This is a genomic window from Gelidibacter gilvus, from assembly GCF_004115975.1.
Classification (GTDB): Bacteria; Bacteroidota; Bacteroidia; order Flavobacteriales; family Flavobacteriaceae; genus Gelidibacter; species Gelidibacter gilvus.
Genome location: NZ_SDDZ01000001.1, coordinates 173,015 through 288,357, shown reverse-complemented (window position 1 = coordinate 288,357; position 115,343 = coordinate 173,015). Strand labels below are relative to the sequence as shown.

General features: G+C 37.2%; 109 protein-coding genes and 1 tRNA gene (2 of these 110 running past the window's edge). 53 read left to right on the top strand and 57 right to left on the bottom strand.

Annotation, left to right across the window (positions count from 1 at the left end; translation table 11 throughout):
- From ESZ48_RS01295 to ESZ48_RS01225, 15 genes are all read right to left on the bottom strand, one after another.
- Positions 1–162, bottom strand: the 5' end (the start) of a protein-coding gene (locus ESZ48_RS01295) for a DUF2062 domain-containing protein (RefSeq protein WP_129015498.1). The gene continues 1,038 nt to the left of window position 1, outside the view; only the first 162 of its 1,200 coding nucleotides appear in the window; it begins with the start codon at positions 160–162; the stop codon falls past the left edge of the window.
- A gap of 15 nt (positions 163–177) precedes the next feature.
- Positions 178–549, bottom strand: coding sequence for a 3-hydroxyacyl-ACP dehydratase (locus tag ESZ48_RS01290; protein ID WP_129015497.1), 372 nt, complete (start codon positions 547–549; stop codon positions 178–180).
- Between the two features lie 110 nt (positions 550–659).
- Entirely contained in the window at positions 660–1,295 is a 636-nt protein-coding gene (locus ESZ48_RS01285) for an outer membrane lipoprotein carrier protein LolA (RefSeq protein ID WP_190246179.1), read from the bottom strand.
- The gene (locus tag ESZ48_RS01280) at positions 1,285–2,052 is read right to left on the bottom strand and encodes a polysaccharide deacetylase family protein (RefSeq protein ID WP_129015495.1); all 768 of its coding nucleotides are present in this window, start codon (positions 2,050–2,052) and stop codon (positions 1,285–1,287) included. The genes ESZ48_RS01285 and ESZ48_RS01280 overlap by 11 nt, the downstream gene beginning before the upstream one ends.
- Complete coding sequence (locus ESZ48_RS01275) at positions 2,049–3,068, bottom strand: beta-ketoacyl synthase chain length factor (RefSeq protein ID WP_129015494.1); 1,020 nt, start codon at positions 3,066–3,068, stop codon at positions 2,049–2,051. Before ESZ48_RS01275 ends, ESZ48_RS01280 begins: the two co-directional genes overlap by 4 nt.
- Positions 3,065–4,261 (bottom strand): beta-ketoacyl-[acyl-carrier-protein] synthase family protein, encoded by a 1,197-nt coding sequence (locus ESZ48_RS01270; protein ID WP_129015493.1) that lies wholly within the window; start codon positions 4,259–4,261, stop codon positions 3,065–3,067. The genes ESZ48_RS01275 and ESZ48_RS01270 overlap by 4 nt, the downstream gene beginning before the upstream one ends.
- A gap of 2 nt (positions 4,262–4,263) precedes the next feature.
- Positions 4,264–4,521, bottom strand: a complete 258-nt coding sequence (locus ESZ48_RS01265) for a phosphopantetheine-binding protein (RefSeq protein WP_129015492.1) — start codon at positions 4,519–4,521, stop codon at positions 4,264–4,266.
- Positions 4,509–5,135 (bottom strand): 3-oxoacyl-ACP synthase, encoded by a 627-nt coding sequence (locus tag ESZ48_RS01260; RefSeq protein ID WP_129015491.1) that lies wholly within the window; start codon positions 5,133–5,135, stop codon positions 4,509–4,511. Before ESZ48_RS01260 ends, ESZ48_RS01265 begins: the two co-directional genes overlap by 13 nt.
- Positions 5,136–5,140: 5 nt before the next feature.
- Positions 5,141–6,202 (bottom strand): methyltransferase, encoded by a 1,062-nt coding sequence (locus ESZ48_RS01255; RefSeq protein WP_129015490.1) that lies wholly within the window; start codon positions 6,200–6,202, stop codon positions 5,141–5,143.
- Between the two features lie 6 nt (positions 6,203–6,208).
- Complete coding sequence (locus ESZ48_RS01250; protein ID WP_129015489.1) at positions 6,209–7,354, bottom strand: beta-ketoacyl synthase N-terminal-like domain-containing protein; 1,146 nt, start codon at positions 7,352–7,354, stop codon at positions 6,209–6,211.
- On the bottom strand, positions 7,347–7,793 hold the full coding sequence (locus ESZ48_RS01245) for an acyl-CoA thioesterase (protein ID WP_129015488.1): 447 nt from the start codon (positions 7,791–7,793) through the stop codon (positions 7,347–7,349). Before ESZ48_RS01245 ends, ESZ48_RS01250 begins: the two co-directional genes overlap by 8 nt.
- Positions 7,790–8,233: a hypothetical protein gene (locus ESZ48_RS01240; protein WP_129015487.1), complete on the bottom strand. Its 444-nt coding sequence runs from the start codon at positions 8,231–8,233 to the stop codon at positions 7,790–7,792. Before ESZ48_RS01240 ends, ESZ48_RS01245 begins: the two co-directional genes overlap by 4 nt.
- Positions 8,230–9,105: an LpxL/LpxP family acyltransferase gene (locus tag ESZ48_RS01235; RefSeq protein ID WP_129015486.1), complete on the bottom strand. Its 876-nt coding sequence runs from the start codon at positions 9,103–9,105 to the stop codon at positions 8,230–8,232. The genes ESZ48_RS01240 and ESZ48_RS01235 overlap by 4 nt, the downstream gene beginning before the upstream one ends.
- A gap of 90 nt (positions 9,106–9,195) precedes the next feature.
- Positions 9,196–9,936 carry a 3-oxoacyl-ACP reductase FabG gene (gene fabG, locus ESZ48_RS01230; protein WP_129015485.1) on the bottom strand — a complete coding sequence of 247 codons (741 nt, stop codon included), beginning with the start codon at positions 9,934–9,936 and terminating at the stop codon, positions 9,196–9,198.
- A 443-nt stretch (positions 9,937–10,379) separates the two neighbouring features.
- Positions 10,380–11,900, bottom strand: coding sequence for an HAL/PAL/TAL family ammonia-lyase (locus tag ESZ48_RS01225; RefSeq protein WP_129015484.1), 1,521 nt, complete (start codon positions 11,898–11,900; stop codon positions 10,380–10,382).
- Between the two features lie 106 nt (positions 11,901–12,006).
- Between ESZ48_RS01225 and ESZ48_RS01220 the strand changes: the two genes are divergently transcribed.
- Positions 12,007–13,254 (top strand): NAD(P)/FAD-dependent oxidoreductase, encoded by a 1,248-nt coding sequence (locus ESZ48_RS01220; protein ID WP_129015483.1) that lies wholly within the window; start codon positions 12,007–12,009, stop codon positions 13,252–13,254.
- Positions 13,255–13,607: 353 nt separating this feature from the next.
- Positions 13,608–13,838: a hypothetical protein gene (locus tag ESZ48_RS01215; RefSeq protein ID WP_223266323.1), complete on the top strand. Its 231-nt coding sequence runs from the start codon at positions 13,608–13,610 to the stop codon at positions 13,836–13,838.
- Here the strand turns inward: ESZ48_RS01215 and ESZ48_RS01210 are convergent.
- Positions 13,835–14,425: a riboflavin synthase gene (locus ESZ48_RS01210; protein ID WP_129015482.1), complete on the bottom strand. Its 591-nt coding sequence runs from the start codon at positions 14,423–14,425 to the stop codon at positions 13,835–13,837. The genes ESZ48_RS01215 and ESZ48_RS01210 overlap by 4 nt on opposite strands.
- A 135-nt stretch (positions 14,426–14,560) precedes the next feature.
- On the opposite strand from ESZ48_RS01210, the gene pdxA reads away from it, so the two are divergent.
- The 9 genes from pdxA to ESZ48_RS01165 all read left to right on the top strand — a co-directional run bounded on the left by pdxA (position 14,561) and on the right by ESZ48_RS01165 (position 22,016).
- Complete coding sequence (gene pdxA, locus ESZ48_RS01205; protein WP_129015481.1) at positions 14,561–15,607, top strand: 4-hydroxythreonine-4-phosphate dehydrogenase PdxA; 1,047 nt, start codon at positions 14,561–14,563, stop codon at positions 15,605–15,607.
- A 72-nt stretch (positions 15,608–15,679) separates the two neighbouring features.
- Positions 15,680–16,219 carry a YceD family protein gene (locus ESZ48_RS01200; RefSeq protein ID WP_129015480.1) on the top strand — a complete coding sequence of 180 codons (540 nt, stop codon included), beginning with the start codon at positions 15,680–15,682 and terminating at the stop codon, positions 16,217–16,219.
- 11 nt (positions 16,220–16,230) lie between these two features.
- Positions 16,231–16,434 (top strand): 50S ribosomal protein L32, encoded by a 204-nt coding sequence (gene rpmF / locus ESZ48_RS01195; protein WP_066430995.1) that lies wholly within the window; start codon positions 16,231–16,233, stop codon positions 16,432–16,434.
- A gap of 181 nt (positions 16,435–16,615) precedes the next feature.
- Complete coding sequence (locus tag ESZ48_RS01190) at positions 16,616–17,611, top strand: beta-ketoacyl-ACP synthase III (protein WP_129015479.1); 996 nt, start codon at positions 16,616–16,618, stop codon at positions 17,609–17,611.
- Positions 17,612–17,647: 36 nt separating this feature from the next.
- Positions 17,648–18,124, top strand: coding sequence for an acetyl-CoA carboxylase biotin carboxyl carrier protein (gene accB / locus ESZ48_RS01185; protein WP_129015478.1), 477 nt, complete (start codon positions 17,648–17,650; stop codon positions 18,122–18,124).
- 86 nt (positions 18,125–18,210) lie between these two features.
- Positions 18,211–19,563 carry an acetyl-CoA carboxylase biotin carboxylase subunit gene (gene accC, locus ESZ48_RS01180; RefSeq protein WP_129015477.1) on the top strand — a complete coding sequence of 451 codons (1,353 nt, stop codon included), beginning with the start codon at positions 18,211–18,213 and terminating at the stop codon, positions 19,561–19,563.
- A gap of 142 nt (positions 19,564–19,705) precedes the next feature.
- Positions 19,706–20,821, top strand: a complete 1,116-nt coding sequence (locus ESZ48_RS01175; RefSeq protein WP_129015476.1) for an NAD(P)/FAD-dependent oxidoreductase — start codon at positions 19,706–19,708, stop codon at positions 20,819–20,821.
- Between the two features lie 48 nt (positions 20,822–20,869).
- Positions 20,870–21,565: a monofunctional biosynthetic peptidoglycan transglycosylase gene (mtgA, locus tag ESZ48_RS01170; RefSeq protein WP_129015475.1), complete on the top strand. Its 696-nt coding sequence runs from the start codon at positions 20,870–20,872 to the stop codon at positions 21,563–21,565.
- Positions 21,555–22,016, top strand: a complete 462-nt coding sequence (locus tag ESZ48_RS01165) for a 3-oxoacyl-ACP synthase (RefSeq protein ID WP_129015474.1) — start codon at positions 21,555–21,557, stop codon at positions 22,014–22,016. Before mtgA ends, ESZ48_RS01165 begins: the two co-directional genes overlap by 11 nt.
- A gap of 238 nt (positions 22,017–22,254) precedes the next feature.
- Here the strand turns inward: ESZ48_RS01165 and ESZ48_RS01160 are convergent, their stop codons facing one another.
- From ESZ48_RS01160 to ESZ48_RS01135, 6 genes are all read right to left on the bottom strand, one after another.
- Complete coding sequence (locus ESZ48_RS01160) at positions 22,255–23,178, bottom strand: ABC transporter ATP-binding protein (RefSeq protein ID WP_129015473.1); 924 nt, start codon at positions 23,176–23,178, stop codon at positions 22,255–22,257.
- Positions 23,179–23,246: 68 nt separating this feature from the next.
- Positions 23,247–25,412 carry a prolyl oligopeptidase family serine peptidase gene (locus ESZ48_RS01155; protein ID WP_129015472.1) on the bottom strand — a complete coding sequence of 722 codons (2,166 nt, stop codon included), beginning with the start codon at positions 25,410–25,412 and terminating at the stop codon, positions 23,247–23,249.
- Between the two features lie 134 nt (positions 25,413–25,546).
- Positions 25,547–26,536, bottom strand: a complete 990-nt coding sequence (locus tag ESZ48_RS01150) for an aspartate-semialdehyde dehydrogenase (protein ID WP_129015471.1) — start codon at positions 26,534–26,536, stop codon at positions 25,547–25,549.
- A gap of 123 nt (positions 26,537–26,659) precedes the next feature.
- A complete protein-coding gene (mscL, locus tag ESZ48_RS01145; RefSeq protein ID WP_129015470.1) occupies positions 26,660–27,070 on the bottom strand; it encodes a large conductance mechanosensitive channel protein MscL in 411 nt (136 codons plus the stop codon).
- Between the two features lie 76 nt (positions 27,071–27,146).
- On the bottom strand, positions 27,147–28,253 hold the full coding sequence (gene alr / locus ESZ48_RS01140) for an alanine racemase (protein ID WP_129016036.1): 1,107 nt from the start codon (positions 28,251–28,253) through the stop codon (positions 27,147–27,149).
- A complete protein-coding gene (locus ESZ48_RS01135) occupies positions 28,246–28,893 on the bottom strand; it encodes a thymidine kinase (protein ID WP_129015469.1) in 648 nt (215 codons plus the stop codon). Before ESZ48_RS01135 ends, alr begins: the two co-directional genes overlap by 8 nt.
- A gap of 103 nt (positions 28,894–28,996) precedes the next feature.
- Between ESZ48_RS01135 and ESZ48_RS01130 the strand changes: the two genes are divergently transcribed.
- The 8 genes from ESZ48_RS01130 (at position 28,997) to ESZ48_RS01095 (ending at position 38,442) form a co-directional block, all read left to right on the top strand.
- Entirely contained in the window at positions 28,997–29,740 is a 744-nt protein-coding gene (locus ESZ48_RS01130) for a hypothetical protein (protein WP_129015468.1), read from the top strand.
- Between the two features lie 3 nt (positions 29,741–29,743).
- A complete protein-coding gene (gene rsmI, locus ESZ48_RS01125; protein WP_129015467.1) occupies positions 29,744–30,421 on the top strand; it encodes a 16S rRNA (cytidine(1402)-2'-O)-methyltransferase in 678 nt (225 codons plus the stop codon).
- Between the two features lie 208 nt (positions 30,422–30,629).
- Positions 30,630–31,997, top strand: coding sequence for a dihydrolipoyl dehydrogenase family protein (locus tag ESZ48_RS01120; protein ID WP_129015466.1), 1,368 nt, complete (start codon positions 30,630–30,632; stop codon positions 31,995–31,997).
- A 16-nt stretch (positions 31,998–32,013) separates the two neighbouring features.
- The gene (locus ESZ48_RS01115) at positions 32,014–32,604 is read left to right on the top strand and encodes a uracil-DNA glycosylase family protein (RefSeq protein WP_129015465.1); all 591 of its coding nucleotides are present in this window, start codon (positions 32,014–32,016) and stop codon (positions 32,602–32,604) included.
- Positions 32,605–33,172: 568 nt separating this feature from the next.
- Positions 33,173–34,591, top strand: coding sequence for an aspartate ammonia-lyase (locus ESZ48_RS01110; RefSeq protein WP_223266322.1), 1,419 nt, complete (start codon positions 33,173–33,175; stop codon positions 34,589–34,591).
- A gap of 165 nt (positions 34,592–34,756) precedes the next feature.
- Entirely contained in the window at positions 34,757–35,179 is a 423-nt protein-coding gene (locus tag ESZ48_RS01105) for an OsmC family protein (RefSeq protein ID WP_129015463.1), read from the top strand.
- Positions 35,180–35,273: 94 nt separating this feature from the next.
- On the top strand, positions 35,274–36,965 hold the full coding sequence (gene recJ / locus ESZ48_RS01100; RefSeq protein WP_129016035.1) for a single-stranded-DNA-specific exonuclease RecJ: 1,692 nt from the start codon (positions 35,274–35,276) through the stop codon (positions 36,963–36,965).
- 196 nt (positions 36,966–37,161) lie between these two features.
- On the top strand, positions 37,162–38,442 hold the full coding sequence (locus ESZ48_RS01095) for an MFS transporter (protein WP_129015462.1): 1,281 nt from the start codon (positions 37,162–37,164) through the stop codon (positions 38,440–38,442).
- On the opposite strand, the gene ESZ48_RS01090 is transcribed toward ESZ48_RS01095, so the two are convergent.
- Both ESZ48_RS01090 and ESZ48_RS01085 read right to left on the bottom strand, forming a co-directional pair.
- Complete coding sequence (locus ESZ48_RS01090; protein ID WP_129015461.1) at positions 38,439–39,191, bottom strand: UDP-2,3-diacylglucosamine diphosphatase; 753 nt, start codon at positions 39,189–39,191, stop codon at positions 38,439–38,441. The two genes, ESZ48_RS01095 and ESZ48_RS01090, sit on opposite strands and share 4 nt — an antisense overlap.
- Positions 39,192–39,475: 284 nt before the next feature.
- On the bottom strand, positions 39,476–39,925 hold the full coding sequence (locus ESZ48_RS01085) for a 6-pyruvoyl trahydropterin synthase family protein (protein WP_129015460.1): 450 nt from the start codon (positions 39,923–39,925) through the stop codon (positions 39,476–39,478).
- Positions 39,926–40,043: 118 nt separating this feature from the next.
- On the opposite strand from ESZ48_RS01085, the gene ESZ48_RS01080 reads away from it, so the two are divergent.
- A complete protein-coding gene (locus tag ESZ48_RS01080) occupies positions 40,044–40,685 on the top strand; it encodes a 2OG-Fe(II) oxygenase (RefSeq protein WP_129015459.1) in 642 nt (213 codons plus the stop codon).
- A gap of 210 nt (positions 40,686–40,895) precedes the next feature.
- Here ESZ48_RS01080 and ESZ48_RS01075 read toward each other — a convergent pair whose 3' ends face one another.
- Positions 40,896–41,396: a GNAT family N-acetyltransferase gene (locus ESZ48_RS01075; protein ID WP_129015458.1), complete on the bottom strand. Its 501-nt coding sequence runs from the start codon at positions 41,394–41,396 to the stop codon at positions 40,896–40,898.
- Positions 41,397–41,650: 254 nt separating this feature from the next.
- On the opposite strand from ESZ48_RS01075, the gene ESZ48_RS01070 reads away from it, so the two are divergent.
- Positions 41,651–41,724 (top strand) — tRNA-Ala (locus tag ESZ48_RS01070).
- Positions 41,725–41,800: 76 nt separating this feature from the next.
- Here the strand turns inward: ESZ48_RS01070 and ESZ48_RS01065 are convergent.
- The 4 genes from ESZ48_RS01065 to ESZ48_RS01050 form a co-directional block, all read right to left on the bottom strand.
- The gene (locus tag ESZ48_RS01065; RefSeq protein ID WP_129015457.1) at positions 41,801–44,557 is read right to left on the bottom strand and encodes a PD-(D/E)XK nuclease family protein; all 2,757 of its coding nucleotides are present in this window, start codon (positions 44,555–44,557) and stop codon (positions 41,801–41,803) included.
- A gap of 66 nt (positions 44,558–44,623) precedes the next feature.
- Entirely contained in the window at positions 44,624–45,985 is a 1,362-nt protein-coding gene (locus tag ESZ48_RS01060) for an OmpA family protein (RefSeq protein WP_129015456.1), read from the bottom strand.
- 123 nt (positions 45,986–46,108) lie between these two features.
- Complete coding sequence (gene kbl, locus ESZ48_RS01055) at positions 46,109–47,302, bottom strand: glycine C-acetyltransferase (RefSeq protein WP_129015455.1); 1,194 nt, start codon at positions 47,300–47,302, stop codon at positions 46,109–46,111.
- 23 nt (positions 47,303–47,325) lie between these two features.
- A complete protein-coding gene (locus ESZ48_RS01050; protein WP_129015454.1) occupies positions 47,326–50,478 on the bottom strand; it encodes a UvrD-helicase domain-containing protein in 3,153 nt (1,050 codons plus the stop codon).
- Positions 50,479–50,689: 211 nt separating this feature from the next.
- Between ESZ48_RS01050 and ESZ48_RS01045 the strand changes: the two genes are divergently transcribed.
- Entirely contained in the window at positions 50,690–51,298 is a 609-nt protein-coding gene (locus tag ESZ48_RS01045; protein WP_129015453.1) for a superoxide dismutase, read from the top strand.
- Between the two features lie 734 nt (positions 51,299–52,032).
- Here the strand turns inward: ESZ48_RS01045 and ESZ48_RS01040 are convergent.
- The 3 genes from ESZ48_RS01040 to ESZ48_RS01030 all read right to left on the bottom strand — a co-directional run bounded on the left by ESZ48_RS01040 (position 52,033) and on the right by ESZ48_RS01030 (position 55,955).
- Complete coding sequence (locus tag ESZ48_RS01040; protein WP_129015452.1) at positions 52,033–53,931, bottom strand: amidophosphoribosyltransferase; 1,899 nt, start codon at positions 53,929–53,931, stop codon at positions 52,033–52,035.
- 210 nt (positions 53,932–54,141) lie between these two features.
- Positions 54,142–55,077 (bottom strand): PfkB family carbohydrate kinase, encoded by a 936-nt coding sequence (locus tag ESZ48_RS01035; RefSeq protein WP_129015451.1) that lies wholly within the window; start codon positions 55,075–55,077, stop codon positions 54,142–54,144.
- Between the two features lie 80 nt (positions 55,078–55,157).
- Complete coding sequence (locus ESZ48_RS01030; RefSeq protein WP_129015450.1) at positions 55,158–55,955, bottom strand: AAA family ATPase; 798 nt, start codon at positions 55,953–55,955, stop codon at positions 55,158–55,160.
- Between the two features lie 215 nt (positions 55,956–56,170).
- Between ESZ48_RS01030 and ESZ48_RS01025 the strand changes: the two genes are divergently transcribed.
- Together ESZ48_RS01025 and ESZ48_RS01020 are read left to right on the top strand one after the other, a co-directional pair.
- Positions 56,171–56,416, top strand: a complete 246-nt coding sequence (locus ESZ48_RS01025; protein WP_129015449.1) for a hypothetical protein — start codon at positions 56,171–56,173, stop codon at positions 56,414–56,416.
- An 11-nt stretch (positions 56,417–56,427) separates the two neighbouring features.
- Positions 56,428–56,694: a type II toxin-antitoxin system RelE/ParE family toxin gene (locus tag ESZ48_RS01020; protein WP_190246178.1), complete on the top strand. Its 267-nt coding sequence runs from the start codon at positions 56,428–56,430 to the stop codon at positions 56,692–56,694.
- Between the two features lies 1 nt (position 56,695).
- On the opposite strand, the gene ESZ48_RS01015 is transcribed toward ESZ48_RS01020, so the two are convergent.
- Positions 56,696–57,334, bottom strand: coding sequence for a ribonuclease H1 domain-containing protein (locus ESZ48_RS01015; protein ID WP_129015447.1), 639 nt, complete (start codon positions 57,332–57,334; stop codon positions 56,696–56,698).
- A gap of 71 nt (positions 57,335–57,405) precedes the next feature.
- Positions 57,406–57,975, bottom strand: coding sequence for a phosphoribosylglycinamide formyltransferase (gene purN, locus ESZ48_RS01010; protein ID WP_129015446.1), 570 nt, complete (start codon positions 57,973–57,975; stop codon positions 57,406–57,408).
- Between the two features lie 288 nt (positions 57,976–58,263).
- On the opposite strand from purN, the gene ESZ48_RS01005 reads away from it, so the two are divergent.
- The 6 genes from ESZ48_RS01005 to ESZ48_RS00980 all read left to right on the top strand — a co-directional run bounded on the left by ESZ48_RS01005 (position 58,264) and on the right by ESZ48_RS00980 (position 63,159).
- Positions 58,264–58,497, top strand: a complete 234-nt coding sequence (locus tag ESZ48_RS01005; protein WP_007647141.1) for an acyl carrier protein — start codon at positions 58,264–58,266, stop codon at positions 58,495–58,497.
- Between the two features lie 12 nt (positions 58,498–58,509).
- Positions 58,510–59,760 carry a beta-ketoacyl-ACP synthase II gene (gene fabF, locus ESZ48_RS01000; protein ID WP_129015445.1) on the top strand — a complete coding sequence of 417 codons (1,251 nt, stop codon included), beginning with the start codon at positions 58,510–58,512 and terminating at the stop codon, positions 59,758–59,760.
- 7 nt (positions 59,761–59,767) lie between these two features.
- Entirely contained in the window at positions 59,768–60,514 is a 747-nt protein-coding gene (gene rnc, locus ESZ48_RS00995; protein ID WP_129015444.1) for a ribonuclease III, read from the top strand.
- Positions 60,515–60,639: 125 nt separating this feature from the next.
- Entirely contained in the window at positions 60,640–61,119 is a 480-nt protein-coding gene (locus ESZ48_RS00990) for an IPExxxVDY family protein (protein ID WP_129015443.1), read from the top strand.
- A 3-nt stretch (positions 61,120–61,122) separates the two neighbouring features.
- Positions 61,123–62,565 carry a pyruvate kinase gene (gene pyk / locus ESZ48_RS00985; RefSeq protein WP_129015442.1) on the top strand — a complete coding sequence of 481 codons (1,443 nt, stop codon included), beginning with the start codon at positions 61,123–61,125 and terminating at the stop codon, positions 62,563–62,565.
- A gap of 201 nt (positions 62,566–62,766) precedes the next feature.
- Positions 62,767–63,159 carry a hypothetical protein gene (locus ESZ48_RS00980; protein ID WP_129015441.1) on the top strand — a complete coding sequence of 131 codons (393 nt, stop codon included), beginning with the start codon at positions 62,767–62,769 and terminating at the stop codon, positions 63,157–63,159.
- 18 nt (positions 63,160–63,177) lie between these two features.
- Here the strand turns inward: ESZ48_RS00980 and dinB are convergent, their stop codons facing one another.
- The gene (dinB, locus tag ESZ48_RS00975) at positions 63,178–64,287 is read right to left on the bottom strand and encodes a DNA polymerase IV (protein WP_129015440.1); all 1,110 of its coding nucleotides are present in this window, start codon (positions 64,285–64,287) and stop codon (positions 63,178–63,180) included.
- Between the two features lie 42 nt (positions 64,288–64,329).
- Between dinB and ESZ48_RS00970 the strand changes: the two genes are divergently transcribed.
- From ESZ48_RS00970 to ESZ48_RS00960, 3 genes are read left to right on the top strand one after another with little or no spacing between them, the layout of a single operon-like run.
- Positions 64,330–64,989 carry an NAD(P)H-binding protein gene (locus ESZ48_RS00970; RefSeq protein WP_129015439.1) on the top strand — a complete coding sequence of 220 codons (660 nt, stop codon included), beginning with the start codon at positions 64,330–64,332 and terminating at the stop codon, positions 64,987–64,989.
- Complete coding sequence (locus ESZ48_RS00965) at positions 64,982–65,461, top strand: CYTH domain-containing protein (RefSeq protein WP_129015438.1); 480 nt, start codon at positions 64,982–64,984, stop codon at positions 65,459–65,461. The genes ESZ48_RS00970 and ESZ48_RS00965 overlap by 8 nt, the downstream gene beginning before the upstream one ends.
- Positions 65,462–65,486: 25 nt before the next feature.
- The gene (locus tag ESZ48_RS00960; protein ID WP_129016034.1) at positions 65,487–66,005 is read left to right on the top strand and encodes a YciI family protein; all 519 of its coding nucleotides are present in this window, start codon (positions 65,487–65,489) and stop codon (positions 66,003–66,005) included.
- A 59-nt stretch (positions 66,006–66,064) separates the two neighbouring features.
- Here ESZ48_RS00960 and ESZ48_RS00955 read toward each other — a convergent pair whose 3' ends face one another.
- From ESZ48_RS00955 to ESZ48_RS00945, 3 genes are all read right to left on the bottom strand, one after another.
- Positions 66,065–66,589: a heavy-metal-associated domain-containing protein gene (locus ESZ48_RS00955; RefSeq protein ID WP_129015437.1), complete on the bottom strand. Its 525-nt coding sequence runs from the start codon at positions 66,587–66,589 to the stop codon at positions 66,065–66,067.
- 224 nt (positions 66,590–66,813) lie between these two features.
- Positions 66,814–68,889, bottom strand: coding sequence for a M16 family metallopeptidase (locus tag ESZ48_RS00950; RefSeq protein WP_190246177.1), 2,076 nt, complete (start codon positions 68,887–68,889; stop codon positions 66,814–66,816).
- 29 nt (positions 68,890–68,918) lie between these two features.
- Positions 68,919–70,238 carry a M16 family metallopeptidase gene (locus tag ESZ48_RS00945; protein ID WP_129015436.1) on the bottom strand — a complete coding sequence of 440 codons (1,320 nt, stop codon included), beginning with the start codon at positions 70,236–70,238 and terminating at the stop codon, positions 68,919–68,921.
- Between the two features lie 191 nt (positions 70,239–70,429).
- Here ESZ48_RS00945 and ESZ48_RS00940 point away from each other — a divergent pair, with 191 nt between their 5' ends.
- The 4 genes from ESZ48_RS00940 (at position 70,430) to rpmA (ending at position 73,465) form a co-directional block, all read left to right on the top strand.
- Positions 70,430–70,918 (top strand): DUF4199 domain-containing protein, encoded by a 489-nt coding sequence (locus ESZ48_RS00940; protein ID WP_129015435.1) that lies wholly within the window; start codon positions 70,430–70,432, stop codon positions 70,916–70,918.
- A gap of 39 nt (positions 70,919–70,957) precedes the next feature.
- Complete coding sequence (locus ESZ48_RS00935) at positions 70,958–72,196, top strand: ATP-binding cassette domain-containing protein (RefSeq protein ID WP_129015434.1); 1,239 nt, start codon at positions 70,958–70,960, stop codon at positions 72,194–72,196.
- Positions 72,197–72,394: 198 nt separating this feature from the next.
- Positions 72,395–73,156: a 50S ribosomal protein L21 gene (gene rplU / locus ESZ48_RS00930; protein ID WP_129015433.1), complete on the top strand. Its 762-nt coding sequence runs from the start codon at positions 72,395–72,397 to the stop codon at positions 73,154–73,156.
- A gap of 48 nt (positions 73,157–73,204) precedes the next feature.
- Entirely contained in the window at positions 73,205–73,465 is a 261-nt protein-coding gene (gene rpmA, locus ESZ48_RS00925) for a 50S ribosomal protein L27 (protein WP_129015432.1), read from the top strand.
- Positions 73,466–73,649: 184 nt separating this feature from the next.
- Here the strand turns inward: rpmA and trpS are convergent, their stop codons facing one another.
- A complete protein-coding gene (trpS, locus tag ESZ48_RS00920) occupies positions 73,650–74,618 on the bottom strand; it encodes a tryptophan--tRNA ligase (protein WP_129015431.1) in 969 nt (322 codons plus the stop codon).
- 608 nt (positions 74,619–75,226) lie between these two features.
- Here trpS and ESZ48_RS00915 point away from each other — a divergent pair.
- Positions 75,227–75,967, top strand: a complete 741-nt coding sequence (locus ESZ48_RS00915; protein ID WP_129015430.1) for a lysophospholipid acyltransferase family protein — start codon at positions 75,227–75,229, stop codon at positions 75,965–75,967.
- Positions 75,968–76,042: 75 nt separating this feature from the next.
- On the opposite strand, the gene ESZ48_RS00910 is transcribed toward ESZ48_RS00915, so the two are convergent.
- The 4 genes from ESZ48_RS00910 to recA all read right to left on the bottom strand — a co-directional run bounded on the left by ESZ48_RS00910 (position 76,043) and on the right by recA (position 79,721).
- Positions 76,043–77,581 (bottom strand): hypothetical protein, encoded by a 1,539-nt coding sequence (locus ESZ48_RS00910; protein ID WP_129015429.1) that lies wholly within the window; start codon positions 77,579–77,581, stop codon positions 76,043–76,045.
- The gene (locus ESZ48_RS00905) at positions 77,582–78,124 is read right to left on the bottom strand and encodes an RNA polymerase sigma factor (RefSeq protein WP_129015428.1); all 543 of its coding nucleotides are present in this window, start codon (positions 78,122–78,124) and stop codon (positions 77,582–77,584) included.
- 22 nt (positions 78,125–78,146) lie between these two features.
- Positions 78,147–78,563, bottom strand: a complete 417-nt coding sequence (locus ESZ48_RS00900; RefSeq protein ID WP_129015427.1) for a hypothetical protein — start codon at positions 78,561–78,563, stop codon at positions 78,147–78,149.
- Positions 78,564–78,704: 141 nt separating this feature from the next.
- Positions 78,705–79,721 (bottom strand): recombinase RecA, encoded by a 1,017-nt coding sequence (gene recA / locus ESZ48_RS00895; RefSeq protein ID WP_129015426.1) that lies wholly within the window; start codon positions 79,719–79,721, stop codon positions 78,705–78,707.
- Positions 79,722–80,302: 581 nt separating this feature from the next.
- Between recA and trhO the strand changes: the two genes are divergently transcribed.
- On the top strand, positions 80,303–81,367 hold the full coding sequence (gene trhO, locus ESZ48_RS00890; RefSeq protein WP_129015425.1) for an oxygen-dependent tRNA uridine(34) hydroxylase TrhO: 1,065 nt from the start codon (positions 80,303–80,305) through the stop codon (positions 81,365–81,367).
- A gap of 88 nt (positions 81,368–81,455) precedes the next feature.
- Here the strand turns inward: trhO and ESZ48_RS00885 are convergent, their stop codons facing one another.
- A complete protein-coding gene (locus ESZ48_RS00885) occupies positions 81,456–82,877 on the bottom strand; it encodes a peptidoglycan DD-metalloendopeptidase family protein (RefSeq protein WP_129015424.1) in 1,422 nt (473 codons plus the stop codon).
- A 320-nt stretch (positions 82,878–83,197) separates the two neighbouring features.
- Between ESZ48_RS00885 and ESZ48_RS00880 the strand changes: the two genes are divergently transcribed.
- The 5 genes from ESZ48_RS00880 to ESZ48_RS00860 all read left to right on the top strand — a co-directional run bounded on the left by ESZ48_RS00880 (position 83,198) and on the right by ESZ48_RS00860 (position 89,042).
- A complete protein-coding gene (locus ESZ48_RS00880) occupies positions 83,198–84,475 on the top strand; it encodes a PSP1 domain-containing protein (RefSeq protein ID WP_129015423.1) in 1,278 nt (425 codons plus the stop codon).
- Positions 84,465–84,953: a gliding motility lipoprotein GldH gene (locus tag ESZ48_RS00875; RefSeq protein WP_129015422.1), complete on the top strand. Its 489-nt coding sequence runs from the start codon at positions 84,465–84,467 to the stop codon at positions 84,951–84,953. Before ESZ48_RS00880 ends, ESZ48_RS00875 begins: the two co-directional genes overlap by 11 nt.
- A gap of 8 nt (positions 84,954–84,961) precedes the next feature.
- Entirely contained in the window at positions 84,962–87,277 is a 2,316-nt protein-coding gene (locus tag ESZ48_RS00870) for a penicillin-binding protein 1A (RefSeq protein WP_129015421.1), read from the top strand.
- 267 nt (positions 87,278–87,544) lie between these two features.
- On the top strand, positions 87,545–88,246 hold the full coding sequence (locus tag ESZ48_RS00865) for a CoA transferase subunit A (protein ID WP_129015420.1): 702 nt from the start codon (positions 87,545–87,547) through the stop codon (positions 88,244–88,246).
- Between the two features lie 142 nt (positions 88,247–88,388).
- Positions 88,389–89,042, top strand: coding sequence for a 3-oxoacid CoA-transferase subunit B (locus tag ESZ48_RS00860; protein WP_129015419.1), 654 nt, complete (start codon positions 88,389–88,391; stop codon positions 89,040–89,042).
- A 917-nt stretch (positions 89,043–89,959) separates the two neighbouring features.
- Here ESZ48_RS00860 and ESZ48_RS00855 read toward each other — a convergent pair.
- The 12 genes from ESZ48_RS00855 to hemA all read right to left on the bottom strand — a co-directional run bounded on the left by ESZ48_RS00855 (position 89,960) and on the right by hemA (position 102,295).
- Complete coding sequence (locus ESZ48_RS00855) at positions 89,960–90,670, bottom strand: 3'-5' exonuclease (protein WP_129016032.1); 711 nt, start codon at positions 90,668–90,670, stop codon at positions 89,960–89,962.
- A 62-nt stretch (positions 90,671–90,732) separates the two neighbouring features.
- The gene (locus ESZ48_RS00850) at positions 90,733–91,896 is read right to left on the bottom strand and encodes a serine hydrolase domain-containing protein (protein WP_129015418.1); all 1,164 of its coding nucleotides are present in this window, start codon (positions 91,894–91,896) and stop codon (positions 90,733–90,735) included.
- Between the two features lie 94 nt (positions 91,897–91,990).
- Positions 91,991–92,464 carry a methylated-DNA--[protein]-cysteine S-methyltransferase gene (locus ESZ48_RS00845; RefSeq protein WP_129015417.1) on the bottom strand — a complete coding sequence of 158 codons (474 nt, stop codon included), beginning with the start codon at positions 92,462–92,464 and terminating at the stop codon, positions 91,991–91,993.
- Positions 92,464–93,570: a CNNM domain-containing protein gene (locus ESZ48_RS00840; protein WP_129015416.1), complete on the bottom strand. Its 1,107-nt coding sequence runs from the start codon at positions 93,568–93,570 to the stop codon at positions 92,464–92,466. Before ESZ48_RS00840 ends, ESZ48_RS00845 begins: the two co-directional genes overlap by 1 nt.
- Before the next feature lie 83 nt (positions 93,571–93,653).
- Positions 93,654–94,061, bottom strand: a complete 408-nt coding sequence (locus tag ESZ48_RS00835) for an Lrp/AsnC family transcriptional regulator (RefSeq protein ID WP_129015415.1) — start codon at positions 94,059–94,061, stop codon at positions 93,654–93,656.
- A 165-nt stretch (positions 94,062–94,226) separates the two neighbouring features.
- A complete protein-coding gene (hemB, locus tag ESZ48_RS00830; RefSeq protein ID WP_129015414.1) occupies positions 94,227–95,219 on the bottom strand; it encodes a porphobilinogen synthase in 993 nt (330 codons plus the stop codon).
- 90 nt (positions 95,220–95,309) lie between these two features.
- A complete protein-coding gene (gene hemF, locus ESZ48_RS19470; protein ID WP_223266352.1) occupies positions 95,310–96,251 on the bottom strand; it encodes an oxygen-dependent coproporphyrinogen oxidase in 942 nt (313 codons plus the stop codon).
- A 574-nt stretch (positions 96,252–96,825) separates the two neighbouring features.
- Positions 96,826–97,371 carry a GNAT family N-acetyltransferase gene (locus ESZ48_RS00820; protein ID WP_129015412.1) on the bottom strand — a complete coding sequence of 182 codons (546 nt, stop codon included), beginning with the start codon at positions 97,369–97,371 and terminating at the stop codon, positions 96,826–96,828.
- The gene (locus ESZ48_RS00815; protein WP_129015411.1) at positions 97,361–98,122 is read right to left on the bottom strand and encodes an EI24 domain-containing protein; all 762 of its coding nucleotides are present in this window, start codon (positions 98,120–98,122) and stop codon (positions 97,361–97,363) included. The genes ESZ48_RS00820 and ESZ48_RS00815 overlap by 11 nt, the downstream gene beginning before the upstream one ends.
- 204 nt (positions 98,123–98,326) lie before the next feature.
- The gene (gene hemE, locus ESZ48_RS00810) at positions 98,327–99,361 is read right to left on the bottom strand and encodes a uroporphyrinogen decarboxylase (protein WP_129016031.1); all 1,035 of its coding nucleotides are present in this window, start codon (positions 99,359–99,361) and stop codon (positions 98,327–98,329) included.
- A gap of 116 nt (positions 99,362–99,477) precedes the next feature.
- A complete protein-coding gene (gene hemC / locus ESZ48_RS00805) occupies positions 99,478–101,058 on the bottom strand; it encodes a hydroxymethylbilane synthase (protein WP_129015410.1) in 1,581 nt (526 codons plus the stop codon).
- Positions 101,051–102,295: a glutamyl-tRNA reductase gene (hemA, locus tag ESZ48_RS00800; RefSeq protein WP_129015409.1), complete on the bottom strand. Its 1,245-nt coding sequence runs from the start codon at positions 102,293–102,295 to the stop codon at positions 101,051–101,053. The genes hemC and hemA overlap by 8 nt, the downstream gene beginning before the upstream one ends.
- Positions 102,296–102,511: 216 nt before the next feature.
- Here hemA and ESZ48_RS00795 point away from each other — a divergent pair, with 216 nt between their 5' ends.
- From ESZ48_RS00795 to ESZ48_RS00770, 6 genes are all read left to right on the top strand, one after another.
- A complete protein-coding gene (locus ESZ48_RS00795; protein ID WP_129015408.1) occupies positions 102,512–103,414 on the top strand; it encodes a helix-turn-helix transcriptional regulator in 903 nt (300 codons plus the stop codon).
- A 103-nt stretch (positions 103,415–103,517) separates the two neighbouring features.
- Entirely contained in the window at positions 103,518–104,552 is a 1,035-nt protein-coding gene (hemH, locus tag ESZ48_RS00790) for a ferrochelatase (RefSeq protein ID WP_129015407.1), read from the top strand.
- The gene (locus ESZ48_RS00785; RefSeq protein WP_129015406.1) at positions 104,552–105,904 is read left to right on the top strand and encodes an MATE family efflux transporter; all 1,353 of its coding nucleotides are present in this window, start codon (positions 104,552–104,554) and stop codon (positions 105,902–105,904) included. Before hemH ends, ESZ48_RS00785 begins: the two co-directional genes overlap by 1 nt.
- Positions 105,905–105,918: 14 nt before the next feature.
- A complete protein-coding gene (locus ESZ48_RS00780; RefSeq protein ID WP_129015405.1) occupies positions 105,919–106,467 on the top strand; it encodes a CopD family protein in 549 nt (182 codons plus the stop codon).
- 243 nt (positions 106,468–106,710) lie between these two features.
- Positions 106,711–108,189, top strand: coding sequence for a sensor histidine kinase (locus tag ESZ48_RS00775; protein ID WP_129015404.1), 1,479 nt, complete (start codon positions 106,711–106,713; stop codon positions 108,187–108,189).
- A gap of 130 nt (positions 108,190–108,319) precedes the next feature.
- Entirely contained in the window at positions 108,320–109,102 is a 783-nt protein-coding gene (locus ESZ48_RS00770; RefSeq protein ID WP_129015403.1) for an enoyl-CoA hydratase/isomerase family protein, read from the top strand.
- A gap of 569 nt (positions 109,103–109,671) precedes the next feature.
- Here the strand turns inward: ESZ48_RS00770 and ESZ48_RS00765 are convergent.
- A complete protein-coding gene (locus ESZ48_RS00765) occupies positions 109,672–111,834 on the bottom strand; it encodes a S46 family peptidase (protein ID WP_129015402.1) in 2,163 nt (720 codons plus the stop codon).
- A gap of 235 nt (positions 111,835–112,069) precedes the next feature.
- Here ESZ48_RS00765 and ESZ48_RS00760 point away from each other — a divergent pair, with 235 nt between their 5' ends.
- The 3 genes from ESZ48_RS00760 to ESZ48_RS00750 all read left to right on the top strand — a co-directional run.
- A complete protein-coding gene (locus ESZ48_RS00760) occupies positions 112,070–113,143 on the top strand; it encodes a PA0069 family radical SAM protein (protein WP_129015401.1) in 1,074 nt (357 codons plus the stop codon).
- Between the two features lie 38 nt (positions 113,144–113,181).
- Positions 113,182–114,888 (top strand): helix-turn-helix domain-containing protein, encoded by a 1,707-nt coding sequence (locus ESZ48_RS00755; protein ID WP_129015400.1) that lies wholly within the window; start codon positions 113,182–113,184, stop codon positions 114,886–114,888.
- Between the two features lie 216 nt (positions 114,889–115,104).
- Positions 115,105–115,343: the 5' portion of a hypothetical protein gene (locus ESZ48_RS00750; protein WP_129015399.1), read on the top strand. 151 nt of this gene lie beyond the right edge of the window; the window shows 239 of its 390 coding nt (coding positions 1–239); it begins with the start codon at positions 115,105–115,107; its stop codon lies off the right edge, out of view.

Sequence of the window (115,343 nt, the reverse complement as noted above, 5' to 3'; positions counted from 1 at the left end):
TCGTGTGCTATCATTTGATCCATCATTGACGACAATGATGTCCTTGGTGTATTGTAAAACACCGTTTAAAACCCGTTCTAAAGTCCTCTCGTTGTTGTAAGTGGGCAAGACCACACAACAGCGTAAAGATTTTATTTGAGATTGGATTTCAGGGAGCGTCATAAATTTGAGACGTAATTAGCGTTTGTCAAAGGTAATATAACATTTCAATACTGGCGTTCCGTCTGTAAAAGAAGTGGTGTTTTTTACCTTGACATTTTGAAGATCTTCCTCTAAAGTGATGCTGAATTTTAAGATCGAGTTTTTATTTGGATCCACCAATGATAAAAATTTGACATTGGATGCCGATTTCAAAAACAAATCTTGTTGAAGCTGCTTTTCAGTAAGTTCTTTAATAATCTGCAACATGGCGACTCCTGGAGTTACTGGGAAATTTGGAAAATGACCGTTATAAATAGGATGCTCTTTTTGGAGGTCAATAATGGTCTCAAAGGAATTGTCCTCATGAGATTCAGAAGTTTTGATTTTATAGAATTTTTGTAGCAGCATAATTGGTTTTCATAGGTTTTCTCTCGGATTTTTTCTCTCGCAGAGTTTTTGAAACGTTGATTTCCTCTTCGTCTTCGCGCCTCTACGAGAATAGGTGCCCCATTCTTCACTCAATTCTTAAAAGCATTCTCAGGAACCGTCGTATTTACTTTTCTATTTTGAAAGGTAATCAATGTATAATCATCATTAGGTTCAATCAATTTGACTTCATCTACTTCTGAAGTTGTACCCGAAAACTTAAGTTCAAACGAAGCAATGAATTTTCTTAGGCGTTTATCTTTCGGAACAAACTTCACCAAATAACCCTGATCAAATTTGAAATATTCCAAATCAAACTGCGTCTCGTCAAACATGTCACCTTTAATACTGTTAACAATCAACGAATTTAGACTTCTGAACATTTTATTGGCTCCCAAATCGATGTTTTGTCTTTTTCCTTCATTATTAACAAGCAGTTGATCATCTTTAAAAATCGCAATGTTTTGATAAGGTTTAAGATACTCCCATTTCACTAAATCTGGGGCTTTAAATACCAATTTTCCTTCGGAAGTGATTGCATTATCTAAAACGGAAATATGTTTGGTTTGCACAAAATCGCTGACGATGGTTTCTGTATTTTGAGCGGTCTTTTGAACTTTCGCTTTGAATTCCGTTTGTTCTGATGCCGAAAGTTTTGTTTGTGAAATCCCGTTGAAAACAGATGTAACGATAAACGCTAAAATGAGGATGTGATTATTAATTGTCATGGAGAAGTTCATTTATGGTCACGGCTTGATACTCGTGTTCTTTTAGGAATTGCAATAAATGTTCCAAAACTAACAAAACATTTGTCTGTTTGTCGTGAAGCAGAATAATTGCTCCGGGATGCACGCGTTTTGTAATGCGCTTGAGAATCTTCTGCGGATTACTGATAACAGTATCAAAAGAACGAATGTTCCAACCGATGACTTTATGTTCAGTGACTTTTAATGCCCGCGCCAATTTTGGCGTGGTCACTCCAAAAGGAGGTCTAAAGAGCGTGGCTTTTTTACCAGTGATCTTATGGATGCTATTGTCAGTTTGTTTGATTTCTTGTAGCCATCTTTCTGTGGAATTAAAATCGATCATCAAGTCGTGGGAAAATGAATGGTTACCGATGTCATGACCATCAACGGCGATTGCTTTTAAAATTTCAGGATATGTTTCAATATGTTGACCGATGCAGAAAAAAGTTGCTTTTGCATTGTAATCTTTCAGAATCTGCAGCACCTTTAAAGTAAAATCCGGATTTGGACCGTCGTCAAAAGTAAGTGCGATTTTTTTGTCCCTAAGGACTTTATGAGAAGTGATTGGGTTTAAATAGAATTTCCAGCTCATGGAGAATGATCCTATAGCCATCATCAAAAACCATAAGATAAAGAGTAAACCATACCACCATAATGCAATGCCAACAATAGTATCGGCGATTGCCAAAATCAAAAACAAGATGATTGTAATGACAATTAGAATTCTGAAGTTTCTCATCGTTTCAAAAGGATAAAGCTGTGATCTCGACCTTTAAATTGATTGTAAAGCAAAATAATATGGCTATCAGATTTGATTTCTCCTTTAAAAATTATTGCTTCTGGTATCTCTTGACGTGAGAGAATTGAATAAGCAGTCCACAACCCAAAAGCGGAGGCTGTGTAAAATTCGCCACTGAGATGTTTGTATTGGAGTTGAGTAATATTTTCGAAAAGTTCGGCGGTTAAGTCGTAATAGATATCAAAACCATCGCCGTTTCTGCCACTTACGAAAACGTCAATATCGGAAAGATCAAGGTCATTTTTTGCTAAAAACTGTTTTAAACTGTCCTGAATTGATTCGGTTGAAATGGTGCTATAAACCCCTATTTCAATCAGTTCTACACTATGTTCTGTTTTCTCTGAAGACACAACAAAAAACGATGCACCTTCGCCAAAAGGAACTTGAATTCCTAAACCGTCAACATCTTCCATCATTCTCCTATAAGTGATGATTTCCTTGCCCAACTCCTCGTAACCACCAACAAGTACGTTTTCTGATTCTTCTTGTTGCAAGCGTAATTGTGCATCTATTAATGCCCATTCAAATGACACGGATGCATGACTGTAAGTATTATTGTAAGCCTTACATTCTAGACCCAAAGCAATTTGTGCACCCACGGTATTATGAGTGGATTGGATAAAAGAAGTAGGTGTTAAAAATTGTTCGTCGTTTGAAATGATGGCGTTCAGAAACTTCTCAGTATCATCAATACAACCCATTCCTGTTCCTGTAATAATAGCGTCGGGTTGGGTTATTTTAGCATCTTTTAAAGCTTTACTTGCAGCAGTAACACCCATTTTAACCGCTTCAGCCATACGTCTTAAGTTGGCTGGAGCGATATAATCTTTATAATTTGGATAACGGGCAGCGACGGTTTTTCCTGATAGTTTTTTAACCGCATTCAAAAACCCGTCTGATTCAAAAGTGTCCTGAGCTGAAATAGTTACGGCGCTATTGATGTAGACTTTTTTCATGCTTTTGATAAAATAAGCGTGGAGCAATTGCCACCAAATCCAAAGGAATTGGATAAGACATGTTGGATCTCTTTTTTAACTCCTGAAGTTATGGGTTTGAGTCCCGTTTCTGGCATTGGTGTTTTAAAGTTAAGATTAGGAAAGATGTACTGTTCTTGAAGTGTTAAGATAGAAAACACCGCTTCTACTGCACCGGCAGCCGCCAAAGTGTGACCTGTAAAGGATTTTGTAGAACTGAAATCAGGTAGCTTTTTTCCAAATACACGTTGGAGCGCCCTACTTTCTGAAAGATCGTTGTTGGGCGTTGCGGTGCCGTGAGCATTGACATAATCGATTTGATTGGGATTCAATTTTGCTATTTCTAATGCTTTTTGCATCGCTAAAAACGCTCCTTCGCCATTATCAGAAGATGCTGTTTGATGAAAGGCATCATTGGCATTGCCATAACCAGAAAGGTAAGCAAGGACGTTCTTTTTATCTTTTTGAACCACTGCGTCAGATTCCAAAACCAAATAAGCTGCGGCTTCTCCCAAATTTAATCCTTTTCTATGCTGGTCAAAAGGCGCACAGAGACTGTCTGATTGGATCATCAAGGTTTTGAATCCGTTGATGGTAAATTTTGAGAGCGCATCTGTGCCGCCAACAAGAACGCGATCTAATTTCCCAGCTTTTATTAAACGCGCCCCCAGCATTATGGCGTTGGCTGCTGAAGAACAGGCTGTGCTGATGGTGGTGACCAATCCGTTAATTCCGAGAGTATCAGCTATTTTTTGGGTAGAATCACCGGCATGATGCGTCTCTATATATTTTTGAGTTGCCGCATCCGTGGCAAATTGCTTGATATATTTTTCGGTCATATCCATCCCTCCCACAGTTGTGGAGGAAATAAATCCGGTTCTATATGTTGAGCAATCATAAATGTTTGCATTTTCAAGTGCCGCTGTTGCAGCTAAAAGTCCTAACAATCCAGTTCTGGTGTAGTTATGAACATCAGGAAGTTGTAGTTGCCTTGTTAATTCTGCGTTGGAAAGGGAAACTTCGCCTACTCTTATCGCTTGAGAATGGATGGTTTGGATATGTTGGAGATCTCCAATACCCGTTTTTGATGCCAATAGAGACGTCTTATTTTCTTCAACAGAATGACCTATTGCAGAAATTATACCCATTCCGGTAATTGCAACGCCCATATTTATTATTATTTGGCTCTGTTATCCGTAATATAATCTGCCAGAATAGCAATGGATTTAAAAATTTCTTTCCCTTCTTTTGGGTCCGTCAATTGGATGCCGTAATCTTTATCCAACATCACAATAAGTTCTAATGCATCAATGGAATCCAATCCTAATCCATCGCCAAAAAGTGCATCATCATCTGCAATATCGGCAACGGTAAACTCTTCCAGATTCAATTGCTCTATAATCTTCTCTTTTAATTCCTGTCTTAAGTCTGCCATGTTTTAAATAATCTCTTAATTTCATTTGGATTATGTGCAATAATACCATTTTCTTCTACCAAATATAAGAAAGCTTCGTAGTTTTTATCATCAAAATCAACCCAACCGCACAAGACTTTCTCTGCTTTTTGTTGCTTTAAAAGACTTTGGGCATTGATCCATAAATGATCAGCATTAAAGCTGTCAAAGATAAAAAAACAATTCTCAGAATGTAGTTGATGTTTGATGCTTATTTCGCCAATACAAATATTGGGTAAGGTATATACAAATACTGAGGGACTCGGAAAGAAGTTTTCTGTATCACTTATGGACGCTTGATAGGTTCTATCAGTATCAAGACTGGATGCTTTGTTGGACAAAACGATAGCGATATTATGCTCTGTATTTGAATCCAATTCTGCATTTTTTAATAGGATATCAGCCGCCAAAAATGCCAGTTTACTCAAATTGTCCATTTTGTAGAATTTCGGATACTTGGTGTTCAGATGCTGTGCTGCACTTTTAATAAATGGTTGAAATTCCTGAATGGAACTCGAAAATAGAAGCTTTCCATCAAGCGAAATCCTGCTGTTTTTAATCTGGCAATAGGACGATATATGGTATGTTTTATCCAAAAACCTTATTCTTTTTTACAAACAAACATCGTGTGATATTCTCCGAGTTTTAAATCTTCAGTAATAGTCAACCCCGCTTTTTGTATCAAACTTTCAAATACCGTAGACGGATACATTTTGCTGTTGCCATTGGCCATTACCGTAAAATATAGCGATGTGGCTTCCAAAATGAATTTTGACATGGGGAATTCTTGACGATCTGTAAATGTTTCAATGATAATCAATTCTGTGCTATCATTCATTGAAGAGACACAAGTGGATAAAATCTTAAGGATTTCATCTTCTGAAAAACAATCCAAAAACTGACTCATCCAAATCACATCAGCACCTGCAGGGATTTTCGGATTGGGTTTTAGCCAATTAATTTCCTGTCCGCTGATGCGATTTTCAAATCCCGCATTTTGAATGTTTTTTAAGGCTTTATTTAATTGTCCGGGTAGATCGATGATTTTAACCTCGATTTCTTCGTCATAATTAAAACATTGCAATGCAAACTTTCCGGTATTTCCACCGATGTCAAACAAGAGTTTTGGCTGATTTTTGAAAACGCGTTCTAAAGCTTCTTCAAAAATGCCGTCTGAATAATAATGGTCAAATTCAAACCACGATTGTTGCTCTTGAGGTGTTAATTGCGAAAGCCCTTCATAAATAGTATCCCATGGTCCCAACTCTTTTAATCCAGAAGGTTTGCCAGTTTCAATAGCTTTATCTAAATGGAAAAGACCTTTATAGCACACATCATGTGTAAAGTTGAGGTTGACATTGACCGCTTTATTATAATTTAGAAAGTAGCCGGTTTTCGTAAGTTCGAAGGTGCCATTTTCAGATTTATAAACGATATCCGCACTTTCGGAAAGTTCGAGAAGTACCCCAAGTCCGTAGCGACTGATAGATAGTTTTTCAGAAAGATCATCAATGGTAATGCCTCCTTGGTCGCGACTATCAAAAATCAGGTCAAATACCCCTAATTTTTTTAAAGTTACTGACGATTGAAATATAAAAGGTGCGAAAGCTATTTTTTGTGCTTCCAATAAGGCATCTGCGGCTCTAATTGTTTTTTTTGTCATAAATTATTAGGATACTTTTCTGAAAAGGACAGCAGTATTGCAACCTCCAAATCCAGATGCGGTTTTTAAAAATGTTTGTAATTTTTTTGGTGTTGTTTCTGTAATAATATGGAGCGGTTTTGAAACGCCTAAAGTTTTAAATCCTGCGGAAGCAATTAAGGTGTTTTGATGTAAAGATTGCATCCCGATAATGGTTTCCAACAAACCAGATGCGCCCAATGTATGCCCAAAATAGCCTTTTAAACTATTTAATGGCGTATGGTTTAATCCTAATCTATCAATAGCAATGGCTTCCATTTCGTCATTAAATAATGTTGCAGTGCCGTGAGATGAAAGATAATCGATTTCATTTGGGGTGATATGTGCTTCTTTCAATGCCGTCGTGATGCTTCTGAACAAGCCTTCGCCAGTGCGTGAGGGTCCGGAAATGTGATTGGCATCATTGCAACTCCCTTCTCCCAAGATTTCTACGGCATCATCAGATAGATGATTTTTGTCTGAAGTTACTAAAACACTGACAGCCGCTTCACCTAAATTAATCCCTGTACGATCTTGATCATAAGGACGGCAATGAGCGTCACTCATAGCGTGAAACGAGTTGAAACCCGAAAGCACAAAATCAGAAATCAAGTCTCCAGCGACGATAAAGATGTGGTCATAAATACCTTCTTTGAGGTAACGTTTTGCGATCGCAACGGATAAAATACCAGAAACACAAGCATTGGAAATTACAAGAGCATCATTTTTAAAATTGAAATAATCTTTGATGATTTGCCCTAATTGCCCCAAATAAGCACGTTCTTTTGGAAAGTGATTTTGATCTTCTAAAACATCAATATTTCCCTTGGTGGTAGAAATAATGAGTCCGACGCGATTATTGATTTCAATGCCCGACGCTTTTATCGTCTTAGAAAGCGATAATATCAGCATTTTTTCTAAATGGGTGAATTCAGTTAGAGTTTTTAAGGTTTTAAATGCGGAGTCTAATGTTTCGGTTGGAATTACAGCACCATAAAACGGTTTGTAAAATCGGGTGGAATCTTCCACGAGTTGGATTCCACTTTTCTTGTTTTTGAGATGATTGAAAACGGTAATCGTGTCAAATCCCAATGACGAGGTGATATTATGATATGACAAATAACACTTAGTCATACAGTAATCCGTGTTTTTGTTTCCAGTCTTTATAAAATTCAGGCAGATTTAATGACATGTCTCCAACTTCAGAATTGGTGAAAACTTGAGTGGTTTCGCCAGTGCAAACCGTTTGACCGTTTTCGTTTTTTATGCGATAGGAGAACACGATTTTTGCAGCTCGTGAATTTAAATAGATAGTTTCAATGGTGGCTACTTCGCCATAGCGCAAAGGTAATTTGTATTCTAAGGACATTTTTACAATCGGAATTGCAAAACCGTGTTTTTTGGCATCTAAATAAGATAAATCAAATGCCCTTCCGAAAGCTTCACGTCCATCTTCGAAATATTTCACATAATTCCCATGCCAAACAACGTGCATTGAATCAACTTCATTAAATCGTACTCTGATTTGATGGGAAAATTTTAATGTGGAGTTTTCTTGTTTTGACTTTTTCATTCGTCTTCTTTGAGAACGGTGTTCATTTGGGCGTTGGCAATTTCAATACCATTGCTAAAGGTAGAAAGTTTAACCGTGGACATGTGCATAATTTCGTGAATAATGGAGACCTCGGTTGTTATCACTTGATCTACTTTTGGTAGCATTTGGATATTTAGTTTTTTTATGGAAGCGATGAATCCTTCTTTTGCACTTTGCTCTTTTGTGTGATTTTTGAATCCGATATATAAGGCGGCTGCTTGCGCCATGTGTTCAATCAATCCTGTTTCTGAAAATTCATCATTGTTCAGAAAAATATTATCTTTTAAAATAGTAAAGCCAACGAGTGCTTCTCCATCATTGAATTCCAACAACGAATCGACCATAATCATCGGTTCACGATGTGGAATCAGTTTTTTAATACTATCGAGATCGGTAATAGGAATTTCTAATGCTTTCATTTTTTGTCCTCCCAAAAATCATAAAAATTGAACCACTGCAACGGATATTTATGGACCATTTGTTCTACGCTTTCGGTATATTTTTTTAATAGGTTATTTATGTCGCCTTGTTTGTAATCAACCCACTGCGCATATAAATGGTAATGACGTTTTGGTTCGCGCATCACATACACAAATAATACAGGCACATTTAAACGGTTTGCCAAATAAAAAGGACCCAATGGAAATTTTGCTTTCTTTCCTAAAAGTGTTTCCTCCAAACATTTCGTGTTGTCCAAATAACGATCTCCGGCAATACAAATGATTCTGTTTTGCGCCAATGCCGCATTGATTTCAAAAATATGGGATAAATCGTCTTTGACCACTATAAAATGCGTCTCTTTTTTAACGAACTGCCCTAAATAGTCTTTAATATCTTCATGGTCTTGATCCGTGATGACAATACTTATGGAATCTTTGGCTAGTCGTTCCTTGAAGAAGTATTGCGCCAACTCAAAATTTCCAATGTGCGCACTGATTAAAATGCCACCTTTATTCATTTCCAACACTTCAGAAATTTTGACTTCTCCGTTAAATTCGTAGGTATAATCACTTCTTAAACCAGATGAGATGGCTATTTTATCAACTAAGGTCTGACCAAATGTATAGTACGTTTTGTAGATGCTGATCATGGTTTTAAAACGAGAATAGCCCAATCTCTTTCTAAAATACAACCGTAAACCTCTGACGTTTTTACCCGAAAATAAACAGAAGTAGGGCACAGGAAGATGCATTAATGCGTAGGCGGGGTTAATCCCGAAGTTCTTTATAAAAAACACAAAGACCTTAAAACCGAAAACAGTCCCCCTCGATTTACCATCCCACTCTGCCATTGTAATTGTGAAGTTTAAGCTTTTGATTTAAGCGCATTATTATAGCATCAAATTTACATGAATTTTTCGGTTCAGAGATTGCCAAGTGCTTTAGTGCACGCCACCAGTTATACCGATGACTTCTCCAGTTATATAGGATGCTTTTTTTGATGCCAAGAAGGCGACCAAATGTGCTACTTCTTCAGGATTCCCAAACCTATTGGCGGGGATCATCTTTTTAAGACTTGCTTCATCTAGATCTTCCGTCATGTCAGTTTTGATAAAACCAGGAGCTACAGCATTCACCGTAACATTGCGTTTGGCAACTTCTTGAGCCAATGATTTTGTAGCGGCAATAACAGCACCTTTTGCAGCCGAATAATTGGTCTGCCCAGAAACACCTTTCAGTCCAGAAATGGACACCATATTAATGATGCGACCGTAACGGTTTAATAACATCTTTTCTATTAAATGGTTGGTCACATTGAAGAATCCGTTGAGACTGATGTTGATGACGTCGTTCCATTCCTGAGGTTTCATCCACATAAAAAGTCCGTCTTTTGTAATCCCGGCATTATTTACCAAAACCTCAATAATCGCATCAGATTGTTGTTCTTGCCAAGTATTTAAAGCATTCTGAACGTTTTCAATATTGGAAACATCAAATTGGATGATTTGACCAGAACCGCCAACAGCTTCCACTTCAGTTAAGGTTTGGAGTGCAGCTTCTTTATTACTGTTATAATTGATGAGAATATGATATTCTGAATCTTTGGCAAGTTGGATACAGATGGCTTTTCCGATGCCTCTGGAACCTCCGGTGATTAGTGCGTATTTGTGCTGTTTGGACATTGATTGTTTTTTTCTCCCGCAGATCGCGCAGATTTTCGCGGATCATTTCGATCCTAATCTACGGAATATGTGGGAAAGGTTTTGAGGATTGTCTTTTTAATTTTTTATCTCCCGTTAATCACGCGGATTGTTTCTGAGTTGGTTTGTAAAACTTATTGATTTCATTTTTTAGTTTTCTTTTCTCTTAATCAATAAAGTAATTTTTAGTAGATCTCCTCTGCGCCGATCAGCGACATCTGCGGGAATTAATTTTTTTTCCCGCTGATCACGCAGATTTTCACGGATCGTTTCTGAGTTGGTTTGTAAAATTTATTGGAATTATTTTATTGTTCCTTTCCTCTTAAACGATAAAGTTGTTTTTTTTGAAGATTACCTCTGCCCCGATCTGTGCAATCCGCGGGACACCTTTTAGATGACTCCGACATCCACGGGACACCTTATTCTCATTGATCAATAAGAAAATTCTTCACCGCATTCACATAAGGATACATCACCACATCCTCCTTAAATATTGGAACAATGGCACGAATATCATCATACAGCTGCTTTGTTTTTGTGGATACTTTATCTTTTACGTTCAAGTATTCAATGGCTTGTGTAATGGTGATCAACTCAATAGCGAGTACCTCGAATGCGTTTTCAATCACTTTTTTTGTAATTAAAGCGGCGTTGGTACCCATGCTAACAATGTCCTGGTTGTCATTATTGTTAGGAATACTGTGCACATACATTGGATTGGATAGCATTTGATTCTCCGCCGTAGTTGAGGTCGCTGTAAATTGAACGCCTTGCATTCCAAAATTCAATCCGAGTTTTCCCAGATTGACAAATGGTGGCAAAATTCTATTGAGATTTGGATTGAGCAGGTAATTTAATTGGCCCTCTGCTAACATAGACGTTTTAGTCACTACCAATTTTAGCTTGTCCATTTCTAAGGACACATAATCCCCATGAAAATTCCCGCCATGGTATACATTTTGATTTTTCACATCAATTATTGGATTGTCGTTTGCAGAATTGACTTCTTCGATTAAAATCGCTTCTACCGTATTTAGTGTATCCAAAACGGGACCTAAAATTTGTGGCACGCAGCGTAAAGAATAATATTCCTGGACCTTATCTTCAAAGAACGCTACATTTTTGACGTCATTATATAAATGGTGTTCGCGTTTTTTAATTAAGCTGCTATCCTTTAAATGGTCACGCATGAGTTTTGCAATCTCACGTTGTCCTCTATGTTTTTTTGATTGGTTCAATTCAAAAGAAAGGTGGTCGTCATAGGCGCTCACAATTTCATTAATGGCTGAAGACGCCTTAATCATCCAATTTAAAAGCTTGCGCGTGTAAATAGTATTTACAATGCCGATACCCGTCATCACTGAAGTACCATTCATAAGAGCAATGCCTTCACGAAGTTCTACGGAAATGGGTTGTAAGTTTTCTTTTTTGAAGGCAAATTCTGTCGGATGTTTTTCACCTTTATAAAGGACCTCACCTTCACCAATCATCACCAAAGCCAAGTGAGCTAATTGTACCAAATCGCCACTGGCACCAACGCCGCCATGTTCATAAATAACCGGAGTGATATCTTTATTGATCAATTGGACCATCAGTTCTATAACCGATTTGTGTACCCCTGAATTCCCTAAACACAGGGTGTTCAGTCGCGCCAACATGGCTGCTTTGACATACAATGGCGGAATTAGATTTCCAGTTCCCGAAGCATGGCTTCTGATGAGGTTATACTGAAGCTGTTTGCGCTCTGAATCTTCAATTTTATACTGCGCCATCGGACCAAAGCCCGTGTTGACACCGTAAATAATCTTATTTTCTGAAAATGTCTTTAAAAATTCGAAGCTCTCTTCGACCTTTTCAACAACATTATCTTCGATTTGAATCGATAGATTACCAAATAAAATTTTTTGAAAATCTTTGATTCCTAAGGTTCCATTAAGTACTAACATTCAGATTGGGTTCACAATGTTTTTAAATAGTTCAATATCCAGAAGTAAAGTGGTTATTTTTGTGCTACAAATGTAAAATAATAAATCGTTTAAATCCATTTGCTCTATGAAGGATGTTAAGGTTGATGTTTTGATTATCGGTGCAGGACCTTCAGGTTGCGTTGCCGCCGCTTATTTAAACAAGCATGGTGTCAATGTTAAAGTGATTGAAAAGAGTGTTTTCCCTCGTTTTGTGATTGGTGAAAGTTTATTGCCGAGATGTATGGACCATTTTGAAGAGGTCGATTTATTGGACTGCTTGATTGCCCAAAACTTTGAAGTTAAAAGCGGTGCAAGATTTATAAAGGGCGACACTATTTGCGAGTTTGATTTTAGTGAAAAGTATACGCAAGGATATGATTGGACTTGGCAAGCCCCAAGAGCTGATTTTGATTATGCACTTACAGAAGAATTGAAAAGAAAAGGGGTAGACATCGCCTTTAAACAAGAAGTCATTTCGGTAGAGTTCAATAAAAATGGGTCATCGCAAACCACGGTAAAAACTGAAAATGATGAAACATTTGAAGTTCATGCAAAGTTTATTATTGACTCCAGTGGTTACGGACGGGTCTTGCCGAGACTATTAAATCTTGACAAACCATCATCAATTCCCGAACATTCCTCTATATTCAGTCATGTTAAAGAGCTTGAACGCCCAGCTGGGACGGAAGGTACATTTATAACTTTCGATGTACTCGATACTGATACTTGGTTTTGGGTCATTCCATTCAGCAATGGCAATACAAGTATTGGGTTTGTAGGAAAAACGGATTTCATCAACAGTTTTGAAGGCACACCCGAAGAGCGACTTTCTGAAATGCTAAAAGAGTCGTCCTATTATTATGAACGATTTAAAGATGTTGATTTTCTATTTGAACCTAAAATCATTCAGAATTATTCTAAATCCGTGACCCAACTTTATGGGAAAGGTTATGCCTTAACAGGAAATAGCGCAGAGTTTTTGGATCCTGTATTTTCATCCGGAGTTACTTTTGCCACGGAATCGGGATTAAAAGCTGCAAAATTAATCACCAAAGAATTGCAAAATGAATCTGTCGACTGGGAAAAGGAGTATGCTGAGTATATGAAAAAGGGGGTTTCAGTATTTGCTTCCTATGTTAAGGAATGGTACACGGGGAATTTACAGACCATCTTTTTTGAAGGAACAGACAATCCCGATATTAAAAAACAGATCTGTGCGGTTTTGGCGGGTTATGTTTGGGATGAAACCAATCCGTTTGTAAAGAATCACGATAGATTGATCAAAACATTAGCCAATGTTATCCAATTGAACAAAAGGGTGTCGAAAGAATAGTCAATCATAATTTTTAAAAACTTGTGAATTTGATTCTCACCCTGAAGAGATTCTTGGACATAGATTAATGCGCTGACTTCCAAAATAAGCCCTCAATTACTTTTGTCGGATGTTTTCTGCATTCTGACTAAAATACGAACTGATAATTGTTTGCGTTATAAATTGTAGCTATTTTTAAATAAATTTTTTATGTATCTGAAGGCGTATGCTAAAAATAGATATATTTGGTATAGTGAATTAATAGCAATTTAAGAAAAACGCCATGCACTTTATCGAGGAAACTTGCATTTCATGGATGTTTTTTTTTGTTTTTTATTTTGTTAATTCACTTTTTTTTATACATTTACAACATAATGATCAAACCTAACTTGAAAACTACCGCTATTATCTTATTGATATTAATCAGTATTCCGGGCGTAGCTCAAAATAGTGCTGGTGGGGGTTCAGGCCCTCCGCCTCCACAAGGTGCGACTCCACCTCCAGGTTTGCCAATTGATGATGGATTGATTGTTTTATTCGTTGCTGCGCTTATATATGGAATTTATATAATTGTGAAGTATTCAAAAAAGCATACTCAAGCTTAGATTTTCAGTTCATAAAGTCGTTTAATATATTTCCCAAGAACATCAAATTCTAAGTTCACGAGACTGTTTTTTTCTAAAAACTTAAATGTTGTGTGTTCGTAGGTATAAGGGATAATAGCGACGCTAAATTCATTTTTCTGACTGTTTACTACCGTTAAGCTCACACCATTTACTGTAATAGACCCTTTTTCAATGGTAATGTTATTTAAGGATGCATCGTATTCAAAAGTGAATAACCAACTTCCATTTTGAAATTCAATAGATTTGCAAGTGGCCGTTTGGTCCACATGGCCTTGTACAATATGACCGTCTAATCTGTCGCCAAGCTTCATGGCACGCTCCAAGTTCACCTGATCATCAATTTTCAATCCGCCCAAATTGGTTTTGTTGAGTGTTTCTCTAATTGCTGTAACTGTATACAACGAGCCATTTAAAGAAGTTACCGTTAAGCATACGCCATTATGGGCTACACTTTGGTCAACTTTTAATTCAGAAGTGAAATTACTCTTTAAGGTGATGTCAAGATTATCATGATCATGTTCCAAATTTGTGATCACGCCTAAATCTTCAATGATTCCAGTAAACATATTGTCGAATAATTAGTTAAATTTGCATTTGTATAATGGCTTACAAAGATAAGGCTTTATTAAGAAATTGAGGATCATCTTCTATTTAGAAAACTGTTCCATTTAAGCGCATCGTACAAGATAATTAAAATTAGGATGAAAAAAGAAGAGCAAATTAGAGTAGGGATTTCCATAGGTGATTTGAATGGCATTGGTGCTGAAATCATCTTGAAGACTTTTGAGGATTCCAGAATGCTTGAGTTTTGTACCCCTATAATTTTTGCATCTATAAAAACCATGTCCTTTTTTAAAAAACATTTCGACAGTGGCATTAATTTTCACGGTATAAATGACTTGAGTCAGGTGATTGAAGCAAAGGTGAATGTTTTGAATGTTTGGAAAGAAACTATTGAAATAGCTTTTGGAGAAGAGGATTTAAAAGCAGGAGAATATGCTTTTAAATCGTTGGAAAAAGCCACTGAAGCTTTAAAAAACGATGATATTGATGTATTGGTAACAGCGCCTATCAATAAATTGACCATCCAATCGGAAAGTTTTAATTTCCCAGGCCATACAGATTATTTAGCTAAGGAACTTGGTGGGAACAGTCTGATGTTTATGGTTACTGATAAGCTTAAGGTGGGTTTACTTACAGATCATGTGCCGGTTAAAGATGTGCCGGAACATATCACTGCAAAACTTATTGAAGAAAAAGTCCAGACTATTTATGAATCTTTAGTCAAGGATTTTAGAGTCAATAGACCAAAAATTGCGGTTTTGGGAATTAATCCCCACGCCGGAGATAATGGTGTTATTGGAAAAGAAGATGAGGAAATCTTAAAACCTACGCTTCTGAAAATAAGGGAAAAAGGTAAATTGGTCTACGGACCTTATTCTGCGGATAGTTTCTTTGGTTCTAAAAACTATTTAAATTTTGATGCTATTATTGCGTCCTATCACGATCAAGGGCTGATTCCTTTCAAGACTATCACTTTTGGTGAAGGTGTTAATTATACCGCAGGTTTAACCAAGATACGAACCTCTCCAGATCACGGAACTGCATTTGAAATCGCGGGTAAGGGAACAGCGGATGAAAGTTCATTCAAAGCAGCGGTTTTTACTGCTATTCAGATTTATAAGAATAGAAAGGAATATAAAAAGCTCACTAAAAATCCTCTAAAGAAGGCTACAAAAAAGATGTAAACATTTTTTGTTAATAGCTTTTTTCTAATAAGAAATATTTTCTATATTTGCACCCTCAAAATGAATGCGACCATGAAGCCCTTTAAAGAGTATGACATACAATTTGTAGGATTAAAATTAGGGAAGCACCATTTTGATTATCAAATTGATAAAAAGTTCTTTGAAGATTTTGGGTATGATGAATTTAATGATGCCAATGTGAAAGTGAATTTGCTTTTTGAAAAGAAAGCAACACTCTTAGAATTGGATTTTGAAGCATCAGGTACGGTAAATGTTAATTGCGATACCACTAATGAGCCTTACGACCAAACGATTGACGATGATTTTAATTTGGTTGTAAACTTTGGAGATGAGTACAATGACGAAGATGAAAATATTTTAATCATTCCACATGGTGAATTTGAGCTCAATGTGGCTCAGTACATTTATGAATTGATTATTTTGGCAATGCCGATAAAACGCATCCATCCAGGAATAGAAGATGGTACCTTAAAATCAGAAATACTTACAAAATTAGAAGAACTAAGTCCAAAAGACATAGAAGAAAAAGAAGAATCAGAGGAGATTGATCCTCGTTGGAATACATTAAAAAAACTATTAACGGATAAATAATACGATATAAAATGGCACATCCTAAAAGAAAAATTTCTAAAACCAGAAGAGATAAAAGAAGAACACATTATAAAGCAGTTGTTCCTACAATTGCAACGTGTCCTACTACAGGGGAAGCACACTTATTCCATAGAGCTCATTGGCATGAAGGAAAACTATACTACAGAGGTCAAGTGCTTATAGACAACTCTGAGAAAGAGGAAAATTTAGCATAACTACTATGCATGCATACAAAAAAACGCTCACACTTGGGCGTTTTTTTTATGTTTAATTTTTGAAAGTCTTAAAAACAACTTAATTTGCATCATATTTGACTAAATAATTAGTAAATTCATCTATAATTTACTGCTTTTGGCTGATTTTAGTCAAATTTTGGGTCATTTCTAAATCAAAACGATGAGTAGAATCACTGCAGCAATTACTGCCATAGGAGGATATGTACCTGAATATGTGTTGACAAACCAAATTTTGGAAACCCTAGTCGATACGAATGATGAATGGATAACCAGTAGAACAGGAATCAAAGAGCGAAGAATCCTCAAAGAAGACGGTAAAGGCACTTCTTATTTAGCCATTAAAGCCGCTCAAGATCTCATAGATAAAAAAGGTTTAAATCCGGAAGAAATAGAATTGGTGATTGTTGCTACGGCCACACCAGACATGAAGGCTGCTGCTACGGCGGCCTATACAGCTACGCAAATTGGCGCTATAAATGCATTTTCATTTGATTTGGAAGCGGCATGTTCTAGTTTTTTATATGGAATGTCTGTAGCTGCTCGTTATATTGAATCCGGGAAATATACAAAAGTCCTATTGATAGGTGCGGATAAGAACTCATCAATGATTAATTATAAAGATAGAGCCACATGTATTATTTTTGGAGATGGTGCAGGTGCTGCGCTTTTTGAACCCAATACAGAAGGTTTTGGTCTTCAGGATGAGCTTTTGAGAAGTGATGGAGATGGAAGGGAATTCCTGCAGGCTACCTATGGAGGTTCTTCTTATCCCTCAACACCAGAAGCGATAGCCGAAGGAAAACACTATATTTTTCAAGAAGGGAAGATGGTTTTTAAGAAAGCTGTTTTTAATATGGCTGACGTGACCGAAAAAATATTGGTCAGAAACAATCTACAAAAAGATGATATTGCTTGGTTGGTGCCGCATCAAGCAAATAAACGCATTATTGATGCCACGGCAAACAGAATAGAGCTTGATGATAGTAAAGTAATGGTGAATATTCATAAATATGGAAATACGACATCTGCGACGCTACCCTTGCTCTTATTTGACTACGAAAAGCAACTAAAAAAAGGCGACAAATTGATATTTGTGGCCTTCGGAGGCGGCTTTACTTGGGGTTCAGTGTACCTTACCTGGGCTTATAATTCATAAACTAACTAATCTTTAAATATTTAAATTCTAATTATTATGGATATAAAAGAAATTCAAAACTTAATCAAGTTTGTTGCCAAATCTGGCGCAAGTGAGGTTAAATTGGAGATGGATGATATCAAAATTACCATTAAAACAGGTAGTGAAGATAGAGGAGAATCCACAACTTATGTGCAACAAATTCCAATGGGTCCAGCTCCTGTTGCACAAGCTCAGGCACCACAGGTTGCACCGCAAGCAATTGCAGCTCCTGCTGTTGATGAAAATTCAAAGTTTATTACCATTAAATCGCCAATTATTGGAACGTTTTATCGCAAGCCTTCTCCAGACAAACCAATGTTTGTTGAAGTAGGTAAAACCATTAAAGAGGGTGATGTCTTGTGCGTGATTGAAGCCATGAAATTATTCAACGAAATTGAATCTGAAGTTTCAGGGAAAATTATTAAAATATTAGTTGACGATTCTTCTCCGGTTGAATTTGATCAACCATTATTCTTAGTAGATCCATCATAACCAAATGAAAATTCCAATAGACAAATCTCAAAATCCAATACTTGGAATTTGGTGATTGGAATTTGAAATTTTTAATTTGAAATGTTATGTTTAAAAAAATATTAATAGCCAATAGAGGTGAAATAGCATTGCGCGTTATCAGAACCTGTAAGGAAATGGGCATTAAAACAGTGGCTGTTTATTCTACTGCAGATGCCGAAAGTTTGCACGTCAAATTTGCGGATGAAGCGGTATGTATCGGACCACCACCAAGTAGTGAGTCGTATCTAAAAATGTCCAATATTATTGCGGCAGCAGAGATTACTAACGCTGACGCCATTCATCCTGGTTACGGATTTTTGTCGGAAAACGCTAAGTTTTCGAGAATATGCGAAGAGCACAATATAAAGTTTATTGGCGCTTCTCCAGAAATGATCGAGAAAATGGGCGATAAGGCTTCTGCCAAAGCGACCATGAAAAAAGCGGGTGTTCCTTGTGTGCCAGGAAGTGATGGCATCTTGGAATCCTACGAGCAAACCGAAAAACTGTCAATTGAAATGGGCTTTCCTGTTATGATAAAGGCCACAGCAGGCGGTGGCGGAAAAGGGATGCGTGCCGTTTGGAAATTGGAAAAACTTAAAGATGCTTGGGATTCTGCACGTCATGAGGCGAGAGCTGCTTTTGGTAATGATGCGATGTACCTCGAAAAACTTATTGAAGAACCACGACATATCGAAATACAAATTGTTGGGGATTCTACAGGAAGAGCCTGTCATTTATCAGAACGTGATTGTTCAATTCAACGTCGTCACCAAAAACTGACTGAAGAAACCCCATCACCATTTATGACTGATGAACTTCGAAATGAAATGGGATTGGCAGCAGTTAGAGCTGCAGAATACATTAAGTATGAAGGTGCAGGAACAATAGAATTTTTGGTAGACAAACATCGAAATTTCTATTTTATGGAGATGAATACCCGTATTCAGGTGGAGCATCCTATCACTGAGCAAGTGATTGATTTTGACTTGATCAGAGAACAGATTCTTGTGGCTGCAGGAGTACCGATTTCCGGTAAAAACTATACACCAAAATTACATTCTATTGAATGTCGAATCAATGCGGAAGATCCATATAATGATTTTAGACCTTCCCCAGGAAAAATAACTACGCTTCACGCCCCAGGTGGTCACGGTGTGCGTTTGGATACACATGTGTACTCAGGCTATACGATTCCACCAAATTATGATTCTATGATTGCTAAGTTGATCACCACTGCGCAAACACGTGATGAGGCCATCAGTAAGATGAAACGTGCTTTGGACGAATTCGTAATAGAAGGTATTAAGACTACAATTCCATTCCATCGACAATTGATGGATCATCCAGATTATTTGGCTGGTAATTATACCACTAAATTTATGGAAAGCTTTAAAATGGAAGCTCCAGTTGAAGACTAACAATACAGACTCCGAAAGAAATTTCGGAGTTTTTTTATGCCTATATCATTTTTATATAACGGGAATCCGTATTTAAAAACCATAATGATTTTTATAGGACGAGTTTATAATTCTTACTTTTATACCCCAAAACCAGATAAAAATGAACCTTTCCTATTGGGAAATAAAAAGTTACCTCTCCAATATTGACTACACCATTATTGGTAGCGGCATTGTTGGGCTCAATTGCGCTTTACGGTTGAAGGAGCGGTTTCCAAAAGCTACTATTGTCATTCTTGAGAGAGGCTATTTACCACAGGGAGCAAGCACAAAAAATGCTGGCTTCGCTTGTTTTGGAAGTCTTAGTGAGATTTTAGATGATCTCAATACACATTCTGAAGATGAAGTAATCCAACTGATAGAGAAACGAAGTAAAGGTCTATCATTGTTACGCAAAACATTATCTGATAAGGCCATCGACTACCAACAGAATGGCGGCTATGAATTATTTGATCAACACGATCATGAAGGCTATGATTATTGCATGTCTCATATGGATAAAGTTAATGCACTCCTAAAGCCACATTTTAAGGATGATGTTTTTCAAATCAAAGACAATCCTTTCAACTTTGAAAACATTCAAAAACAACTTAGTTTTACACCATTTGAAGGTCAAATTGACACTGGAAAGATGATGCGATCCTTAACCGATTTGGCGTTAAGCAAAGGCATTCTAATCCTTAATGCAGTTTCTGTAGAGCGTTTTAAAGAATTAAATGGAAACGTACAAATCGAAACAGATAAATTTGAATTTAAAACGAATCAGTTGCTAATTTGTACGAATGGATTCGCATCAAAACTGATAGATGCTGAAGTGAAACCAGCTAGAGCACAAGTTTTAATCACAAAACCGATTCAAAATTTAAAAATTAAAGGAACATTCCATCTCGATAAAGGGTTCTATTATTTTCGTAATATTGACTCGCGAATTTTATTGGGCGGCGGTCGCAATCTCGATTTCAAAACCGAAGAAACCACTGAAATGGTACAGACCGAAATCATTCAAAATAAATTGGAAGAACTTTTGAAAACCACAATTTTACCCAAGACGTCTTTTGAAATCGAACACAGATGGAGTGGCATCATGGGTGTAGGCGTTACAAAACAACCGATTATAAAACAGTTGAGCAATCGCGTGTTTTGTGGCGTAAGGCTTGGAGGTATGGGGATTGCCATTGGTAGTCATGTAGGTAGGGAATTGGCTGATTTGGTGGATTAATTCGCTGAGTTTCCAACAACCTGTATGTAGCTTTAAATAGAATAATTCATGAAAAAAGTATTTAAATTTCTTTTCAAATTGGTCTTATGGCTGTTGGTCATTCCAATAATTGGAGTGGTTGTGTTCAAATGGGTGCCTGTACCGGCGACACCTTTGATGGTCATTAGGTATTTTGAACAGAAAGAAGCCAAAAAAGAAACCGTTTGGAAACACGATTGGGTGCCAATTGAGGAGATTTCTAAAAATTTACAATTGGCGGTTATTTGCAGTGAAGACCAGAATTTTTTAAAGCACAAGGGGTTTGACATGAAAGCCATTGAAAAGGCTTTTGATAACAATCAAAAAGGGAAACGAGTAAGAGGTGCGAGCACCATCAGCCAACAGGTTGCAAAAAATGTATTTCTATGGCCACAGCGCAGTTGGGCTAGAAAAGGAATGGAAACCTATGTCACGTTTTGGATCGAATTGATTTGGTCCAAGGAACGCATTATGGAGGTTTATTTAAACAGTATTGAAATGGGTAACGGAATTTATGGTGCTGAAGCAGCATCTCAATATTGGTTTAAAAAATCGGCTTCAAAGTTGAGCAAAAGCGAGGCTGCCGCCATTGCCGCTATTTTGCCCCGTCCACTAAAATATCGTGCCAATCCGCCAACAAACTATATTGCCGGTCGCAAATTGTGGGTCATGAAACAGATGAGTTTTCACGGTGCTTTAAATTATAATAAGAAGGATGAAAAATGATCCCCATATAAAGCAACATCTTTATGCGCAATGTGTCAATTTTGTTGAAGATCGTTATTCAAAAATCCAAATTCAAATCAATGAGATTCAGGAATCCTTGACTTCGGAGACCAAAAGTAGTGCCGGTGATAAACACGAAACTGGCAGGGCGATGTTACAATTGGAACGTGAAAAAGTTGGTCAACAATTAGCTGAAGTAGAAATTCTTAAAGAAGCTTTGTCTAAAATTGATGTGACAAAGCATTCTGAAATTGTAGGTTTAGGAAGTGTGGTGATGACTTCAAATGCTAATTATTATTTGGCGATAAGTGCAGGTCAAATGACAGCTAACTCGCAATCGTTCTTTGCAATTTCTCCAAATACACCTATGGGATTGCTGTTGATGGGGAAAGGAATTGGAGATGTCGTTGTTTTTCGGGATAGCAAGTTTGTGATTGAAAACATATTTTAAAGACCTCACTCTCTATTTATCTTATAAAATGCCTTATTCTACGAATCTCCAGTTCTGTTAATCCCATAGGATATTTTAGGCGTCCCTTATTTCGAATTGTTTGTCCATCTGTTGTCTTATGCATTGATATCTTTGTTGGCCGATGACAACCATTTAAAATCAATTTCAATCCTGTAGTTTTTCGGATTTAGTTAAAAGTCAAGTAGATATTTTTACAGGAATCAGTTTTAACCAATCTCTATTTAGCAACCTTTAGGCAGATTTCTTGATTCAAATCAAGTGGAGAATCATTCTCAAAAAATATAATATCATCATCTGTACGTCCCTCAATTAAATAATAATGGCCTTTGAAATAATTGCGGTAAACCTTTATTTTTAAATCAGATTTTTCAACCCTTTGAAGTTGATGCGCGTAGATGATTTGATCATTGATGAGATTAAATTCGCCGAAAAATGATGCCGTTAAAGGTATTTGTGGGTTTTTGTAAAGTTCTTGAGGCGATTTGTTAGCGATGATTTTCGAATCGTGCAAGACAATCATTCTGTCAGCATAAGCCAATACGTCTTCACTATCATGAGTAGCCACAATGCAAGCGATATTTTTTTCTTTTAAATAGTTAAACACGCTTCTGCGCAAGGATTGTTTATGAAAGTTATCAATATGGCTAAAAGGTTCGTCTAATAAGATGATCTCCGGCTGATTAGCCAGAGCTCTTGCCAAAGCCACGCGTTGCTTTTGTCCACCACTTAAAGTCTTAACTTTGGTTTTAGCAAAGTCTTCTAATTCGACCACTTCCAAAAGCTCCTGAACGCGTTCTTTTTTTTCTTTTGGAAAGAAATTGGACAGATGTTTGCCAATATTTTCTTCAACTGTTATGAATGGCATCAAGTCAAATTCTTGGGCAACATTTTTCATGAAATCATAGCCCACCACAAGATTGTATTTTGGGCCTAAGATTTCCGTATCATCCCAGAAAATTTGACCTTCATTTAAGTCATATTCTCCATAAATCACTTTTAATAGTGTCGATTTTCCTGAGCCACTTTCTCCAATAATAGAAACGTGTTCTCCTCTATTTACTGAAAAGTTAAGATTATTGAGCACAGGAGTATCTGCGCTTTTTTTAGTGTAAGAGAAGGTAATGTTTTGGACGTTTAGCATCTGTATTTTATAAAGAGACCTGTCAGGTTTTTAAAACCTGACAGGTCTGAAAATCAACTCTAAATTAGTTATCCTTTTATGTTTGATTTGGTTTTATTTGGAAGCACTTTATAGCCCATATTATAAAGCGTAAATCCGAAAACATCGGCGTATTGCTCTATCGTTTTACTCACAGGAGTTCCAGCGCCATGTCCGGCATCCGTTTCAATTCTAATTAATGTTGGATTGGTACCTGTTTGTTTACTTTGCAATTCTGCAGCAAATTTAAAACTATGTGCAGGAACCACTCGGTCATCATGATCTCCAGTTGTGATCATCGTTGCAGGGTATTCTACGCCTTCTTTGACGTTATGGATAGGAGAATAGCCTTTTAGGTAGTCAAACATCTCCTTGTTGTCCTCAGAGGTTCCATAATCATACGCCCACCCAGCTCCTGATGTGAATGTATGGTAACGCAACATATCTAAAACCCCAACTGCAGGGATGGCTACTTTTACTAAATCTGGACGTTGCGTCATGACTGCGCCAACTAAAAGTCCGCCATTTGAACCACCTCTGATGGCTAAATAATCTGATGATGTGTATTTGTTATCAATCAGGTATTCTGCGGCAGCGATAAAATCGTCAAACACATTCTGCTTTTCCAATTTGGTACCCGCATCATGCCATTTTTTACCATATTCTCCACCACCACGAATGTTAGGCACAGCATAAATACCGCCTTGTTCCATCCAAACAGCGTTGGCAATACTGAAAGAAGGTGTCATTGAAATATTGAATCCACCGTAACTATATAGAATGGTCGGGTTTTTACCGTTTAGTTCGACGCCTTTTTTATAAGAAATAATCATTGGTACTTTCGTGCCGTCTTTTGAAGTGTAAAACACTTGTTTGCTTTCAAAATCGTCAGCATTAAATTTAATTCCAGGTTTAATATAAACTTCAGAATTCCCAGTTTTAGGATCTAAAGTGTAAATAGTACTTGGGGTGATATAATTGGAAAATGAATAGTAAACAATCGCATCTTCTTTCTTACCTCCAAAACCGCCAGCACTTCCAACGCCCGGGAGTTTGATTTCCCTAACCAGTTTTCCATCATAGTCGTATTGCATTACTTTAGAAACCGCATCCACCATATAGCTCGCAAATACATAACCACTACCGGTAGAAGCACGTAATACATTTTCTGTTTCAGGAATAAAATCCTTCCAGTTTTCTGGATTCGGATTTGAAGCATCTACAGTAACCACCTTTTGGTTGGGAGCATTTCTATTGGTAATTAAATAGAGTTTACTTCCAACGTTTTCAATGACTCCAGTATCACTATCAGAAGTATCCAAAATGGTAATCATTTTGCTATTTGGTTTTGATAAGTCCTGCATTAATAATTTTGTTCCAGAAGTTGAGTTTCTTGGGTAGATGAATAGGTAGTTTCCGTCTTCAGTAACACTACCACTAACATAACGGTGTTTTTGTGCTTCTGTACCACCATAGATTAATTGGTCTTGTTTCTGTGACGTTCCTAATTTGTGATAAAAGAGTTTATGTTGGTCTGTTTTAGCTGAAAGCTCACTTCCTTTTGGCTTGTCATAGCTTGAATAGTAGAAGCCTTCATTGTTTTTCCATGAAATGCCACTAAATTTGACATCTACAATTGTGTCTTCAATTTGCTTTTTGGACTCGACATCCATAACGATAACTTTTCGCCAATCACTTCCACCTTCAGAAATAGCATAGGCAGCAAGTTTCCCGCTTTTGGAGAAATTAAGACCACCTAAAGAAATGGTCCCGTCTTTACTGAAGGTATTTGGATCTAAAAAGACCTCTTCGTTATCTTCTCCGGTTTTCTTTCTGTAAATAACTGATTGGTTTTGCAAACCGTCATTTTTATAATAATAGGTATAATCACCTTCGATGAAAGGAGCACCTACTTTTTCGTAATTCCAAATTTCTTCCAAGCGCTCTTTTAGTTCTTGGCGATATGGGATTTGCTCTAAATAATTGGCAGTTACTTCATTTTGGGCTTTTACCCAGGCGCCGGTTTCTTCGCTTCTATCATCTTCGAGCCAGCGGTACGGATCTTTTACTTGTTCTCCAAAATAAGTGTCAACGGTATCTACCGTTTTGGTTTCAGGATAAGTCACGGCAATTACATTGGATTTTTTAAGTTCATTTTCGTTTTTACAGGCGGTAATCGTTGTTAAAACTACCATGGCAAGCGCTAAATTTCTCATAAAAGTAAACATGTTAAAAGTTGTGTTCCAAAAATAAACAAAAAAGCCCCTACAATCGGATGTAAGAGCTTTTTTAATATTATGTTAAGAAATCTATCGATGGACAAATTTTCTATATTTAATGAATTATCTGTTTAAATCAGATTTTTATCAATCAAATACTCCGCAATCTGAATGGTATTTGTTGCGGCCCCTTTTCTTAAGTTGTCACTAACGATCCATAGATTTAGAGTGTTTGGTTGAGATTCGTCACGTCTGATGCGTCCAACAAAAACATCGTCTTTTCCATTGGCATAAATGGGCATTGGATAGGTATTGACATCAAGATTGTCCTGAACCACAACCCCAGAAGTTTGGCTTAGCAGTTTGCGAATTTCAGAAACATCAAAATCCTTTTCAAATTCAATGTTCACCGCTTCGCTATGGCCACCTTGAGTAGGAACTCTTACGGCAGTTGCAGTGACTGCGATAGAACGGTCGTTTAGGATTTTTTGGGTTTCCCTGACCAATTTCATTTCTTCTTTGGTGTATCCGTTTTCTTCAAAGACGTCGCAATGCGGAATAACGTTTTTATTTATTGGATAGGGATAGGCCATTTCGCCCTTAATCCCGGCCAACTCATTCTCTAATTGTTTTACCGCTTTCACACCAGTTCCCGTAATGGATTGGTAGGTAGAAACAACGATTCTTTTGATTTTATATTTTTTGTGGAGTGGTGCCAAGACCATCACCATCTGAGTGGTTGAACAGTTTGGATTGGCAATTATTTTATCGTCTTTTGTAAGTTGATGGGCATTGATTTCTGGAACGATCAATTTTTTTGAAGGATCCATTCGCCAGGCCGAAGAATTATCAATGACCGTAGTGCCAACTTCTTCAAATTTTGGAGCCCATTCTAAGGACGTATTTCCTCCTGCAGAAAAGAAGGCAATATCTGGTCTTTTTGAGACCGCCTCTGCCAAACCTATAACTTTGTGAGTTTCGTTTTTAAAGGTAATTTCTTTCCCAACAGACCTTTCTGATGCTACGAGCATCAATTCCGTAAAAGGAAAATTTCGTTCTTCAAGGATTTTTAACAGCACTTCGCCAACCATACCTGTGGCGCCAACAACAGCTACTTTCATAATTAAAAAAATTTAAGTCGCTAAAGTAACCATTTATTCAATGTGTTTTAAGAAGATTTAATAAAAAAAGAACCCGATTCATTGTGTGAATCGGGTTAAAGTTAGAATATGGGTGTAGCGGAATTATTTTTTTAAAGCATCTCTGATTTCTTTCAATAAATCAATTTCAGTTGGTCCAGCAGGAGCTGCAGGCTCTTCTACTTTTTTAGCTCTTACTTTAGCATATGCTTTGACGATCATGAATAATACAAAACCAACAATCAATAAATTGATGATGGAGTTGATCCATTTTCCATAAGCAATTACTGCTGCGCCAGCTTCGGTTGCAACCGCTAAAGATTCATAAGTTTTTCCATCTAAAGCATAGAACATGTCCGCAAAATCGACACCTCCAGAGAAATAACCTACAATAGGCATCATGATGTCACTTACAAAACCATTGACAACCAAACCAACAGCTCCAGCAAGTAAAACTGCTACGGCCAAATCTATGACGTTACCCGTCATGATAAAATCTTTAAATTCTTTCCACATAATTATTGAATTATTAAGTTAGTTATTAAGTAACGAAAATAAGAAAAATATACAACTGTTTAATTTCTGATGGAATTTATTTTTTGATCGTCCGTTTGACACGTTGTGAAATTGCCGTAATCAATTCGTAAGAAATTGTGTTTGCAGAATGCGCCAATTCGTCGGCGGTGTTTGAAGCGTCAAATATTATGACTTCATCACCTTCTTCGCACGCTATTCCGGTGATATTTACCATAATCATGTCCATGCAAACATTTCCTACAATCGACGCTTTTTTCCCCGCAATGATCACAAATCCTTTTTCATTACCGTAGGGTCTTCCAATTCCGTCAGCATGGCCAATGGGAATTGTTGCCGTTCTCATAGAAGACTTGCTTTTATAAGCGCGATTATAACCTACAGTTTCGCCTTCTTCTATGTCATGTATTTGAGAAATAACCGATTTAAGCGAAGCAATGGGTTTAAAATATTTATTTTCCATTTCTGAATTTCCAAAACCATATAAACCTATCCCACTTCGTACCATATCAAACTGGGCATCGGGATAGTTCAATATTCCGGAAGTATTGCACATATGGAGCATAGGTTGATAACCAAAAAACGATTTAAATTTTTCTGATATGCTTTTAAAGGAATTTATTTGATGCATCATAAATTCCTTTTCGGATGGATCTTCACTTGCTGCCAAATGAGAAAAAATCGATTTCACGCTGACGGCATTCGATGCGTTTAGCTTTGAATAAATGTCTTCCACCTCGTTTTCAGAAAAACCCAATCGGTTTAGTCCGGTATTAAACTTTAAATGTATGGGATAGTCTTTTTGGTTTTTTTCAGCAGCGATCTGTACGAAGGCATTGAGCACTTTATTGTTATAAATGCTGGGTTCCAAACATCTGTCTATAATGGTGCTAAAACCAACAGGCAAAGGATGCAACACCAAAATTGGTTTTGTAATACCTGCATCTCTTAGCGCGACGCCTTCATTGGTATAGGCCACTGCAAAATAATCAACATCCAAATTTTGCAGATGAAGCGCGATTTGATCAGCGTCATGACCGTATGCAAATGCTTTAACTACGGCGAGAAATTTGGTGTTTTTTTGGAGTTTGGATTTGAGATATTGAAAATTATGCTTTAAGGCTGAAAGATCAATTTCGAGAGTGGTTTCTTGCGTTTTAGGCATTGGGATTTTTCGATTTTTCATTGAGTTCTAAGGCATCGTTGACCTTCATCCCTCTTATTTTGTCATTTAACATGGCTTTGTAAAAAGCACCACGGCTCAAGGGTTCATATTCATCCACCTCTCCTAAAAGTACCAAAGCATCACTTTGGGCTTTTCTGTAGCTGTATTGTGCTAAGTTTCCTGTACGTGTGCAAATGGCGTGGACTTTAGTAACATACTCGGCAGTGGCCATTAAATATGGCATAGGACCAAACGGATTCCCTTTAAAATCCATATCCAATCCGGCAACTATCACTCTGACACCTTTATTGGCTAAGTCATTACAAACCCGAATGATTTCATCGTCAAAAAATTGTGCTTCGTCAATCCCGACCACATCACAACCGTCAGCCAAAATGGGAATATTAGCGGCTGCAGGTACCGGAGTTGAGCGAATTTCATTGGCGTCATGAGATATGACCATGCCTTCATCATAACGCACATCAACGGTGGGTTTGAAGATTTCAACTTTTTGTTTTGCAAATTGGGCGCGCTTAAGACGCCTGATCAATTCTTCAGTCTTACCAGAGAACATAGAGCCGCAAATAACCTCAATCCACCCAAATTGTTCTTTAGGATTTACTGTATTTTCAAGAAACATTTCGTAATTTTAACACTAAAACAAAGCCTACCTTCGTTTGATATAAAGGTGGCGCAAATTTACCAAAAATCAAAAGCATAAATTAGAATTAAAGTTAAAAGTTATGAAGAAGAAGTTGGAGTCTGAATTAATGAGTATTGCACATCGCATTCTAAAATTAAAAGGAAGGGAGAATGTTAAGGAAATGCACCGTGAAGTGGGGCTGCTATATGAAAAATTGAGTGTTTTGAAATTTGCCAATGAAAATTTAGAACAAAATATGCCTACTATTGGCGTTGATTCGTCATTCTTTGAGATGTTGGATGTGGCCTTTAACAATAAAATAAGTGATAATATTGAACGTGATGACAAAATTTATGTCAACCTCGACGAAGTAGAAGATGACGGTATTATGGAGCCCGTCATGGAGAAAATTAAGGACATGGTAGCTCAAATGCCCCATGAGACACACCAAATAGATGCATTTATCCAACAATCACTTCCTGAAATACCAGAAGATGAACTAGAAGATAAGGACGATTTTGAGGAATTGACTGCTGGTTTTAAAAACATGCCAGTTTTTGATCCTGTTCCAAATTCAAATGAGAAGTTGAAAAAATCCTTAAATGACAAACTTAAAAACGGAATCAATATTGGCCTTAATGATAAAATAGCATTTATAAAACATCTTTTTGATGGCCAACGAGAAGATTATGATCGTGTGCTTTCTCAAATCAATACCTCAAGTTCTTTAGATGAAGCAATAAATTTAATCCAAAACATTGTCAAACCGGATTATAATAATTGGCTGGGGAAAGAAGATGTTGAAGATCGATTTATGAAGATTATAGAAGGAAAGTTTGATTAATTAATGAGTAAATTATACATCGTTCCCACGCCCATAGGCAATTTGAAGGACATGACTTTTAGGGCGGTTGAGGTTTTAAAAGAAGTCGATTTAATTTTGGCAGAGGACACACGCACTTCCGGCAAACTCTTAAAGCATTATGAAATTGCAACGCCTTCCCAATCCCATCACATGCACAACGAGCACAAAACGGTGGAGCTTTTGGTTCAGAAGATAAAATCTGGTACTACGGTTGCTTTAATTAGTGATGCAGGAACGCCAGCTATTTCTGATCCTGGATTTTTGTTGACACGTGCTTGTATTGAGCATCAGATAGAGGTGGATTGTCTCCCTGGAGCGACTGCTTTTGTTCCAGCGTTGGTGAATAGCGGCATGCCCAATGACAAGTTTGTGTTTGAAGGATTTTTACCCGTCAAAAAAGGAAGACAGACGCGGTTATTGCTTTTAGCTGAAGAAACCCGAACTTTAATTTTTTATGAGAGTCCACATAAACTCATTAAAACTTTGGCTCATTTTTGCGAGTATTTTGGTGAAGACCGTCCCGTCTCCGTTTCTAGGGAGATGACCAAGCTTTATGAAGAGACCATTAGAGGTACTGCAAAAGAAGTCTTGGAACATTATACTGCAAAGCCACCCAAAGGCGAAATCGTGATTGTGGTTGGTGGCAAACCAAAGGAGTAATTCTTTTTGAATTTTAGGACGACCACGATCAAAACATAGTTAAGGTAGATTTTAAATAATAACACCGATATTATCGATCATTGACGTCTTTGTTCTATGTTCTAGCAGCGCATCGGTCTTAATTCCTTATCGGACATTTTGGATTTTATTTCTAAACTTTAGATTTTTCCTAACATAATTTGTCGGAAATTTCGGTATCTTAATCCTTATGAAAAACACTAAAAAGAAACACTACGACGTTTTTGTCATTGGAAGTGGTATTGCTGGACAAACTGCTGCAGAGATTTGCAGGGAACACAACCTGAGTGTTGCCATTGCTGATAATCGGGAATTTGGAGGTACCTGCGCCAATAGAGGTTGCGATTCCAAAAAAATATTACTTCAATTTTCACATCTGGTCTATCAAAGTAGAAATTTAAGAGGACGAGGTGTTGAAAAGTTGCCAAAACTGAATTGGAAGAAAGTCCAAAAGTTTAAAAGGTCGTTTTCTGACCCGATTCCGCCAAATACAGAACAAAAGCTAAAAGATTTAGGAATTTCACTGTATCACCAATCGCCAAATTTCATTAGTAAAACTGAAGTTGAGGTGGAAGGCAAAGTGGTTTCTGCGGATCATTTTATTATTGCCACCGGAAATATTCCTAGGGAACTCGACATTGAAGGCAAGGAATTCCTGAAATTAAGTGAAGATGTTCTGAATTTTAAGAAAATTCCAAAGTCCATCACCTTTATTGGGTCTGGTTATATCGCCATGGAGTTTGCCTGTATGTTGGCAACTTTGGGTTGTAAAGTGACTATTCTAGAAAGGGACAAGACCTCTCTTGCGAAATTCGATGACTATTTGGTAAAAAAATTAATCACCAAAATGGAAAATTTAGGAGTGGCGTTTATTTTTAATGCCGATGTCACTGGGATCCAAAAATTGAAAAAGAATTTAAAAGTATCGTATTCAGTTGACGGAAAATCAAAGACCCATAAATCTAGAAAAGTGATTAATGCCACAGGCAGGGTTCCAGCCATAGAAACCTTAGACCTGGAGAAGGCAGGGATTGAAGCAGATAAGGATGGCATTGTGGTCAATGATCATTTACAGAGCAAATCGCACCCAAAGGTTTATGCCTGTGGTGATGTCTCCAACAAATCTCCATCGCTGACACCGCTTTCTGGTCTGCAAGGTTATATTGTGGGGAACAATGTGGTTAAGGAGAAGTCAAAGACTTTAGATGTGCCTTGTGTGCCTTCAACGGTATTTACTACGCCAAATTTATCCTCAGTTGGTTATGGTGAAGAAGAAGCCAAAGCGCGTTATAAGAGCGTTAAAATTTATCAAGGTGATTGCAGCAATTGGTTTAATGCGAAAAAGGAAAACGAAGACACCTATGCTTACACAATTTTAGTCAATGAACGAACCGATGAAATTGTGGGCGCTCATATTTTAAGCTCAAAAGCCAACGAAAGTATCAATGTTTTTGCAACTGCAATCTATAATAAAATGACGGTTAAGGAATTTAAACGGATGATGTTGACCTATCCTTCGTATAGCATGGATTTTAAAAAGATGATGGAGAATAAATAACAGAGCTAAAATTGTAATGCAAGATTTACTTCATAATATTAGAAATTGCAGTCTCTGTAAAGCTCATTTACCACTAGGACCAAGACCGGTAGTGACTGCACACCCACATTCTAAAATCGTGATTATTGGTCAAGCGCCAGGAACCAAGGTGCACGCTTCTGGAATTCCTTGGGACGATGCCAGTGGTAAACAATTGCGGAAATGGTTAGGTGTGACCGCCGAAGAATTTTACGACGAGAATAATTTTGCAATTGTGCCAATGGGATTTTGTTATCCAGGGAGAGGGAGAGGAGGCGATTTACCACCTCGACCAGAGTGCGCCCCACAATGGCACGAACAGCTTCTGGAGTTTATGCCGAATGTTGAATTGGTACTTTTAATTGGGATGTACGCCCAAAAATACTATTTGAAGAAAAACGCCAAGAAAACCCTGACCGAAACCGTTGCCGATTATCAGGAATATTTGCCTAATTATTTTCCTTTGCCACATCCATCGCCTCGCAATCGGTTTTGGTTGACGCGGAATCCTTGGTTTGAGGAGGAAGTGGTATCGGAGTTGAAAAAATCAATAAATACTATTCTGAAACTAGAATCTGATCAGAAATAATAGTCAATAGAAATTTCATCTCCGCAACTGAGTATTCGAAATTATTTTGGAGAGGCTTTCAAAAAATCAATCAAATTTAAATTTATAATCACAAGATTATTTGCTGAAATTTCTGTTTCATTCATCCTCATAACTAAGATATATGATCCTTATTTTGATTTTATCTTTCCATAAATAGGTGCAGTTCCATCATTGTTTAAAGTCTTCATTTCATTATCACTAAATCTACTCTTATAAAACGCGTGACAATTGTCAAAATCTTATAATAGGCGGTCTGATTTTCTAAATCAACAGTTTGACTATTGCTAAATTAGGAATGCTAAAATTCACTCTGTCAGGCTTCATTTGCTTTTAAAAACGAGCATTGCGTAATGAGCTTAATTCATTAATTTTAGCGTTTTATTTATTTTTCATCATTATAAATATGATTAAAAAAATGAATATAATCTGCTTTTAATCAGTGTTTTAAATAAATATAGAAACAATTGACTTCCTGATTATCAGTAAGTTAAAGATTATTGCGCTTTTAAGCGAAAACGATATCAAATAGATGATAAAACACAATACTATGAAAACCAGAATAGAAGAAGACTTACTTGGTAAATTGGAAATTAACGACAATGTTTATTACGGTATTCATACACAACGCGCCATCAATAATTTTAAGATTTCACAATCAAAAATCCTAGATTATCCTTTATTTATAAAAGGGATGATTATTACTAAAAAAGCTTCTGCCTGTGCAAATAGGGAGATTGGTACCGTGTCACCAGAAAAGGCAGATATGATCATCAATGCTTGTGATGAAATTTTGGACAATCTAAAGACCTACGCAAAATATTTTCCATCGGATGTGTTTCAGGGAGGTGCAGGAACTTCGGTCAATATGAATGCCAATGAAGTTATAGCAAACGTGGCTTTGGTAATGAACGGCTATGAGAAAGGTCGTTATGATATTTTGAATCCAAATGATCATGTCAACAAATCGCAGTCTACCAATTGTGCCTATCCTACCGGTCTTAGAGTGGCAATATATTACTATATGAACCATCTTTTGGAAAAAATTAATATCCTTACCACACGTTTGGACATAAAAGGGACAGAGTTCAAAAAGGTATTGAAGATGGGCAGGACGCAATTGCAAGATGCTGTGCCAATGTCTTTGGGGGATGAATTTTCGGCATGGTCCACAAATTTGAAAGAGGAAACAAAAATGCTCAAAATGTGTAGAGACGTGATCTTGCCAGTAAATCTAGGTGGGACTGCAATTGGCACACGAGTAAACTCCCCAAATGGATTTTCTAAACTATCAGTTGGCTATTTGGCAAAATTCACTAAAGCTAGTTTTGTTGAGGCGGATGACCTAATTGAAGCCTCTTTTGATTGTGGAGACTACGTGATGATTTCCGGTGGATTAAAAAGAACCGCAGTTAAGTTGTCAAAAATATGCAATGACTTACGATTATTGTCATCAGGGCCGCGTTGTGGTTTCCATGAAATAAACCTACCCGAAATGCAAGCAGGGTCTTCTATCATGCCCGCCAAAATCAATCCAGTTATTCCTGAAGTGGTCAATCAAGTGTGCTTTAAAGTTATTGGGAATGATGTGACCATATCTTTTGCTGCAGAAGCTGGGCAATTGCAATTAAACGTCATGGAGCCTGTTATTGCGCATTGTATTTTTGAATCGATAGAATTACTCTCTAACGCCTGTGTGGCACTTGCCGAAAAATGTGTGTTGGGAATCACTGCAAATGAAGTTCATACTAAAGAAATGGTGTACAATTCGGTGGGGCTTATTACATTCTTGTGTCCCTATATCGGTCATCATATGGGAGATTTGATTGGGAGAGAGGCCATCGCAACAGGTAGATCCATACGTGAACTTATTCTTGAAAAAAAGCTGCTTTCTGAGGAGGAATTAGACATGATCCTTAGTCCTATAAACTTAATGCATCCGGAATACACGGCATTAGCTCTAAAATAGCAGCATGATGGTCTTGGAAACTTTCCAATATTCTTTTTCAGGTTAAATTTATTGCCTTATTCTAAAGGGATAATCTTGATATTTAATAGTATTTTTGGATGAAAGAATATAACCTTGGAAGTTGTTCTCACTTTAGACTGCTTCCTAATTTTAAATTGATAAAAAATGGAAGATAAAGTCATTACGCACTGGAAAGGGAACTCACAATTTGAATCTGATAATCCAAGTGGAAAAACCTTATTAATGGATACTTCAGAAGAAAATGGTGGGTATAATTCTGGATTGCGACCAAAAGCCATGATGCTTTCTGCACTTGCAGGATGCTCGGGACTTGATGTGGTTTCGGTTTTGAATAAGATGAAAGTAACAGTTTCAGATTTTAGAATGGATACTTATGGCCAATTGACGGAAGAACATCCAAAATATTACCATACGGTTTCTGTGGAATATCATTTTTACGGCGAAAACCTAGATGAAAGTAAAATTAAGAAAGCGGTCGATTTATCCATAGAAAAATATTGCGGCGTCATGGAAATGTTTAGAAGATTTGCAAAAGTGAATACATCGATCCATTATCACAATAAATAGTTTTCAACTTAGACCTGAAAGCTTTTAAAAACCTGCTAGGTCTGAGATCAATTAAAACTTGAAACATTTTAAACCTGAAACCAGAAACGAAAAAATGCGTTGGACCTTAAAACCAAAACCAGAGCTTTCCAAAATTAAGCAGTTGTCCGAAGCCCTACAGGTGGAGCCGACTATTGCTTCTTTATTGCTTCAGCGTGGTATTGAGACTTTTGAAGAAGCCAAACAATTTTTTAGGCCAAGTCTTGATGAATTACATGATCCTTTTTTAATGAAGGATATGGACAAAGCGGTGGAGCGTATTGAAAAGGCAATCGCTGCATCTGAAAACATATTGGTGTTTGGGGATTATGATGTGGACGGAACAACGGCAGTAGCTTTAATGTCTTCTTATTTAAAAACCAGAATACATAGTGTTGCAACTTATATTCCTGATCGTTATGATGAAGGTTATGGCGTTTCAATAAAAGGAATAGATTTTGCCCATGACAATGATTTTTCATTGATCATTGCCCTCGATTGTGGTATAAAAGCCATTGATAAAGTTGCTTACGCTAAAGAAAAAGGGATTGATTTTATTATTTGTGACCATCATAGACCTGGTTTTGAACTTCCAGATGCTGTGGCCATTTTAGATCCAAAACGTGAAGATTGTACGTATCCTTATGACGAATTATGTGGGTGTGGGGTTGGTTTTAAATTGGTCCAGGCTTTAGCGTCCAGAGACGGGAAGTCCATTGAGGATTTAACTGAATATCTCGATTTAGTGGCTACAGCTATTGGAGCCGATATTGTACCAATTACTGGTGAAAATAGAACTCTTGCTTATTTCGGCTTACAAGTGATCAATGGGCAGCCTCGCGCAGGCATTAAAGCGATTATCGCACAAACAAAAAAAACCGAATTCACCATTACCGATGTGGTTTTCATAATAGCACCACGGATCAATGCTGCAGGACGTATGAAACATGGGAACCACGCCGTAGCTTTGTTGACGGAGGAAGATGAAGAACTTGCCCAAGCGTATGCCCTGCAAATTGAGCAGTTCAACACCGATAGAAAAGAAGCCGATCAGCAAATTACCCAAGAAGCTTTACTGCAGATTGTGGAATATGAAGAACAGGAGCGTTTCACTTCAGTCGTTTTTCAAGACTCTTGGCATAAAGGTGTTATTGGCATAGTGGCATCGCGCTTAATTGAAACGTATTACAGACCCACTTTGGTTTTTACAAAAAGCGGGGATAGATTGGCGGCCTCAGCCCGATCTGTATCTGGATTTGACGTATATAATGCTCTGGAAGCGTGCAGTGTGCATATTGAACAATTTGGTGGACATAAGTACGCCGCAGGTTTGACGCTCAAAGAAGAAAATTATGAAGCCTTTAAACAAGCTTTTGAAGATGAGGTTTCAAAAACGATAGATAGAGCTTTATTGATTCCTGAAATCCGAGTGGATACTCAAATAGATTTCAAAGATATTACGCCTAAATTTTACCGTATTCTAAAACAATTTGCTCCTTTTGGACCGGGGAACATGGCACCAGTTTTCATGACCGAAAACTTACAGGATACAGGTTATGGAAAACGTGTTGGAGGCGAGGATAAACATTTAAGAATTACGGCCAGACAAGGGAATTCGGCAAATATAGTGGGCATTGGTTTTAACTTAGGGGATAAATATGATTTGATCACGGATAAAAAACCTTTTAAAGCGGTGTATTCCATCGATGAAAACCATTGGCAAGGTCAGGTTAGCCTGCAATTGAAATTAAGGGATATTAAAGCCTAATCAGCCAATACTATTTTTCGTTCCACCTGTAAGGTTTTCTAAACCTTGTAGGTCTGATTTCAGCAAGTTATAATTAGAATCACCACTATTTTAGAAAACAAAAAACTAAAATAACATCGCCCGTTGTTTTACATTTGTAGTAAAATTTAAGCGCTTTTTAGTCAAACATATCACTGTTCTAAAAGGCCTGAAGTCTATGGAACAAAAACCAATCAAAAAAGACCCCTACGCCGCACTTCGGATTAAAGAATTCAATATTTTTTTAATGGTACGCTTTGCGCTGGTTTTTGCATGGTCTATGCAGTTTATTATTATTGAATGGGAAGTATATTCCATAACTAAAGATCCATGGTCGCTTGGTTTAATTGGTCTGATGGAAATTATTCCAGCTGTAGGAATTGCGCTTTTTGCCGGACACATCGTTGATCAAAAAGAAAAAAGAGGCCTCCTTATAAAATGCATCCTGGGATTTTCAGTCATCAGTTTTGGATTGTTTTTATTGACATGGCCAAAAGTCGTAAGCACCTGGTCTACTAATGAAATTTTGTATAGTATTTACTTCTTGGTTTTTTGTGGCGGATTGGTAAGGGCTTTTATTGGACCGACTGTATTTTCATTGATTGCTTTAATTGTGCCCAAAAAACTATACCCTAATGCAGCCACATGGAGCAGTTCAACCTGGCAAATGGCTTCAGTTCTTGGACCCGCACTGGCAGGTTTTAGCATTAGTTGGATTGGTGTCCATTGGTCGATGTGCTTGATCATGGGGTTTGCATTAATGGCACTCATCAATTTACTTCGTATTTCTAAAAAACCAATTTTGAATCCTAAAATTGGCGAGCCAATTATGGACAGCCTTAAAGAAGGTATCAAATTTGTATTCAAAACCAAAGCGATATTAGGAGCTTTGACTTTAGACATGGTTGCCGTGCTTTTTGGAGGCGCCGTGGCTCTCTTGCCCATATTTGCACAGGATATTCTAAAAGTGGGATCTGAAGGCTTTGGGGTGTTAAGAGCAGCCCCTGCAGTGGGTGCGTTTTTAACCATGCTGATTACAGCCTATATTCCTATCAGTAAAAATGCGGGGATGAAACTATTGGTGGCTATTTTTGGTTTTGGGGTAAGTATCATTGTATTTGGATTGTCATCCATATTTTGGATATCTGTTGCCGCCTTATTCTTTAGCGGGGTTACTGACGGCGTTTCGATGGTCATCAGGCAAACCATTTTGCAATTAAAAACACCTGACCACATGCGCGGACGCGTGGCCTCTGTAAATTCCATGTTTGTGGGATCTTCCAATGAACTTGGTGCTTTTGAGAGCGGATTGACTGCAAAGCTAATGGGAACAGTGACCGCTGTTGTTTTTGGAGGTACAATGACCTTATTGACTGTAGTGACTACAGGAATTGTCTCTCCTTCGTTTAGAAAATTGGATTTAAGTAAAGATTTAGAAGCGCACGAAAACGAAGCTTAATAGGTCTTTAGCTCCATTTTTTCACCATCAAAAACGCCATAGGTGTAATATTGGATCCAATCTCCGAGATTAATGTAGGCCGAGTGGTCATTTAATTTAACCTCCATTGGAAGATGTCTGTGTCCAAAAACAAAATAATCGCGATGTTTCTCCTCTAATTTTCTTTTGGAATACTGAACCAACCACTCTTTGTCCTCACCTAAAAATTTGGCATCATCATCACCAGAAATTAATTTGTTTTTCACGGACATATATTGGGCAAGCTTAACCCCTAAATCCGGATGTAACCATCTAAAGCACCACTTAAAAAACGGATTGGTAAACACTTTTTTCATGCGTTTGTAGCCCTTGTCGTGAGGTCCCAAACCATCGCCATGCCCAATAAAGAATGTTTTGTCGTTAAATACAAATTCCTTTGGTTTATGAAAGACGTCAATATTCAATTCTTCCTCAAAATACCCATGCATCCATAAATCATGATTCCCCACAAAATAGTAGATAGGAATCCCAGAGTCGCTTATTTCAGCAAGTTTCCCTAAAGTTCTTGTAAATCCTTTTGGAACGACGGTTTTGTATTCAAACCAAAAATCGAACAGATCTCCAAGCAAAAAAATGACGGCAGCATCATGTTTGATTTCATCTAGCCAAGCCACAAACTTTTTTTCCCTTGGATACGATTCTTCTTTTGTAGGAGCTCCTAAATGGTTGTCAGAAGCAAAGTATATTTTTTTTCCTTTTGGAATATTCATTAAACAACTATTTAAATACCTGCGCCTGCCGGTCTTCAGTCAGGAAAGCAGGAACCCTTTAGGTTAAACGCAGTTAATATCATGATTTAAAAACGGATCGGGTTGATACCTTTCAAAAAAAAAATTTGATATGTCCCGATTGCTATCGGGATCACAGATTTTCACGGATTTCTTCGTAAAAAGTTGTGATAAAATAATTCACTATCTATTTCACAAATGCAAGTGCATAAATCATATTCTCAGAAGCACAAATTTCCTGCCTACTGCCCACTGTAGACTGAACACTAATTATCACTCGCGTACCATTCCGCAAAACTCGTGTCAGTTTCCTGAAGTTTTAAGGAATGAAGTTGAATTGTCTCTGGTAAATGTTTTTTGATTTTTTCAGCAAAATCAATCACCATCATTTCACTGGTAGGTTGATAGTCGACCAAAAGCACGCTGTGTCCTCTATCTTTTAACTCTTTTGCCAGCTCAACATGTGGTGTATTTTTATTGAACACGGTAGCATGGTCAAAGACATCAACAATTTCATCTTTTACGATGGTCTTCAAATCTGAAAAGTCAATGACCATCCCAAACTTAGCATTTGAAGCATCATTAATTGGCTTACCAATAACGGTAACTGACAATTTATAACTGTGTCCGTGCACATTTTTGCATTTGCCATCATAGCCATAAAGGGCGTGGCCGGTTTCAAAAGAAAATTGCTTTGTAATTCGAATTCTGCTCATATAGCATTAATTTACTGCAAAGATATTCAAATTGCAAAAAGGAATCTCTTTTTAGATTACATTTGACTGATTATCGCCTATATTCATTTGAACTTCACCCATTTAATTCCTGTATTTGATGAATCCTATCTTTCAAGACATTGCTTTTGTAGAGAATCCTTTATACGAAAGGATTATTGAAGATATTGTTGCCCAAAAGTATGCACTTGTTGAAGATTTTTTTAGTGCAGAAGAGGTGCATGTGCTCAGACAGTCTTTAATTGATAAGCACGCCGAGGATGCTTTTAAAAAGGCGGCCATTGGGAACAAATTGAATGCGACCGTTGTCAAATCTATTAGAGGTGATGTTATTTTATGGATTGATGAATCCCATGCCAATACCGCCGAAGGATTGTTTTTTAATAAAATTAATAATCTTGTCAACTATCTCAACAGGACTTGTTTCTTAGGTATTCTTCACAAAGAATTTCACTATGCCTTATATCCCCAAGGCACTTTTTATAAACGCCATCTTGATACCTTTCAGAATGATGATAGACGCAAGCTTTCTTTTGTGTGTTATTTGAATGAATCGGGTTGGGTGCCAGAGAATGGAGGTGAATTGGTATTGTATTTAGATGATAATGGTAAAGAAACAGAAAAGGTCATCTATCCTTTTCCTGGTCGTGTTGTTGTTTTTGAAAGTCAGCTAATCGAACACGAAGTAAAACCTGTCAAAACCGAAAGATTGAGCATCACGGGATGGTTGAAGACCAGATAATTTTACTTGTTTTTTCTTCGGTTGTAAACATAAATGACCACCAATACGATGGCTAATATTAAAAACAAGCCGTTACCACTTAAAAACTCAAGGATTTCCATATATTTTTTTTGAAATTGATAAGGTCAAAGTTAAACGTTTTGTTCTGTAGGCAAAACGAGTTGTCTTAATATTTTGATCAATCTGATGTTTTTTGCTCTTGCGTTAAATTTACAACAGATGCTCATAACAATAAAATGGATGATCACTTTGCTTAGGGAAATAAATGGAACCTAACCGCTTGTAATCACGACGTTCGTAGAATGTTTGGTTTCTAGGATTTTGAGAAAAAGTATCCAATCTTATTGAGCTGTAGCCATTGTCTCTCCCGAAGTTTTCGGCAAAATGCATCAGTTTTTGTGCAAAACCACGTCCCTGATAGTCGGGATGCACCGCTAATCGGTGGATATAAAGATTTTTGTCATTTGGAGTCAGCCATGCTATAGCCTGGTATTCATCGTCCATAAAAGATGAAATCACGATAGTTCCAACAATTGCATGGTCACTTATCATTACATATAGCTCATCTCTAGCAATATCTTTTTCAAATGCTGCGGCATTTGGGTAATGCTCATTCCACTGGTAAATTCCTTTGCTTATCATGGACTTGGCACAGGCTTTAGTCAAAAATAAAATAGATTCAATATCTGACGAAGTAGCTTTCCTAATCATTTTTTTGGTAAATTTAGTGTTTAAATAAGATATAAAAGGTGTTTTAAATCCGCTGGAGTCATCAAAAATAAAGAAGTTTTATTGAAATGTTCTGGTGTTTTTCAAAGGAATAAATCGAAATTACAGTGCGATAAAAATATAGTATCAAAAAAGTAGTTAGAAAAGAAAAAAATATTTTAAGTTTGCGGCTTAGTCAAAGAAGCCTAGTTATATTTTAAATCTTCCGCAGGTAGGAAGTGGCGTAAAAATAATTTGGGGATGTAGCTCAGTTGGCTAGAGCGCTTGGCTGGCAGTCAAGAGGTCGTCGGTTCGAGCCCGTCCTTCTCCACAGAAAAAGCAATGCGAAAGCGTTGCTTTTTTGTTTCCATCCTTTTTTGAAAACTCCTTAATTTCTAAAGTTTCTATTAATTGACGTCTTTTTCAATGAAATCGATTTCAGGATTGCAAATTTCTAAGATCAGTTTTTTAAGTTCTTCATAAAAATAACCCAAGGTTTCTGAGGTAATACTTTGGTCTTTATCTCTACTTCTTGAGGATGGCTTTTGTCCGAACTTTAAAAAGTATTCGCCCTGAAGATTCTTAAAGGAAATTACACCTGCTTCAATTGGTTGAGAAATACGCTCGGTTTCATTGAGCATATAGGCATAGGCCAAAACCTGAAAGCTTTTGCTGTATTTATTATAATCTAAGGTAATATCTTCCCAGTCCACAATCTCTACTTGCCCAGGGTTGACTTTTCCTGTTTTATAATCTATAATCCTGAGTGTTCCATCAAATTCGTCAATCCTGTCCACACTGCCCTTCAAACGGACTTCAAAATTCAATTCTGGGATGTTGACGGGAATGTCAAGTTCCTTTTCTAAATCTATGATCTTAATTTGATGCCCCGCTTTTAGAGTTTCGATTTCTTTATTGATGAAATTTGAGATATAACGTTTGGCGACTTCAAGAATAATAAGATTTTTTCCTTTGGTCATATCGCCTTCCTTAAAAAATGATTTGAAGTGATGCGTTACGCTGACATTAATTAAAGTTTTCATTTGCTTCAAGTGTGCCTCAGTCAACATTTGCCCTTTATGAGGCATATAAAAATCTTCTAATGTCTGATGAATGACACTTCCTAAGGTATTGGCCGCTACAGTTTCTTCAACATCTTCAAAACTCTGAATTTTTAAAACCTTCTGATAGTAGAAATCTAAAGGATTTCTGATGTAATTTGTTAACGATGATGGTGAAAACCCGAAGCTGGCTATCTGTTGCAAGCGTGTCATAACACCCTCTGTTTTTTTAATGACTTTAAACTGCTTTTGCGCAACTTCCACTTTTGGAACGACAATACTATGTTTTAAATTGTGGATGTTTTCAATTTGGAGCTGTGTTATAAATCGGCTCTTTTCACCACCATTTAAAACATCAGGTTCTGTATTGTAGATGATGTATACATTTTTTGCCCGTTGTAAAAGTCTATAAAAGTGATAGGTGTAGACCGCGTCTTTTTCTTTATAGGTGGGAAGGCCGTTTTCAAGCTTCACGTCAAAAGGAATAAAAGAATTGGTGCTTTTTCCTGCCGGAAGAATGCCTTCATTAACAGAGGATATGATAACCGTTTCAAAGTCCAATACTCGAGACTCTAACATACCCATAATTTGAAGCCCTTGTAAAGGTTCGCCTTTAAAATCTAACGTTTCACTACTCAAAAGTTCCTTGTAAAGATAATAGAGTGTCGTACTATTGCTGATGAGGCTATATTTTGTGTTATAGCGTTGGAGCTCATTAAATATTTGATTAAATCTATAAAGATATTCGAGTGCTAAAAGGTTTTTTGATTTTTCTAAATCGAGTTCTGCTTTTAGCATTAGGATGAGACGTGAGCAGTTGTTAAATGCTTTTTCAGAACTATTGCTCCAGGATTGGAATAGAAGTCTTACAACCTCTTGTTTTTCTTCTGAAAGCGCTAACAGCTTCTCCACTGATATCGTCACAATATTGTTACTCTGAATATAATTTATGATGTGATTGCTGTAATTAATGTCCTCATGAGTTAATACAGACTGTATAAACGAGTGTGATAAAACAGCAACGACGTCTTTATAATAAAGCGTGTTATTGTGATTTTTCTGAATCTTGAATACCAAATCGAATAATGACGCTAACGGTACCGATTTGAGTGGAAGACCCATAGTGATATTAATGGCTTCTACTTTTTCTGGAATGGAGTTGAGTAAAGGCATTAGCAAAGTTTCGTCACCTAAAACAACTGCGGTTTTTTTTAGATCATCCTTGGTTAAGGTGTCCAGTAATTCGCCAATATATTTTACTTGACCAATATTTTTCGGAACGGCAATAGTATGAATGTTTTTATCTGAGCGATAATTATTACCTATCCAGGATATTTCACTTTTTTTGAAATATGGCCAATTCTTGAGATGTTGTCTGATGAATAAACCGGCATCGTGTATCGGGTTGTCAACAAATGTTTCGTCAATATCCCAATAGATATATGCCAGTTGTTGTTGCAATAATTCCTGGATAATGCGTTCTTCGGCTTTGTTAAGGGCATTGAAGCCAATGAAAATATGTTTTTTCTCAGGATTGGAAGCCATGTAGGATTCAATGCCATTTACTGCTTCCCTGTAGACCAATCCTTGATATCCTTTTTTATTTAGGATCAGTTCTTCCTTTAGCTTGCCATAGTAGATTTTAAGTCGGTTCCAGAATGCTAGATAATTTTTGATATAAGGCGTTTGCTGCTCTGATAAAGACCAATGATTAATTTCCTTAATGGAAGTTAAATAATCAAAAATATGCTCTGGATCTATGAGGTACCGGTCAATTTCGTTAAAATCCTGAAGCAGGAGTTGGCCCCATTTGGAAAACTGATCAAAGCTTTCTTGTTGCAGCTCTGGAGTGAGCTTTTTGTATACGTGGTAAAATTCAAAAAGAAGTTCTGTATTGCTGGCATAACTGAGGTCAGAAAGACTTTCCACAAATTCCTCAATGGATAAAATTTCGGGTGCAAAGATGGTTTTATCAATAGCATGAGATAGGATATCCTTTAAAAAGGTACCAGCTCTTTTACTTGGCAATACAAAAGTGAGTTGTGAAATATCCAACCCCTTCTCTTGTATATCGTCTATAACTTCTTTTAAAAAACTCCTCATTGTATAAAAATAAAAAACGCCCCGAATATCGGAGCGTTTTTTTGAAATATTTATAGTTTTTAAAACTTAGTTTGTAAGTTTTACTTCTACACGTCTGTTGTTAGTTCTACCAGCAGCAGTTTTGTTAGAATCAATTGGATTGTCTTCACCAAAACCTTTTGCAGTTAAACGATCTTTGTCAATGCCGTTAGCAATTAACCAGTCTTTTACTGCATTAGCTCTTCTTTCTGACAATAATTGGTTAGATCTTTCTGATCCTACACTGTCAGTATATCCTTCAAGAGCAAAAGTAGCTTCTGGGAATTCTTTGAAGATAGCGTTCATAGCCTCTAAAGTTTGGTGAGATTCTTTCTTGAATGTTGCTTTACCAGTATCAAATAGGATAGTTCTAGCATAGTCATTCAATTGTTTCATCTTTTCAGCACTTGGCTTAACTTCTGGACAACCAAAGTTTGCAACAGTACCAGGAACGTCTGGACATTTGTCATCTTTGTCTAATACACCGTCTCCGTCTCTATCTGGCCAAGGACATCCTTTGTTAGCGGCAGGACCAGCTACATTAGGACACTCATCAATATGATCAGCAACACCGTCACCATCAGCATCTGGACAACCTTTCAATGCTTTCAATCCAGGAACAGTAGGACAATCATCTAAATGATCTGGAACACCATCACCATCAGTATCAGGACAACCGTTAAATTCAGCTAAACCTGGCTCATTAGGACAATCATCTTTTGAGTCTTCGATACCATCGCCATCAGTGTCAGGACAACCGTTGAATTCTGGTAAACCAGGAACGTCTGGACAAGCATCATCTTTGTCGTAGATACCATCTCCATCAGTGTCTTTTCCACCAAATTTAAGCGCTAAACCAACAGTGTGTTGGAAATGTGTAGCTAAGTAGTCTTCGAACGCATGTTTGTAAGCAGATTGAACTGTAATACCAATATTGTCAGAAAACCATACGTTGAAACCGAGGGTTCCATTAACAGTACCCGCTCCAATGTCATCAACCCAAGTGTAACCACCACCTACTCCTAGGTATGGCTCAAAAACTTTTGAGTTGAATAGGTGACCAAAGCTATATTTAACTGTACCATCTAAAGCATAGTAAGATAAATCATCAGCTGGTGCATCACCAATTTTACTGATTTCATTGATAGTACCAGCTACAGTTAACGAGAAACCGTCTGATAAATATCTAGAAACAGAAATTGAAGATAATGAAGGCAAGACGTTGTAATGGTCTCCAAAATTGAAGTACTCATCAAAGATTCCTCCCTGTCCGTCTTCACCCGTTGGGTAAAAGTCAACTGCGTTTACGCCAACCCCAATTGCCCAAGGGTTGTTTTCGTCTTGTGCGTTGGCGTTGCTAAAGCTAAATAGAAGCAACATAGCGAAAAATAATCTGCTAAGATTTTTCATATTCTAAAAATTTAATTTTTAAGTGTTAATTATGAGCAAAAGTAAGAGGTTAAACTTTATTAACAAAGATAAATGTCCAAAATATTGACTCATATCGTCAAAATAGTGACTATTTGAGTGTTTTTAGATAATTTCAAGGGATTTTCCAACTTTAATGAAAGCAGCAATGGCTTTATCCAAATGCTCTTTGGTGTGGGCCGCCGATAATTGCACCCTAATTCTGGCTTTATCCTTAGGTACAACTGGAAAAAAGAACCCTATGACATAGATGCCTTCCTTAAGAAGCATTTCTGCCATGGTTTGAGATAATTTCGCGTCGTAAAGCATTACTGGAACTATTGCCGAATCACCGTTTATAATATCAAATCCTGCATTTAACATAGCGTCTTTAAAATATTTGGTGTTTTTTGTCAATTGATCTTTTAAAGTCGTGTCATTGGCAAGCATTTCAAATACTTTTATAGAAGCGCCAACAATTGCTGGGGCAAGCGAATTTGAAAATAGATAAGGTCTTGAGCGTTGACGAAGCATCTCTATGATTTCTTTTTTACCTGTAGTATAACCGCCCATGGCACCGCCCATAGCTTTTCCTAAAGTTCCGGTGATAATGTCTATTCTGTCCATAACACCTTTTTCTTCTAAGGTACCACGTCCTGTTTCGCCAATAAACCCAGTGGCATGACATTCGTCAATCATGACCATGGCATCATATTTATCAGCTAAATCACAAATCTTATCCAAAGGAGCTACCAATCCATCCATAGAAAAGACACCGTCAGTTACAATAATCTTAAAACGTGCACCATTCTCGTTAGCCGCAATAAGTTGTTTTTCGAGATCTTCCATGTCGTTGTTTTGATAACGGTAACGTGCCGCCTTACATAATCGAACACCATCAATAATGGACGCATGATTCAAGGAGTCAGATATAATCGCATCTTCAGCGTCCAACAATGGTTCAAATACGCCACCATTGGCATCAAAGGCCGCAGCATATAAGATGGTGTCTTCTGTACCATAATATTCAGCAATTTTTTGCTCCAATGTTTTATGGATGTCTTGAGTGCCACAAATAAACCGCACTGAAGACATACCAAATCCATGGCTGTCCAAAGTGTCTTTGGCTGCTTGAACCACATCTGGATGCGAGGATAGACCTAAATAATTATTGGCACAAAAATTTAGAACAGTTTGACCCGTATCCAAGGTTATTTCTGCGCCTTGTGGAGAAGTGATAATACGTTCTTCTTTATAAAGCCCAGCTTCCTTAATATTTTCAAGTTCTTTTTGTAAGTGTTGTTGTATTTTGCCGTACATAATAATTTGAATTTATTGCAAAGTTAAAATTCTTTTACTTGAATGTCCTCATTTATGTAAACAAGTATTTTTTTCACGACTTTAAACCCCATTTCTTCTAGAATAACTTGATATTCCATAAGTTGATTTTGATGTGTGGGCCGCTCAGCACCTGTTTTGTAATCCATAATAACGGCCTCAAGATTGGTGTTGACCACAATGCGATCAGGTCTTAAAATAAGGCCTCCCGAAGTGAGAATATCTCTTTCATTATAAACTGTATGTTCCGGTAAGAAGAAAGCTTTTAATTGTTCATGATGGACGATGTGCTGGATAATTGGTTTTAGTTCTGAGCTTTGGTGGGGATTGAGATCGCCTTTGCTCTCAAATTCGTCAAAAACAAAATCAATATCGTTTACTGTATTAATCTTGGACATGAGCAAATGCACTAAATTTCCTTTTTCAATAGCGGCTTCTTGCTCTGTATCCCATAAATAACCAGCATTGGTGACAATACGCAGATCATGGTTTTCTTTTGCTACAGAAATGAAGCGCTCCTGGACCGTAGATTTCTCTACTTTTTTCGCCGTAAGAACCCGATTTGGCTGCCCAAATGTATAGGTCTTTTCTGAGTCATTCCACAATCCTTCCGATTTAAGGTAACTGATAAATAATTCTGAATACAGAGTTATCTTGTCTTTATTGCTTTTATCGGCAACGTATTCTGAGACAATATAGAGCTGTTCCACCGCCCGAGTGAGGACAACGTACAATAAATTCATGCTGTCCAATTCCAATTGTGCCTTATAATCGGCATACATGGTTTGTCCTAATTCTCCAAGATCTTCCAAATCTTTGTTGACATTGATGAATACATGTGAAAAACCATTAAACGCCTCCGGGTTGACCGGGAACCATAGTTTAGGTGACATATCAAAATAAATATCCTGATTGGCATAAGGGAAAATTACGACGGGAAATTCCAAACCCTTAGATTTATGGATGGTCATAATTTGCACCGCGTTGTTGCCTTGTGGAGAGGTGATGGAGAGTTTTTCCTTTCTGATATCCCAATGAGAGGTAAAATTAGAAAAACCGGCATTGTATTTCTGCGAATAATCCAAAACTTCATCTAAAAAAAACTGAATATAGGCGTTGGAAGTTTTATTTAAATTGAATTGCCTGACCACACTTTCTACAGCTTCATAAAAGGGGAGCTGTAAAAATTGATTAAAATCGAAAAACAGATCGTATTGACTCAGTGCCTTGAACATCTCAAAAGCATCTAAATGAACCAGACTTTGAAAAAACTTGTGGATATCTTCCAATTGGATGTGATGTTCAGCCAAATAACTCAAGGTCTCAATTTTCAACATCTCGTTATATGGCTGAGATGCCAATGCAATGATACTGGTCAGAAATTGTACTTCTGGCGAATTTTTAAGCAGTAAAGATTCTGATGAAATAATAGGAACACCTTCCACACTCAAATATTCAGCAAGTGCGATCCCTTCTTTTGATTTTCGTGCAATAATGCAAATATCCCTTAACTCAAAGTTGTTTTCTTGAGCTTTTTGGATGGCTTCCAATACTTTTTGACCGTAAGTCTCGTCTTTATCCTCCGTTTCAAATTCCAAAAACGAAAGCTCAATAAAACCTTCACCTTTCAAATGAAGATGTTGGTTACTGGCTTCATAGATTTCACGATGTGATAGGTCGGAAAAAGCAAAAGTGGAAATATGTTTGAAAAAATTATTGTTGAAATTTATAATGGTTTCTAAACTTCTATAATTTGTCGGTAAATTTTCAATATGCTGTTGGATATGAAAAGGTTGCGCTCGTTTGGTATATAAATCTATAAATTGCTCGGCTTTCCCCCCTCGCCATCTATAAATAGCCTGTTTGGCATCGCCCACCAACATTGCAGAACCTGTTTCTCCTTTTAAATTTTGACTTGAGATGGCATTATCGATTAATGGAATGAGGTTTTCCCATTGTTTTTCGGAAGTATCCTGAAACTCATCAATAAAATAATGCCTATATTTTTCACCAATACGCTCGTATATAAATGGCGCAGGCTGCGACTTTATTTCAGTGCTGATAAGGGAATTGAATTCTGAGATGAGCACCAAATCTTCGTCAGCCTTTATGTCTTGAAGACTTTTGTAAATCGCATTTAAAACAGATAAAGGCGTAATATTCTTGAGAACATTTTTCAGAAACTTAAAATGAATAATATGTTGCTTGCTCTGTTCAAAAAACGAAGAAATAGCTGGTTGAAGCGCATCGATGGTGCCCATTTTATAGGCATCCACACGTTTTGGGTAAAGTGGGTTTCCTTCCAATAAATCCGTTTGCCATTTTAACTGATTGAGATTGACATCAAAGTTGCCCTCAGCCAATTTTAAAAAGTGTTTCGGTAAATAGCCGCCTGAAAAATCATTAAACAGTAAGTCGTTTTGCTCAATGAGATCTAAAGTCGCTTGTCCTTTTTGGCTAATATCTGTTTCTAATAGGGTAATTTGATTTAGAAGCTGTGTTTTAAGTCCTTTAAAATCATCAATAGATTTTTCCTTTAAAGATTCAAAATACGGAATATCATTTTCATTGATGAGCAATTGAGCAATTTGATTAAAATCGAAAGAAACATCCCAACTTTTATCATCATCGGCTTTTTCGATGGCAAAATCAACGAGTATTTTTGTGAGTTCTTTTTCAGTCCCAGCTTTATCAATCAGTTGATCGACAGCTTTTGAAAGGATCGTTTTTGTATCCAATTCTACCTCAAAATTAAGAGGCAGTTTTAAGTCGTGGGCAAATGTTCTTATCAGTCGGTGGTTGAACTTGTCAATTGTCGAAATATCAAATGCCGCGTAATTATGAGCAATGGTATTTAGGATTACTTTTGATTTATCATGAAGTGTTTTGGGGTCAAGATTGAGTTCTTCAGATAATATCCCGAACATTGGTATTGGATTTTCTAAAATATGAGGATCTGAAAATGCGATAAGCATTTCTACCACCCGTTCTTTCATTTCAGCAACCGCTTTATTGGTAAACGTTAAAGCCAAAATATTTTTAAATGCGTTTTGATGACTGGAAGTGAACAGTATTTTTAAATACACTTTTACCAATGTGAAGGTTTTCCCACTACCTGCTGACGCATTATAAATTAGAAAAGGATGTTTGACTTCCATTATTTAGATTTTTTATACAAGATAAAAACTATCTCTGATTTCTATGAGGAAATTTGAGGTTTTCAACGATCTAGACCATTTCAAACTGACTAATGTGCCAACGTTAAACTTTTCTTAACACTTAAACACGAAGCGTTTAATATTTTTTAATGCACGGTTTTATGTGTAAATTTGGGTTGAATAAATATTAACACTTAAAATCAAATACATTATGGCTTTCGAATTACCGAAATTAAAATATGCTTATGATGCTTTAGAGCCTCATATTGATGCAAAAACAATGGAAATCCATTACTCAAAACACCATCAGGGGTATACCAATAATTTAAATGCTGCTATTGAAGGCAGTGATTTGGCAGGAAAAACTATTGAAAATATCTTGATCAACCTAGATATGGACAAAAAAGCTATTAGAAATAATGGTGGCGGTTTTTACAACCATTCCCTATTTTGGGAAATAATGAATCCGGAAGGGAAAGGAAGTTTGTCCGGAGAGCTAAAGGACGCTATTGAAGCAGCATACGATTCAGTAGATGCTTTTAAAGATGAGTTCAGTAAAGCAGCTGCAACTCAGTTTGGTTCAGGATGGGCTTGGTTGTGTGTACACAAAGGCGGAAAAGTAGAAGTTTGCTCAACACCAAACCAAGATAATCCGTTAATGCCAGGAGTTGGTTGCGGTGGAACACCAATTTTAGGATTGGATGTTTGGGAGCATGCATACTACTTGAAATATCAAAACAGAAGACCTGATTATATCAATGCATTTTTTAATGTGATCAATTGGAATGAGGTTGAAAGACGTTACGCGGAAGCGAAATAACATTTCGATTATCCAGTAAGGTTATATACACTAACCTGCAAGGTTTTTTAAAATCTTGTAGGTTTTTTAAAATTAGTATTAGAGCACTACAAGCGAATCTGAAAAGGTTCGCTTTTTTTTATGTGAGAGTGAGATTTTGGACGAATTTTACAATGGCGTTCCATTTTCGTGTCATTTGTGTTTTGCAGATGTACAAGGGCGAAATTTTAATTTTGAGATGTTTCCGATAGCTAGAAATCAGGGGAATCAAATTTAGGTCTTAAAAAAGAGATACCTTCCTTCGCAGGTATATATGAAAAAAGGTGGACGAGTGTCCACCTTTTTTGCCCCAAATCTACCATAAACTTAACCTACTTATGTTATGGTGGAGCAAATATAGGTGGACTAAAATGTAATAGTTCAATTTAATAGATAAACTACGAATAAATTAGGCTGAATGATGTTATTTGTCAAATAATTGTAGAATGAGAAGGTTATAAGTGAATGTTTTAGTGGGAGATTCTATAGGCTTAAAAATCAATATTATATGGAACAGAAAAAAGGGCATAAAAAAAGGTAAACAGAAGTTTACCTTTTTTTGCCCCAAATCTACCATGAACTTAACCTACTTATGTTATGGTGATACTAAAGTATATTGAATTTCAACAACTTGATATAAAATTTAGATGAACTACCAAATTATCCGATTAAGAGTCCTTTTGTTAGGTGAAACAGGTTAATGTATGCTTATCAATTTAATAAGCACGTCTGTTATTTCCTTCATAAAAATTAATAAAAGCCCTATTGACAACACGATTTCCACCAGCTGTAGGGTAATTTCCAGTAAAATACCAATCACCTAGATTTTTAGGACAAGCGAGATGTAGGTTTTCAATGGTTTGAAAAATAGCCTTGACTTCTGATTTCACGCTCGAGTCACAAATAAGCTCTGCAATTTTATCAGAAATTTGTTCCGCACTAAATTGGTTGTAGAGTTCCTTTACAAAATTTCTAACATCTTTGTCTTCCAGCTGAACTTGTTCTATACATTTTTTATAGACCTCTTCAACAAGATGGTATTTATTATTTTCTTTTAGAAGTTCAAGCATGGCTCTAAAGGCAATTAAGTCTTCCAGTTTAGCCATGTCAATACCATAACAATCCGGATAACGAATCTGAGGTGCCGAGGATACCACAACTATTTTCTTAGGATGGAGTCTGTCCATCATTTTAATGATACTCATCTTTAAAGTAGTGCCCCTTACAATACTATCATCAATGATAACCAAATTGTCCGTAGGTTTTATCACGCCATAGGTAACATCATAGACATGCGCTACTAAATCATCCCTAGTGCTGTCTTCAGTGATAAATGTTCTGAGCTTGACATCCTTAATGGCTATTTTTTCGATTCGAGGACGTTCTGATAATATTTGTGTGACTCTTTCTGCAGAAAGCTCACCATTTCCATCAAGAATTGCTTCAGTCTTCTTCTTGTTGAGATGATCTTCCACGGTTTCAATCATTCCAAAAAACGAAGTTTCAGCGGTATTAGGAATATAGGAAAAGACCGTGTTTTTAGTGTCGAAATTGATTGCTTCCAAAACTTTTGGCATGAGCAATTTGCCCAATTTCTTTCGTTCTTGATAAATTTCGGCATCGCTACCTCGTGAGAAATAAATGCGTTCAAAAGAGCAAGCCTTGCGCTCCAATGGCGCCAGGATTTTTTTAATGGTCGTTTCTCCAGATTTTTTTGTGATGATGGCATGACCTGGAGTTAATTCTTTGACATCCTCAAAATTAACGTTGAATACGGTTTGTATAACTGGACGTTCAGAAGCAACGACTACAATTTCATCATCCTGATAGTAGTATGCTGGTCGTATTCCTGAAGGATCACGGAGTACAAAAGAATCACCATGGCCTAGAAGTCCAGCTATTGCATAGCCACCGTCCCAATCTTTAGCAGAGCGTTTCAGTATTTTTGCAACGTTGAGTCGGTCAGCAATCAAGGGCGAACATTCGTTTTTATTGAAACCTTCACGCTTCAATTGCTTATATTTTTTTGCGACGGCATCATCTAAAAAATGACCTATTTTTTCCATTATGGTAACGGTATCTGCCTTTTCTTTTGGATGCTGCCCTATTTTGACCAAGCCTTCAAACAACTCATTAACATTGGTCATGTTAAAGTTTCCTGCAACAATCAGGTTTCTGTGCATCCAATTGTTCTGTCTTAGGAATGGATGGACATTCTCAACACTGTTTTTTCCGAAAGTTCCGTATCGTACATGTCCTAAAAGCACTTCACCTATATAAGGAATGTTCTTTTTTTGTAAGGCCACATCGTCTGTGTATTCTGGATGCTCGGTAAATTCTCTGTTGATACGCTCATTGATTTGGGCAAAAATGTCCTGAATAGGTTGTTGTGCAATGGAGCGCACCCGACTGATATAGCGTTCTCCTGGTGCAGTATCGAGCTTGATGCTGGCAAAACCTGCGCCATCTTGACCGCGATTGTGCTGTTTTTCCATCATCAGATACATTTTATTGACACCATAAAATGCACTCCCGTATTTTTCTTTATAAAATTCTAAGGGTTTTAAAAGTCTGATGAGTGCAATTCCGCACTCATGTTTTATCGCATCACTCATTGGGTTTTTTCAATTTTAGATTCGCTATTAATTACTGAGGTTTAGTCTTAATAAGTTGAGGATTATTACAAACTAAGGTTATTAAAAAACGCGCTCCATTTAGAGCGCGTTAGTTTATGCCAATTCAATTTTATATGTTTCCGATTGATGTTGAATAGGGGTCATAAGAAATTGTTTTTTATTTAGTTCTGATGATAGGTTTTTTCAAAATTATTGATGATTCTCTAAGACGATTTCAAACTGGGTGAGTTGCTTAAACTGACTCAATCGCTGATAGACTTCTTTGTCTTCGAGTTGTTTCATCCGTTCTGTACCAAATTTTTCAACACAAAACGAAGCTAATGTGGACCCGTAAATAACCGCAGTTTTCATATTCTCAAAAGAATAATCTTCTGTTTTCGCCAAATATCCTGCGAACCCTCCAGCAAATGTGTCGCCAGCGCCGGTTGGATCAAACACTTCTTTCAAAGGTAAGGCCGGTGCAAAAAAGACGTTTTCGCCATGGAATAATAAAGCGCCATGCTCTCCTTTTTTGATCACCACATATTTTGGACCCATCTTTTGAATTTTTTGGGCAGCCACTACAAGCGAGTATTCTCCAGTCAATTGACGCGCTTCTTCATCGTTAATGGTGATCACGTCCACTTTTTTGATGACTGATTTTAACTCGTCCAAAGCACAATCCATCCAAAAATTCATAGTGTCTAAAATCACTATTTTTGGTTTTTTGTTCATTTGCTCTAAAACACCCATTTGAACCAGCGGATGTAAATTGCCAAGCATGACCACATCTGCGTTCTTATAGTTTTCCGGAACTACCGGATTGAAATCGGCAAGCACGTTAAGTTCTGTTGCCAAAGTATCACGGGTGTTCATATCATTATGGTATTTACCACTCCAAAAGAAGGTTTTGCCCTCTTTTACAATTTCAACACCAGAGATATCAAGATTTTTATTAGCTAACAAGTCTAAGTATTCTTGAGGGAAATCACCGCCAACAACCGAAACAATTGCGGCGTCTACATTAAATTGGGATGCTGCTAGACCTATAAAGGTTGCAGCTCCGCCCAAGATTTTATCAGTTTTTCCAAAAGGTGTTTCGATGGCGTCAAAGGCAACGGTACCAACAATTACTAATTTGCTCATATTGCGGTTTCAAAATTTGGTGCAAAGATAATGCTTTTTAGTCACGAATTCAGTACTATTTTCGACGAATTTATACATGTTTATTCAGAATTGAAATGACGTAAAAAGGCATTGGGGTCATTCAAAAATGATTTTGTAACCGAATAATGATCAGTGTTTTCAAGCGGAGTTGCCTGCATTCCTTCATTGGTAATCTCATAAATGGTTGCTCCAGGATAAGCCATAAGCATTGGGGAATGTGTGGCAATTATGAACTGGGATAAATGATTTTGCAAGTGGTTATGGAGAAAATAGATAAAGGATAATTGTTTTGACGGAGAAAGTGCTGCCTCGGGTTCATCTAACAAATAAATACCGGGTGACTTTATCATTTGGTTCATGATATGAAGGTAGGCTTCCCCATGTGAAAAGGCGTTTAATTCTTGGCCATAGTTTTTTCTCATATAACGAAGTTGATAATTGGCATTCTCTTTCATTTGATTGATGATGTGATCTGGAACATGGCCTTCTAAATCAGAAAAATTATTTTGGATCTGGGCATCTGTTCTATTCACACTGTTCAGATAATCTCCAAAATCTTCAGCCCTAAAGAAAAACCCTGTAGGACGCTCAATAGTCCAAGTGAGCTCTAAAAAAGGTAATAGTCTTTTTGCCGCATTAAAACTAGGTTTGTTGTAATCGGCACCATCCATGTGGGGCAGTTGTAATCTACATGCCAATGTTTCCAACAAGGTCGATTTTCCTGAGCCGTTTTCTCCAACCAAAAACGTGATTGGGTTGGATACATCAATGTTTTTGGCATATTTGATTGCAGGAATATCATAAGGGAAAGGGTGAGTCCTGTTGGTTTCGATATGTATGGAAGATAGGTAGGACATATTTATTTAAATAGAATAAATTGTTTCTATGAATCAAGATACTTATTTTAATTCATTCCATATGGAAAATAACATGAAGATAACTTTTTTCATGATCGCAAAAGTATTTCATCTAATTGATGCGCATTCTCACAAATATGATTAGGACAAAAACCTCACTTCTTGAGGTTCTGTTCCGTATAAAATACGTATATTTATCGTAATAATTACGAATCATGGAATTACAAAAAAAACGTAAAGAGATTGTTTTAGACGAAGAAACGCTGTCTATTCTTGAAGAAAAGGCAAAGGCCCAAGGTCGAAATTTAAAGAATTATATGGAATTTGTATTACGGGAAAATGCTTATTCATTTGAACCTTCTGAAGCCTATAAAACGATGATGGACAAAATGATTGACAATCATAACAAGGGAAAAACAAACTACACGTCGTGGGATGAGGTTAAGAAAGAACTGTTTTAATGTCTTTTTTGATGAAATTTAGTAACGAATCGAAATTGGATTTGATAGAAGCCAATACTTATTATTTGGCAGTCTCTCAGGAGTTATCTGCAAAATTTAAACTTGATGTGAGCGAAACCATTGATAGAATCACTATGAACCCCGAGCATTTTCTAAAACGCTATCGCCATATCAAAATTGTTTTTACCAAAGTGTTTCCTTTTGGTGTTCATTATTTAGTTGAAGGTGATACCGTTTTTATTCAGAGGATTATGCACCAAAAGCGGCTGTATCAGTAAATCATTTCCTCCCAAAATCCGCAGGAATTTCCCCCCAAGCTTTCGTTTCCCATTTCACAATCGTGGTATTATAAGTATTCGTTTTAAGCCAATTTACAGCGCGATCCACCAATTCAAATAATTCCTTATTTTTTGCGTTGCGAGGTAATTTTGTATTACATGTTTTTTTCTTGACCCAGCTCATCGCGATTTTTGAATCTGTGTAAAGAATACGTTGGCTATCGTGTTTTTGCAAGAATGCCAAACCATGGACAAGTGCCAAGAATTCACCGATATTATTCGTGCCCTCAGGAAACGGGCCTTGGATGAACAGTTGTTTTTTTGTTTTGGTATCCACGCCTCTATATTCCATAATTCCAGGGTTACCACTTGAAGCCGCATCCACTGAAATAGAGTTGTAGTTGGGTTGTCCTATTTTGTTGAGTTGTGCTTCGGTCAAATCACTTTTAAAACTTTTGGATTTCCCGATATAGTCAAAATAACTTCCGTCTAATGCCTTTTTCGCTGCATCAAAGGTTTCAAAAGACTTGTATTGCGCACCTGGAAAATCTTTGATTTGGGCTTTGCAATCATTCCATTTTTCAAAGATGCCGGTTTTGTGGCCTTTCCAGACGGTGTAGTATTTTTTCTTTTTGCTCATGTTTACTTCCCGCGAAGGCGGGAATCTCATTAATTTTTAGACACGGATTGCTTTTGGAATCGGGGATCTGATCATTGAGATTTCAACAACTCCTCCACCACTTTCGGAAAATGTTCCATTTCCAATTCATGTATTTTTGCCGCCACCGTTTCAGCATTATCTGATGGGTTCACTGCACATTTCACCTGAAAAATAATCGCTCCTTCATCATAATGTTCATTGACATAATGGATGGTAATTCCTGTTTCAACTTCTTTATTCGCCACCACCGCATCATGGACAAAACTGCCGTACATTCCTTTTCCGCCGTATTTGGGAAGTAAGGCAGGATGGATGTTGATGACTTTATTTGGAAATTCATGAAGTATGAAATCTGGAAACTTCCATAAAAATCCGGCCAAAACAATCAAATCGGGTTGAGAGGCTTTTAAGATATTGAGGACATCATTGCTCTCTGAAAATGCTATTCTGTTAAAAGACAGCGCGCTTACCTTTAGATTTTTGCAACGATCTAAAACTTTGGCATGAGGATTGTTAGTCAACACCTGAATGACAGAACCAATATCTCTGTTGTGAAAATATTTGATTAAATTTTCAGCATTAGTACCACTTCCGGACGCAAAAATTACGATACGTTTCATCTGCTACTTTATATTTTTAAATTATTGTCAGACCTGTCTGTCAAAATGTAGGTGCAATTTACTATCAAATTAAAAAATGTTCAGCAAAATTCCATAATCTCATTTCATTTACAGATATTAGCTTCCAATTCAAAAACAAAAAAAAGAATAATTATTAACAATTAGGAGGTAAAATAGAAATACTTAGATGTATTTTTGCTAAATTACAAACACATTGTAGAAATAAAAATGGGTTTTAAACTAAAGTTTTTTATTTTTGCCAATTAATAAAACTTAAAATTAAAGATTATGTCAGACATTGCATCAAGAGTAAAAGCGATTATAGTAGACAAATTAGGTGTAGACGAGAACGAAGTTGTCACTGAAGCAAGCTTCACAAATGATTTAGGAGCAGATTCTTTGGATACTGTGGAATTAATCATGGAATTCGAGAAAGAATTTGATATCCAAATTCCAGATGACCAAGCAGAGAATATTGCTACAGTAGGTCAAGCTATCTCTTATATAGAAGCAGCCAAATAAGTAACAGACTTTATGGAATTAAGGCGAGTTGTAGTTACAGGGTTAGGTGCTCTTACACCAATCGGGAATACCAAAGATGAATTTTGGGATGCTCTGGTTAATGGTAAAAGTGGTGCCGCGCCAATAACATATTTTGATACTGAAAAGTTCAAAACGAAATTCGCGTGCGAATTAAAAAACTTTGATGCTACCCAATTCATTGACAGGAAGCTGGTCAACAGAATGGACCGATTTACACAGTATGCCATGGTGGCTTCAGATGAAGCCATAGCAGATGCTAAATTGGATCTTAATGTTGTCGATAAACTTCGCGTTGGTGTTATTTGGGGGGCTGGTATTGGAGGGTTAGAGACTTTTCAAAATGAGGTGCTTAATTTTGCCGCAGGAGATGGAACCCCGCGTTTCAATCCTTTCTTTATTCCGAAAATGATTGCAGATATAGCTCCAGGGAACATTTCCATTAAACATGGATTTATGGGTCCTAACTATACCACGGTTTCGGCCTGTGCATCTGCTGCCAATGCAATGATTGACGCCCTAAACTATATTCGTTTGGGCTATTGCGATGTGATTGTTACGGGCGGTAGTGAAGCAGCGGTTACCATTGCAGGAATGGGTGGCTTTAATGCCATGCATGCCTTATCAACTAGGAATGATAGTCCGGAAACGGCTTCGAGACCATTTGACGCTACCAGAGATGGTTTTGTTTTGGGTGAAGGTGCCGGTGCGATCATTTTGGAAGAATATGAGCATGCCAAGGAAAGAGGAGCCAAGATATATGCAGAGGTAGTGGGAGGCGGATTGTCGTCTGATGCCTATCATATGACTGCCCCGCATCCTGAGGGAATAGGAGTTATTGCCGTAATGAAAAATTGTTTGGAAAATGCTGGATTGAAGCCGGAAGATGTTGATCATATCAACACTCACGGTACTTCCACACCTTTAGGTGATGTTGCCGAACTTAAAGCTATTACGGAAGTTTTTGGTGAACATGCCAAGAACATCAATATCAATTCAACAAAATCAATGACAGGTCATTTGTTGGGTGCTGCTGGTGCCATTGAGGCCATTGCCTCTATTTTGGCGATGGAACACGGCATTGTGCCTCCAACGATCAACCATTCGGTTGTTGATGAAAATATTGATCCGCAATTAAACTTAACACTTAACAAGGCTCAAAAGAGAGAGGTTAAAGTGGCTATGAGTAATACTTTTGGATTTGGCGGTCATAACGCTTGTGTATTATTCAAAAAATTAGATTAAATCCCGAATGAATTACATTCGTAACATATTAAATTCCCGTTCCAAAAATGACGGGAATTTTTTTTTAGAACTTCAAAAAATCTTAGGTTATAAACCTAAAAACAAGAGTCTTTACATCAAGGCGTTTACCCATCGTTCCATGAACATCAAGGACGAAAAAGGAATGGCGCTCAACTATGAAAGGCTCGAATTTGTTGGAGATGCCATGCTAGGTCTTGTTATAGCCGCTTATCTTTATGACGAAGTGCCAGAGGGAGATGAAGGCTATTTGACAAAAATGCGCTCTAAAGTAGTCAGCAGGGAGCATCTTAATGAATTGGGCAAGGAACTTAAGCTCATCGACTTTGTCGAATCTAAAATCCCTAAAAATAATTTCGGCAGTAACATTCACGGCAACTTGTTTGAAGCCCTTATTGGTGCTGTTTTTTTAGACAAAGGCTATAAGCAATGCGAGAAGTTCATCAATAAAAAAGTCATTAACAAGCATATTGATATTGAAACGCTGGAAGGCAAAGTTATTAGCTATAAAAGCTTGTTGATTGAATGGTGCCAAAAAGAAAAGAAAACTTTTGACTATAATGTTTATGAAGATACGGGGAATGACAATCTCAAGCATTTTTCCGTTAAGCTCTCCATAGATGGAAAAGTAGTTTCCAAAGCACGAGCAACTTCAAAAAAGAAGGCCGAAGAAAAGGCTTCCAAACGTGCTTTTTTTGCTTTTCAAAACCAGATAAACCGATCTTTTAAGGAATAGGTCTCGGCTTTCAATAAAAGTTACTAACTATAACGATTTCGCTTGCTGCGCCTGTTAAGATAATACCAAACTTGATATTACAGTGGATATAAAGTACTATCTTTACGGCTCATGTTATTATCACTATGGCGTTACACAAACTACTTGTAGATGATTTTTATGACGCATCCTACTCACTTTTAGCCGTACATTGTAGATTGGAAGATTACAGATTGGCGTATCTTCTCAATAAATATTTGAACCTGAACCTGAAACGTCAACCTCAAGATTTAGACTACAAATATTTTGCTGCTACCTATCCAATTTATGAATGGTTCGATGAAGAGTTTTTTACAACTTGGCATATGGTGTCAAACGTTTGTAAAAAAGAAGAGGATAGTTTGCAAAGTTCCGGTTCATTATTTTCAACCAGCGAAAAAGTATTGAAAACATATCATTTGCTTCCTGAATTAAAGAATGTGGACTTCTTGATTAAAATCACCAATGACGACCGGTATTTGGACGAAAAGCTGATGTTGGACAAAATCCAGGCCATCCCTCAAGTAATAACAACCTACACTATTGATGTAGACCAATTAAGGTCTAGAGATAATTTAATTTTTTGATTAATGCAAAAACGAAAAAAAACAAAAATAGTAGCCACGTTAGGACCAGCTACAAGTACTAAAGCCGTATTAAAAGCAATGCTTGATGAAGGTGTAGACGTCTTTAGAATTAACTTTTCCCATGCTGATTATGCAGATGTTGAAGAGCGCATCAAAATGATTCGTGAACTCAATGAGGAATTTGGATATAATGCTGCCATTTTGGGCGATTTACAAGGGCCAAAATTACGCGTTGGCGTAATGAAAGGCGAGGTTATCGTTAACGAAGGCGATGAAATTATTTTTGCGACAGGTAAAAAGTTTGAAGGCACAAAAGAACGTGTCTATATGACCTATGATAAATTCCCTCAAGACGCAAAAATAGGCGAACGCATATTACTCGATGACGGGAAATTGATTTTTGAAGTGATTTCTACAGATAAGAAATCTGAAGTTAAGGCCCGTGTCATTCAAGGCGGTCCTTTGAAGTCCAAGAAAGGTGTTAACCTTCCCAATACCAATATTTCACAACCAGCGTTGACAGAAAAGGACATTAAAGATGCCATTTTTGCGATCAAGATGAAAGTGGATTGGATGGCTTTATCTTTTGTGCGCCATGCGGAAGACTTAATGGAGCTTGAAGAATTGATCAAGAAGCATAGTGATCATAAAATTCCGATCATTGCTAAAATTGAGAAACCAGAAGCGGTAGAAAACATCGATAAAATCGTTGCGTATTGTGATGGATTAATGGTAGCGCGTGGTGATTTGGGCGTGGAAATTCCTGCAGAGGAAGTTCCTTTAATTCAAAAACAATTGGTTTTAAGAGCCAAACGAGCACGAATTCCTGTAATTATTGCCACTCAAATGATGGAAACTATGATTTCCAGTTTGACCCCAACGCGTGCAGAGGTTAATGACGTTGCCAACTCTGTAATGGATGGCGCAGACGCTGTGATGCTTTCTGGAGAAACTTCGGTAGGACAGTATCCTGTGCAAGTGATCAGACAAATGAGCAATATTATTAAAAGTGTGGAAGATTCACCTTTGATTAAGGTACCACAATCGCCACCACATATTCGTACAAAGCGTTATATTACAAAATCCATTTGTTTTCACGCCGCAAATATGGCCAATGAAATCAATGCAAGAGCTATTTCTACATTAACAAATAGTGGGTATACGGCCTTTCAAATTTCAGCGTGGCGACCAAGTTCGCATATTCTAGTGTTTACATCCAACAGGCGTATTTTGACACAACTTAGTATGTTGTGGGGTGTTAAAGCTTTTTTCTACGATAAGTTTGTAAGTACCGATGAAACTATTGAAGATGTGAATGCCATAGCATGTAAAGAAGGGTATCTTGAAACAGGAGATATGCTGGTGAGTCTGGCCGCGATGCCTATCCAGGATAAAGGGATGGTGAATACCTTAAGAGTTACTGAAATTACCAATTGTAATTTTTAGATATCAGAAACTTTATAGGATTTAACTTATAGACATACAAACCTCAAAGGCTTTCTATCAAAGTCTTTGAGGTTTTTTTTGTTGATACCTGTGTTATGATTAAAAAAGAGGTAAATTTATAAACGCAACCAATTCGTTAAAAATGCATCTGTTAATAAAGCAGCGACTTTATATTTTGTAAAAATAAACGGTATAACTCTAATGAAAAAAGCCATCCTTCTTTTACTTGTATGTATAAGTTTTAGTTGTGCCGATAACGATATTGGCACTCAAGGCTCCATTAATTTAAAAGTGAATGGTTGTTTTGACAAATTTGAAAGTGGCGCCAAAATTTGCTTAGACTCCATTTTCAACGATTCCAGATGCCCAACAGGAGTTGTTTGCGTTTGGGAAGGTGATGCCGTGGCCGCTTTCACATTAACAAAAAACAATACTGTTAGGAGTTTTAATTTGCACACTAACAGCAAATTTCAAAACGATACCATCATCGAAGGAATTGCCATCAAACTAATTAAAATAACACCTTATCCATTGTCTGATCAACCAATAGACCCCGATGATTATAAAGCGGAAATAAGTGTGAATAAAAATTAAAGTTAAAAGCAGTTCAAACTAAAAACCAAATTTTAATTGGACGTTAACGGTTTGTTTTAGATGGTTCGCATGTGCAGCCTTGTTGTCTTCAGTATTTAGGTTGGACATGGATATACCAAGTAGTCTTACGGAGTTGCTCATCTTTTCTTGATACAATAAATCTTTGGCAGTTTCAAGAATGATTTCTTTATTATTCACAAAATAGGGTAAGGTTTTGCTTCTGGTCTGCAGCGTGAAATCGCTGTATTTTATTTTTAAAGTGACCGTTTTTCCTGCAACTTTACTTTGATCCAAGCGCTTGGCAACTTCTTTAGCAATTTTCTCCAACTTTTCCAGCATGAAAATCTCACTTGATAAATTTTCATTAAATGTACGCTCAGCAGCTAAGGATTTTCGGATGCGGTTGGGTTTGACTTCACTGTTGTGAATGCCTCTAACCAAGTAGTAATAATAGCTTCCAGATTTGCCAAAATGTTGTTCAAGATAGTCTAAGGATCTTAATTTTAAATCTTCACCAGTAAAAATACCCAGTTGATACATTTTATCAGCAGTCACTTTTCCGACACCGTGAAATTTTCTAATATCCAAGACTTTTAAAAAGTCTAAAACATCTTCAGGATTCACCGTTTTTTGTCCGTTAGGTTTGTTGTAATCACTGGCAATCTTCGCCACAAACTTATTAATGGAAATTCCTGCCGAAGCTGTAAGTCCAACTTCTTTAAAAATACGTTCTCTAATTTCTTGGGCAATCAAAGAAGCACTTGGATTTCCTTTTTTATTCTCCGTGACATCCAAATAAGCTTCATCCAAAGAAAGAGGTTCCACCAAATCTGTATAGTCATAAAATATGGCTCTAACTTTTTTTGAAATTTCCTTATAGCGATCAAATCTTGGCGGGACAAAAATCAATTCGGGACAATTGCGTTTGGCTTGCATGCCGCTCATGGCACTTCGTACGCCAAATTTTCTCGCTTCATAACTTGCAGCTGCCACTACGCCTCTTTTCTCGCTACCGCCAACGGCCAATGCTTTGCCTTTTAATTCAGGAAAATCCATTTGTTCAACAGATGCGTAAAAGGCGTCCATATCTACATGAATGATCTTTCTTATTGGTAAATCGTTTGGCATAGTGTAAATTTATAACATCTAAACGGAACAGAAATTATAAAGATGGCAAAAACAGCGATTGTTTTGGGAGCAACTGGGTTTACAGGAAGCATTTTATTGAAAATGCTCTTGGAAGATGAGCGTTATGGCCATGTGATTGTTTTTGGAAGAAATAGCTGTAATATAAAGCATCCCAAATTAGAAGAATATATCATTGACCTATTTGAGTTGTCGCATTATGGCGATAAGTTTAAGGCAAATGAAGTGTTTTGTTGTGTGGGAACTACCAAGGCGAAAACGTCAAATAAGGAAACCTACGTTAAAATTGATTATGGAATACCTGTCGCTGCGGCAAAACTCTGTAAAAAGAATGGTATTGATACATTTTTAGTGATTTCAGCTTTGGGAGCCAAAAAGAAGAGCAAAGTTTTTTACAATAGAACCAAAGGGAAAATGGAAGCTGCCGTATTGGAGCAACAGATTCCACATACTTATATTTTACAACCGTCATTGATTAGCGGTAAACGCGATGAATTTCGATTTGGGGAATATGTGTTTAATGCCCTAATGGGTCTAATAAAACCCATGTTCCGTTTTGGAGGACTTAAACGTTATGAACCTATTGCCCCAGAAACCATTGCCAAATGTATGGTGTGGGTGGCAAATAATAAGTACAATTCAGTACGAATAGAATCCGAAAAAATACAAGAATTAGGTGAGTGAATTAATTGAAATAGAACGTAAGTTTTTAGTTGTTTCAGACGCGTTTAAGTCCGAAGCATTTAGGCGAACCCGAATTGTTCAAGCTTTTTTGAATTCAGATAAACGCCGAGTCGTTCGTGTCAGGATTAGTGGCGAGGAAGGGTTCTTGACCATAAAAGGCGAACCCTCAGAAGATGGCGTATCGCGTTTTGAATGGGAAAAGCAAATTTCCATATCAGATGCCTTGGCGCTGTTGAAGCTGTGTGAAGAAGGTGTTATTGATAAGATTCGGTATGAAGTCAATGCTGGAGATCATGTTTTTGAAGTGGATGAGTTTTTTGGCACTAATGAAGGACTGATTGTGGCAGAGATTGAACTCAGCCACGTTTCTGAAGTGTTTTTAAAGCCGAAGTGGCTAGGTAAGGAAGTTACTGGGCAAGCAAAATACTTTAACTCTCAATTGCTAAAGAACCCTTATAAAAATTGGTCTTAGTAGTAATTTTATAAACCTCGGAATGATGAAAAATATAATTTGGATAGTAGGAGCAATTCTCTTTTTGACTTCCTGCAATGAGAAATACCGAAAAATAGACAAAGATGATGTGACCGTCAGTTCAGAGCGTTTGGATACGATCATTCCTGAACCCAGGACCCAAACGGAAATCCGAGAAGACTTGTTGACCAAGGGGTATCAAATTTTTGATGTTATTGATGAGAAAACGAAGGACACGGTTATCATGCAGCAATATTTTATTGCTTTTTTAAAGACAGGTCCCAAGAAAACTCAAAACGAAGAAGAATCCAAACGGTTATTAAAACTTCATTTGGAGCATTTAAAAAAAATGTATGATTTAGGGTATGCGGATATTTCGGGTCCTTTTGGAGATATTAATGATATCACAGGCATTACCATATACAATGTGCCTACTTTAAAAATGGCGGACAGTCTCGCAAATGCCGATCCTATGGTTAAAGCAGGCAGTTTGGTGATTGAAATCCATCCATGGTGGGCGCCAAAAGGTTACGCCTTGAGGTAAATAAAAAAACCACTGATTGTGCAACAGCGGTTTTTGTAATACTTAATATGTTAGAAGCTTTAGGCTTTCTCCTTTTTAGCGCAACAAGCCTTTTTACAGTCGTCTTTACATGCTTTTTTATCCATAGAAGCTTGTTCGTCTCCCATGTTCTTATCTGCACAACATGCCATTTTACAATCTGCTCCACAGTTATGGTCTGTAGAAAATGCGTCAACATTTTTCATGTCCTTCACGCTGTAGGTGTCTGAAACCGACACAACAGCCTCTTCTAGAGAGCTAGGGCTTACTTTGGCGTTATCATATTCCACCATTGCCAAACGTGTGTCAAAATCAACTGTAGCCGATTTTACGCCATCCATTTTAGCGATTTTCTTTTCAATCATTTTTGCACAACCCATGGCGCAGGTCATTCCGTCTATTCCAAACTCTGCTTTTGCATAGGTGGCATTAGGATCCAACTGCTTTTCAGAGACCGTTTCTGGTTGCTCCATCTCAATTGTTTTAACTTCTGGCTGAGCCTCTTTACAACTTACTGAGAATAGTGCCAAGGCAGTAAGCAATACAAGTGTTTTGAATGTTTTCATAGTGTATAATAATTTAAAACTCTATTTGAGTTAAAGATTTCAAAATGGTTATAATGAAACAAACTTAAGAAAAGTTAAGGTTTTTTTCATCAAAAATCAACAATTTATCACACAGGGAGTTACCTTGAAAAAAATTCATATATGGTGTGGGGTTTTATAAAGCACAAAAAAAGTCTGAAGTTCAAAACTTCAGACTTTTTAATTTATACTATTATGACTAGATGTTAATTGAAATCTTCTTCAGTAACACCTTCGTTTACTCTGTGGTTGGTCACGTTCATTTTGATTACTTGCGGTCCGGTAGTAACAGACATGCTGTAAGGATACATCATTTCTTTTACTGGCGAATAATTGCCAAAATCTTCAACAGTTGTAAATGTTTGTCCTTGTGCTTCCGTTGTTTTTTCAACTCTTACTAGATAGCCTGACTCGACCTCGTAGTAACGGAAAGAATCTTTACCATTTAAAGTGACTTTTACTTTATAAGCATCTTTTCCATCAATACTGATCATACTTTCTAAAGATACCGCACTTGGCTCATAATACAATTCTGGATAAATTGAATTTTCAGCTTTTTGGTCTGCAATCTGATCTTCTGTAAGTTCAAGTTTTGCACCTTGTTGTTCCATATACCCAGTGGTGCCGTTGAATTTTTGTTTCATGATCACACCCATGCCTTCAATCGACATTTCCAGAGAGGTTTTGTTAGGTGTCATGGCTTTCATTTCGCCCAATGGAGAAAAAGGCATGCCTTCAATAGTGACATTAGCATCAGTCCAAACTGTTTTTACCAATTTCGCTTTGTCTTTACCACCAACCGCTTTAAAATAATTGTCAATCACGGTTTGAGTTGTTACTCCTGCAGGAATTGGTTTAGTGAATTTCGGCTTATCAACAGGATTCGCAAAGGTGTCAAAATATAAAATTGGGATTCCTGTTTTCTCTAAGTTTTCCAGAACATCGGCACCTTTACCAACAATGATAATACGCGCATTTTCAGGTTTGAAATATTTGTTAGCTACACGCGTGACGTCCTCAGCAGTAACAGCATTTATTTTCTGTAAGAAAGTTTCGTAAAAATCCTTTGGCAAGTTGTTCAGCTTAATATTTAAAGCATAACGCGCCACAGTTTGCGGACTTTCCAAAGCCAATACAAAATCGCCTACGTATTTTGCTTTTGCGTTTTTAAGAGCTATTGGGTCTACTGGTTCTTCTTTAATACGCTTAATTTCTTTTAATGTTTGAACAACCGCACTATCCGTAACGGCATTTCTTACTGCAGTACTAGTTCTAAAACGACCAATATATTTATCGGCATTTACGTTAGATCCTGCGCCATAGGTATAGGCATGCTTTTCACGTAAGTTCATGTTAAGGTAACTATCAAAGCCACCTCCTAAGATTTTATTGGCAATCAATACGGCATGGTAATCTGGATCATTCATTTTCAAATTGACGTTGTTGGTCAATACAATGTTTGATTGTACCGCGTTTGGCATATCCACAAAATTGATTTGTGTGTATTGGGCATTTGGCATGGCCTCCGGAACATTCGTTTGAATGTCTACAGATTTTGTCCAGTTTCCGAAACGTTTTTCGATTTGAGATTTAATGGTTTTGAAATTCACATCGCCAACAACTACCAAATACGCGTGATTAGGATTGAAACTTTCTTCGTAAAAAGCCTTCACATCTCCATAGGTGATGTTATTGACAGTTTCGGTAGTTACAAATTCCCCATAAGGATGCTTTACGCCATAAGACAAAGCATCTCCAACACGTGAAGCAACAGCATCAACACTTTTTTCTTGTGTCTTTAAGCCTTCAATGAGTCGTTCTTGCTCTTTTAAGAACTCGTCCTCAACTAACAATGGGTGGATGACAGCATCAGCCATTAATTCTAAAATTCTATCAGAATATTGAATTAAGGCACTGGCAAAAGCTCCCGAAGAACTGAAGTTTAACCGCGCACCTAAGAAATCAATTTCTTCATTGAATTGTTCTTTAGAGATAGATGTGGTTCCATTGCCCATCATGCCACCAACCAAGCTGGAAACACCAGCTTTAGCGCCTTCAGTTTCTGGTTTATTGTCAATAGTTAAGCTAAATGAAACTCTAGGGAGTTTATGGTTTTCAACAACCATAACTTTCATCCCGTTTTTAAGAGTGAATTCTTGTGGTGATTTTAGATCGATTTTTGGAGCAGGTCCGGGTTGAGGTTGTTTTGAACGGTCAATTTGTGCGTGAGCAGAAAAGGCCATAAAAAACACCATTAAGAATCCTGATATATAAGTTTTCATATGATACAATGTTTGTTTTTAAGTTTTAATTATTGGTTATCTTTTTTTGGAAGATAGTCAAGCTCAAGGCGTTGGTTTGAACTCAAATATTTTTTGGCAACATCTCTAATTTCTTCTCTTGTGACAGAACGATAGATATCAATTTCATTATTGATGAGGTTCACATCACCTTTTAAAAGGTAGTTGGTTGCCAAATTCTCAGCAATACCTGAAACGCTTGAGTTAGAGTTGACGTATTGGTTTTCAAACTGATTTTTAAGTTTCTGGTAATCTCTTTCAGAAATCAATTCATTTTGAAGTTTAACGATTTCCTCATCCATTTCAGCCAATAAGCTGTCCAATGGCACATCTCCTAAAGGTAAAGCTAGGATTGCAAATACGCTGTAATCCATTTGGCCTACGTTGATGGCCTGTGCTTGCAGTGCCATTTTCTTTTCATCTACCATTTTTTTGTAAAGTACAGAGCTTTTACCACCACTTAAATAACTTGAAATCATATCCAATATATAAGATTCGCGTTCTTTAAAACCCGGTGTACGGTATGCAGCAATAACGGCTGGAATTTGGATATTGTTATCGTAGTAATTCGCTTTAATTGTTTCAGTAACTGGTGTTTCTTTAGGGAAATTTCTAACCACATCAGCACCTCTTGGGATTGGACCAAAATAATCCTTCACCATTTTTTTTGTCTTAGCAACATCAATATCACCAGCAACTACTAAAACTGCATTATTCGGGACATAATATTTTTTGAAATAAGCGTTGAATTCTTCTAATGTAGCAGCATCCAAGTCTTCCATTTCACCAATGAGCTTTTCTTTATAAGGATGTACTTTGAATAAATTCTCGCCAATTGCAGCTAAGAATCCGCCATAAGGAGCATTGTCAAAACGCAATCTTTTTTCTTCCTTTACCACTTCATTTTGAGTATCCACACCAATTTGGTTGATGATTGGATGCATCAAACGCTCAGACTCCATCCATAAACCAAGTTCTAAATTATTTGAAGGGAAAACTTCATAATAGTAAGTTCTATCCTGAGACGTGTTGGCATTGTTGGAACCTCCGTTTGAAGAGACAATAGTAAACCATTCGCCACGACCAATGTTTTTGGTGCCTTCAAACAATAAGTGTTCAAAAAAGTGGGCAAAGCCGGTCCGACCAGGTTCATAATCTTTTCCTCCAACATCATACATTACTGAGGTAATTACTACGGGAGCTGAATTGTCTTGATGAAGAATGACGTGTAATCCGTTGTCTAAATCAAACTCTTCAAATTCAACCTGTTGTGCGTTGGCAAGAGTGCCAAAAAGCAGCAAAGCGGTTAAAGAGAATAAGTGTTTTTTCATTGTGTGTTTTTTAAAATATTAGTTATCGTGTACTATAAGTAACCTTATGTAAGCATTTGTTACAAATCCAAACAAAAATAAGCAATGAATATAGCAATTGGGTATATACGACAAAATTTAAGCTTAAAAAGTTACTTTAATAGTGAAATTTTGTCGAAATTTAAGATTCTAAAAACTTAAATCATCATTTTATGAACAGATCTTTATCAGTGGCCTTAAAATATGGGTTGTTTGTTGCCGGTAGCTTAATTGCTTATTTCTTGATTTTGAGACTATTCAATTTGCATGATAAGCTTTGGTTGCGTTTGGCCAATGGTCTCTTCATGGCGGCGGGCATTTACTTCGCCATCAAGTATTACAAATATAAGTACACTGCTGATTTCACCTATGTGGATGGTTTTAAAACCGGTTTGCTTACTGGATTTATTGCCACGGGATGCTTTATTGTTTTTATGGCTGTCTATATGTTCCATCTCGATAAGGGATTTCCCGAAACCATTTTAAAGAATTGGTTTGACGATACTGAGCGCGGTGGAGGTATTTTAATTCTTATTATTCTAATGGAAGGGCTGGCCTCAACTGCCGTGTTGACATTGACTTGGATGCAAATCTTTAAGAAAAGTCAAAATCTTGGCCAACAGGAACACTTCAGTAATAATACCCCAAAAGATAAACTCTAAGGTTAACTTTATTCTAACTTCGATAAGTCAATCAAAACATTGCATCAAAATCCTGTTCACTACGGCATCGTCGTATCTAATGCTGTTGATAAAAACGCCTTTATACATCAGATTTTATCCAGCAGGAGTACAGGTGGTCTAAGCATTTATAATGATTATGAAGGTGTCCTGTTTTCTGATTTGGCAATTGCCGAATTAATTGAAAAAGAACACAGGCATCACACCATTGAAATTACAACTTCAGCAAACAGGCCATTGCGCACCTTTTCATCGGGAGAACGACGAAAGCTGTTTTTGGAATACTGTTTGGCCCAAAATCCAGATTATATTATTTTTGACAATCCTTTTGACCATCTGGATCAGTCGTCAAGAACGATTTTGTACGAGCGGCTTTTTGAATTGTCAAATTCCATATCGATACTACAATTGGTTCATGAAGAAGAAAGCTTATTGCCATTTATAAAGAATAGAGGTTCTGTGTCTGAAAACTCTTTTGTTGTTTCTGAGAAAAAAACGGCAACCGAACCTAAAAGATTTAAATATACATCTGATTTTCCAAGTTCTCTCGTGTCCTTTAAAGAGGCTTATGAAACCCACATAAAATTCCATAAGGTTTCTGTAATCTATGAGGAGCAACCCATCGTCAAAAATATTTCATGGGAAGTTAAACAAGGAGAATTTTGGCAACTCGTTGGGCCTAATGGTTCAGGAAAGAGTACCTTATTGTCTTTAATTACTGGCGACAATCCTAAAGCTTTCGGACAGGATATCACTTTGTTCGACCGAAAGAAAGGAAGTGGTGAAAGTATCTGGGATATCAAAAAGAAGATTGGTTATTTTTCGACTAACCTCAGCGAGTTGTTTAAAAGAAATCATACCGTAGAACAAATGGTTCTATCTGGGTTTTTTGATTCTATTGGATTATACGCAAAGCCAAGTGGGATGCAACAGCAAAAAGCATTACAATGGCTTGATATTATTGAAATGAGACATTTAAAAAATTCTTATTTCAATAGACTGTCCTTAGGGCAACAACGATTGGTGTTAATAGTTAGGGCGTTAATTAAACAACCGCCCTTATTGATTTTGGACGAACCATTTGAAGGCCTTGATCCTGAAAACACGATTTTGGTTTCACAATTGATAAATACTTTGGTTGAAAAAACTGAAATCACTATAATCTATGTCTCCCATACTATTGAGAAAACATTGGCACCATCCCATATTTTTGAATTGATTCCAACTGAAGAGGGCTCAATTGGACGACAGAAACTGTAATTGAAGTAGAGCTTTTGGCGCAATCTAATTTTTTTGTAAATTGTAGTTTTAAGTTTCCAGAAAATGAAAAATCATCATCTTTCTTCATTTTATCTCAAATAATCCTTATAGGCGTTAAAAAACGTTTGTAGTTTAATAATTTAGATGTATATTTGCACCCATTTTAGAATAAAAATTAACTAATTTAAACGTTACGCTATGTACGCAATTGTAGAGATAGCAGGGCAACAATTCAAAGTTGAAAAAGACCAGAAAGTGTTTGTTCACCGTTTAGCAACAGAAGAAGGAAAGACTGTGTCTTTCGATAATGTTCTTTTGATTGGTGATGGTGATAAATTTACTTTAGGCGCCCCAGCTATAGACGGAGCTCAAGTAGGAGCAAAAGTCTTAAGTCACCTTAAAGGTGATAAAGTTATCGTTTTCAAAAAGAAAAGACGTAAAGGTTACCGTGTGAAAAACGGACACCGTCAAGCTCTTACTGAAATCATTATTGAAAGCATTGTTGCTTCAGGAGCTACTAAAGCCGACAAAACTGTAAAAGCTAAACCTGCTAAGGCAGAAAAGCCAGCAAAAGCTGAAAAAGCTGCACCAGTTAAAGAGGCTAAAGAAGTAGAACCAAAGAAAACTGCTAAAAAAGAAGTTGAAGTCAGTGAGAATTTAGTAACTCGTGCAGAGCACAGAGCGGAAGATGCGAACGTTGAAATCAACATTGACAAAGTACTTCACAGTATTGGAACGGCATTAAAAGCAGATGCTGATGATCTAAAATTGATCAACGGAATCGGTCCTGTTTACGAAGAGAAGCTCAACGAATTAGGTATTTATACCTTTGAGCAAATCAGCAAATTGAAAGCTGCTGATAGAGAAGAACTTTCAGCTATCGATGGTATCACTCGTGAGAAGATCGAAACTGAAGAGTGGGTAAAACAAGCAAAAGCTTTGTTGAAAGACAAAAAATAATATAATAATCTGTCTGCCGACAAGGCAGATATTTAAAACCTTAAGACAATGGCTCATAAAAAAGGAGTTGGTAGTTCTAAAAACGGTAGAGACTCAGAATCGAAACGCCTTGGTGTGAAGATTTTTGGTGGTCAAGCTGCTGTTGCTGGAAATATCATCGTAAGACAAAGAGGCAATACACATCACCCAGGTGAAAATGTGTATGGCGGAAAAGATCACACTTTGCATGCACAAGTTGATGGTCTAGTGAAATTCACAAAGAAAAAAGACAACAGGTCTTATGTATCAATTGAACCATTTGAGGTTTAATTTTTACAGATTCTTTTAATACTTAAAAACCCTTTCTGAAAACAGAGAGGGTTTTTTGGTTCTAGATCTGTCGGCTTTATTAATGCCGTAAATTATGGATAAATCCTAATAAGGTATTTTTTGAAGATTTTAAACGTGCACGGTATTCCGCCTGAAGTTTTGAAACGCTGAATAGCTCTTGCAACTAATAACCAAGTTTCGTCCGTACCCGTCCTAAAACCTCGTCTGCCACCAATCGCGCTTTTTCAGCTCCAATCGCAAGAGTTTTGTCTATTTCCTCCAAATGATTCATATAATAATGATAGCGTTCACGTGGTGTTTCAAATTTTGAAAGGATCAATTCATATAAAGCCTGTTTAGCATGCCCATAGCCGTAATTGCCTTGTTCATAGTTTTGCTTCATAGTTTTGATCTCATCATCAGATGCCAATAAGCTATAAATTGTAAAACAATTACAGCTGCTCCAATTTTTTGGATCTTCTAATGGCGTGCTATCTGTTTCAATGGCCATAATTTGTTTACGTAGCTGTTTTTCAGGTAGAAATATATTGATGAAATTGTTATTGCTTTTGCTCATTTTGGTACCATCGGTTCCAGGAACGAGCATCGTGTTTTCTTGTATTTTACCTTCTGGCATTACAAAAGTTTCGCCCATTCTGGCATGAAAACGGGAAGCGACATCACGGGTCATTTCAATATGTTGCAATTGGTCCTTTCCTACTGGAATAATTTCGGCATCATACAATAAAATATCGGCAGCCATCAACATGGGGTAAGTAAACAAGCCTGCATTCACGTCTTCAAGTCGGTCCGCCTTATCCTTAAAACTGTGTGCCAGCATCAAACGTTGATACGGAAAGAAACAGCTTAAATACCAAGAAAGCTCTGTTGTTTGAGGTATGTCGCTTTGACGATAAAACACCACTTTTTCAATATCTAAACCAAAAGCCAGCCAAGTAGCCGCAACGCTATGGGTGTTGTAACGTAGGGTTTCGGCATCCTTGATTTGGGTCAAGGAATGCATGTCTGCGATAAATAGAAACGAATTGTTTTTAGAGTCATTCGCCATAGTGATTGCAGGCATGATTGCCCCTAAAATGTTTCCTAAATGTGGTGTGCCTGTACTTTGTATTCCTGTGAGTATTCTTGCCATAACATTTCCCGCGAAGGCGGGAATCTTTTTAATTGTTCAACGAACCACAAAGGTAATTTTTTTCAAACAATAGCTCAATTAAATTGGCTAGTTTTAAGTTGATGAACATTTTGAAGCCAATTCCTGCGCATGCAGGAAACCTTTAGGTTCAACGTAGTTAATCTCCTTGTTTAATCGATCTTAAATTCTGCGAATACTGTGAAATTTTTTCAATCAATTGCTCAAATAAATTACTTAGTTTTGAGCCGATGAAAATTGTAAAATAGCCCTTTTGGATTCTTTACCGCATTTGGTTTCCAATTCCTGCGCAGGCAGGAAACCTTTAGGTTCAACGTAGTTAATCTCCATGTTTAGCCGATCTTATATTCTGGGACTACTGTGAAATTTTTTCAATCAATTGCTCAATTAAATTACTTAGTTTTGAGCCGATGAAAATTGTAAAATACCCCTTTTGGATTCTTTACCGCATTTGGTTTCCAATTCCTGCGCAGGCAGGAAACCTTTAGGTTCAACATAGTTAATCTCCATGTTTAGCCGATCTTATATTCTGGGACTACTGCGAAATTTTTTCAATCAATAGCTCAATTAAATTACTTAGTTTTGAGCCGATGAAAATTGTAAAATACCCCTTTTGGATTCTTTACCGCATTTGGTTTTACATTTTAGTAACCGTGCCGATTCTGATATTGTTTCCGATTTTAGTCCTCTCTATTTTAAAGGAAACTTGGTATCCCTATTTCTTTAAATTGGCCCGTTTATGGGCTAAAATCATCTTAATAGGTATGGGTTTTAGGTGGATTGTTAAAAAAGAACAGCCTCTAGACTTAAAAGAAAGCTATATGTTTATTGCCAATCACACGTCAATGGCAGATATTATGTTGATGTTAGTGAGTGCGAAAAATCCGTTCGTATTTGTAGGAAAGGCCGAATTGGCAAAGATTCCGCTTTTTGGATTTTTCTATAAGCGCACCTGTATTTTAGTGGATAGAGGTTCTGAAAAAAGCCGAAGAGCTGTTTTTTTAAGAGCTCAAAAACGGTTGAAACAAGGGTTGAGCATCTGTATTTTTCCTGAAGGAGGTGTGCCGGATGAAAATATTGTTCTGGACGAATTTAAGGATGGTGCTTTTAGATTGGCCATTAATCATCAAATTCCCATTGTCCCGATGACTTTTGTAGATAATAAAGACCGTTTTTCGTATGTGTTTTTTAGCGGTGGACCAGGTAAGATGCGTGTTAAAGTCCATCAGTTTTTAAGTACGGAAAGTCTCACTTCAAAAGACGCAAAAGCTTTAAATAGTCAGGCTAGGAATATTATTCTTGAGCAATTGTTGGTATACCGTAAACACTAAAAAAACCGCTCTTGGCACAGAGCGGCTTTTCTTCATCATTGCGCATTTGCAATAACTACCTAACCAACTAAAAATCTAAAATTTAAATCTAAACCCTGTATAAACACCAATGAAATACGGTCTAAAATCGCCTGACGTATTGGTAAATGTGTTTAATTGATACTTAAACATCGGCTCAAGATTTAGTTTAAGTGTATGTGATATGTTATAGTTAAAACCTAATCCAAAATTGGCACTATAACTTGTACTATTGATATTATTTGCTTCGCCCAAGAGTGATCTTTCATTGTTTAAAACCGTATAAACTTCATTGTTATTAAGGAAAAGCGTGCTAAATCCTCCAATGACGTTCATTCCAATTTTACTGTCTATAATGCTATATTCAACTTCTAAAGGCACTTCAATATATTCAAATTGCTGTTCTAAAGCACCGTTAACGTTAGAGACCATAAACTGTGGCGCCGATTCTGAATTGATGTTGGACGTACTCATGTAGGCATCTGCTTTTCTTTGGCTCGTGAAATTGATGTTCTGCAAGTCTTTACTGCCTGTATTGCCATTAGAGCTATTGATATCCTTGAATGCCATAACTCCATCAGTGCTATAACCTAAAGCTACCTTGTTGACTCCTGCTCTAATTTTTATCTTATCATTAATAGCATAACTGCCATTGATGCCATAACTCATATTAACTTCGCCGCTTTTGCTGTTATTTACAAATTGACTAGAAATAGTTGAGCCTTTTCCTAAACTGTTAAAATAAACAGGTGCCACATTTGGGGTAATGTTCCACCTGTTTGGTTGCTCTTCTTTTTCTTTTTCATTTGTCGAATTGGCTTTGGCAATAGCCTCTTCAATACTTTCTTGCTCTTTATTTAAGGCAATTAGGTCTTTATTTTCTTTAAGTGTTTCTGTTTCTTTAGAAATGTTCTGATCTGTAACCTTAGCAATTTGGGTTTGATCTTTCTCAGATTCTGGGATTACTTTATTTCTTACACCATCTGGTTCTGTAGCTTTTTGATTGGCATCAAGCCCAGGTAGATTTGGGGTGTTTTTAGCGATGGCTTCTTTTTTGATATTTGAAACAGACGTTTTCTCCTTTTTAGAAGAAGTTATATTATCTCTAGCATCCGATGGATTGACTTTGTTGCCGCGGGAATTCTCTTGTGCGATTTGTGTCGCTGTTTTATCGTTATCGTTTTCTGACTTTTTATGAATGTCATTTTTAGAGGTATTCTCTGTGCTTTCAGATTGCTCAGTATTTACTAGGTCATTAGAAGTGTTGTTTTCTATATCACCTGAATTACTTTTATTTTGGTCAACAGTAATTTCGTGAGTTGATTTAGATGAACCGCGCGTATTTTCATTGCCGACAGTTTGAGTTTCTGGAGTGTTAAATCTTTCACCACGATTGAAAATATCACCAACCGTAAGTAGCAACACCAAAACGGCAGCAACACCCGCTGCAAACCACCATAAAGGAACCACGCGACGTTTGCGCTTATCTTTATGAAGTGCATTGTGGATGTTCTCCCACACAGCATCGTCAGGAGTGGCTTCAAAATTTTTGAATTTCTCCTGAAAAAGACGGTCTATATGTTTTTTATCATTCATTTATAAACTTTGCGAATTGTCTCGCACTTTATAATGTTCTATTTTCTCTTTTAAAATCAATCGGGCCCTGGAGAGGTTTGATTTTGATGTTCCTGTTGAAATATCCAACATATCAGCTATTTCCTGATGCGAATAATCATCTAAAACGTAAAGGTTGAATACCAATCTATATCTGTCGGGCAACTCCTGAATGATGCTTAATAGGAAATCAAGACTTATTTCTTCCTCATCGATTTCAATGGCAACATCTTCTATTTGATCTTCATTGACAATATTAAAAACACCTACACTTCTGTAACGCTGAAGCGCCGTGTTGATGGTAATGCGTTTCATCCAGCCTTCCAAAGAACCTTTATGACTAAACTGGTCAATCTTTTTAAAAATGGTCACAAAAGAGTCCTGCAGATTGTCTTGTGCCTCTGCATAATTTTTTGAATACTTAAGGCAAAGCGAAAACAATTTACCCGAAAAGAGCTTGTATATCTGGCTTTGAGCTTTAGCATCGTTTTTTTTACAATTGATAATGAGTTGTTCTAAACTCACAGTTATAGTATTAGTGATTCGTCTATGCTTCCGGTTCCACAACAGGCACTTCTACAATATAATATAAATCCGTTCCGCTTTCATCTTTCCCTTGCCAAAACTTAAAGATATAAGTGCCATTACTGGTCACTTTAAAGTTGAATGTAGCTTCAACTTCTGCTTCTTCAGAAAGGCCACAATTTTGATTTGGATACACTGAATTGACAACCGCTACAGTTCGTTGATTTAATTCTCGCGTGTAATAAAAATCATAGAAGACATAACATCCAACCGGACGAATGTATTTGACTGTAATAGGATAAACTTCACCAAGGACAAACTCTTCTGGCATGACAACACTTTCTACCGGAAGTATTTCATTATAGAAATCATTGGAATCATCAATACTACAAGATGCCAATGACAACAGCACAACACATAAAAAAACAAATTTTTTCATAAAAAATGGAATTAAGGTATCTTTTTCTTTTTCATTATGTAGATGCGTTTTAATCCCAAAGGTTGCGTCATAAAACAAAAAAAATCCCTTTTTGAGGGATTTTTATAGTTTACGCTGCATAACAGCACAAAATGATTTGTTTTAGTCGTCACCCGAAGTGGCTGCTTTGGCTATTACTCTAACCTTGGCTTCTAATTCATCACTAAGTTCTGGATTGTCTTTTATTAAGGACTTAACGGCGTCTCTACCTTGACCTAATTTTGTTTCTCCGTAGCTGAACCATGAACCGCTCTTCTTTATGATTTCATTTTCAACGGCAATATCCAAAATCTCACCAACTTTAGAAATTCCTTCACCATACATGATATCAAACTCAGCCAATTTAAATGGTGGGGCCACTTTGTTTTTCACCACTTTCACACGAGTTTTGTTACCAATGACATTCCCATCAGTTTCCTTGATCTGAGTAGATCGTCTGATGTCCAATCTCACGGAAGCATAGAATTTTAATGCGTTACCTCCAGTTGTGGTTTCAGGATTGCCAAACATCACTCCAATTTTTTCACGTAATTGGTTAATGAATATCACCGTACAATTGGTTTTGCTGATGGAACCAGTTAATTTTCTTAAGGCTTGGGACATTAATCGTGCATGCAAACCCATTTTTGAGTCGCCCATTTCACCTTCAATCTCACTTTTTGGAGTCAAGGCCGCAACCGAATCTATCACGACGATATCAATCGCCCCTGAGCGAATTAAGTTATCGGCAATTTCCAATGCTTGTTCCCCATTGTCAGGTTGTGAAATGATTAGGTTCTCTAAATCTACATGTAAGTTTTCAGCATAAGTTCTGTCAAAGGCGTGCTCAGCATCAATAAATGCGGCAATACCTCCATTTTTTTGTGCTTCGGCTATAGCGTGCAATGCTAAGGTTGTTTTACCGGAAGATTCTGGTCCATATATTTCAATCACCCTACCTCGTGGATACCCACCAACACCCAAGGCAATATCCAAACCTAATGAACCTGAAGAGATCGCCTCAACATCCACCACAGATTGGTCGCTCATCATCATTACAGCCCCTTTGCCATAGGCTTTATCCAACTTATCTAACGTCAGTTTAAGGGCCTTTAATTTTGCTTCTTTTTCACTACTCATTTGTTGTTCTTTTTCTAATTTTTATTGAAGCTAAAATACGACTTTTTTTCATCTTAAAAATCTTTATCACGCAACCTTTTTATAGTTTGCGCATCTACCTAATAAGATTGGGAAATCTTGCTATAAAATGCGTCACTTTTTATAAGTGGCAACTTGTATCTGACTTTTAATAACCTTTAAAATGTAACAGATGAAGTTTTTTAAGAGGATTATTTTTAACAGCGCATTAGGCGTTTCAATTGCCATCTGTTTGAATGGTAATTGTAAAGCCGATGGTGGCTAGCGCAGAATCTATTTTATAAATGGAAATTTAAAAAAATAGTATTAACGAGTTAGTCCTCGAAAAAGCACTTGAGATGGAGTCTCTGGTGCTTTTTTTATTTTGATGAACGATGACAAATGCTCAATGAATTTCCCACAGATTGCGCAGATTTTAGCGAAAGTCTTAAAAAGCGCCTAATTTAATAAAGGGTGTTAGGAACTTCCCACTTCCGACTACCCACTTCCGACTGAAAATACTGATCACCAAAAACTTTTTTCCTTATCTTTGCCCAACTTTAACCTTAAACAATTAGTATAGCATGCAACTGTACAATAACTTAAGCGCTAAAGAAAGAGCAGAACTCATTGCTCAAGCGGGAAAAGACCGCTTGACCATCTCTTTCTACGCCTACGCCAAAATTGGCAATCCAGAAACTCTTAGAAATCAATTATTTTTAGCTTGGAACAACCTTGATGTTTTGGGACGAATCTACGTGGCCAATGAAGGCATTAATGCTCAATTGTCTATTCCAGCCGATCATTTTGGACCCTTTAAATCTCATTTAGACAGTATTCCATTTTTAGAAAACGTGCGACTCAATATTGCCATTGAACATGATAATTTTGCGTTTTTAAAATTAAAAGTCAAAGTCCGCGATAAGATTGTGGCCGACGGATTGAATGACGCTACTTTTGATGTGACCAATATTGGTGTTCATGTGAATGCTGAACGGTTCAATGAGCTTATTGAAGATGAGAACACGGTTTTGGTGGACATGAGAAACCATTATGAAAGTGAAATTGGTCATTTTAAAAATGCCGTGACACCAGATGTGGATACATTTAGGGAGTCTTTGGATATTATTGAAGAAGATTTAAAAGACCATAAAGAAGATAAGAACTTGGTCATGTATTGTACAGGAGGTATCCGATGTGAAAAAGCAAGTGCCTATTACAAACATAAAGGTTTTAAAAATGTGTTTCAATTGGAAGGTGGCATCATCCATTATGTCAGACAGATCAATGAAAAAGGTCTAGAAAATAAATTTATTGGTAAGAACTTCGTGTTTGATCAACGCCGATCAGAACGTATTTCTGACGATGTAATTGCACATTGTCACCAATGCGGAAACCCTGCCGATTTGCATACCAATTGTGCCAATGACGCTTGTCATTTGCTTTTTATACAATGTGAAGCATGCAAGGAAAAAATGGATAATTGTTGTTCATCAACATGTATGGAAGTTCATCATTTACCCTATGACGAGCAAAAAGAACTTCGTAAAGGTCAAGGGAATAGTAATGATATCTTTAAAAAAGGGCGTGCAGACCACTTGCCTTACAAACAGGACTTGAGGAATATCTTTGAGATTCTAAACAAATAAACCGGCACATTTTAAGATGTGTGGTATCCGTTTGGGTTCAGTCGAGAACTAATAATTATTCTTGACTGAACCTAAATGGATAACTCTATTATTCTTTAATCAACTTGATGGTCTTTTGCTCATTGTTGAGACCTTCCAATCTTAAAAAGTATAAACCTTTTGATAAAGACTCAAGGTTGATTTCTTTAATGCTTTCTGCACCATTCGTTTTGGTCATCACTGTTTTACCAAGAATATCCACTACCGATACTTTGTTGACAGTGCTGTTGGATTGAATGTTAACCACGTCATTAAATGGGTTTGGATAAATGGTAATGGCATCAAATTCAGAGTCTTCAACACCCAATGTGCCCACTGTAAATTTGTGATCGACAACTTGCCCTTGGTAGGTATATCTACATGTCCATTCACCAGAAACAGATGGCATGACGTATGAAAAAGCCCACCAAGAACTCGAATAGTTATGAACCAATGCATAATCACGATTTGCAAAAACAGTCCCATCTGGTCTAAGAACTTTTAGATTTAAATTGGTTTGTGCAATTTGATCTCTCAAATAAACTATAAAAATTGCAGTTTCACCAGGTGTAAACTCATTTTTTTCATAGGTCGTTTCCTGGTCAGGACATGTTGGGAATATTGGAACTGCCGAATGTGTTAACACAGCATTAATATTTGTGTTTATATACGGTTTTTGATCTTCCCACCAAGAATCGGTGTTCATGCTATTGCAGTCGCCTGCAAAAGGATCTACCAATACATCCTGTCCTACACCATTCCATTCAATCTCTGAATAGACTTCAAAATGTAAATGTGGTCCTGTAGAATTTCCAGAACTTCCCACAATCCCAAGATATTCACCGCGTTCTACGGTATCTCCCACATTTTTTGACGTTGGAGAATCTTTTTTCATATGGCCATAAAGTGCCACACTCCCATCAGCATGTTGCACATATACCGCGTTCCAAAGATTATCATTAAACCTACAACTTCTATCGAATTGTGACCTGCTTATCGCAATAATTTGGCCTGACGCAGCGGCTATAATTTCCGCCTCGTCATTATCCATCATCTTCCACGTAAATGGCCAAGTAAAAATATCCACACCCATATGGTTGTAGCCGTCATTTGTGTCATAAGTTTTATCACCACAATTATAATCAAGAAGTTTATTGGGAAATTCAGAGTTATGATCAACATAGTTGGAAATAGCCCAAACTTCATTGTATGGAGCGCCATCTTTCATTTTTACCGGCCAACTAAACAGCGTTGTAGGCGCGCGTTTTTGAGCCTCATTATGAGCTAATCTGTTTTGGGATTTTAGTTGGGAGATATTTGACTTAATATCATTGAGGACTTCTTTGCGTTGTTCATCGGTCAAACATTGGGTTTTGTTTTCATTAAATTTATATTCACCTCCTATAACGGTAGAAGAAATATCCTGAGAAAAGGAATTAATTGAACATAATAAAAGACTAAATAAAATCAGTAGCGTAGAGTTGATTTTCATAATGTGTAGTGTTTATCGGTTATTTAGAAGACATCGAGATGATATGAATATGTCAGCATTGAAATTATTTAACTTTTAAGAATCGATTCATAAATGTATAAAATTAACTGTAATCTATTGCAGTAAAGCTTATTATAATTTTTTAAAAGTTTTCAATCAGTTACATGATTTTCAATTATATAACTGAAATAAATAATCTTATCTTTACGTTTTAAAATAAGATGATCTTGTACTTTCACGATTTTAAGAAGTTAATGTGTGCAAGGGCATAATTTATTAATCCTCATTCGTTACCAAACGAATTATATATATAACATAACATGAGTTGTAATAGTTGCTCAACCGGAAAGGGCGGACAACCAAAAGGATGCAAGAACAATGGTACTTGTGGCACAGATAGCTGCAATAAATTAACTGTTTTTGATTGGTTGGCCAACATGTCTCTCCCGCAAGGCGAAGAGCCTTTTATTGGAGTCGAAGTACGTTTCAAAAATGGACGTAAAGAATATTATAAAAATACAGAAAATTTAACGCTAAGCATTGGTGATGTTGTTGCTACTCAGGCACAATCTGGTCATGATATTGGTATGGTCACCCTAACCGGAGAATTGGTGAGGATTCAAATGAAACGAAAACACGTTAAACTTGATGACGAAGAGAACGTTTTAAAGATCTACCGAAAAGCATCCCAACGCGATATCGATGTATGGTCTGATGCACGCGATAAGGAAGAACCCATGAAGGTCAAAGCGCGACAATTTGCCATTGACTTAAAGTTGCAAATGAAGATTTCTGACATTGAATACCAAGGAGATGCCAGTAAAGCTACTTTTTATTATACTGCAGAAGAACGCGTTGATTTCAGGGAATTGATAAAATTGTTTGCCAAGGAATTCCGCACCCGAATAGAAATGAAACAAGTAGGTTTCCGACAAGAAGCTGCACGTCTTGGTGGTATTGGATCTTGTGGTCGTGAATTGTGCTGTTCTACGTGGTTGACAGATTTCAGGTCTGTGAGCACTTCGGCGGCGCGCTATCAGCAATTATCATTAAATCCGTTAAAATTAGCTGGACAATGTGGTAAATTGAAATGTTGCCTAAACTACGAGCTGGATGCCTATTTGGATGCCCTAAAAGATTTTCCGAAAACGGATACCAAACTCTATACTGAAAAAGGGACAGCAGTTTGCCAAAAAACTGATATTTTTAGAGGATTTATGTGGTTTGCCTATGAAGGTGAATGGATGAATTGGCACAAACTGACAACAGATCAGGCCAATGAAATTATCGCTTTAAATAAGAAAAAAGAAAAGGTGACGAGCCTTGAAGATTATGCGTCAGAATTGATTGAAGACGTAAAGTCTGATTTTGAGAATGTCGTTGGTCAAGATAGTTTAACGCGTTTTGATACCCCAAAACGTAAGAGCAAACGTAGAAATACGAAAAGCAAAACTAACAGACCAGAGACACAAAAGCAAGATACTGAAGCCAAGAAACCTCAGCAAAAATCACAACAAAAACCGCCTCAAAAAACAGGTCAAAAGAAACGCAGAAAACCAAATCCAAACAAATCCAATCCTAATAACGATGCCAAATAAATTTTCTTGGATACTTTTAACAACTGTGCTTTTGGTGTTCGGTTGTGATTCCAATCAAATTTTTGACGAATATAAATCGGTGCCCAACCAATGGAACAAGGATAGCTTGATTTCGTTTACCGTGACACCACCAGATTCAACAAATATTTATAATCTTTTCATCAACATTAGAACTACTAATGATTATAAATTCAGCAATTTATTTTTGATTTCTGAGATCAATTTTCCGCACGGCAAAACCATTAAGGACACTTTGGAATATCAGATGGCAAAACCTGACGGAACCCTAATGGGAGAAGGATTTACAGATGTTAAGGAGAATAAATTGTGGTATAGGGAAGGCGTTAAATTTGATGAGGTCGGAGAATATATAATCACCATTCAGCACGCCATGCGAAATAATGGGGAGGTTAATGGCGTTGACAACTTAGAAGGTATTACAGATGTGGGATTCAGGATTGAACCTGCAACGAATTAATTTAGATTATGGCGAAAAAGAAAGCAGAAACTCAAAATTTTTCCAAATATATAAGATGGTTTTGGATGACCATTTTAGGAGGCGTGTTATTTATTGTTTTATTATTTTTCTTGGCTTCATGGGGTGTTTTTGGTGAAATGCCAGATTATACCCGTTTAGAAAACCCATCTACTAATTTGGCTACGGAGATCATTTCTTCTGATGGTGACTTATTGGCTAAAATTTACAATAATGACAACCGTACCCCAGTAGATTATACAGAATTGCCCAAGCATTTGGTTGATGCGTTGATTGCAACGGAAGATGTGCGTTTTCATGATCATTCAGGAATTGATGCAAGAGGTACACTGAGGGCATTCTTTTTCTTAGGAAAAAGAGGTGGCGCAAGTACAATTTCACAACAGGTGGCAAGACAATTGTTTGTTGGTGTTAGATCCAAAAATAAACTGGAAACGGCAACTCAGAAAATAAAGGAATGGGTCATCGCTATCCGTTTGGAACGTCAATACACCAAAGAAGAGATTATTGCAATGTACTTCAATATCTATGGCTTTGGTAACAATGCTGATGGTATTAGAAGTGCCGCTAGAATTTACTTTGGGAAAGAAACAAAAAACTTGGACGTCAAAGAATCTGCGATGTTGGTGGGCATGTTCAAAAACTCCGCGCTTTACAATCCAAGACCTATGCGTAATCCAGAAGGTACTAAAAATAGACGAAATGTTGTATTGGACCAACTCGAAAAATACGATTATATCACCGAGCATGTGAGTGATTCTCTTAAAAAGTTAGATTTGGGCTTACGTTATACTCCTGAATCCCATCGCGAAGGCTTGGCCACTTATTTCAGGGCCTACCTCACCGAGTTTATGAAGGATTGGATCAAAGATAATCCAAAACCAGATGGCACAGGACTTTATAGTTTGTATGATGACGGTCTGAAAATTTACACGACCATTGATTCCCGTATGCAGCAATATGCTGAAGATGCGGTACATGAGCATATGGCCAGGCTACAGGCTGAATTTTTTCACCAAAACACCCCTGATCGAAACAAAACAGCACCATTTTTAGATTTAAAACCAGAGGAAATCACAGGCTTGCTCAATAGAAGCATGCGTCAATCTGAACGTTGGCGGAAAATGAAAGCCAATGGCAGAAGTGAAAAGGAGATTTTGGCGTCTTTCGATAAGCCAACTCCAATGACCGTTTTTTCTTGGAAAGGAGAAATCGACACCATTATGAAACCTGCAGATTCCATGCGTTATTACAAAACTTTCTTACACGCAGGAATGATGTCCATGGAACCTCAAACAGGTCATGTGAAAGCTTGGGTGGGCGGCATAAATTACCGACATTTTCAATATGATCACGTGAAACAAGGAAAGCGCCAGGTAGGTTCTACTTTTAAACCGTTTGTATATGCTACGGCCATAGACCAATTGCACTTGTCACCTTGTGATACGTTTCCAAATACAAAAATAACTATCGAAGCTGGAAAATTTGGCAATCCGCTGCCTTGGAGTCCAGATAACTCTGACAGAAAATATGGTGGTTTTAGAACCTTAAAGAGTGCCTTGGCAAACTCAATCAATACCATTACAGCACGTTTGATGGATAAAGTGGGGCCACAGCCTGTAATTGATATGGCTAGAAACTTAGGGATTGAATCAGAAATTCCTCCTGTACCTGCGATTGCTTTGGGAACACCAGATTTGAGCGTTTATGAAATGGTAGCGGCCTACGCCACATTTGCCAATAAGGGCGTCTATACAAAACCAGTAATGGTGATGCGAATTGAAGATAAAAATGGTACTATTCTTTACCAATTTACTCCAGAAACCAAAGATGTGTTGAGTGAAGAAGTGGCTTATGTGACCACCAATTTATTACAAGGGGTTACAGAAGGCGGTTCAGGATCTCGATTAAGAGGCGCTTGGGCTGTTGACAATAAACTTTATAAAGAAATCATGACAGGTTACCCATATGCATTTACGAACCCGATTGCCGGCAAGACTGGAACCACGCAAAATCAAAGTGATGGCTGGTTCATTGGCATGGTACCCAATTTGGTCACTGGAGTTTGGGTTGGAGGCGAGGAGCGTGCCACCCGGTTTAGAAGTATTGCCTACGGACAAGGAGCTTCCATGGCATTGCCAATTTGGGGGCTTTATATGAAAAAATGTTACGCCGATAAAGATCTTGAGGTTTCTAAAGGCGAATTTGAACGTCCGGAATATCTTTCAATAAATGTAGACTGCAGCAAGAAAGGTAATGAGGGATCATCTGATACTGATGGTTTTGATGACCGCTTGGATTTTTAAAGCTTTTTTGATATAGTATTTTAGAGATCATTCTAGTAATGTGTTTCCACGATTTCCGTGGTGTTTTCGATATTCTAACTTCTTCTGATGTTTAAATATCAGAAATCCTCGTGATTTTACTTAATAACCTTTTGTCCACTTCCCGTTTTCTGATATATTTCGATGGAGAATAGTTTAAATTTAGAATAGTCACACCATCTACATGTTCAAATCATTTTAGATTGGCTATATAATTTCGTAATTTTAAAACTCTTAAAAAAAGTACTCATGATTAATAAAAAAGTAGCTAATGTTACGGAAGCCATGCAAGGGGTCAAAGACGACATGACCCTTATGTTAGGTGGTTTCGGGCTTTGTGGGATTCCTGAAAATGCCATCAACAATTTGGTCAAATTGAATGTTAAAGGACTCACTTGTATTTCCAATAATGCCGGAGTGGATGATTTTGGTTTGGGCTTGTTATTGCATAAGCGCCAGATCAAAAAGATGATTTCATCTTATGTAGGAGAAAATGAAGAATTTGAGCGGCAAATGCTTAGTGGCGAATTGGAAGTGGAGTTGGTTCCCCAAGGCACGCTTGTTGAACGCTGTAGAGCGGCGCAATCAGGCTTTCCTGCCTTCTTTACGCCAGCAGGTTATGGTACTGAAGTAGCAGAAGGCAAAGAAATTCGTGAATTTAACGGGAAAATGTATGTTTTGGAAAAAGCTTTTGAAGCAGACTTTGCTTTCGTAAAAGCTTGGAAAGGTGATGCTGCGGGAAATTTAATCTTTAAAGGGACCGCCAGAAACTTTAATCCAGCCATGTGTGGCTCAGCTAAAATTACGGTTGCTGAAGTTGAAGAACTGGTGCCTGTTGGAAGTTTGGATCCCAATCAAATCCATATTCCAGGCATATTTATCCAGCGAATTTTTCAAGGTGAAAATTACGAAAAACGCATTGAACAATTAACGGTGAGAAAGAGGGCATAAGTACACGAAATTTTTACATTGTTAATTCATCTCACATTGAGATAATGTAGAATCTTCAGATTTCGCTCAAGATAAACTAATCGAGATATAATATAAATAGAGGAGATCCCCGCCTTCGCGAGGATGAAATAACTTAAGAGAAATGTTAGACAAAATAGGAATTGCAAAGCGCATAGCACAAGAAGTCCAAGATGGGTATTATGTCAACTTAGGCATAGGCATTCCAACTTTGGTTGCCAATTATGTAAGAGATGATATAGAAGTTGAATTCCAAAGTGAAAATGGCATTTTGGGCATGGGTCCTTTCCCTTATGAAGGGGAAGAGGATGCCGATTTGATCAACGCAGGAAAACAAACCATTACAGCATTGCCAGGAGCCAGTTTTTTTGACTCGTCCTTAAGTTTCTCCATGATTAGAGGACAACACGTCGATTTGACCATATTAGGCGCTATGGAGGTATCTGAAGAAGGAGATATTGCCAATTGGAAAATCCCGGGTAAAATGGTGAAGGGCATGGGCGGTGCGATGGATTTGGTAGCAAGTGCTCAGAACATCATTGTGGCCATGATGCATACCAATAAAGAAGGGGAATCCAAATTATTAAAAAAATGCAGCTTGCCACTTACGGGTGTAGGCTGTGTTAAAAAGATCGTGACCAATTTGGCGGTTTTAGAAGTTACTGAAGACGGATTTAAATTGTTGGAACGCGCTCCAGGAATATCGGTAGATGATATTATAAACGCTACAGAAGGGAAGTTGATTGTTGAAGGCGATATCCCTGAAATGGTAATATAGAAATTATACATTTAAATGTTTTAGCCACCAATACAACAATATCGTCATAAATGATATTCCTGTATTAGTGGCTATTTTTTTTCCACAAATTTTAAGCTCAGATTCAACAGTAGTTGTGCTTGCCAGCTTGCTCAGCTTAATTGTGGAATTGGAAGTCTCGAGATTATTTGTAGAACGAAAGATCTCGTTGTAATCCTATGCAAATTATGAACTTCTAGTACACGCATATATTCATAAATGCTATTCGTGAAATGGTGGCTATTTTTTTGACCCATGTATACTGTGCAATAAAACCCGTGGGCCTATAATCATTTTTTTATGTAAGATTAATCTGAACAATAGATGTTAAATGTTAAATAACTATGTATTTCATCGAATAATAGTGTGCTTTAACTGATTTATTGAAAAAATGTTTCATATTTACAGAACCTAATTAAAACGAACCATTTGACCCAAATTTACCATAACCCTAACTTATGATTAGCCCCAAATCTACCATAAATTTTGACTTATGAATACCGCTTCAAATCTACCAAAACCTACATTATCTGAAAGCAAATTATTTGAGACCTTTCAAAAAACATTAAAATTACTTAAAGGTATTTTAATGCTCACAAAAAAAATATTCATGCTTTAACCCAAGCCCCAGGGGCAAAGCATGAATTTTTTGTGAGAAATTTTTCTACAGAAACCTACTTTCTATTGAAAAATTTCCCGCCGATTATAGCGGAAGCAAATACCTGCGTATTTCTGTTCGCTCTGTGATATATGTTTGTGATATCTCTTAAGGTCTATTCTAAGTTTTTGCTGAAGAGGTCTTTTTAATGGCTCTAAGTTTAAGCAATATTCCAAGATTGCATTTCACCGGCAATCGAAAATTACCGAATAAAATTTCGCCTGAATCAGCAGGAGATCATTCAAATATGCGTAATCTCACTATCATCCAATATCGAATCCCCACGCAATCTTAAGAAGATTTGTGCCACTGCAATCGTGTCTTTTTCGCAATAGATAACGATGCGATCAATATTATTGTCTTCGTAATACACACGGCATACTTCACTGCCATCAATATCATCTTTGGGGGACGGAATTCCAAGAACGTTGGTCAGTAATTTTAAAGACGTATAATTCTTATAATCGCCAAATTTCCATAAATCCATCGTATCCAAATGCGGAACTTCCCAAGGTTTTTTTCCGAAAAGGTTCAACTTATAAGGCAATTCAATATTTTGAATGATCATTCGTCTTGCGATATAAGGGAAATCAAATTCCTTCCCATTATGGGCGCACAACAAGTGTTTGGTTTGACTGAAATGCGATAAAATTAGGTTTTTAAAATCATTGAGAATCTTAACCTCCTCGCCATAAAATGAAGTCACTCGGAAGGTTCTGATATCGCCTTGGAATTTAAAATAACCCACTGATATACACACAATTTTTCCAAACTCAGCCCAGATTCCTGCACGTTCGTAAAAGTCTTCTGCTGAAATATCTGCTCGTTGGTACTTGGACTTGAGTTCCCAAAGCTCTTGTTTGGTTTTGTCCAAATCTGAGAAATGATTTGTTTCTGGAACCGTTTCAATATCCAGGAATAAGATGTCTTCGAGATTGAGTTTGTTAATCATCATCCATTCCCACGAAGGCGGGAATCTTTTTAATTAATATGCTTTTTATATTCCTTTTTTCCCTACTGAATTTGACCCATCATCTCATAGGCCTCGTCAATATAGGTATAAATATCTTCTGTAAATGGATCTATAGCTTCATCCACCTTTAAAGATTGATGCCCCAAACGCACAATAATCACGTTGTCCTCAGGTTGAACGATGACGTATTGACCCAAATGGCCACGCATCATAAAAAAGTCTTTTCCGTTATAATCTTGAATCAGCCACCATCCGTAGCCATATTCTGGGCCATCCGGAAAACGAGGCACGATCGATTTTGCGACAAAGGCAGAATCTAAAATTTGTTTGCCATTCCATTTACCGTGATCCTTAAATAACCTTCCATAACGCGCAAAATCTTTGGCATTACTTGCAATACAGCAATAGGCTTTTACCAGATCATTCGCTTCACTGTCTACTTGCCAAAGGGTTGAGTTCTCTGAGCCCAGAGGTTTCCAAAAGGATTCAGATAGATAATCATATAATTTTTTCCCAGTTGCTTTTTCAATCACCATGGCCAATAATTGGGTGTCGCCACTTGCATATTTAAATTTTTGTCCAGGCTCGTCGTCCATTTTTAATCCTAAAATCACTTTTTCAAGATTATCATCAAAATAAGCACGTGTTGTTATGGATAATGGCGAATAGTAAGCTTCATCCCAATTGGTTCCAGAACTCATGGTCGATAGATCGCCAACCGTCATTTTCGCCGCTTTTCCTTCACTAAATTCTGGAAAGAAATCGCCAACAGGTTGCTCCAAACTTTTAATATGGCCTTGTTCAATGGCCTTTTGCATCAATCCAGAGACATAACTTTTGGCTATGGAAAAAGAATTGGACTTGGAGTTTTCATCAAATCCGTCATAATAGTTTTCAAACCAAATGCTGTCGTTTTTTATAATGACATAAGCAATAGTACCGAGGTCTGTATTCATTTTCTGGAGTGCATCTGTTTCTTTTGCAGAATTATATTCCAAATGGTTTGGCCAGGGTTGAGGTGTTCCGTTTGCCACTTCTTTATTATCAAACTCTTTATAGTCTTCTAAATAGGCTGTAGTATGGCCTTTGATATAAATAGTCCTTACGGCCTTTAATAAATAATCAGTATCAGTGATGTACAAAATGGCTACTATGAGCACAAGTAAAATGAGGATCCATTTAAGGAATTTTTTAAGAAATTTCATAGGTTGGTGTTTAGTGGACTAAATATAGGGAATATTCTTGCGATGTGCGTACAAGATCTGACAGGTTTTTAAAACCTGTCAGGTCTGATTTCGGTTAAAACAAAGACTGTTGCTTATATGGACTTTCATGCTCCAACAGCCATTGTTTGCGATACAATCCGCCGGCGTATCCTGTTAAGCTCCCATCGCTTCCAATGACGCGATGGCATGGCACTACAATCCACAATGGGTTTCTGCCATTGGCATTGGCGACAGCCCTTATGGCCTTGACATCTCCCAATTGCTGCGCCAGTTCTAAATAGGAGCAGGTTTTTCCGTAGGGAATTGTTTGAAGCGTGTCCCACACCTTTTTTTGAAATTCTGTGCCCTCTGGATTTAAAATAAGATCGAACTGAGTGCGCTTGCCCTCAAAGTATTCATTGAGTTGATGGACGCAATCTTCTAGTTCTATGGGAATGATATCTGTAATTTTCTCTTCAGAATTGAATATGGTGATGCCGATAATACCTTCTTCATCGCCACTGATCTTGGTGAACCCTAAAGGCGATTTGATGATGCAAGTTTCCACTAAAGATCATTTTTCAAATTGTCATTTTCAGCCTCATTCTCCTGCCTGTCCTGAATCATTCCCAAGTGTTTTGCCCGAGTTTCCCAACTTTTCCGAGCCTGCTTTTGAAGATCAGCCACAGTATCACTTTCATCCATGATTTCGAGACCCAATAAGGTTTCAATCACATCTTCCATAGTGACCAGTCCAGTAACTGTGCCGTATTCATCCACTACCAACGCCATATGATTTTTACTCTCTACTAATTTTTCAAATAAGATGGGGATTGGCAAATTCCGTTCAATAATGATAATATCTCTCCGTATATCTGCCAATGTTTTATGATCGTTATCGAGGGCCATTTCTCTGTAAATATCATCTTTGAGTACCAATCCTGTGATATTATCTGGGTTTTCTGCATAGATTGGAATTCGTGATACACGAAGCTCTTGATTCTTATCAAAAAATGTTTTTACTGAGGTCTTTTCATCTTCAGAGATCATCATGGTACGTGGCGTCATGATGTCCTTCGCTAAAATCTTCTTAAAGTTGATAAGGTTTTTAATGATTTTACTCTCCGATTCCTGAAACACACCTTCCTCATGGGCAATATCCGTCATGGCTAGAAAGCTATCCCTACTTACTGTGCTTACATGGGCGTTTTTACCACCAATGAGTTTTGTGGTCAATTGTAAAAGCCAAAGAATACCGGTGTATTTTAAAGGAAAAATTAGGATATTGAGTCCTTTTGCAGTGAAATTAGCCAGTTTTTTCCAATAGGTGGCACCAATTGTTTTAGGAATAATTTCAGACAAAACCAAAATAAGAAGGGTCATCACCGCCGATACGATCAAAATGGAATTATCGCCATTTCCAAAAACTTTCTCGGCCTGGACACCCACTAAAATAGCGCCTACAGTGTGCGCGATGGTGTTGAGTGTTAAAATAGCGATGAGCGGTTGATCAACATCCTTTTTTAATGCTTCCAAACTTACTGCATAGCTTTTGCCTTCTTTTTTCTTAATATTAATGAACGTTGGTGTTAAACTCAATAACACCGCCTCTAATATGGAACAGAGAAAGGAAAAGAAAATAGAAATAAATGCATAGAGGATTAATAAGGTCATTGATTTAAGTGTTTCCTGCTAATTTAAGGATATTCTTAGTTACTTTATTTATGTTTTAATGAAAAACAATTGGGAATTTGCATCTAACCTTCTAAAATGATGCTGGTTGTTGGAACGCCATATTGTGAAATACGTTCAATAAAGGTGATCAGATCTTGATTGTTTTTAAAATATCCAAGAATACACAAACTATCTTGGCCAGTAATCCGATCGCAACGCTGCACCTCTTCTTGATGGATAACTTGATTATAGGCTGTTCTTAACGTGCTCGATTGATGGATCCTTAAATTGATATAAGCCTTGGTTGCCACCCCAAGCTTTTCATGATTGAGTTTGAGGGAGTATCCTAAAATAATTCCTTTTTCCTCCAATTGCTTCACGCGTTTACCCACAGCAGGAGCAGAGAGTTCTACTTTTTTGCCAATTGTTGCAAAGGATTCGCGTGAGTTACGACGAAGCATTTGGAGGATTTTTGTATCTATACTATCCATTTGAATCAAAAATATATGAAGTGATTATAGGTTTAATCGAAATTAAATATATAAAATTATTTTTGATTGATAAGTAAATTGTGCGCTTTAATGTGATTTACAACAAAGGAATTAAAATTTTTCAAGTGGTTTTAATATGATAAAATAGTATCAATGTCAACTTTTTTACTTATTCAAAAGTCTCACTACATCCTTCGCAAAGTAAGAAGCGATCACATCAGCTCCAGCCCGTTTTATGGCGGTAATTTGCTCCATCATCACGGCATCATGATTTAACCAGCCCTTTTCAGCGGCGGCTTTTAACATGGCATATTCTCCAGAAACCTGATACACCGCAACCGGTACATCCACGGCATTTTTGATTTCTCGCACAATATCCAAATAACATAATCCAGGTTTGATCATCACAATATCCGCCCCTTCGTCAATATCCATCTCGGTCTCTCTTAGTGCTTCGAATCGGTTGCCATAATCCATTTGGTAGGTGCTTTTATCTTTTGGAACATTTTTCATGTCCACTGGCGCAGAATCCAAGGCATCACGGAAAGGTCCGTAAAATGCAGAGGCATATTTAGCCGAATAGCTCATAATTCCCGTATTAATAAACCCTTCATCTTCTAAGGCTTCACGGATTGCTAAAATACGGCCATCCATCATATCACTCGGTGCGACAAAGTTGGCACCAGCCTGAGCATGCGAAACACTCATTTCAGCTAAAAGATCCACAGATTCATCATTCAGAATCATTCCATTTTGTACGATGCCATCATGTCCATAAGCGGAATACGGATCAAAGGCCACGTCCGTCATCACCAACATGTCAGGACAGGTATTCTTAACCGTTTTGATAGCGCGCTGCATCAATCCGTTTGGGTTGATGGCTTCTTTTCCTTTATTATCTTTTAGGTTATCGGGGACTTTTACAAAAAGCAAAACGGATTTTAAGCCCATGCTCCAAAGTTCCTTGACTTCTTTTTCTAAGAGATCTAAACTGTAGCGAAAGTAATTTGGCATTGAAGCAATTTCCTCTTTGACATTTTTACCTTCCACGACAAAAAGTGGCACCAAAAAATCATTTGGTGAAATGATGGTTTCTCTTACCAATGAACGAATGGCATCATTAGCTCTTAATCTTCTATTTCTTCTTAATGGGTACATAGTTTTCAGTATTCAGTTTGCAGTAATTAGTCTGCAGTTCATATTTCATGAGATCTCACAGGTTTCAAAAACCTGTGAGGTCTTGTCTTTTTAGAATTCAACCCAATCAATAGGTTTTTTTAATGTTTTAATTAATTTCTCTTCCTCGCTTCCTTTTTCAGGATGATGGTCATAAACCCATTGTACATGTGGCGGCAAACTCATCAAGATACTTTCAATGCGGCCATTGGTTTTCAATCCAAATAAGGTGCCTTTGTCATGTACCAAATTGAATTCTACATAACGGCCACGACGGATTTCTTGCCATGTTCGTTGCTCGTCTGAATAGGCTATTTCCTTTCTTTTTTCAACAATGGGTACATAGCCTTCCAAAAAACTATCGCCAACTTCAGTTACAAAGTTATACCAATCGTTCATGGACATGTCATCACTTGACTTGCAGTAGTCAAAAAATAAACCACCAACACCGCGCGCTTCGTTGCGATGTATATTCCAAAAGTACTCGTCGCATCTTTTCTTGTACAACTTATAAAAATCAGGATGGTGCTTATCGCATGCCGTTTTACAGACTTGATGAAAATGAATGGCATCTTCATCAAATAAATAATAGGGCGTTAAATCCTGTCCGCCACCAAACCATGAATCGACGATATTTCCCTGTTGGTCATACATTTCAAAATAGCGCCAATTAGCATGTACGGTCGGAACCATCGGACTTTTTGGATGAAGTACTAAACTTAAGCCACAAGCAAAGAAATTGGCGTCTTTGACTCCAAAATATTGCTGCATGCTATCTGGCAGTTCGCCATGAACTGCGGATATATTGACGCCGCCTTTTTCAAAAACATTACCGTTTTCAATGACTCGCGTACGTCCACCACCGCCTTCAGGACGTTCCCACACATCTTCTTGAAATTTAGCTTTGCCATCTACAGTTTCAAGTTTTGAAGTGATGGTGTCCTGGAGGGTTAGGATGTAATTGTAGAATTTGTCTTTGGTTGAAAGACCTGTAAGGTTTTTAAAACCTGACAGGTCTGGCACTTCTACTTTTTTACCTTTATGAGTGAAAATAAAATTTTCCAAGTCTGCGAATAAATTTAATATGTAGTCTTTTTTATTTGAAATGATGGTTTGTTCATTTTGGAGAAACGCATTATAAGATGAAAATTTATAATCTCCGAAATTTTCAACTATACCGTGGCTTTCAGGATTTTTATGAATATACAATACCAGATTCTTTAGATATGCTTCATCATTAATTAAAACCCTTTTGAAAGGTCTTTCAAATAGTGCTCCTGTTCTTGAGTTTTGTTTGTTGAATGCTTTTGAATATGCATTGAATAAATTGGAAATAGCTTGGGAAGCTTCCTTTTCATTTGAAATTATTTGAACCACTATATGAAAATGATTATTCATTAGGCAATAGCAAAGGATGTCAACTTTTGAAGTAAGATGCCTTTTAACCAATTGAAGGAAATATTGCATATTGTCTTCATTGTTGAATAATAGACCGCTATTTATGCCTCTGTTATATATATGATAATAATGTTCTCGTTTTAGTGTTTCCATTTTAGTTTTTTTAGATCTCATCAGACCTGACAGGTTTCTAAAACCTGTCAGGTCTCGAAAATTCAAAAAGTTCCATATCCAAAGGTGCTTTATTTAACGGTTTAAACTCATCTTTTAAGGTGGCTTGCCATTCAAACCCCGATCCTAAAGCCGTATTCACGCTGGACAAATTAGTTTTATGTGAAAGTATTTGAAGTGTTTCCAACCCTAATTCTTCAATAACATAGTTGGTCGTTGCTTTTATGGCTTTGCTCATCAAGCCTTTGCCCTTAAAGCGTTTCCCAATGCAATAGGCGAATTCACCTTTTTTTATCTTCCAGTCTAAATTCTTCAAAATGATCATTCCGATGATGTCAATACTGTGTTTATCATGGATGATAAAAACAAATTCATTTCTTTTTTTAGCCGATTTGATTTTTCGTTTGATATAGTATTGGGTACTTTCCAAGGTGGTATTTTCTTCCAAAGTTTTTGGTAGAAACCGGATAAAACGTTCGGTATTGGACACGAGTAATTTATTCAGCTGTAAGGCATCCTTGGGCTGTAGAAGTGAAATACTGAAATGTTCTGAGCTATAAATCATTAGATTTCAATCTGTTTTGTTCTTTAAGCAAAGCTACGGTTTCTGTTGATGCCGCAGTTACTGATAACGGCAACACAAAAATAATTCCGATAAATGGAATCAACAAAAACAACATAAAAACAATGCCGTTCCCAATGGCTAGTCCACGATGCTGTTTTACAAATTTAATGCTTTCATCATATTTAAAATGCCGCTCCAAAGTATAGTCCATATTTCCAAAACCTGCATAATAGGCCTGTACAAAGAACAATGCAACGGTAGAAAAGATCCCAATTATTGGAATAAAACCAATGAGTATTATAGGGATTGTCAACAGCAATTCCATTAACAAATTTCTGACGTTGATTCGGATTCCGCGCCATAATTGTTCAGAAAAGGATGTGTCTCTATGTTGGTGCCTTTCAACACCCAACAAATGGGCTTCTATTTTTTCTGATACCGGACTCATAAAAGGTGCCGATAAAGCCATGACAATATGCTTGTAAAGTATAAACCCCAGGACGAGAATTAAAATTCCACTTAAAATTTCGCTGATTAGGTAAAACGTTTCATTCCCCCATTCCCAAACCCAAAGCTTGGAAATATAAAAAGCGAAATTATCTGAAAAAGTATATGCAGAAATTATTATGGAGGATGCCACCAAAAAACTGATTAGCATAGGAATGCCAAAAAACTTCCAAAGTCCGAGTTTGGAAATTAATTTTAAAGTTCCTGCGTAGGCTTTAATGCCTTTGAAAATGTTGCCAATCATCCTATCCCTAACCCTTTCCAAAGGAAAGGTGATTTAATAGTAATAAAATTTGAGATTCTGCCAAACATTTTAACGTGCTCTTTATGATGATTAAAACCTACAAGGTTTTAGAAACCTTGCAGGTTGGAAAATTAAATCTTTTAATGTTGGTTCCACAACAGTTTCTTCCCTTCTCCAGGGTTGAGTTCCGTCGAAATAGCAAGGTTATGATGGGATTTTTTCATACTCTTTTACCGCGTCAATAAACGCCTTGGCATTATCCAAGGGAATATTCGGTAAAATCCCGTGCCCTAAGTTGACGATATATTTATCTTTCCCGAACTCGTCAATCATCTGTTTTACCATTTTCTTGATTTCTGCAGGTGGAGAAAATAATCTTGAAGGATCAAAATTACCTTGCAAGGTGATATTTCCGCCAGTTAAATAACGTGCGTTTCTAGGAGAACAGGTCCAGTCAATTCCCAAAGCCGTAGCGTTTGATTTTGCCATATCACCTAATGCAAACCAACAGCCTTTACCAAAAGCAATTACTGGCGCGTGATCCTTTAAAGCTTCAATAATCTGATTGATATATTGCCATGAAAATTCATGATAATCGGATGGCGCTAACATGCCACCCCAAGAATCAAAGATTTGTACCGCATCACATCCAGCAGCAACTTTTGCTTGTAAATAAGTAATGGTGGTATCTGTGATTTTTTGCAATAATTGATGCGCGGCTATTGGATTTGTAAAACAAAACTGCTTTGCTTTATCAAAATTTTTGCTGCCTTGACCTTGTACGCAATAACATAAAATAGTCCAAGGTGATCCTGCAAAACCAATCAATGGAACCTCGTCATTAAGCATTTCTTTGGTCATTTTAATGGCCTGCATGACATAGTCCAATTCAACATGCACATCAGGAACAATCACGTTGTCCACATCTTTTTGTGTGCGTACTGGATTTGGCAAATAAGGTCCGAAATCAGGTTTCATTTGCACCTCAATGTTCATGGCTTGCGGAATGACCAAAATGTCGCTGAATAAAATAGCAGCATCCATGCCATATCGACGGATGGGCTGCACGGTGATTTCACTCGCCAATTCTGGAGTTCTACAACGCGTAAAGAAATCGTATTTAGCTTTTATTTCTTGAAACTCTGGCAAATAACGTCCAGCTTGACGCATCATCCAAACTGGTGGACGGTCTACTGTTTCACCTTTTAATGCTCTTAAGTATAAATCGTTTTTTATCATCTTCACAAATTCCTGCGAAAGCAGGAATCTCATTATTAAGTTAGTCTTTTTATTATATAGTAATTCAGAGTTAAGAACCTACTTGTAGGTTGTGTCTGTCTTTTATTATGTCTGTTTTATGAGGCATAATTCTCATTAACCAAATCAATCACGCTTTCTACCGTTGGTATTTTGGCAACCCGCACATCTTTAAAATGTTTTTCGGCTTCGGCAGCCGTAGTATCTCCTATGCAATAAGCAATTTTATCTTCGGCATCGTTATTAATCATATAGCTTTCTACGGTGGATGGGCTATAAAACATAATCCCTTCAATATTCGGATCTAACTTTTCTGAATCTAAAACCGTTTTGTAAGCCTCCACTTCATTCACCTTAATATTATTTTTTTCAAGAGTTTGAGACAATTCATCTAAGCGGATATCGCTACAAAAATGGGTCACTTCAGTGCCATCAATATATTCGACCAAATAAGCAGCAAGATCTTTCGCATAATTTTCAGAATGCTTGACTTTGCCAATTCTATTTTCTATCAATCTTTTGGTGCGTCGGCCCACGCAATAGATATTCTTAAATTGTAATTCTTCTTTAGGAACACTGGCAGTAATAGCTTCTACAGCGTTTTGACTGGTGATGATGACGTTTTCAATGGGCGACTTCAAAATAGGTTTTGCAATCCTATTCAAACTTATTTTTAAGAAGTCGGTGCTTTCTACGGCTACATTTTTAAAACGCTGACGCTGTATTTCGGATAAATTCCTTGTGGAAAATACTTGTATGACTCTTTGCGTATCACTGAGTTCATTCATCAGTCTACTTCCGCCACGCTCCAAAACGTAATCTGCAGCATACTGAGCCATATTATGGTGATTGCCTAGTTTTTCTGTGCGTGTCACTTCAATTTTTTTGGTGCCGTCTAAACTCAACAGGACCCCTTGAAAGTTGACTTCTTCATTTTTAATGAATGCCAAAGCCCCAATTGGTGCCGAGCAGCCACCCTCCAAAAGATTTAAAAATCGACGCTCTATGGTCGTACAGATTTCGGTTTCTTCGTGGTTTATTTCTTTACAAATGGCTAGCACTTCCTCATCTTCTTCACGTGCAGTAATCATGATGGCGCCTTGTCCAGGTGCTGGAACCATCCAATCAAGATTAATGGCATCCTCTGGGCGTACTCCAATTCTACCAATTCCGGCAGCGGCAAAAATGGCCGCATTCCAATCTTCATTATCTTGTAATTTCTGGAGTCTGGTATTGACGTTTCCTCTTAGACCAACAATAGTATGGGTTGGATAACGATTGAGCCATTGAGCTTTACGTCTTAAACTTCCGGTGGCTATGACCGCATCTCTTTGCGATAAAAACTCTTCATTGTCTTTAAAGAGTAAAGTATCCCTAACGTTGCCACGTTTTAACACCGCGGCCTGAACAATACCTTGTGGTAGAAGCGTTGGCACATCTTTAAGCGAATGGACGGCAATATCAATGGTGTTATTGAGCATTGCTGCATCTAAAATTCGGGTAAAAACACCAACAATCCCCATTTCATAAATGGGTTTGTCAAGAACCAAATCGCCTGTGGATTTCACAGGAACTAATTGGGTAAGATGACCTAAAGTCTCAAGTTGATTTTGCACAGCTTTGGCTTGCCATAGCGCTAATTCGCTATCACGGGTGCCAATTCTTATTATTTTAGACATGTTTTGTGGATTCTAACTGGAATACTCTTCTGATGAGTTCAATACTGTCATCAGTAGACGTATCATCTGTTTTAAGATGATATGCAAAGTGATTCGTTATTTTTTGAATGATGTTATTACTGATCAACTCGGCTTGGGCTTCATTGAAATCAGCGTATTTTTTACGTTGAGTTTCCAATTCCGCATTTTTAAAATCGAGCAATTTGTGCTTCAATGCGTTGATGGTTGGTGCAAATTTACGAGTTTCCAGCCAACTGTTAAAATCCTGCTTCACTTCTTCCAATATTTTTTCGGCTAAAGGAATAAAAGCTTTTCTGCGTTCTAAGGTATCATCCGTCATTTGAGATAAATCATCAAGATGGATCAAGGATACATGAGATAATTCAGTAACATCAGGGTTGACATTTTTAGGAATCGAAAGATCTAAAATCAACAACGGCTTTTTAGATTGGATGTGATTTTTATCAACCGTAGGATTGAGAGCGCCTGTTGCAACAATTAATATATCAGAGGCGTTGATTTCTTCTTGGAGATTGGTATAATCTTTTACTAACAGATTGAATTTACCGGCGACTTCTTGAGCCTTGGTTTTTGTTCTGTTGATTAAGGTGATATGTTCGTTTTTGGTGTGTTTTACCAAATTTTCACAAGTGTTTCTTCCAATTTTACCGGTTCCAAAAAGTAAAATATTTTTATCCGAAACGTTTTCAATCGTCTTTAAAATATATTGAACGGAGGCAAAGGATACAGAAGTTGCTCCGGACGAAATCTCCGTTTCGTTTTTAATGCGTTTGCTGGCTTGAATGACCGCATTTAGCAATCGTTCGGTAAAGGCGTTGAGCAAGCCCAGTTTTTTTGATGTTCTTGCACTAGTTTTAAGCTGACTGATGATCTCAAAATCGCCTAAAATTTGACTGTCAAGTCCAGAACCTACCCGGAACATGTGTGAAATGGCCTCTTGGTTCTTGTGGATGTAAGCCACGTGCTGGAATTCTTCAATCGTGCCTTTGGAGTTTTCACAAAGTAGTTTGATGAGTTGATAAGGATGTTCCGCAAAACCATAAAGCTCAGTCCTGTTGCAAGTTGAGTTGACGATTAAACTCTCGATGCCTATTTCTTTTGCTTGGTGGAGTAGATTTTTTTTAGAAGTGTCGTCCAAACTAAAACGACCTCTAATATCTGCATCCGCTTTTTTATAGCTTAATCCAATGGCATAAAAATAAGTAGTTTTCAACATAAGATAGTGCTCAATACTGGTTTTGGAAATTCGATAGCGAAGATTCAAGACAAAAGTAGAAATGTCAATTGAATAAAAACAACGCTCAAAGGACTATAAATGTCGTTCGATGTTTTTTGGTCTTTTATTTTATAGAAGTGTCATAAATAACATACTTTTGCAGCAGTACCAATGCCTATAGATGGTTTTGTTTAGAATGAATCTAAATAAGAAACAATGGATATTAAAATAATGGATTTAAAAAATGTCGTTAAAGGTTCTTTAGAGGAGACTGAGATTGATGACGGTTTTTTGGTGTTGACCTATCAAAACGAGAGCAACGCCGTAGAAATTATTACACGCGAGATAGACAGTAGTTTTATTCAATTTCACTTTTGTTTAAAAGGCTTTAGTAAATTCATTTTCAATGAAGGGCGCTATGCTTTGGATATCATGGAGGAAAATTCACTCTTGTTGTACAACCCACAACGTGATTTGCCCATGCATATGGAAATGCATCCCAATTCGTGGTTGGTCTCGATTGTGATCTCCATAAAAAAGTTCCATGGCTTGTTCTCTCAAGAAGCGGGATACATCACTTTTTTGAGCAATGACAATAAGGATAAAAAATATTATAAGGACGGAAAAATTTCACCTTCCATGGCTATTGGTTTGACGCAGTTGATTCATTATAACTTGAATTCCTCCATCAAAAACCTTTATTTCAAGGGGAAAGCCTATGAGCTCTTAAGTTTGTATTTCAATAGAAGTGAAGATGCCAATATTGAACAGTGTCCGTTTTTGGTGGATGATACCAATGTCATCAAAATCAGAAAAGCCAAGGATATTGTCATTTCCAGAATGGCAGAACCACCAACCTTGCAGGAGCTTTCTGAGGAGATTGGATTGAACATAAAAAAACTTAAAGAAGGTTTTAAGCAGATATATGGGGATACGGTTTATAGTTTTTTATTCGATTATAAGATGGAAGTCGCAAGAAAGCTTTTGGAGTCCAATGACTACAATGTGAATGAAGTAGGCTTAAAAGTTGGTTATAGTACATCGAGTCACTTTATAGTGGCATTTAAAAAGAAATATGGCACGACCCCCAAAAAATATTTAATGTCATTATCTTCGTAAATTAATATTTAAAAGATGTTCATACGGAGACTTCCGTGACTTGAAGATCTGTTGAAATTGGATATAATTAAAAAATAGATTCCTGCCTTCGCAGGAATAAGATATGAAAAAAGGAGTATTACTTGTCAATTTAGGTTCGCCGGACAGCCCAACACCAGAAGATGTTAAGCCTTATTTAAGTGAGTTTTTAATGGATGAACGCGTCATTGACGTTCCGCTGTGGTTAAGAACCTTCATCGTAAAAGGGATTATTTTAAATACACGCCCAAAGGCATCCGCGGAAGCGTACCAAAAAATATGGTGGGAGGAAGGTTCACCGTTAATTGTAATTTCTGAGCGACTTCAGAAAAAAATACAAAAAAACACCGATCTTCCTGTGGCTTTGGCAATGCGCTATGGGAGTTTAACCATTAAAAAAGGGCTTCAAGAGTTGGTTGACAAGGGGGTTGAAGAGGTCTTTTTGATGCCGCTTTATCCACAATTTGCCATGGCAACTACCGAAACTATTTTGGTGTTGGCAGAAGAAATACGGAAAGAACATTTTCCAAATCTTAAGATCTCCGATTTGAAAGCGTTTTATAATCGCGAAGATTATATTGATGTCCTTTCCAATTCTATAGGAAGACATTTAAAAAACAATCCTTATGATCATTTGTTGTTTTCTTATCATGGGGTTCCAGAACGTCATATCCGAAAACGTGACATCACAAAATCACATTGTAAAATCGACAAGAGCTGTTGCATAACACCATCGCCGGCGCACGAATTTTGCTACCGTCACCAATGTTTGGAAGTCACACGCTTAGTGGCCGAAAAACTCAATTTAAAAGAAGGCACCTATTCTTCCTCCTTTCAGTCTAGATTAGGATTTGATCCATGGTTGCAGCCTCCAACAGATTTGACTATCGAGCGTATGGGCAAAAAAGGGGTGCAGAACTTGGCCGTTGTAACGCCTGCATTTGTAAGTGATTGTTTAGAAACCTTAGAAGAAATTGCCATGGAAGGTCAAGAAATCTTCCATGAAGTGGGTGGTAAGGAATTTACAACCGTACCGTGTTTAAATGATGACGATGAATTTGTGACGATACTTTCCAATTGGATCGATGAGTGGGCAACCTCAGAAGCCGTACCTGTATAATGGCTAAAGACTCCTCTCAAGATTTAGGCACACAACCCATTAGCAAGCTTTTAATAAAGCAAGCTGTTCCTGCATCAATCGGGATTTTGGTAATGTCGCTGAATATCTTGGTGGATACTATTTTTGTCGGAAATTGGATTGGGTCTACGGCCATCGCAGCTATTAATGTGGTGTTACCAGTGTCGTTTTTTATTGCGGCTTTGGGAATGGCTATCGGGATTGGAGGTTCTTCTATAATTTCTAGGGCCTTGGGCGGTAACAACTACGAAAAGGCGCTGAAAACTTTCGGTAACCAAATCACTTTGACTTTGGTGTTGACACTTTCTTTGGTCACTGTGGGATTGCTTTTTGCAGATGGCATTATCGAATCCTTTGGTGGCAAAGGCGGTATTTTTGAGCCCGCTAAAATCTATTATGAAATTGTTCTTTACGGAGTGCCGCTTTTAGCACTTTGTATGATGGCAAATACGGTCATTAGAGCGGAGGGAAAGCCAAAATTTGCCATGTATGCTATGATGATTCCTTCGGTCAGTAACTTGATCATGGATTATATTTTTATCTATGTTATGGATTTCGGAATGGCGGGTGCTGCTTGGGCTACTACGCTTTCTTATGGGATTTGTTTGGCATTCATAATTTGGTTTTTTGTATCTAAAAAATCAGAATTAAAAATTGACTTTGCGCATTTGGGATTGAATTTTCCAATCGTAAAAGAAATCACTTCTTTGGGCTTCGTCACGTTGTCGCGTCAAGCGGTGGTGAGCGTTACCTATTTGTTTATGAATAATATCTTGTTTGATCTGGGTGGGGAAACTTCTGTGACCTCCTATGCCATTGCGGGAAGAATGTTAATGTTTGCCATGTTTCCTGTTCTTGGGGTTACTCAAGGATTTTTGCCGATTGCCGGTTTTAATTACGGGGCGGAAAACTACCATCGCGTAAAAGAAACGCTAAATACGGCCATTAAATACGCCGCGATTCTGGCTACTTTGGTGTTTATTGTATTGATGATATTTCCGGAAAGTATCACAAGGATGTTCACCACAGATGCTGATGTTGTTAGTCAAGCACCAAACGATATGCGTTGGGTATTTGCTGCAACGCCCATTATTGCATGGCAGTTGATTGGTGCCGCCTATTTTCAAGCCATTGGAAAAGCTGTACCTGCACTATTATTGACTTTATCCAGACAAGGTTTTTTCTTCATTCCGCTCATCTTAATTTTACCGAAGTTTTACGGCGAATTTGGGGTTTGGATTTCGTTTCCAATTTCAGATGTATTAGCCACCATCGTGACCGCCTATTTCTTAAATCGTGAAGTCAAGAAGAATTTGATTCCTAAAGATGTTTAATTTATTTTTGAACGATGGACTATTACAATTATATAAAAGCGCTACATCTTATTTTTGTTATCACCTGGTTCGCGGGATTATTTTACATTCCGAGGTTGTTTGTCTATCAAATTGAAGCCTTTCATAAACCATCCCCTGAAAAGGAAATTCTGGGTAAACAACTCAAATTGATGGCCAAACGTTTGTGGAACATTATTACCTGGCCTTCGGCAATTTTAGCCACTGTTTTTGCAATTTGGTTACTTATTTTAATCCCATCTTGGTTACATCAAGGTTGGATGCATGTGAAATTGGCATTTGTGGTTTTACTTATCATTTATCATTTAAAAACCCATCACTATTACAAACAATTGCAACGTGATGAGGTTAAAAAAACCTCTAATTTTATGAGGCTATGGAATGAAGGTGCCACGTTTATCTTGTTTTCTGTGGTGTTTTTGGTGATCCTAAAAAATTCAATCAACTGGATTTTTGGAGTGGTGGGCATCGTGGTTTTAGGTATTCTATTAATGCTGGGATTTAAATTATATAAAAACATCAGAAATCGAAATCCTGATGTTTAGAATTTTAAATTCCAAGTTCCAAGTTTCAAATTCCAAGTTTCAGACGACGTTATTTTTTATTCAAAAATAAATGTTCTCAAAGTCCCGCGCCGTCCGTCTGAACCGATTCATACTGATAGAAAAAGCTTGGACTGATCTACAATCACCAATCCATTGGAATTTGAGCATTTGATTTTTTGAAATTTAAGATGCAACCGTCATTGGCCTGATTATTGCTATCTTTATCGAGCTACAATTATTTAAATGAGAATCAGAAGACTTTCCTTACGCGTACGCATCTTTTTTGCAATGATTTTGTTGGTGCTTATTGCTTCCATTCTTATTGCCGCGGTCACTATTTATCAATATAATGAAGAAGCTCAGGAATATCACCGGAATCGTTTAGAACGCAAAGAAGATAATATCAGACGGCATATTGACTTTGTCATCCGTGAAACATCATGGGAGCCCAAAACTGAAAGAATACCTTTAATTTTTAGGGAAGAAATTTATAAGATTGCAGATATCCACCAATTGCAAGTCAATCTGTTTGATCTTGAGGGCGGCTTATTAAAATCTTCAAAATCCAGTATTGAGGGAGATACACTTTCAAGTTGTTTGAGTGCGGATATTTTAAATGCCCTTTCCAATACAGCCAAACATAGGTATGTTGAGAAAATAGAGCAGCATGATCAAACGTTTCAATCGTCTTTTACCTATATAACAGATAAAAAATTTAAACCGATCGCGATTTTAAACCTTCATTATATTCAGAATGATGACATTTTAAATAAGGAATTGAATGAGTTTTTAGAGCGTTTGGGCTATGCCTATTTTGTGATGCTGATCTTAGCTATTTTACTAGCCTATTTCCTTTCTAAATACATTACAAAATCGCTTAAAACGATTAGTGATAAAATAAATACGACGCGATTAGGAAAACAAAATCAACGCATTGACATTGAATCGTCCAGTGAAGAGATTGCTACTTTGGTGAATTCCTACAATAGTATGATTGATCAACTACAGGAAAGTGCGGTTAAGCTGGCCACGTCAGAACGTGAACAGGCATGGCGGGAAATGGCAAAACAAGTAGCGCACGAAATAAAAAATCCGCTAACGCCAATGCGACTCAGTGTTCAAAGTTTTCAGCGTAAGTTTAATCCGGAAGATCCAGAAATTCACCAGAAAGTCGATGAATACAGCAAAACACTTATTCAGCAAATTGATACGATGAGTTCTATTGCATCTGCCTTTTCCAATTTCGCCAAAATGCCTGCGCAAAAAAATGAAACCCTGAATGTGGTTAAAATTGTAAAGTTGGCCTTAGATATTTTTAGTGAAGATTATATTGCTTTTGTGGCCGATGAAAAGGAAATTATTTCCCAATTAGACCGTACACAATTGATACGGGTGATTACCAATTTGGTTAAAAATGCCACCCAAGCTGTTGCGGATTGCAAAGACCCCAAAGTTGTGGTCAGTGTGATGTCTGAGAATGATTTGGTGAAAATTTCTGTTTCTGATAATGGAAAGGGGATTACCGATGAAAATATTGACAGAATATTTGAACCTAAATTTACTACAAAGTCAAGCGGAATGGGTCTTGGATTGGCAATGGTTAAAAACATCGTAGAAACTTATAAAGGAACCATTACTTTTACTTCCCAAAATGGGAAAGGAACGACGTTTACGGTGACTTTTCCGAAAGAAATTCTTCCTACGAAAGCCGTAATCTCCTAAAATATTGCTTAATTTTCAGTTTTTGTCACTTCAAATAGTACAGAGAAAAATTAATTATATTTAATAAATAAAAGATTTCCACCGTCCTATCTTCCGACAGACAGGCGCGGAAACAATAAAAAACATTTATATGTCATACGAAAACATTTTATCAAAAAGAAACGACGGGATTACAACCATTACCATCAACCGTCCTAATAAATTAAACGCTCTAAACAAAGCAACTATTAACGAGCTCAATCAGGCTTTTAAAGTGGCTGACAAGGATAAAAACACCAAGGTGATCATTATTACCGGAAGTGGTGAAAAAGCTTTTGTTGCTGGTGCGGATATCAGTGAGTTTGCCCATTTTGATGTTGAAGATGGTGGAAAATTGGCGGCTAAGGGTCAGGAGTTGCTGTTTGATTATATTGAAAATCTTTCCACACCAGTTATTGCAGCGGTCAACGGATTTGCTCTTGGTGGTGGACTCGAACTGGCAATGGCCTGTCATTTCAGGATTGCGAGCGACAATGCAAAAATGGGTTTACCAGAAACCTCATTGGGCGTTATTCCTGGTTATGGTGGAACACAACGTTTGCCACAGTTGGTTGGAAAAGGTCGTGCCATGGAAATGGTTATGACTGCCGGCATGATTGAAGCGGAGACTGCAAAAGCCTACGGATTGGTCAATCATGTGACCACACAAGATGAGCTGATTCCTTTATGTGAAAAGATTGCGGGGAAAATCATGCGAAACTCTACTGTAGCCATTAAAGGCGCTATTAAAGCCATTAACGCCAATTATAAAGACGGTGTAGATGGGTATAAAGTAGAAATCAAACAATTTGGAAAGTGCTTTGGCACCGACGATTTTACCGAAGGTACGACGGCATTCTTAGAAAAGCGGAAGGCGGAGTTTCCGGGAAAATAAACAAATTCCTGCGCAGGCAGGAATCTCAAATAGAACGCGGACCCGTATAGTGGCAGGGCAGGTGACACAGATTATGCAGATTTTCACTGATTTGATTGTGAAAATTAAATAAACGTTTGAAGACAAGATCAGTGCTTATCATAAAAAATCAGCGTCATCTGCGTTCTTTTTTGTTGGACCACTGACCCGCCTGACGGCAGGGCAGGTGACACAGATTGAGCAGATTTTCACTGATCTGATTGTGAAAATTAAATAAACGTTTGATGATAAGATCAGTGCTCATCATAAAAAATCAGCGTGTTCTGCGTTCTATTTAATGGAACACTGATGACACAGATTGAGCGGATTTTCACTGATTTACTTTGTACTCGTTAAATAAATAATGGTCAATATCTGATCAGTGCAAATCATAAAAAATCAGTGTCATCTGCGTTCTATTGATCGTGCAGATTTTCACCGATCCAAAAAACACTTCAATAAAAAAATGCGAACCAAGTATTTAGTTCGCATTTTTTATTTCATCTAATTTCTTCGGTCTTCGGTCATCGGTCACCCGTCTCACCAACTACCTATGACTTCCCGCCAACAATCGTCAATTCATCAACAATATGTTTGGCACCTGAATATTTGTCGATCAACCAAAGGACATATCTGATATCAACATTAATTGTTCTCTGCAAATCCGCATCGAAAATCACATCACCAGCCATTGCTTCAATGTTTCCGTCGAAAGCCAAGCCAATCAATTCACCTTTGCCATTGATCACAGGAGATCCTGAGTTACCTCCGGTAATATCATTATCTGATAAAAAGTTTACTGAAAGCTCACCTTTTTCGTTGGCATAACGTCCGTAATCTTTTTTCTCATAAGCATCCAACATGTCTTGTGGCAAGTCAAACTCATCATCATTCGGAATGTATTTTGCAGCCATCCCTTTTAAGGTCGTGTAGTTGTTAACCTCAGCATCATTCTGTTCGCCTTCTTTTCTAGGTAAAGCTCTCACTTTTCCATAGCTCAATCGCAATGTCGAGTTGGCATCAGGATATTTGATATTGCTCAATCCAGATTCGCGTAATCCAGCTACCAGTTTTCTAAAAGCAGCTTGATAATCGTTCTCTGGTTGTACCAAGTTTTCAGGTTGTTCTCTGTATTTTGTCAATAATTGACTAGATAACTTGTACAATTGGTCGTTTTCTAATTTTGAAGCATCAGGGTTTTGTAAAAATGCCATGACGTTTTCTTTTGAAGTGAAAATGCTGGAATCAAAAGCAGAATCTACAAAAGCTGTAAAGTCGTTGTTGTTTTTATCACCAACTTCTTTTACCAATTCAGGAAGTGGAAAATTTGCTTTAGAAGCGTATAAATTCAATTGTTTGGCAAGAATTTCTTTTTCTAAAGGCAAGTGGTAATCTTTATAAGAACTTTCTATAAACGATTGTAACCTTGGAAGCATATTCTCACGAGCGGCTTGGTTTGCAGCAGCATATTGTTCCAAAGCACCACCCATTCTGTAAGGTAGGGCGGCAAATTTACTGCCACGCAAAATACCAGTTAGGTAGTTATCGTGCTTCGCCTTGTCATTGGTCAATTTGTAATACGCATTGATATCAGAAATTACGTTGCCATACTGAGCTTTGTTTTTCTTGTTATTGGCCCATTTATTAAAAGCGTCCTCAACTTTAGTTTTCGTTGCTACTGTTTTATGATCAGTTAAAGCATCAATCATACCACCACGGTTTTTCCAATAGTTGGCAATACTGGCATAAGAAGACGCATACATCAAATTGATGGCGTCGTCATTATCCATGTATTTTTTCATGACATCCATGCTCACTTTTGAACCTTCAACCCAGGCAGGATAAGCATATTTTACGTTTTGTTCAACCCCTTGTGCAGGCATCCAACGGTTGGTTCTTCCTGGATAACCCAAGATCATTGCAAAATCATTTTCTTTAACGCCATCAATACTTACAGGAAGGTGGTATTTTGATTTTAAAGGCAAGTTAGCCGTAGAATATTCTGCTGGATTTCCATCTTGGTCAGCATATACTCTGAACAATGCAAAATCGCCGGTATGTCTTGGCCATTCCCAGTTGTCTGTATCGCCACCATATTTACCAACACTTTCTGGAGGTGTGCCTACTAAACGCACATCTCTGAAATCTTCATAAACAAAATAGTAGAACTCATTTCCTTGATAAAAAGATCGTACAGAAACGGTATATTTTCCACCGTCGTTATTCTCTTTTTCAATTTTAGCAACCTCTTTATTGATGGCAGCTTCACGTTCTTTTTCAGACATGGTATCATTCACTTGCGATAAGATACGTGTTGAAACATCATCCATTCTAGCAAAGAATCTGACGTATAAACTTTCTGGCTTTAATTCTGCATCGAGTGATTTTGCCCAATAGCCATCCTTAAGATGGTTTCTATCGGCAGAAGATAATTCTGCAATCGCATCATAGCCACAGTGGTGGTTGGTCAATACCAAACCGCTATCAGAAACAATACTGGCAGTACACCCACCATTAAATTGTACGATGGCATCTTTTAAACTTCTATTGTTGATGCTGTATATTTCTTCAGCAGTCAATTGAAGTCCCATTTTTTGCATATCTCTATGGTTGAGACGCTCAATATGCATTAAGAACCACATGCCTTCATCTGCTTTTAGGGCGGATGAAAAGGTCATCATAAAAATGGTTAGGGAGAGCAATATTTTCTTCATGTTTTTAAATTATTTGTGAGTGCCAAAAATATTGAATTTTTATATGGTTTAAGGTCTTTGAAACTGTTAAAACCTTGTTATAATTTAATGGATGTGAACAAGTATCTAAAGTATATGTGTTTCATAATGAGGTGATAATTTAAGTTTCTACATTCTGTAGCCATCAAATAGATGACTTTGGTAGTAACTTTAAACTCTCGTCCTAACGACGGGAATCATCAATAAAACTATAATTATGGACCCAAATCCTACCTTAAAAGGTCGTGGAGCACAAATTAACGTGCCTAATCGCTTCTTCGAACTAAGTCATGAAATTCGTGATGATTTCCTTGAATTCTGTGCCAAGGAAGGTGAAGAAGCCGATAAAAACAGAACGCTCTTCCTCGAGGTTTTTCCAAAAACGATTGTCAATAAAGTTAAAAGCCCCGACGTAGGCATGGGGTACTCCATGAATATATACCAAGGTTGCGAACACGGGTGCATCTATTGTTATGCAAGAAACACGCATGAATTTTGGGGCTATAGCGCGGGCTTGGATTTTGAACGTCGGATTTTGGTAAAAAAGGAGGCACCGCTCTTGTTGGAAAAATTCATCAAAAGAAAAAGTTGGGAAGCCCATCCAATTGTGATGTCTGGAAATACGGATTGTTACCAACCCGCTGAAAAACAATTTGATATCACACGAAGATGTTTGGAAGTGTTTTTAAAGTATAAACATCCGGTGGGCATAATTACTAAAAATGCAATGATTCTTCGTGATTTGGATTTACTAAAAGAACTGGCAAAAGACAATTTGATAGCGGTCAATATATCCATCACGTCGCTTTCTGAGGACACGAGACGGATATTGGAACCCAGAACGGCAACCATCAAAAAGCGATTGGAAACGGTAAAAATCTTATCAGAACATGGCATTCCGGTTAATGTGATGATGGCGCCCATTATTCCTTCAATTAACAGTCATGAGGTATTGGCACTGGCAAAGAAAGTCTCAGAAATGGGTGCTTTGAGCATGGGTCATACCATTGTGAGATTGAACGGTGCTATTGGTGAAATTTTCACAGATTGGATTAAAAAAACAATGCCCGATCGGGCAGACAAAGTGTTGCATCAAATTGAGAGTTGCCATGGTGGGAGTTTGAATGACTCGCGTATTGGAACACGCATGCACGGTGAAGGTGAGATTGCCAAACAAATCAACGACATGGTCAAACTGGCGAAGCTTAAATATTTCAAGGATAAATCGATGCCAAAACTGAACACGTCGCTTCACGAACAGTTTAAGGATGGGCAGCTAAAGTTATTTTAATCCTTATATTTGACATCGTATTTTTACGTCCATTTTTAATGAGTAAACAACTTCTATTTATCGTTTTATTAATTGGTGCTTTAAGTTTAAATGCCCAAGAAAAGGACACTTTAGGAAATAGATCTACCGCTGAACTCAAGCAATTAATTGTGGATAATATAAGGTCAAATCCAAAAACCTCCATTGCTTACAGCAAGTATCTTTTAAAAAAATCTGAAAAGACAAACGATTACGAAACCCAATGCACGGCACTTAATTTTATGGGTGAGTCCAACCGCATACTGGGAAATTTAAATCTCGCTTTGGAGAATCAACTTTCTGCAGAAAAACTTTTAGATAAAGTTGACAATCCAGAATTACAAATAAGTGTCTACAATTCTTTAGGAAACATTCATTCTGATTTAGGAGTCTACGATAAGGTCCTTCCTGCGTATTTTGAAGCCATACGTATTTCTGAAGATCATAAATTCACCTTAAAAACAGTAAGCGTCAAACACAATTTGGCTTATTTTAAAGACCAGATAGGCAACTATGATGAAGCACTTGCAATCCTGAAAGAGGGCAGAAAGGTAATTCTTGAAGATGAAAGTGACCTGAAAAATGAGATTTTAGCCAAAAACAACATGTTGCATGCCATCGTGTTCACGAATTTGAAACAACCAGATTCTGTTTTATTTTACGCCGAGCGCGCCCTAAAGCAAGCTAAAATTCAAAATGATCAATTCTCAATAACCGGTATTTACAGGTTTTTGGGCACTGCCTATGCTGAAAAAAATCAATTTGAAAAGGCTTTTGAAAATTTATATCGAGCAGATTCGATGAACCTTGAGATGGGTAATAAAATAACCCTGATGCAAGCGAGATTTTCATTGGCCTCTGTTTATTATCAGGTGAAAAACTTTGATGAAGTGATTGCCATTTTGGAGAATTCTGTTGCCTTGACCGAGCGTGACAGCTTAAACTATTCTAATAATGACGCCAATTATGAGTTATTAGCAAAAGCCTATAAGGAAAAAGGTGATTACGAAAAAGCGAATTATTACTTTGAAAAATACATACAAAAGCATAATTCCAAAAAAGATCTCAATCAGATCATTGATACAAATTTCAATCAAAAGAAGATTGAGGAATTTCAAGAGGAACTGCTACAACTGAAATCTGAAAAACAGAACCAACAGAGTCATTTTAAGTATTTAGGATTGGCGGCGACTTTAGTGATTTTAGGTTTACTTATTCTCCTTCTGATATTTTACAGAAATAAGAAAAAAAATGAAGAAAAATTTAATAATCTCCATCTCAAATTAAACACCTTAAAAACTGAAGAAAAGACGCAAATAGTGGACACAAAAGATGAGGTGCTGGATGAGAATGCTACTTCAGATGTGAGCGATGACGTCACCCAACAGATTTTAGCAGGTTTGCAAAAATTAGAGGCTCAAGAGTATTTTTTAAAACAGGAGTGCAATGCTTATAACGTGGCTAAGAAAATAAAAACCAATACCTCTTATTTGTCCAAAGTTGTCAATTCGCATTATCAAAAAAACTTCAACACATATATCAACGACCTTCGTATTAATTATGCCATTGTAAGATTGGAGAATGATTCACGCTTCAGATCGTTTTCAATCCAATCCATTTCCGAAGATTTGGGTTACAAAAGTGCCGACTCCTTTACCAAATACTTTAAGCAAAACACAGGTTTAAACCCTTCTTTTTACATAAAACAACTTAAAAGTTTAAAGTAAAAACCCCTTCTTTTACCCTAATTTTATAAATTTAGGGTTGAGGGTTTTTAATTCTAGGATCTTCGAGTTTACAAATTTTAAAGACTAAAAATCAGTTAGTTATATACTAAAAAAGCATCCCCATTTTTCTAAATCTCGGGGAGCTTGTCTTGTTTAAGGAGTTTAATTGCCGGAAATTTGATTTCAGAAACATGAATCATTTAAACCTAAATTATTATGAAAGCAAAAAAACTCATCCTCATTTTTATCGTCTTTGGAGTGGTTGGATTTGGTGTTGGAAAAACGGTCAAGACCTTTGAAAAAAACCATGACCTTACAGATCAGATTCAAACGGTTTTAGAAGAACATTGCAATTGCGAGAGCATTGCGAGAACAACATATTCACACGGAATACAATACAATAAAGATGATGGCTTCACATCGTCAAATGTAGCCTATCAACTTACTAATTGTGA

Excerpts from the sequence above, each read along its gene's own strand:
- ESZ48_RS01130 (WP_129015468.1), top strand. The coding sequence starts at position 28,997 with ATGAAGAAGAAGTTGGAGTCTGAATTAATGAGTATTGCACATCGCATT.
- ESZ48_RS01060 (WP_129015456.1), bottom strand. The coding sequence starts at position 45,985 with ATGAAAAATCTTAGCAGATTATTTTTCGCTATGTTGCTTCTATTTAGC.
- ESZ48_RS00875 (WP_129015422.1), top strand. The coding sequence starts at position 84,465 with ATGCCAAATAAATTTTCTTGGATACTTTTAACAACTGTGCTTTTGGTG.
- hemC (WP_129015410.1), bottom strand. The coding sequence starts at position 101,058 with ATGTCTAAAATAATAAGAATTGGCACCCGTGATAGCGAATTAGCGCTA.
- ESZ48_RS01240 (WP_129015487.1), bottom strand. The coding sequence starts at position 8,233 with ATGAAAGCATTAGAAATTCCTATTACCGATCTCGATAGTATTAAAAAA.
- trhO (WP_129015425.1), top strand. The coding sequence starts at position 80,303 with ATGCAACTGTACAATAACTTAAGCGCTAAAGAAAGAGCAGAACTCATT.
- ESZ48_RS00955 (WP_129015437.1), bottom strand. The coding sequence starts at position 66,589 with ATGAAAACATTCAAAACACTTGTATTGCTTACTGCCTTGGCACTATTC.
- ESZ48_RS00980 (WP_129015441.1), top strand. The coding sequence starts at position 62,767 with ATGAAAAAAGCCATCCTTCTTTTACTTGTATGTATAAGTTTTAGTTGT.
- ESZ48_RS01075 (WP_129015458.1), bottom strand. The coding sequence starts at position 41,396 with ATGATTAGGAAAGCTACTTCGTCAGATATTGAATCTATTTTATTTTTG.
- kbl (WP_129015455.1), bottom strand. The coding sequence starts at position 47,302 with ATGTACGGCAAAATACAACAACACTTACAAAAAGAACTTGAAAATATT.
- ESZ48_RS00840 (WP_129015416.1), bottom strand. The coding sequence starts at position 93,570 with ATGACCTTATTAATCCTCTATGCATTTATTTCTATTTTCTTTTCCTTT.
- ESZ48_RS01265 (WP_129015492.1), bottom strand. The coding sequence starts at position 4,521 with ATGGCAGACTTAAGACAGGAATTAAAAGAGAAGATTATAGAGCAATTG.
- ESZ48_RS01250 (WP_129015489.1), bottom strand. The coding sequence starts at position 7,354 with ATGACTAAGTGTTATTTGTCATATCATAATATCACCTCGTCATTGGGA.
- ESZ48_RS00760 (WP_129015401.1), top strand. The coding sequence starts at position 112,070 with ATGGACCCAAATCCTACCTTAAAAGGTCGTGGAGCACAAATTAACGTG.
- ESZ48_RS01080 (WP_129015459.1), top strand. The coding sequence starts at position 40,044 with ATGAATCCTATCTTTCAAGACATTGCTTTTGTAGAGAATCCTTTATAC.
- ESZ48_RS00945 (WP_129015436.1), bottom strand. The coding sequence starts at position 70,238 with ATGAAAAAACACTTATTCTCTTTAACCGCTTTGCTGCTTTTTGGCACT.
- ESZ48_RS01190 (WP_129015479.1), top strand. The coding sequence starts at position 16,616 with ATGAGTAGAATCACTGCAGCAATTACTGCCATAGGAGGATATGTACCT.
- rpmA (WP_129015432.1), top strand. The coding sequence starts at position 73,205 with ATGGCTCATAAAAAAGGAGTTGGTAGTTCTAAAAACGGTAGAGACTCA.
- accB (WP_129015478.1), top strand. The coding sequence starts at position 17,648 with ATGGATATAAAAGAAATTCAAAACTTAATCAAGTTTGTTGCCAAATCT.
- hemH (WP_129015407.1), top strand. The coding sequence starts at position 103,518 with ATGAAAAAAGGAGTATTACTTGTCAATTTAGGTTCGCCGGACAGCCCA.
- ESZ48_RS01290 (WP_129015497.1), bottom strand. The coding sequence starts at position 549 with ATGCTGCTACAAAAATTCTATAAAATCAAAACTTCTGAATCTCATGAG.
- rnc (WP_129015444.1), top strand. The coding sequence starts at position 59,768 with ATGAATTACATTCGTAACATATTAAATTCCCGTTCCAAAAATGACGGG.
- ESZ48_RS00835 (WP_129015415.1), bottom strand. The coding sequence starts at position 94,061 with ATGGATAGTATAGATACAAAAATCCTCCAAATGCTTCGTCGTAACTCA.
- trpS (WP_129015431.1), bottom strand. The coding sequence starts at position 74,618 with ATGGCAAGAATACTCACAGGAATACAAAGTACAGGCACACCACATTTA.
- ESZ48_RS00855 (WP_129016032.1), bottom strand. The coding sequence starts at position 90,670 with ATGATTAACAAACTCAATCTCGAAGACATCTTATTCCTGGATATTGAA.
- ESZ48_RS00780 (WP_129015405.1), top strand. The coding sequence starts at position 105,919 with ATGGACTATTACAATTATATAAAAGCGCTACATCTTATTTTTGTTATC.
- hemA (WP_129015409.1), bottom strand. The coding sequence starts at position 102,295 with ATGTTGAAAACTACTTATTTTTATGCCATTGGATTAAGCTATAAAAAA.
- ESZ48_RS00940 (WP_129015435.1), top strand. The coding sequence starts at position 70,430 with ATGAACAGATCTTTATCAGTGGCCTTAAAATATGGGTTGTTTGTTGCC.
- ESZ48_RS01040 (WP_129015452.1), bottom strand. The coding sequence starts at position 53,931 with ATGAGTGATGCGATAAAACATGAGTGCGGAATTGCACTCATCAGACTT.
- hemE (WP_129016031.1), bottom strand. The coding sequence starts at position 99,361 with ATGATAAAAAACGATTTATACTTAAGAGCATTAAAAGGTGAAACAGTA.
- ESZ48_RS01160 (WP_129015473.1), bottom strand. The coding sequence starts at position 23,178 with ATGCTAAACGTCCAAAACATTACCTTCTCTTACACTAAAAAAAGCGCA.
- ESZ48_RS01135 (WP_129015469.1), bottom strand. The coding sequence starts at position 28,893 with ATGTTTCTTGAAAATACAGTAAATCCTAAAGAACAATTTGGGTGGATT.
- ESZ48_RS01155 (WP_129015472.1), bottom strand. The coding sequence starts at position 25,412 with ATGAGAAATTTAGCGCTTGCCATGGTAGTTTTAACAACGATTACCGCC.
- ESZ48_RS01045 (WP_129015453.1), top strand. The coding sequence starts at position 50,690 with ATGGCTTTCGAATTACCGAAATTAAAATATGCTTATGATGCTTTAGAG.
- ESZ48_RS00990 (WP_129015443.1), top strand. The coding sequence starts at position 60,640 with ATGGCGTTACACAAACTACTTGTAGATGATTTTTATGACGCATCCTAC.
- rsmI (WP_129015467.1), top strand. The coding sequence starts at position 29,744 with ATGAGTAAATTATACATCGTTCCCACGCCCATAGGCAATTTGAAGGAC.
- ESZ48_RS01165 (WP_129015474.1), top strand. The coding sequence starts at position 21,555 with ATGAAAAATGATCCCCATATAAAGCAACATCTTTATGCGCAATGTGTC.
- ESZ48_RS00795 (WP_129015408.1), top strand. The coding sequence starts at position 102,512 with ATGGATATTAAAATAATGGATTTAAAAAATGTCGTTAAAGGTTCTTTA.
- ESZ48_RS01220 (WP_129015483.1), top strand. The coding sequence starts at position 12,007 with ATGAAGGATGTTAAGGTTGATGTTTTGATTATCGGTGCAGGACCTTCA.
- ESZ48_RS01090 (WP_129015461.1), bottom strand. The coding sequence starts at position 39,191 with ATGAATATTCCAAAAGGAAAAAAAATATACTTTGCTTCTGACAACCAT.
- ESZ48_RS01015 (WP_129015447.1), bottom strand. The coding sequence starts at position 57,334 with ATGAGCAAAAAGAAAAAATACTACACCGTCTGGAAAGGCCACAAAACC.
- ESZ48_RS00885 (WP_129015424.1), bottom strand. The coding sequence starts at position 82,877 with ATGAAAATCAACTCTACGCTACTGATTTTATTTAGTCTTTTATTATGT.
- ESZ48_RS00970 (WP_129015439.1), top strand. The coding sequence starts at position 64,330 with ATGGCAAAAACAGCGATTGTTTTGGGAGCAACTGGGTTTACAGGAAGC.
- hemB (WP_129015414.1), bottom strand. The coding sequence starts at position 95,219 with ATGTACCCATTAAGAAGAAATAGAAGATTAAGAGCTAATGATGCCATT.
- dinB (WP_129015440.1), bottom strand. The coding sequence starts at position 64,287 with ATGCCAAACGATTTACCAATAAGAAAGATCATTCATGTAGATATGGAC.
- ESZ48_RS00820 (WP_129015412.1), bottom strand. The coding sequence starts at position 97,371 with ATGATTTATAGCTCAGAACATTTCAGTATTTCACTTCTACAGCCCAAG.
- ESZ48_RS00785 (WP_129015406.1), top strand. The coding sequence starts at position 104,552 with ATGGCTAAAGACTCCTCTCAAGATTTAGGCACACAACCCATTAGCAAG.
- ESZ48_RS01030 (WP_129015450.1), bottom strand. The coding sequence starts at position 55,955 with ATGTCCTACCTATCTTCCATACATATCGAAACCAACAGGACTCACCCT.
- ESZ48_RS01050 (WP_129015454.1), bottom strand. The coding sequence starts at position 50,478 with ATGGAAGTCAAACATCCTTTTCTAATTTATAATGCGTCAGCAGGTAGT.
- ESZ48_RS00900 (WP_129015427.1), bottom strand. The coding sequence starts at position 78,563 with ATGAAAAAATTTGTTTTTTTATGTGTTGTGCTGTTGTCATTGGCATCT.
- ESZ48_RS00950 (WP_190246177.1), bottom strand. The coding sequence starts at position 68,889 with ATGAAAACTTATATATCAGGATTCTTAATGGTGTTTTTTATGGCCTTT.
- ESZ48_RS01175 (WP_129015476.1), top strand. The coding sequence starts at position 19,706 with ATGAACCTTTCCTATTGGGAAATAAAAAGTTACCTCTCCAATATTGAC.
- ESZ48_RS01020 (WP_190246178.1), top strand. The coding sequence starts at position 56,428 with ATGAAATTTAGTAACGAATCGAAATTGGATTTGATAGAAGCCAATACT.
- ESZ48_RS01280 (WP_129015495.1), bottom strand. The coding sequence starts at position 2,052 with ATGAGAAACTTCAGAATTCTAATTGTCATTACAATCATCTTGTTTTTG.
- ESZ48_RS01215 (WP_223266323.1), top strand. The coding sequence starts at position 13,608 with ATGATCAAACCTAACTTGAAAACTACCGCTATTATCTTATTGATATTA.
- alr (WP_129016036.1), bottom strand. The coding sequence starts at position 28,253 with ATGCCTAAAACGCAAGAAACCACTCTCGAAATTGATCTTTCAGCCTTA.
- ESZ48_RS00850 (WP_129015418.1), bottom strand. The coding sequence starts at position 91,896 with ATGAAATTTCTTAAAAAATTCCTTAAATGGATCCTCATTTTACTTGTG.
- ESZ48_RS01200 (WP_129015480.1), top strand. The coding sequence starts at position 15,680 with ATGAAGCCCTTTAAAGAGTATGACATACAATTTGTAGGATTAAAATTA.
- ESZ48_RS00755 (WP_129015400.1), top strand. The coding sequence starts at position 113,182 with ATGAGTAAACAACTTCTATTTATCGTTTTATTAATTGGTGCTTTAAGT.
- pyk (WP_129015442.1), top strand. The coding sequence starts at position 61,123 with ATGCAAAAACGAAAAAAAACAAAAATAGTAGCCACGTTAGGACCAGCT.
- ESZ48_RS00960 (WP_129016034.1), top strand. The coding sequence starts at position 65,487 with ATGAAAAATATAATTTGGATAGTAGGAGCAATTCTCTTTTTGACTTCC.
- purN (WP_129015446.1), bottom strand. The coding sequence starts at position 57,975 with ATGAAACGTATCGTAATTTTTGCGTCCGGAAGTGGTACTAATGCTGAA.
- ESZ48_RS01005 (WP_007647141.1), top strand. The coding sequence starts at position 58,264 with ATGTCAGACATTGCATCAAGAGTAAAAGCGATTATAGTAGACAAATTA.
- ESZ48_RS00880 (WP_129015423.1), top strand. The coding sequence starts at position 83,198 with ATGAGTTGTAATAGTTGCTCAACCGGAAAGGGCGGACAACCAAAAGGA.
- ESZ48_RS01285 (WP_190246179.1), bottom strand. The coding sequence starts at position 1,295 with ATGACAATTAATAATCACATCCTCATTTTAGCGTTTATCGTTACATCT.
- ESZ48_RS01150 (WP_129015471.1), bottom strand. The coding sequence starts at position 26,536 with ATGAAAGTAGCTGTTGTTGGCGCCACAGGTATGGTTGGCGAAGTGCTG.
- ESZ48_RS01065 (WP_129015457.1), bottom strand. The coding sequence starts at position 44,557 with ATGAGGAGTTTTTTAAAAGAAGTTATAGACGATATACAAGAGAAGGGG.
- pdxA (WP_129015481.1), top strand. The coding sequence starts at position 14,561 with ATGAAAAAAGAAGAGCAAATTAGAGTAGGGATTTCCATAGGTGATTTG.
- ESZ48_RS01255 (WP_129015490.1), bottom strand. The coding sequence starts at position 6,202 with ATGACAAAAAAAACAATTAGAGCCGCAGATGCCTTATTGGAAGCACAA.
- recJ (WP_129016035.1), top strand. The coding sequence starts at position 35,274 with ATGCGTTGGACCTTAAAACCAAAACCAGAGCTTTCCAAAATTAAGCAG.
- ESZ48_RS00910 (WP_129015429.1), bottom strand. The coding sequence starts at position 77,581 with ATGAATGATAAAAAACATATAGACCGTCTTTTTCAGGAGAAATTCAAA.
- ESZ48_RS00765 (WP_129015402.1), bottom strand. The coding sequence starts at position 111,834 with ATGAAGAAAATATTGCTCTCCCTAACCATTTTTATGATGACCTTTTCA.
- mscL (WP_129015470.1), bottom strand. The coding sequence starts at position 27,070 with ATGTGGAAAGAATTTAAAGATTTTATCATGACGGGTAACGTCATAGAT.
- rpmF (WP_066430995.1), top strand. The coding sequence starts at position 16,231 with ATGGCACATCCTAAAAGAAAAATTTCTAAAACCAGAAGAGATAAAAGA.
- fabF (WP_129015445.1), top strand. The coding sequence starts at position 58,510 with ATGGAATTAAGGCGAGTTGTAGTTACAGGGTTAGGTGCTCTTACACCA.
- ESZ48_RS00860 (WP_129015419.1), top strand. The coding sequence starts at position 88,389 with ATGTTAGACAAAATAGGAATTGCAAAGCGCATAGCACAAGAAGTCCAA.
- ESZ48_RS01095 (WP_129015462.1), top strand. The coding sequence starts at position 37,162 with ATGGAACAAAAACCAATCAAAAAAGACCCCTACGCCGCACTTCGGATT.
- rplU (WP_129015433.1), top strand. The coding sequence starts at position 72,395 with ATGTACGCAATTGTAGAGATAGCAGGGCAACAATTCAAAGTTGAAAAA.
- mtgA (WP_129015475.1), top strand. The coding sequence starts at position 20,870 with ATGAAAAAAGTATTTAAATTTCTTTTCAAATTGGTCTTATGGCTGTTG.
- ESZ48_RS00865 (WP_129015420.1), top strand. The coding sequence starts at position 87,545 with ATGATTAATAAAAAAGTAGCTAATGTTACGGAAGCCATGCAAGGGGTC.
- ESZ48_RS00815 (WP_129015411.1), bottom strand. The coding sequence starts at position 98,122 with ATGATTGGCAACATTTTCAAAGGCATTAAAGCCTACGCAGGAACTTTA.
- recA (WP_129015426.1), bottom strand. The coding sequence starts at position 79,721 with ATGAGTAGTGAAAAAGAAGCAAAATTAAAGGCCCTTAAACTGACGTTA.
- ESZ48_RS01025 (WP_129015449.1), top strand. The coding sequence starts at position 56,171 with ATGGAATTACAAAAAAAACGTAAAGAGATTGTTTTAGACGAAGAAACG.
- ESZ48_RS01225 (WP_129015484.1), bottom strand. The coding sequence starts at position 11,900 with ATGTTAGTACTTAATGGAACCTTAGGAATCAAAGATTTTCAAAAAATT.
- accC (WP_129015477.1), top strand. The coding sequence starts at position 18,211 with ATGTTTAAAAAAATATTAATAGCCAATAGAGGTGAAATAGCATTGCGC.
- ESZ48_RS01120 (WP_129015466.1), top strand. The coding sequence starts at position 30,630 with ATGAAAAACACTAAAAAGAAACACTACGACGTTTTTGTCATTGGAAGT.
- ESZ48_RS01235 (WP_129015486.1), bottom strand. The coding sequence starts at position 9,105 with ATGGCAGAGTGGGATGGTAAATCGAGGGGGACTGTTTTCGGTTTTAAG.
- ESZ48_RS00775 (WP_129015404.1), top strand. The coding sequence starts at position 106,711 with ATGAGAATCAGAAGACTTTCCTTACGCGTACGCATCTTTTTTGCAATG.
- ESZ48_RS00915 (WP_129015430.1), top strand. The coding sequence starts at position 75,227 with ATGAAAATTGTAAAATACCCCTTTTGGATTCTTTACCGCATTTGGTTT.
- ESZ48_RS01275 (WP_129015494.1), bottom strand. The coding sequence starts at position 3,068 with ATGAAAAAAGTCTACATCAATAGCGCCGTAACTATTTCAGCTCAGGAC.
- ESZ48_RS01110 (WP_223266322.1), top strand. The coding sequence starts at position 33,173 with ATGAAAACCAGAATAGAAGAAGACTTACTTGGTAAATTGGAAATTAAC.
- ESZ48_RS00870 (WP_129015421.1), top strand. The coding sequence starts at position 84,962 with ATGGCGAAAAAGAAAGCAGAAACTCAAAATTTTTCCAAATATATAAGA.
- ESZ48_RS01245 (WP_129015488.1), bottom strand. The coding sequence starts at position 7,793 with ATGAAAAAGTCAAAACAAGAAAACTCCACATTAAAATTTTCCCATCAA.
- ESZ48_RS01035 (WP_129015451.1), bottom strand. The coding sequence starts at position 55,077 with ATGAGCAAATTAGTAATTGTTGGTACCGTTGCCTTTGACGCCATCGAA.
- ESZ48_RS01105 (WP_129015463.1), top strand. The coding sequence starts at position 34,757 with ATGGAAGATAAAGTCATTACGCACTGGAAAGGGAACTCACAATTTGAA.
- ESZ48_RS00770 (WP_129015403.1), top strand. The coding sequence starts at position 108,320 with ATGTCATACGAAAACATTTTATCAAAAAGAAACGACGGGATTACAACC.
- ESZ48_RS01210 (WP_129015482.1), bottom strand. The coding sequence starts at position 14,425 with ATGTTTACTGGAATCATTGAAGATTTAGGCGTGATCACAAATTTGGAA.
- ESZ48_RS01115 (WP_129015465.1), top strand. The coding sequence starts at position 32,014 with ATGCAAGATTTACTTCATAATATTAGAAATTGCAGTCTCTGTAAAGCT.
- fabG (WP_129015485.1), bottom strand. The coding sequence starts at position 9,936 with ATGTCCAAACAGCACAAATACGCACTAATCACCGGAGGTTCCAGAGGC.
- ESZ48_RS01085 (WP_129015460.1), bottom strand. The coding sequence starts at position 39,925 with ATGAGCAGAATTCGAATTACAAAGCAATTTTCTTTTGAAACCGGCCAC.